The 115,343-nt window shown below is 57.1% G+C and carries 98 protein-coding genes (1 of these 98 cut by a window edge); 29 read left to right on the forward strand and 69 right to left on the reverse strand.

Translation table 11 applies throughout. The features are described 5' to 3' along the window. Positions 1–824 carry the 5' portion of an FAD-dependent oxidoreductase gene (locus HMPREF9697_RS08210; RefSeq protein ID WP_040307860.1) on the reverse strand. The gene continues 607 nt to the left of window position 1, outside the view, so 824 of the gene's 1,431 nt are visible here — the first part of the coding sequence; the start codon lies at positions 822–824; its stop codon lies off the left edge, out of view. Positions 825–873: 49 nt separating this feature from the next. Next, a complete protein-coding gene (locus HMPREF9697_RS08215; RefSeq protein ID WP_002716725.1) occupies positions 874–1,518 on the reverse strand; it encodes a GntR family transcriptional regulator in 645 nt (214 codons plus the stop codon). Positions 1,519–1,636: 118 nt separating this feature from the next. Between HMPREF9697_RS08215 and HMPREF9697_RS08220 the strand changes: the two genes are divergently transcribed. After that, positions 1,637–3,019, forward strand: a complete 1,383-nt coding sequence (locus tag HMPREF9697_RS08220; RefSeq protein ID WP_002716726.1) for an FAD-dependent oxidoreductase — start codon at positions 1,637–1,639, stop codon at positions 3,017–3,019. 53 nt (positions 3,020–3,072) lie between these two features. Here the strand turns inward: HMPREF9697_RS08220 and HMPREF9697_RS08225 are convergent, their stop codons facing one another. The 13 genes from HMPREF9697_RS08225 to HMPREF9697_RS08285 form a co-directional block, all read right to left on the reverse strand. Then, positions 3,073–4,089 (reverse strand): 2-dehydropantoate 2-reductase, encoded by a 1,017-nt coding sequence (locus tag HMPREF9697_RS08225; protein ID WP_002716727.1) that lies wholly within the window; start codon positions 4,087–4,089, stop codon positions 3,073–3,075. Between the two features lie 294 nt (positions 4,090–4,383). Beyond that, entirely contained in the window at positions 4,384–5,181 is a 798-nt protein-coding gene (locus HMPREF9697_RS08230; RefSeq protein ID WP_002716728.1) for an ABC transporter permease, read from the reverse strand. Then, positions 5,178–6,056 carry an ABC transporter permease gene (locus HMPREF9697_RS08235; protein ID WP_002716729.1) on the reverse strand — a complete coding sequence of 293 codons (879 nt, stop codon included), beginning with the start codon at positions 6,054–6,056 and terminating at the stop codon, positions 5,178–5,180. The genes HMPREF9697_RS08230 and HMPREF9697_RS08235 overlap by 4 nt, the downstream gene beginning before the upstream one ends. Beyond that, the gene (locus HMPREF9697_RS08240; protein WP_002716730.1) at positions 6,053–7,156 is read right to left on the reverse strand and encodes an ABC transporter ATP-binding protein; all 1,104 of its coding nucleotides are present in this window, start codon (positions 7,154–7,156) and stop codon (positions 6,053–6,055) included. Before HMPREF9697_RS08240 ends, HMPREF9697_RS08235 begins: the two co-directional genes overlap by 4 nt. Next, positions 7,156–8,244, reverse strand: coding sequence for an ABC transporter substrate-binding protein (locus HMPREF9697_RS08245; RefSeq protein WP_002716731.1), 1,089 nt, complete (start codon positions 8,242–8,244; stop codon positions 7,156–7,158). The genes HMPREF9697_RS08240 and HMPREF9697_RS08245 overlap by 1 nt, the downstream gene beginning before the upstream one ends. Before the next feature lie 55 nt (positions 8,245–8,299). Then, positions 8,300–9,031 carry a CoA-transferase subunit beta gene (locus tag HMPREF9697_RS08250; protein ID WP_002716732.1) on the reverse strand — a complete coding sequence of 244 codons (732 nt, stop codon included), beginning with the start codon at positions 9,029–9,031 and terminating at the stop codon, positions 8,300–8,302. Beyond that, positions 9,028–9,852, reverse strand: a complete 825-nt coding sequence (locus HMPREF9697_RS08255) for a CoA transferase subunit A (RefSeq protein ID WP_002716733.1) — start codon at positions 9,850–9,852, stop codon at positions 9,028–9,030. Before HMPREF9697_RS08255 ends, HMPREF9697_RS08250 begins: the two co-directional genes overlap by 4 nt. Next, on the reverse strand, positions 9,849–11,390 hold the full coding sequence (locus tag HMPREF9697_RS08260) for a class I adenylate-forming enzyme family protein (protein ID WP_002716734.1): 1,542 nt from the start codon (positions 11,388–11,390) through the stop codon (positions 9,849–9,851). Before HMPREF9697_RS08260 ends, HMPREF9697_RS08255 begins: the two co-directional genes overlap by 4 nt. Continuing rightward, the gene (locus HMPREF9697_RS08265; RefSeq protein ID WP_244597907.1) at positions 11,384–12,154 is read right to left on the reverse strand and encodes an IclR family transcriptional regulator; all 771 of its coding nucleotides are present in this window, start codon (positions 12,152–12,154) and stop codon (positions 11,384–11,386) included. The genes HMPREF9697_RS08260 and HMPREF9697_RS08265 overlap by 7 nt, the downstream gene beginning before the upstream one ends. Before the next feature lie 277 nt (positions 12,155–12,431). Beyond that, positions 12,432–13,145: an enoyl-CoA hydratase/isomerase family protein gene (locus tag HMPREF9697_RS08270; protein WP_244597908.1), complete on the reverse strand. Its 714-nt coding sequence runs from the start codon at positions 13,143–13,145 to the stop codon at positions 12,432–12,434. Further along, positions 13,142–14,314, reverse strand: coding sequence for a CaiB/BaiF CoA transferase family protein (locus HMPREF9697_RS08275; RefSeq protein ID WP_002716737.1), 1,173 nt, complete (start codon positions 14,312–14,314; stop codon positions 13,142–13,144). Before HMPREF9697_RS08275 ends, HMPREF9697_RS08270 begins: the two co-directional genes overlap by 4 nt. A gap of 31 nt (positions 14,315–14,345) precedes the next feature. After that, on the reverse strand, positions 14,346–15,119 hold the full coding sequence (locus HMPREF9697_RS08280; RefSeq protein WP_002716738.1) for an IclR family transcriptional regulator: 774 nt from the start codon (positions 15,117–15,119) through the stop codon (positions 14,346–14,348). Positions 15,120–15,266: 147 nt separating this feature from the next. Then, positions 15,267–17,675 carry a hypothetical protein gene (locus HMPREF9697_RS08285; protein ID WP_002716739.1) on the reverse strand — a complete coding sequence of 803 codons (2,409 nt, stop codon included), beginning with the start codon at positions 17,673–17,675 and terminating at the stop codon, positions 15,267–15,269. A gap of 145 nt (positions 17,676–17,820) precedes the next feature. Between HMPREF9697_RS08285 and HMPREF9697_RS08290 the strand changes: the two genes are divergently transcribed. Beyond that, the gene (locus HMPREF9697_RS08290; RefSeq protein WP_002716740.1) at positions 17,821–18,282 is read left to right on the forward strand and encodes an Lrp/AsnC family transcriptional regulator; all 462 of its coding nucleotides are present in this window, start codon (positions 17,821–17,823) and stop codon (positions 18,280–18,282) included. On the opposite strand, the gene HMPREF9697_RS08295 is transcribed toward HMPREF9697_RS08290, so the two are convergent. The 5 genes from HMPREF9697_RS08295 to HMPREF9697_RS08315 all read right to left on the reverse strand — a co-directional run bounded on the left by HMPREF9697_RS08295 (position 18,271) and on the right by HMPREF9697_RS08315 (position 22,696). After that, entirely contained in the window at positions 18,271–19,188 is a 918-nt protein-coding gene (locus tag HMPREF9697_RS08295; protein ID WP_002716741.1) for an alpha/beta fold hydrolase, read from the reverse strand. The genes HMPREF9697_RS08290 and HMPREF9697_RS08295 overlap by 12 nt on opposite strands. Positions 19,189–19,195: 7 nt before the next feature. Beyond that, entirely contained in the window at positions 19,196–20,182 is a 987-nt protein-coding gene (locus HMPREF9697_RS08300) for an ABC transporter substrate-binding protein (RefSeq protein ID WP_002716742.1), read from the reverse strand. 49 nt (positions 20,183–20,231) lie between these two features. Next, positions 20,232–21,071, reverse strand: coding sequence for an ABC transporter permease (locus HMPREF9697_RS08305; protein WP_002716743.1), 840 nt, complete (start codon positions 21,069–21,071; stop codon positions 20,232–20,234). Then, on the reverse strand, positions 21,068–21,838 hold the full coding sequence (locus HMPREF9697_RS08310) for an ABC transporter ATP-binding protein (protein WP_002716744.1): 771 nt from the start codon (positions 21,836–21,838) through the stop codon (positions 21,068–21,070). The genes HMPREF9697_RS08305 and HMPREF9697_RS08310 overlap by 4 nt, the downstream gene beginning before the upstream one ends. A gap of 63 nt (positions 21,839–21,901) precedes the next feature. Then, positions 21,902–22,696: an SDR family NAD(P)-dependent oxidoreductase gene (locus tag HMPREF9697_RS08315; RefSeq protein WP_002716745.1), complete on the reverse strand. Its 795-nt coding sequence runs from the start codon at positions 22,694–22,696 to the stop codon at positions 21,902–21,904. Between the two features lie 295 nt (positions 22,697–22,991). On the opposite strand from HMPREF9697_RS08315, the gene HMPREF9697_RS08320 reads away from it, so the two are divergent. After that, a complete protein-coding gene (locus tag HMPREF9697_RS08320) occupies positions 22,992–23,690 on the forward strand; it encodes a GntR family transcriptional regulator (RefSeq protein ID WP_002716746.1) in 699 nt (232 codons plus the stop codon). Positions 23,691–23,729: 39 nt separating this feature from the next. Here HMPREF9697_RS08320 and HMPREF9697_RS08325 read toward each other — a convergent pair whose 3' ends face one another. From HMPREF9697_RS08325 to HMPREF9697_RS08365, 9 genes are all read right to left on the reverse strand, one after another. Further along, entirely contained in the window at positions 23,730–24,626 is an 897-nt protein-coding gene (locus tag HMPREF9697_RS08325) for an ABC transporter permease (RefSeq protein WP_002716747.1), read from the reverse strand. Further along, the gene (locus HMPREF9697_RS08330) at positions 24,619–25,386 is read right to left on the reverse strand and encodes an ABC transporter ATP-binding protein (protein WP_002716748.1); all 768 of its coding nucleotides are present in this window, start codon (positions 25,384–25,386) and stop codon (positions 24,619–24,621) included. Before HMPREF9697_RS08330 ends, HMPREF9697_RS08325 begins: the two co-directional genes overlap by 8 nt. Before the next feature lie 126 nt (positions 25,387–25,512). Continuing rightward, positions 25,513–26,283, reverse strand: a complete 771-nt coding sequence (locus tag HMPREF9697_RS08335; protein WP_002716749.1) for an enoyl-CoA hydratase-related protein — start codon at positions 26,281–26,283, stop codon at positions 25,513–25,515. A gap of 51 nt (positions 26,284–26,334) precedes the next feature. Next, the gene (locus HMPREF9697_RS08340) at positions 26,335–28,458 is read right to left on the reverse strand and encodes an acetate--CoA ligase family protein (RefSeq protein WP_244598010.1); all 2,124 of its coding nucleotides are present in this window, start codon (positions 28,456–28,458) and stop codon (positions 26,335–26,337) included. A 42-nt stretch (positions 28,459–28,500) separates the two neighbouring features. Beyond that, positions 28,501–29,724: an acyl-CoA dehydrogenase gene (locus tag HMPREF9697_RS08345; RefSeq protein WP_002716751.1), complete on the reverse strand. Its 1,224-nt coding sequence runs from the start codon at positions 29,722–29,724 to the stop codon at positions 28,501–28,503. A gap of 45 nt (positions 29,725–29,769) precedes the next feature. Further along, positions 29,770–30,804 carry an ABC transporter substrate-binding protein gene (locus HMPREF9697_RS08350; protein WP_002716752.1) on the reverse strand — a complete coding sequence of 345 codons (1,035 nt, stop codon included), beginning with the start codon at positions 30,802–30,804 and terminating at the stop codon, positions 29,770–29,772. A 41-nt stretch (positions 30,805–30,845) separates the two neighbouring features. Continuing rightward, on the reverse strand, positions 30,846–31,856 hold the full coding sequence (locus tag HMPREF9697_RS08355) for an ABC transporter substrate-binding protein (RefSeq protein ID WP_002716753.1): 1,011 nt from the start codon (positions 31,854–31,856) through the stop codon (positions 30,846–30,848). Between the two features lie 79 nt (positions 31,857–31,935). After that, entirely contained in the window at positions 31,936–33,138 is a 1,203-nt protein-coding gene (locus tag HMPREF9697_RS08360) for a 3-oxoadipyl-CoA thiolase (RefSeq protein ID WP_002716754.1), read from the reverse strand. A gap of 26 nt (positions 33,139–33,164) precedes the next feature. Next, positions 33,165–34,691 carry a 3-hydroxyacyl-CoA dehydrogenase gene (locus HMPREF9697_RS08365; RefSeq protein WP_002716755.1) on the reverse strand — a complete coding sequence of 509 codons (1,527 nt, stop codon included), beginning with the start codon at positions 34,689–34,691 and terminating at the stop codon, positions 33,165–33,167. A 206-nt stretch (positions 34,692–34,897) separates the two neighbouring features. On the opposite strand from HMPREF9697_RS08365, the gene HMPREF9697_RS08370 reads away from it, so the two are divergent. Next, on the forward strand, positions 34,898–35,794 hold the full coding sequence (locus HMPREF9697_RS08370; protein ID WP_002716756.1) for a LysR substrate-binding domain-containing protein: 897 nt from the start codon (positions 34,898–34,900) through the stop codon (positions 35,792–35,794). Positions 35,795–35,798: 4 nt separating this feature from the next. Here the strand turns inward: HMPREF9697_RS08370 and HMPREF9697_RS08375 are convergent, their stop codons facing one another. Genes HMPREF9697_RS08375 through phnA form a run of 4 tightly spaced genes read right to left on the reverse strand, consistent with a single transcriptional unit; the run spans position 35,799 to position 41,334 of the window. Then, positions 35,799–36,902 (reverse strand): ABC transporter ATP-binding protein, encoded by a 1,104-nt coding sequence (locus tag HMPREF9697_RS08375; protein ID WP_002716757.1) that lies wholly within the window; start codon positions 36,900–36,902, stop codon positions 35,799–35,801. A gap of 14 nt (positions 36,903–36,916) precedes the next feature. Further along, entirely contained in the window at positions 36,917–38,644 is a 1,728-nt protein-coding gene (locus HMPREF9697_RS08380) for an ABC transporter permease (protein WP_002716758.1), read from the reverse strand. A gap of 50 nt (positions 38,645–38,694) precedes the next feature. Then, on the reverse strand, positions 38,695–40,038 hold the full coding sequence (locus HMPREF9697_RS08385) for an ABC transporter substrate-binding protein (RefSeq protein WP_002716759.1): 1,344 nt from the start codon (positions 40,036–40,038) through the stop codon (positions 38,695–38,697). Positions 40,039–40,086: 48 nt separating this feature from the next. Continuing rightward, entirely contained in the window at positions 40,087–41,334 is a 1,248-nt protein-coding gene (gene phnA / locus HMPREF9697_RS08390; RefSeq protein WP_002716760.1) for a phosphonoacetate hydrolase, read from the reverse strand. Between the two features lie 96 nt (positions 41,335–41,430). On the opposite strand from phnA, the gene HMPREF9697_RS08395 reads away from it, so the two are divergent. From HMPREF9697_RS08395 to HMPREF9697_RS08410, 4 genes are all read left to right on the forward strand, one after another. After that, positions 41,431–42,321: a LysR family transcriptional regulator gene (locus tag HMPREF9697_RS08395; protein ID WP_002716761.1), complete on the forward strand. Its 891-nt coding sequence runs from the start codon at positions 41,431–41,433 to the stop codon at positions 42,319–42,321. Positions 42,322–42,525: 204 nt separating this feature from the next. Next, on the forward strand, positions 42,526–42,930 hold the full coding sequence (locus tag HMPREF9697_RS08400; protein ID WP_002716762.1) for a YidH family protein: 405 nt from the start codon (positions 42,526–42,528) through the stop codon (positions 42,928–42,930). Between the two features lie 14 nt (positions 42,931–42,944). Next, positions 42,945–43,265, forward strand: a complete 321-nt coding sequence (locus HMPREF9697_RS08405) for a DUF202 domain-containing protein (RefSeq protein ID WP_002716763.1) — start codon at positions 42,945–42,947, stop codon at positions 43,263–43,265. Between the two features lie 81 nt (positions 43,266–43,346). Then, complete coding sequence (locus tag HMPREF9697_RS08410; protein WP_002716764.1) at positions 43,347–44,180, forward strand: DMT family transporter; 834 nt, start codon at positions 43,347–43,349, stop codon at positions 44,178–44,180. Positions 44,181–44,206: 26 nt separating this feature from the next. On the opposite strand, the gene HMPREF9697_RS08415 is transcribed toward HMPREF9697_RS08410, so the two are convergent. Then, positions 44,207–45,757 (reverse strand): 4-hydroxyphenylacetate 3-hydroxylase family protein, encoded by a 1,551-nt coding sequence (locus HMPREF9697_RS08415; RefSeq protein WP_002716765.1) that lies wholly within the window; start codon positions 45,755–45,757, stop codon positions 44,207–44,209. 87 nt (positions 45,758–45,844) lie between these two features. Between HMPREF9697_RS08415 and HMPREF9697_RS08420 the strand changes: the two genes are divergently transcribed. The 5 genes from HMPREF9697_RS08420 to HMPREF9697_RS08440 all read left to right on the forward strand — a co-directional run bounded on the left by HMPREF9697_RS08420 (position 45,845) and on the right by HMPREF9697_RS08440 (position 52,374). Then, complete coding sequence (locus HMPREF9697_RS08420; protein ID WP_002716766.1) at positions 45,845–46,468, forward strand: TetR/AcrR family transcriptional regulator; 624 nt, start codon at positions 45,845–45,847, stop codon at positions 46,466–46,468. A gap of 4 nt (positions 46,469–46,472) precedes the next feature. Further along, a complete protein-coding gene (locus tag HMPREF9697_RS08425; protein WP_002716767.1) occupies positions 46,473–47,012 on the forward strand; it encodes an isochorismatase family protein in 540 nt (179 codons plus the stop codon). Positions 47,013–47,610: 598 nt separating this feature from the next. Further along, positions 47,611–50,118, forward strand: coding sequence for an HAD hydrolase-like protein (locus HMPREF9697_RS08430; RefSeq protein ID WP_002716768.1), 2,508 nt, complete (start codon positions 47,611–47,613; stop codon positions 50,116–50,118). A 67-nt stretch (positions 50,119–50,185) separates the two neighbouring features. Continuing rightward, positions 50,186–51,568 (forward strand): hypothetical protein, encoded by a 1,383-nt coding sequence (locus tag HMPREF9697_RS08435; RefSeq protein ID WP_002716769.1) that lies wholly within the window; start codon positions 50,186–50,188, stop codon positions 51,566–51,568. A gap of 47 nt (positions 51,569–51,615) precedes the next feature. After that, entirely contained in the window at positions 51,616–52,374 is a 759-nt protein-coding gene (locus HMPREF9697_RS08440; protein ID WP_002716770.1) for a formyltransferase family protein, read from the forward strand. Between the two features lie 209 nt (positions 52,375–52,583). On the opposite strand, the gene HMPREF9697_RS20850 is transcribed toward HMPREF9697_RS08440, so the two are convergent. After that, positions 52,584–52,775, reverse strand: coding sequence for a hypothetical protein (locus HMPREF9697_RS20850; protein ID WP_147293881.1), 192 nt, complete (start codon positions 52,773–52,775; stop codon positions 52,584–52,586). Between the two features lie 136 nt (positions 52,776–52,911). Between HMPREF9697_RS20850 and HMPREF9697_RS08450 the strand changes: the two genes are divergently transcribed. Then, positions 52,912–53,205, forward strand: a complete 294-nt coding sequence (locus HMPREF9697_RS08450; protein WP_002716771.1) for a GYD domain-containing protein — start codon at positions 52,912–52,914, stop codon at positions 53,203–53,205. Between the two features lie 356 nt (positions 53,206–53,561). On the opposite strand, the gene HMPREF9697_RS08455 is transcribed toward HMPREF9697_RS08450, so the two are convergent. The 7 genes from HMPREF9697_RS08455 to HMPREF9697_RS08485 form a co-directional block, all read right to left on the reverse strand. Continuing rightward, positions 53,562–55,610, reverse strand: coding sequence for an elongation factor G (locus HMPREF9697_RS08455; RefSeq protein WP_002716772.1), 2,049 nt, complete (start codon positions 55,608–55,610; stop codon positions 53,562–53,564). A 406-nt stretch (positions 55,611–56,016) separates the two neighbouring features. Continuing rightward, positions 56,017–56,718: an SIR2 family NAD-dependent protein deacylase gene (locus HMPREF9697_RS20360; protein WP_040307862.1), complete on the reverse strand. Its 702-nt coding sequence runs from the start codon at positions 56,716–56,718 to the stop codon at positions 56,017–56,019. 108 nt (positions 56,719–56,826) lie between these two features. Further along, entirely contained in the window at positions 56,827–57,099 is a 273-nt protein-coding gene (locus tag HMPREF9697_RS08465) for a hypothetical protein (protein WP_002716774.1), read from the reverse strand. 1,541 nt (positions 57,100–58,640) lie between these two features. Continuing rightward, positions 58,641–60,347, reverse strand: coding sequence for a D-lactate dehydrogenase (gene dld / locus HMPREF9697_RS08470; protein ID WP_002716776.1), 1,707 nt, complete (start codon positions 60,345–60,347; stop codon positions 58,641–58,643). A 74-nt stretch (positions 60,348–60,421) separates the two neighbouring features. After that, positions 60,422–61,246 (reverse strand): methyl-accepting chemotaxis protein, encoded by an 825-nt coding sequence (locus HMPREF9697_RS21640; RefSeq protein WP_002716777.1) that lies wholly within the window; start codon positions 61,244–61,246, stop codon positions 60,422–60,424. Between the two features lie 29 nt (positions 61,247–61,275). After that, complete coding sequence (locus tag HMPREF9697_RS08480) at positions 61,276–62,421, reverse strand: alpha-hydroxy acid oxidase (RefSeq protein WP_002716778.1); 1,146 nt, start codon at positions 62,419–62,421, stop codon at positions 61,276–61,278. 81 nt (positions 62,422–62,502) lie between these two features. Then, positions 62,503–64,158 carry an L-lactate permease gene (locus tag HMPREF9697_RS08485; protein WP_002716779.1) on the reverse strand — a complete coding sequence of 552 codons (1,656 nt, stop codon included), beginning with the start codon at positions 64,156–64,158 and terminating at the stop codon, positions 62,503–62,505. A gap of 206 nt (positions 64,159–64,364) precedes the next feature. On the opposite strand from HMPREF9697_RS08485, the gene HMPREF9697_RS08490 reads away from it, so the two are divergent. Then, on the forward strand, positions 64,365–65,126 hold the full coding sequence (locus HMPREF9697_RS08490) for an FCD domain-containing protein (protein ID WP_244597912.1): 762 nt from the start codon (positions 64,365–64,367) through the stop codon (positions 65,124–65,126). A gap of 297 nt (positions 65,127–65,423) precedes the next feature. Here HMPREF9697_RS08490 and HMPREF9697_RS08495 read toward each other — a convergent pair whose 3' ends face one another. The 5 genes from HMPREF9697_RS08495 to HMPREF9697_RS08515 form a co-directional block, all read right to left on the reverse strand. Further along, positions 65,424–66,026: an imm11 family protein gene (locus HMPREF9697_RS08495; protein ID WP_002716781.1), complete on the reverse strand. Its 603-nt coding sequence runs from the start codon at positions 66,024–66,026 to the stop codon at positions 65,424–65,426. Positions 66,027–66,372: 346 nt separating this feature from the next. Beyond that, a complete protein-coding gene (locus HMPREF9697_RS08500; RefSeq protein ID WP_002716782.1) occupies positions 66,373–66,630 on the reverse strand; it encodes a hypothetical protein in 258 nt (85 codons plus the stop codon). Between the two features lie 2 nt (positions 66,631–66,632). Continuing rightward, the gene (locus tag HMPREF9697_RS08505; protein WP_002716783.1) at positions 66,633–66,953 is read right to left on the reverse strand and encodes a hypothetical protein; all 321 of its coding nucleotides are present in this window, start codon (positions 66,951–66,953) and stop codon (positions 66,633–66,635) included. Between the two features lie 396 nt (positions 66,954–67,349). Then, positions 67,350–67,643: a hypothetical protein gene (locus HMPREF9697_RS08510; protein ID WP_002716784.1), complete on the reverse strand. Its 294-nt coding sequence runs from the start codon at positions 67,641–67,643 to the stop codon at positions 67,350–67,352. A 61-nt stretch (positions 67,644–67,704) separates the two neighbouring features. Then, a complete protein-coding gene (locus HMPREF9697_RS08515) occupies positions 67,705–68,064 on the reverse strand; it encodes a hypothetical protein (protein ID WP_002716785.1) in 360 nt (119 codons plus the stop codon). A 169-nt stretch (positions 68,065–68,233) separates the two neighbouring features. Between HMPREF9697_RS08515 and HMPREF9697_RS08520 the strand changes: the two genes are divergently transcribed. Beyond that, positions 68,234–68,845 (forward strand): DsrE family protein, encoded by a 612-nt coding sequence (locus HMPREF9697_RS08520; RefSeq protein WP_002716786.1) that lies wholly within the window; start codon positions 68,234–68,236, stop codon positions 68,843–68,845. A 246-nt stretch (positions 68,846–69,091) separates the two neighbouring features. Here HMPREF9697_RS08520 and HMPREF9697_RS08525 read toward each other — a convergent pair whose 3' ends face one another. From HMPREF9697_RS08525 to HMPREF9697_RS20365, 5 genes are all read right to left on the reverse strand, one after another. Then, positions 69,092–69,385, reverse strand: coding sequence for a ribbon-helix-helix domain-containing protein (locus HMPREF9697_RS08525; RefSeq protein ID WP_051053907.1), 294 nt, complete (start codon positions 69,383–69,385; stop codon positions 69,092–69,094). A 42-nt stretch (positions 69,386–69,427) separates the two neighbouring features. Next, the gene (locus tag HMPREF9697_RS08530) at positions 69,428–69,631 is read right to left on the reverse strand and encodes a hypothetical protein (protein WP_147293882.1); all 204 of its coding nucleotides are present in this window, start codon (positions 69,629–69,631) and stop codon (positions 69,428–69,430) included. Between the two features lie 665 nt (positions 69,632–70,296). Beyond that, positions 70,297–70,692, reverse strand: coding sequence for an aspartate 1-decarboxylase (gene panD / locus HMPREF9697_RS08535; protein WP_002716787.1), 396 nt, complete (start codon positions 70,690–70,692; stop codon positions 70,297–70,299). 70 nt (positions 70,693–70,762) lie between these two features. Then, positions 70,763–71,626 (reverse strand): 4'-phosphopantetheinyl transferase family protein, encoded by an 864-nt coding sequence (locus HMPREF9697_RS08540; RefSeq protein ID WP_244597914.1) that lies wholly within the window; start codon positions 71,624–71,626, stop codon positions 70,763–70,765. 132 nt (positions 71,627–71,758) lie between these two features. Continuing rightward, positions 71,759–72,196, reverse strand: coding sequence for a GNAT family N-acetyltransferase (locus HMPREF9697_RS20365; RefSeq protein WP_040298414.1), 438 nt, complete (start codon positions 72,194–72,196; stop codon positions 71,759–71,761). Between the two features lie 71 nt (positions 72,197–72,267). Here HMPREF9697_RS20365 and HMPREF9697_RS08550 point away from each other — a divergent pair, with 71 nt between their 5' ends. The 3 genes from HMPREF9697_RS08550 to HMPREF9697_RS08560 all read left to right on the forward strand — a co-directional run bounded on the left by HMPREF9697_RS08550 (position 72,268) and on the right by HMPREF9697_RS08560 (position 76,731). Continuing rightward, positions 72,268–74,760: a condensation domain-containing protein gene (locus HMPREF9697_RS08550; protein WP_283804941.1), complete on the forward strand. Its 2,493-nt coding sequence runs from the start codon at positions 72,268–72,270 to the stop codon at positions 74,758–74,760. A 97-nt stretch (positions 74,761–74,857) separates the two neighbouring features. Then, complete coding sequence (locus tag HMPREF9697_RS08555; protein WP_244597916.1) at positions 74,858–75,589, forward strand: ABC transporter permease; 732 nt, start codon at positions 74,858–74,860, stop codon at positions 75,587–75,589. Positions 75,590–75,591: 2 nt separating this feature from the next. Further along, positions 75,592–76,731, forward strand: coding sequence for an ABC transporter ATP-binding protein (locus tag HMPREF9697_RS08560; protein ID WP_002716791.1), 1,140 nt, complete (start codon positions 75,592–75,594; stop codon positions 76,729–76,731). 6 nt (positions 76,732–76,737) lie between these two features. On the opposite strand, the gene HMPREF9697_RS08565 is transcribed toward HMPREF9697_RS08560, so the two are convergent. After that, entirely contained in the window at positions 76,738–80,001 is a 3,264-nt protein-coding gene (locus tag HMPREF9697_RS08565; protein WP_244597918.1) for a non-ribosomal peptide synthetase, read from the reverse strand. A 368-nt stretch (positions 80,002–80,369) separates the two neighbouring features. Beyond that, the gene (locus tag HMPREF9697_RS08570; protein WP_002716795.1) at positions 80,370–82,631 is read right to left on the reverse strand and encodes a glycoside hydrolase family 113; all 2,262 of its coding nucleotides are present in this window, start codon (positions 82,629–82,631) and stop codon (positions 80,370–80,372) included. A gap of 176 nt (positions 82,632–82,807) precedes the next feature. Between HMPREF9697_RS08570 and HMPREF9697_RS08575 the strand changes: the two genes are divergently transcribed. The 8 genes from HMPREF9697_RS08575 to HMPREF9697_RS21310 all read left to right on the forward strand — a co-directional run bounded on the left by HMPREF9697_RS08575 (position 82,808) and on the right by HMPREF9697_RS21310 (position 92,876). After that, complete coding sequence (locus HMPREF9697_RS08575; RefSeq protein ID WP_002716796.1) at positions 82,808–84,568, forward strand: type I secretion system permease/ATPase; 1,761 nt, start codon at positions 82,808–82,810, stop codon at positions 84,566–84,568. Then, on the forward strand, positions 84,565–85,881 hold the full coding sequence (locus HMPREF9697_RS08580; RefSeq protein WP_002716797.1) for an HlyD family type I secretion periplasmic adaptor subunit: 1,317 nt from the start codon (positions 84,565–84,567) through the stop codon (positions 85,879–85,881). Before HMPREF9697_RS08575 ends, HMPREF9697_RS08580 begins: the two co-directional genes overlap by 4 nt. 223 nt (positions 85,882–86,104) lie before the next feature. Next, on the forward strand, positions 86,105–87,124 hold the full coding sequence (locus HMPREF9697_RS08585; protein ID WP_002716798.1) for a patatin-like phospholipase family protein: 1,020 nt from the start codon (positions 86,105–86,107) through the stop codon (positions 87,122–87,124). Positions 87,125–87,128: 4 nt separating this feature from the next. Beyond that, complete coding sequence (locus HMPREF9697_RS08590; RefSeq protein ID WP_002716799.1) at positions 87,129–88,580, forward strand: GntP family permease; 1,452 nt, start codon at positions 87,129–87,131, stop codon at positions 88,578–88,580. A 556-nt stretch (positions 88,581–89,136) separates the two neighbouring features. Further along, the gene (locus HMPREF9697_RS08595) at positions 89,137–90,090 is read left to right on the forward strand and encodes a DUF4357 domain-containing protein (protein WP_002716801.1); all 954 of its coding nucleotides are present in this window, start codon (positions 89,137–89,139) and stop codon (positions 90,088–90,090) included. 13 nt (positions 90,091–90,103) lie between these two features. Then, on the forward strand, positions 90,104–90,508 hold the full coding sequence (locus tag HMPREF9697_RS08600) for a hypothetical protein (RefSeq protein ID WP_002716802.1): 405 nt from the start codon (positions 90,104–90,106) through the stop codon (positions 90,506–90,508). Beyond that, entirely contained in the window at positions 90,505–91,278 is a 774-nt protein-coding gene (locus HMPREF9697_RS08605) for a metallophosphoesterase (protein ID WP_002716803.1), read from the forward strand. Before HMPREF9697_RS08600 ends, HMPREF9697_RS08605 begins: the two co-directional genes overlap by 4 nt. Further along, positions 91,275–92,876 (forward strand): AAA family ATPase, encoded by a 1,602-nt coding sequence (locus HMPREF9697_RS21310; protein WP_002716804.1) that lies wholly within the window; start codon positions 91,275–91,277, stop codon positions 92,874–92,876. The genes HMPREF9697_RS08605 and HMPREF9697_RS21310 overlap by 4 nt, the downstream gene beginning before the upstream one ends. Positions 92,877–93,169: 293 nt before the next feature. Here the strand turns inward: HMPREF9697_RS21310 and HMPREF9697_RS08615 are convergent, their stop codons facing one another. The 11 genes from HMPREF9697_RS08615 to HMPREF9697_RS08665 form a co-directional block, all read right to left on the reverse strand. Further along, the gene (locus tag HMPREF9697_RS08615) at positions 93,170–94,261 is read right to left on the reverse strand and encodes a hypothetical protein (RefSeq protein WP_002716805.1); all 1,092 of its coding nucleotides are present in this window, start codon (positions 94,259–94,261) and stop codon (positions 93,170–93,172) included. A 19-nt stretch (positions 94,262–94,280) separates the two neighbouring features. Continuing rightward, positions 94,281–95,642, reverse strand: coding sequence for a glycolate oxidase subunit GlcF (gene glcF / locus HMPREF9697_RS08620; RefSeq protein WP_081602524.1), 1,362 nt, complete (start codon positions 95,640–95,642; stop codon positions 94,281–94,283). Between the two features lie 3 nt (positions 95,643–95,645). Then, entirely contained in the window at positions 95,646–96,845 is a 1,200-nt protein-coding gene (glcE, locus tag HMPREF9697_RS08625) for a glycolate oxidase subunit GlcE (RefSeq protein WP_002716807.1), read from the reverse strand. Then, positions 96,845–98,290 (reverse strand): FAD-linked oxidase C-terminal domain-containing protein, encoded by a 1,446-nt coding sequence (locus HMPREF9697_RS08630; RefSeq protein ID WP_040298413.1) that lies wholly within the window; start codon positions 98,288–98,290, stop codon positions 96,845–96,847. The genes glcE and HMPREF9697_RS08630 overlap by 1 nt, the downstream gene beginning before the upstream one ends. A 16-nt stretch (positions 98,291–98,306) precedes the next feature. Further along, complete coding sequence (locus HMPREF9697_RS08635) at positions 98,307–98,822, reverse strand: gamma carbonic anhydrase family protein (protein ID WP_002716809.1); 516 nt, start codon at positions 98,820–98,822, stop codon at positions 98,307–98,309. 50 nt (positions 98,823–98,872) lie between these two features. Beyond that, positions 98,873–100,300: a sodium:solute symporter family protein gene (locus HMPREF9697_RS08640; RefSeq protein ID WP_002716810.1), complete on the reverse strand. Its 1,428-nt coding sequence runs from the start codon at positions 100,298–100,300 to the stop codon at positions 98,873–98,875. Positions 100,301–100,516: 216 nt separating this feature from the next. Then, on the reverse strand, positions 100,517–102,139 hold the full coding sequence (locus HMPREF9697_RS08645) for an FAD-binding oxidoreductase (RefSeq protein ID WP_002716811.1): 1,623 nt from the start codon (positions 102,137–102,139) through the stop codon (positions 100,517–100,519). A gap of 23 nt (positions 102,140–102,162) precedes the next feature. Then, positions 102,163–102,846: a glutathione S-transferase N-terminal domain-containing protein gene (locus HMPREF9697_RS08650; protein ID WP_081602525.1), complete on the reverse strand. Its 684-nt coding sequence runs from the start codon at positions 102,844–102,846 to the stop codon at positions 102,163–102,165. A 40-nt stretch (positions 102,847–102,886) separates the two neighbouring features. Beyond that, on the reverse strand, positions 102,887–104,524 hold the full coding sequence (locus HMPREF9697_RS08655; RefSeq protein ID WP_002716813.1) for an FAD-binding oxidoreductase: 1,638 nt from the start codon (positions 104,522–104,524) through the stop codon (positions 102,887–102,889). A gap of 327 nt (positions 104,525–104,851) precedes the next feature. Next, positions 104,852–106,300 carry an NAD-dependent succinate-semialdehyde dehydrogenase gene (locus HMPREF9697_RS08660; RefSeq protein WP_002716814.1) on the reverse strand — a complete coding sequence of 483 codons (1,449 nt, stop codon included), beginning with the start codon at positions 106,298–106,300 and terminating at the stop codon, positions 104,852–104,854. Between the two features lie 140 nt (positions 106,301–106,440). Next, entirely contained in the window at positions 106,441–107,946 is a 1,506-nt protein-coding gene (locus HMPREF9697_RS08665; protein WP_244597920.1) for a class I adenylate-forming enzyme family protein, read from the reverse strand. Positions 107,947–108,460: 514 nt separating this feature from the next. Between HMPREF9697_RS08665 and HMPREF9697_RS08670 the strand changes: the two genes are divergently transcribed. Next, positions 108,461–109,189, forward strand: coding sequence for a FadR/GntR family transcriptional regulator (locus HMPREF9697_RS08670; protein ID WP_002716816.1), 729 nt, complete (start codon positions 108,461–108,463; stop codon positions 109,187–109,189). A 112-nt stretch (positions 109,190–109,301) separates the two neighbouring features. Here the strand turns inward: HMPREF9697_RS08670 and HMPREF9697_RS08675 are convergent, their stop codons facing one another. The 4 genes from HMPREF9697_RS08675 to HMPREF9697_RS08690 are packed head-to-tail and all read right to left on the reverse strand — an operon-like array spanning position 109,302 to position 113,656. Continuing rightward, entirely contained in the window at positions 109,302–110,270 is a 969-nt protein-coding gene (locus HMPREF9697_RS08675; RefSeq protein WP_002716817.1) for a carbohydrate ABC transporter permease, read from the reverse strand. Positions 110,271–110,272: 2 nt separating this feature from the next. After that, on the reverse strand, positions 110,273–111,145 hold the full coding sequence (locus HMPREF9697_RS08680; RefSeq protein ID WP_002716818.1) for a carbohydrate ABC transporter permease: 873 nt from the start codon (positions 111,143–111,145) through the stop codon (positions 110,273–110,275). Positions 111,146–111,174: 29 nt separating this feature from the next. Continuing rightward, positions 111,175–112,536 carry an ABC transporter substrate-binding protein gene (locus HMPREF9697_RS08685; protein ID WP_002716819.1) on the reverse strand — a complete coding sequence of 454 codons (1,362 nt, stop codon included), beginning with the start codon at positions 112,534–112,536 and terminating at the stop codon, positions 111,175–111,177. After that, positions 112,496–113,656, reverse strand: a complete 1,161-nt coding sequence (locus tag HMPREF9697_RS08690; RefSeq protein WP_002716820.1) for an ABC transporter ATP-binding protein — start codon at positions 113,654–113,656, stop codon at positions 112,496–112,498. Before HMPREF9697_RS08690 ends, HMPREF9697_RS08685 begins: the two co-directional genes overlap by 41 nt. Before the next feature lie 300 nt (positions 113,657–113,956). On the opposite strand from HMPREF9697_RS08690, the gene HMPREF9697_RS08695 reads away from it, so the two are divergent. Beyond that, on the forward strand, positions 113,957–115,192 hold the full coding sequence (locus tag HMPREF9697_RS08695; protein WP_040298467.1) for a CaiB/BaiF CoA transferase family protein: 1,236 nt from the start codon (positions 113,957–113,959) through the stop codon (positions 115,190–115,192). The last annotated feature ends 151 nt before the right edge of the window (positions 115,193–115,343 follow it).

Raw genomic sequence — 115,343 nt, forward strand, 5'->3', positions numbered from 1 at the left:
CGTGAATTGTTGACGGTCACGATACCGCGATCGACGCTGATGCCCTCAAAGCGAATGTAGTGAATTTCATCCGGCAGTTCGCCGTTGGCGCGCGCGCGATCGACGACATCGAAGAAACCGGACATCCGCACCAGCCCCTTGTCGAGGTCGAGGATGTGGAAGTTCGGATCGGCAGTGAAATTCTTCGGATTCTTGCGACAGAATTCGACTGCGCGCTTCACGTCGACGCCACCGAGACGGAACAGCACGCTCATCGGCCGCATCTTCTCGTCCTTTTCACGGCCCTTGACGAATTCAGCGCCGGATGCCGCTGCGATATCGGCGTCTCCCGTGCAATCAACCACGGTCTTGGCGAGGATGGCCTGACGGCCTGACTTGTTCTGCACGATGACGCCGCGAATGCGGTTACCATCCATGATCGGCTCGACGACCCAAGTGTAGGTGAGAATTTCGACGGACGCTTCGCGAAGCAGGTCTATCGCAACTTCCTTGAACGCCTCGGGATCAAACGGAAAGGTCGGTCCAGCAGTGACGCCGGCGCCGCGGTCGGTGAGCGTGCGGGCGATTTCCTTGGCAACGCCCGTCATCTTCGCAAACGGCACGTTCCAAGTATTCATGATGACTGCGGTCGCCGCACCGCCAAGGAAGGCATTACGCTCGATAACCATCGTCTTGACGCCGGTGCGCGCCGCGCCAAGCGCCGCGCCTATACCGGATACGCCGCCGCCGCAAATCAGCACATCGACTTCGCGCACGATCGGTGTGGTGCGTGCGGGCTCCATCACTTCATTGGATCCCGACTGCACCGCAACTGCTCCTTGCATTTTACTCTCCCTTAACAGCGGGGCCTGTGCCCTCTTGCTTGTTGAAACGCTATGCTCCCAACCGAAACGCCAGAAGCGTGCTTTCATATGAAGATCGGATGTGAAGGCGCGCGTTGCGCTCGGCCAGCTCGAAATCGCGAGCGACGATCGCATCGAGAATGGCGCGATGCTCGCCCGTCGATTCCTCGCGGCGGCCCTTGAGGTCGCGCAACTGGCTGACGCGCGTCATGCTGATCTGGGCCTTGAGCGAATCCAGAAGCTTGGTGAGCCGCTTGTTGCGGCCTACTTCGACGATACGGATGTGAAATTGATCGCCGAGCTGGACCAGTTCTTCCCAATCCGAGGTCTCGGTATAGGCGGCGTGAATGCCCTCAAGCTCGTCGAGTTCTTCCTGTGTCGCGTTCTTCGCGGCGCAGGCTGTCGCGAAGCCTTCCAGACTTTCGCGCAGCTCATAAAGCTCGCGCACATCCTGCAGCGACCAGCGCGGGATGAGGAAGCCGCGGCCCGGCATCGAATCGATAAAGCCCTCGCGCGCAAGCACTTGAAGCGCCTCGCGCACCGGCGTGCGGCTCATACCGAGCCGCTCGGCCAGATGCACTTCGTAAAGCGCCTCCCCCGGCAAATGTTTGCCGCTCAGGATCGCCTCGCGCATCTTTCGGTAGGCTTTTGTGGCCAAACCATTTGACTTTTGCATCGCGTCCCACTTTATGCATACTTTGTGTATACACACAGTCTACACAAACACAGCACGAGTCAAGCGGCAGCACCTAGGTGCGGCGATGTGCCAGGGAATGAAACAGAGAGGGTATGAGATGCGGCAGATCGAAGAACCGGCACGGCAAATTCCAGTTCTGATGAACGCGGATATCGTCGTCGTTGGCGGCGGCACGACTGGTCCGCTCGCGGCCATTGCGGCCGCCCGTCAAGGAAAGAGCGTCGTCCTGATCGAGCGCTTCGGCTCTCTCGGCGGCAACCTCACCTTGGGGTTGAATACCAAGCCTTCTGGATCCCTGCTCGGCGGCTTGCCGCTGGAGATATGGAATCTCGCCCGCTCGAGCGGCGCAGCCGGCGACGACTACATCGCCAAGACCAAGACCGGCGGCGTCAACATCGCCTCGCCGTGCGATCCCGAAATCATGAAGATGTTGTTGACACGGCTCTGCGCCGAAGCAGGCGTACAAATCCTGTTCGAAACACTCGTGTCTCGCCCCATTTTAGAAGGTAACACCATCGTCGGCGTCGTGGTCGAGAACAAGGCCGGCCGCTCCTTCATCGGCGCAAAGGTCGTGGTCGATTGCTCCGCCGACGGCGACGTGGCGGCAGCCGCGGGCGCGCCTTTCACGATGGGTTCGGGCGAAGACGGCCGCGATCTGAAGATGCAACCGGTCGGCATGTATTTCACCATGGCGGACGTCGACCTTGTCGCGCTCGCTCGCTGGGCTCGCACCACCGATGACGTTCCCGCACAGGCCATTCCTAATGCTGACGACAAGCTCGATTACGGATTGTGGCTCACCGGCTTCAACAAGACCGTGAAAGCTTACAAGGATAGAACCGGCATCGATCTGCCGCGCGAGAACATCACACTGAAAACCGCGAACGGCCTCATGTATGTCAACGCCACGCGTGTGCTCGATGTCGACGTGTTCTCGCCGGTCGAATTCAGCGCGGCCATCATCGATTGCTACCGTCAGATCGAGGAATACGCACGCTTCCTGATCGAATGCGTGCCGGGTTTCGAAAAGGCGCGAATCTCGCAGATATCTCCGGTTCTCGGCGTACGCGAAACCCGCCACATCCAGGGCGAATATACTCTCACCGCCGACGACGTACTGAAGGGTACGCCGTTCGATGACACCATTGCGGTCGACGTGTCGGCGTTCGACGTTCATGCGCCGAAAGGCGAGGACGTCGATTTCCAGGGCCTGAAGCCTTACGAAATTCCCTACCGCTGCATGGTGCCGATGGGGGTCGAGCAATTGCTGGTGGCGGGCCGCTGCATCTCGGCGGACCATGTCGCACACGGCCGTTCCCGCAACATGCCAGCGTGCATGGCAACGGGTCAGGCCGCCGGTTTTGCGGCCAGCATCGCCGTCAGTTCGAACACGACGGTACGCAATATTTCGATGGAGGGCCTGCAGGCCATATTGCGAAAAGCGGGAATGCCGCTGCATGCGAGCGATCTTCCACAGTGACGAGAAAGGGCGGCTCCTGCGAGCCGCCCTTTCTAAGTCGCGATTGATAACACTCAGTACGTATCGACCTCGGGAATCTTCTCCTCGGGGAAGGTCGGGTAGATGCCCCTCACCCGCCCCATCTGCTTGGCGAGCGCCAGCACCGCGTTGATGTGCGGCGTCGGCACTTCGGTCAAACGGCCCAGTTCCTGAACCGAGGTCAGCAGCGCATCGAGTTCGATCGGGCGATTCTTGTCGACATCCTGCAGCATCGAAGTGCGGTGAGCGCCGACACGCGCTGCGCCGTTGATACGGCGCTCGATGTCCACGCGGAAATGCACGCCGATGCGGCGTGCGATACGCTCGGCCTCTTCCATCATATTGCGGGAAAGTTCGCGCGTGCCGGGATCGGTCGCGACCACGTCGAGCGTCGCATGCGTCAGCGCCGAGATCGGATTGAAGCAGAGGTTGCCCCACAGCTTCAGCCAGATGTCGTTGCGAATTTCCGGCAAGATGGGCGCCTTCAGACCCGCGCTTTCGAACAATTGCGAGAGCTTTTGCGCACGTTCCGTAACGGTTCGCTTCGGCTCGCCGAGACCGAACTTGTCGCCGGAAATGTGATGGATCACGCCCGGCGCCTCGACTTCCGCCGCCGGATAGACCGTGCAGCCGATCACGCGCTCTGGGCCGATCGCATTCCACTGCCGCGAACCAGGATCGACGCTCTCGATGCGGCGGTCGGCATACTGGCCTTCGAAACCATGGAAATACCACCACGGCAGGCCGTTCTGCGCGGTAACGACCGCGGTGTTCGGACCCAGCAGCGGCTTCATCTGCTCGGCCACTTCCCAGGCCTGATGCGCCTTCAGCGCAACGATGACGTAATCCTGATGGCCAAGCTCCGCAGGATCGGCCGTGGCGGTCATCTTCGCCTGCTTTTCTTCGCCACCGATATGGAGTTTGAGGCCATTGTCCCGGATGGCCTTCAAATGAGCGCCGCGCGCAACCAGCGATACATCCGCGCCAGCGAGCTTCATCAAAACGCCAACATAGCCACCAATCGCTCCCGCGCCGTAGATACAAACCTTCATGGGAAATGCCTTGCTGTTGCGGACGACGCGACGTGCGCCTCCATCCAACAGCGTTTAGCCATTTGGCATTCCGTGCGCCACGAATGCGGTGTCGGGTGTCAAAGTTAGTAAAATTACAAATTGACTAACAAGACAGACAATCTGTGACTAACGAGACTCTGGGCTCTTGCGGGATCAAAAATGGTCGCTTCGGCAGATCACTTACCAAGCGCGCAGCTACACAACTTATTAAAATCACTTGGTAAATCATGAAGGCGGCCGGCAAGCCGCCCTCCATCTGAAACGCCTGCTCTATCAGTGCGAACGCTGTTTCGCACCGAACAACCACTCGATGCCGACCAGCCTGTCACAGATGAAGACCGCTCCGCATGCCAGCAGGACCAGCAGCGAGGCTGCTGCCGCGCCCAGCGAGTCCGCGTTCTGCTCGATGTAGCTGAACAGTTGAACCGGCAACGGTGTGGTGTGGGTGTCAGATAGGAACAGCGCGATGTTCACATCGTCCAGCGACACGATGAAACTGAACAGCAGGCCTGCCAGCACGGCGTGCCGGATCAGTGGAAACGTGACGTGCCAGAACACACGGATCGGGTTGGCACCCAGAATGGAGGCTGCCCGTTCCAGCCGCGGATCGATGCCGGTGAAACTCGCCAATACAAGGCGGATCACATAGGGACACGCGATCAGGAGCTGGCCGAGCGTCACGGTCATGACCGATGCCCTGATGCCGAGCGACTGATAGACCTGCATCAGCGACAAACCGATCAGCACTGTCGGCAGCATCAGCGGCGAGAGGAAGAACGTCTGCAGCGCGCCGGAGACCGTGCTGTTCACGGCACGCAGGCCAAGCGCTGCAGCAACGCCGAGCGCTGTCGACAAGATGGACACCGCCGCGCCGATCTTCAGCGTCAGCCACAGCGCTTCGCTCCAGGTTGGATCGGTCAGCACTTCTTTGTACCAGATCATGCTGAAGCCAGCTGGCGGAAACGACAAATAAGCCGCCGAGTTGATCGATGCCGCAACCACGATTGCGATCGGCAGGATCATAAGGAACGATATGAACGCGACGTAAGCCGTCAGGATACGGTTCATCATCGCACGACCTTCCTTTTGCTCGCTCCGTCACGAAACGCGAACGTGTAGATCGCGGTGACGAGCGCCGTAGCGACCAGCAGGATGAGCGCAACCGCCGATGCAAAGGGCCAATTGAGAACCAGCAGGCCCTCTTTGTAGACCAGATAAGGCATCACCGGCACCGCCGCGCCACCAACAAGTGCGGGCGTCACGAAGCCGCTCGCGGCAAGGCAGAACACGATGACCGAACCTGCAGAGATACCCGGCAAAGTCAGCGGCAGGGTTACTCGCATGAACACGCTGAATCCGTTGGCACCGAGAATTTGGGCAGCGCGCGCCAGCGACGGGTCGATCTGTTGCAACGACCCAACGAGCGCGATCACCATGAACGGCAGAAAGACGTGCGTTAGCGCAATGATTACGCCTGCCTCGCTGTATAGAAGATGTCCTATCGGCAAGCCGATGGCTTTCGTGAAGGAACTCAGCAGACCGTTGGGACCCAGAATGATGATCCAACCATAAGAACGTACTACCGCGCTCACGAACATCGGCGCGATAACAAGAAACACCACCAGCGATCGACCCTTGCGCCAGTCCTGCGAAAGATAGACCGCGATCGGATAGCCGATGATGAGCGTCATCAGGGTTGTGATCGCGCTGATGCGAAGCGAGCGCCACAGTACGGATCGATAGAACTCATCCGCGAAAAATTGGGTGTAGGCTTGAAGCGAGAGTTTTCCCGCCGGCGTGAAACTTCCCCATGTCGAGGTGATGAGGGGCCAGACAAAGAGCACCGCATAGAACAAAATCGCGGGCGCCAGCAAAAGACCGGCATGCAGCCTGACCGGCGTTCGTGTCGCCGATGGCAGCCCCCCTTTCTCGACAAGCGTGCTCATTGCAGCATGTCCTCGAGATTCTTGCCGCCGGGTACGGCATGGCCTTGGCCCGGCAACAGCCGCGTGTCGTCGGCAGGCCACGATACCGACAACTGGTCTCCTACCTTGCTCATGCAGCGCTTCACTGGAATGTCGGCAATCAATCGGGCGCCATTGGCCTCGATCTCCACCCGCCTCACCGGCCCGTGATAGCTGCTGGAAATCACCTCGCCCGTCACGCAGTTCTCGCCGGCCTCCTCGCCCTTGGCGATGTTCTCGGGCCGCACCGCCACCGTCACCTTCTCGCCCACCGTGCAGCTATCGACCTCGGCCCGCAATTTGCCGAATGCGGTCTCGATCACGGCGTGGCCCTGCTCGTGACCAACCACGACACCATCGAGAAAATTGGTGACGTCCATGAACCGCGCACTGAAGATCGTGCTGGGCCGCTCATAGAGCTCGTTCGGCGTCGAGCGCTGCTCAACCCTGCCCGATGCCAGCAGCACGATGCTATCGGCGGAGACCAGTGCCTCCTCCTGATCGTGCGTCACGACGACCGTCGTGATGTTGGCTGCCTTGAGGATTTGCCTCATTTCCTCGCGCATCCGCTTGCGGAGCAAGGCGTCAAGGTTCGATAACGGCTCATCAAGCAGAAGAACGGACGGACGCACCACCAGCGCCCGCGCGAGCGCGACACGTTGCTGCTGCCCACCCGAAAGCTCCTTTGGATAACGCTTGCCGAGATCGCCAAGTTGCACCAGTTCGAGCGCTTCCTGAACGCGCTTGCCGGCATCGCCGGATGATATGCCGCGCATCTTGAGGCCGAACGCAACGTTGCGTTCAACGCTCATGTGCGGAAACAGCGCATAGTTCTGGAACACCATCGACATATCGCGCTTGTGTGGGGCCACGTTGACGATATCGCGTCCGCCGACGATGACCGAACCTGCATCGGGGGTCAGAAACCCCGCGATGAGGTTCAGCAATGTCGTCTTACCGCACCCGGACGGACCGAGCAGTGCCACGATCTCGCCGGGTGCCGCCGTAAACGACACGTCGTCGAGCGCCGTGAAAGTCCCGTAGGACTTTCGTAAATGGCGGACGTCCAGATGCGCGTTCATTAGTGGCCTCCCACCATCGCGGTCCAGCGCGCCGTCAAGGCTTGCAGGTTCTGATTGACCGGACCGATATCGAGGTTGAGCAATGAGGTTACTTCCTTCTCGCCGTAGGGCACCTTTGCCGCCGCCTTGTCGTCGAGCTTGACGGTCTTGTTCACCGGACCGAGCAACAGGCTTTCAGCGATCATCTTCTGTGCCTCGGGGCTGATGGTGAAATCGATGAACTTCTGCGCGAGGTCGGGATGCGGCGCACCCTCGACGATGTCGAACTGCTGCGGATACAGAATGCCGCCTTCCTTGGGCAGCACCATCGCAACCGGCGCACCGGTGCCGGCGAAGTCGTGCACGCGCGCGCTGCCGTTGTAGCCGATCCACGCACTGCCCGTTCCGAACAGCGCGTCGACCTGCGCCGGCGGATCGATGAAGGCCAGCACGTTCGGCTTGAGCTCCTTCATCTTGTTCCAGGCCGGCTCGAGATTGGTGACCGAACCGCCGTTCAAATCGGCGATCTTGGCAAACAGCAGGTTCGCGTAACCGATCGGCATATTATAGAAGACGACGTGGCCCTTATATTTCGGGTCCCAGAAATCCATCCACGAAGTCGGCGGCGCCCAGCCCTTCTCCTTGAAGACCTGAGTGTTGTACTCGATACCGAGCGCCTGAATGCCCATCACGATGCCGATACCATCGCGATCCTTCGCGAAGTCATAGACCTGCGACAGGTTCGGCACCTTCGCCGGATCGAGCTTGGCGTAGAGCTTCTCGGCCTTGCCCTGATAATGCGTGGTGTCATTCGCCCAGATCACGTCGATCTGCGGGCTGTTCTTCTGTGCCTTCACCTTGGCGAGGATCTGGTTGGACGTGCCGGTAACGTAGACGACCTTGACACCGTACTTCTTCTCGAAAGCCGGAATCACGGTCGCCTGAAGCGATTTCTGCAGCGAGCCGCCGAAGCCGGCAAAGACCAGCTCTTTTTCTTCCGCAGCCTGGGCGGAGCTGCCGATGCCGGCGAGCACCGCAAGAAATCCTCCGGCAGCCAAAAGAACTCCGCAGGCTTTCCGAGCGTGACGTAGCGTTGCAACGATCTTCATAGTCATCCTCCCTGAAATATGCGGCCCGTTCTTTTCGCAGGCTTCGCCGATTGATTTATTGCAAACCGAATTCCACTCTTCTGATGTTATCGGGGTCGATCTCGCGAATGATCGCAAGTTCCTCGGCGGTCGGCTCCGGCGTTACCGGCGCATCCTCCAGATTGGGAATGCGGAAGCCGGTCTTCTCCGCGAGCTCCGCACGCGTCACCCCGGGGTGAATGCTGTCGAGCACAAGCCGTCCGTCTTCTTTGCGGAAGATGCACAACGGCGTCACGATCCGGTCGAGGTTGCCGTCGGAGGTCGTGAACTGCACCTCCTCAACAAAGATTTTCGGCGAGTGCCCCGCGCGCCACAACACGGCGCGCTTCGACATGGGCAGGATCGCGGGGCCGCCACCGCCACCGGGAAAGCGCACCTTGGGCCTCTCGCGATCGCCGATGAAGCTGGAGTTCACCCGCCCCCTCGCATCGACCTGCGCCATCCCGAGGAAGGTCAGGTCGAACCCGCCACGACCGTTCATGCCGTAGATTTCCTGATTGTCGAAGATCGACGCCGAGCCGCGGCCGAGATCGGCCGTGCTGGTTGCAGCCATGATCTTGTTGACCGTCGGGTTAATACCACCACCGACACTGACGAAAGTGCAGTTCGGCGCGTTGTGACGCCGCGCCAGCGTTGCGGCCGCGAGCGGCAACGGCGAATTGACGCCAACGAATACGACTTCACCATCGTGGATCAGCCGGGCCATCGACACGGCCATCATATCGGCCGGGCTGTAAGACATGCTCATGCCGCCGCTCCCAACGCGCGGCGATCATGCGAGGCCGTCTCTTCGAGATATTTGCGGAAGCCTTCCGGCGTCCGGCTGAGCTCCAGATAGTGGCGCATCGCAGGCTCATCGATGTCGTAACGGTCGAACACCGCAGTCGGCCACGCACCGCCCGGCGCATGAACAACGGCTTCGACAAATAGCTCAGGGATGATTGTCATCTCCGGCTGCGCCACGAAATGCGAGGTGTCCACGATCTTCTCCGCGGTGAGGATCACGCGCTTTGCCGCGCGGCTCATCAGGCGATCCCACACGGGTGTGCCGTAGATGCGCGCGTTACCGCGAACATCCGCCTCGTGAACATGGAGAATGGCCCAGTCGGGTCGGATCGCCGGCACCACCAGCGTGTCGTTGCCCGTGAAAGGATCCTTCACGGTCGCGAACGGTGCAATGCTCGGCACGTCGCTGCCGGCGAAACCCGCGACCGCCTGAAACGGCAGGCCGAACGCGGCGGCCTGAAGGCTCGCCATTACCGCCGGACAGGCGTTCTCAATCACTTCCAGTTCGCCGCGCTCCGCCGCTTTGCGGAAGTTCGGCGCCATGCCGAACGGCTGTTCGAGCGTCACCATACCCGCGCGTACGCTGGCAAGGCATCCGCCCGCAGCGAGTACGTCAGCATCGAAACCGGGTGACGCCTTGACGAGATGCAGGCCCTTGACGCCCTGTCGCGCGAGTTCGCGCACCATGGCGGCCGGAATGCGTTGCGACAGCGTGCCCCCGATCGTGACGATCTGATCGTTGCCAACCAGCCGTGCGGCCTGTTCAAGCGTGGTCTGTTTCATGATGCCATCTCCTTCGCTTCAGGCTGAAAGAACTGCGCAAGGTTACGCCGAAGAATTTTCCCGGTGGCGTTGCGCGGCAGTTCATCGACGATTGCGATTTTGACCGGGACTTTGAAGTCCGCGAGATTCTCGCGGCAGTAAGCGATCAAGTCCTGTTCAGATGCCGATCCATTCGGGACGACGCAGGCAGCGACGACCTCGCCCCATATCCTGTCGGGAAGCCCGCCGACCGCGACATCACGCACCGACGGATGGCGGCAGAGCACTTCCTCGATCTCGAGCGGCGAGACATTTTCGCCACCACGGATGATGATTTCCTTTTTGCGACCGACAAGAAATACATATCCTTCGCTATCCATCCGGCCGAGATCGCCGGTGTGAAGCCAGCCGTCGATAATGGTTTTTCGTGTCGCTTCCTCGTCGCGGAAATAGCCGAGCATCATCGTTGGCGATCGGATGACCAGTTCGCCCACACTTTCCGGCGGCAGGATGTTGCCCTGCTCATCCATCACGGCAATTTCCTGTCCGGCAAGCGCCTGTCCGACAGACCCGACCTTGCGGCGACCGCCGGCAAAGAGCGGATTGAGCGTGCTCGTCGCTGTACACTCCGTCAGGCCCCAGCCCTCGATCAGAATGTCCTTGCCGAATCTGTTCTCAAAGCGGGTCGCGAGCTCGACCGTCAGCGGCGCGGAGCCTGTCTTTACGAAATCAAGCTTGATGCCGGCGTCGCGCGCTTCCGCCTCGCGCTCCAGAAGAATGGCAAGCACTGTGGGCGGCGCGCTGAAACTCGAGACCTTGTGGTCGGCCACCAGACGCCAGTGCTCGCGGGCACTGAACTTGCGGCACAGCACAATGGTGCCATGACCGATGAACGCGCTGATGTGACTCACGATCAGCGCATTGCAATGAAACAGCGGCATGAAGCACAGGGCGATATGATCTGGCCCCATGCGGAAACCCTGCGACAGCGCAAGACCATCGGCCCAGACATTCGCGTGGCTGAGCAGAACGCCTTTCGGCCGACCCGTGGTACCCGACGTATAGATCAACAGGATCGGCGTTTGCCCCGTGATGCCATCGACATGACGCGGTGTGCGCTTTTGCCGATACAGATCGAGCTCGGAGAAGACTTCCACCGGCAGCGTAACATCAGCATCCGCACCCAGCAGGATGATGCGAGGCTGATGCGTCAAGCCTGCAATGGCCTCCTGCGCCAGAGCGAGATATTCCGGCGTGGTGATGAGAACACGCGCCTGCGAATGATCCAGCACGAAGGTCACTTCATGCGCGGTCAGCCGGTTGTTGATCGGATTTGCGATCAGGCCGGTTTTGAACATTCCGAAATAGGCGGCCACCACCAGCGGTTCGTTCCCAATCAGCAGGCTGACGCGATCGCCCGGATCGAGCTGCAATTCGCCGAACAGATGCGCGAACTGGTTCGCGAGATCGTCCAGCTCGGCATAAGAGAGCGGCTTGCCCTCGAAAATGATCGCAGGCTTTGAATCTCTGGCATCCTGCAGAAGTTGATGGATCAGCATGCGCGACTGTCCCGAACACGGCGTTTTTCAAGAAAATGCTGGCCGAACTCACGCGACACAGCTTCGGAAGCCTCGATCACGGCAGGAGCGATCGCGACCGCATGCTTCACGGTGAAGCGATATTCCGGCCCTGAAACGCTGAGCGCCGCAATCACACGGCCCTGATGATCGCGGATCGGTGCGGCCACGCCGACGATCTCGCCGCGATACTCACCGTGATTGATGGCGTAACCGCGCTCGCGAACGAGATCGAGCTCGCGGCGCAGCTTCGCGGGCTTCACGATGGTTTTCTTGGTGAAGCTCTGCAGCTGTCCATCGCACACCCTGTCGATTTCGCTCTTGGGCTGAAACGCAAGCAGCGCCCGCCCGGTCGCGACGCAATAGGCCGGCGCGCGGCGGCCGACATGAATGTTGGCGCGCACCGGATTCGGACTATCGACACGGTCGAGATAGACCACCTCACCCGGCGTGCAATATTCGGCAAGCTGCGAGCTTTCCGAACTCAGTTCGACCAGACGCTCAAGATGACGGTGAGCGACTTTCGGCAGTTCGATCGATTCGGAAGCAACCAGCCCCAATTCCCACAGCCGATGACCGAGACGATAGCCCTGACGATCCGGCGTGCGCTCCACATAACGCCGCGCTTCAAGATTCGAGAGCACACCGTGAACGGCCGCCTTGCTCAATTCGAGCTTCGTCGCGATATCGCCGAGCGACAGTGGAACATGCGACGACGCCAGCAACTCGACAATGTCGAGCGACATGTTGAGCGAATGCAGGTGGCGACGGGGCCCGAGAGGTTCGATATTGTTGTTCACGAGCTGTGAATACCATTTCCTTAACGTGAACAGAGGCTAAGACTCATCATTTTGCGAGTCAATCGAAAGCCGCTCAGGGCGCCAAAAATGGCGTCCCAATTGCTGTGACGAGCTGAACTCGAAAATGCAGATCATAAAAAAATGCGAGAGTTCATCGAACTCTCGCATCTTCTTTCATCATGAACTTGATGGCGTCAGGCGCCACCCGGTTTATCTTCGCGCCTTAATGTCCGGCGCGATATTGCGCTATGCGCTCATGTAGACCAGGAGCGCTGACCGACCGAACCAGTTCGGCCATATCGCCGTCATCGTTCTGCGGCGCCGTCAGATGCGAAATCCGGTTGCGCGCCTGGAGACCCAGCGATCCGATCTGCGCGATCAGCTCATCCGCTTTTTGGCGCAAACCGTCGGTGCCGGTGAGATGCGTCAGCAGGCCGATATCGAAAGCCGCCGTTGCATCGAGCGTTGCATTGGTGAGCAGGATGTCCCGCGCGCGCTGCATACCAACCAATTGCGCCAGATGCCGCGTGCCGAGCGCCACGCCAAAACGGAAACCCGGAAAACGGAATTTGGAAGCCTCCGTTCCGATCCGGTAGGTGCAAGACGCAACGATATCGGCGCCCGCGCCCATCGCCGCACCATGAACCAGCGCGATGCTGACGAACGACGAACGGCGCAACCGCTGCAACAATTCCTCGATGCGGACAAAGCGCAACAGCAGATCGCCTGCCGTCATCTCCTCATAGCCGCCGAAATCAAATCCGCCGCAAAACGCTTTGCCGTTGGCGGACAGGATGAGTACGCGGCAGCCTTCCTCCTCCGCCTGCGTGACGCAGGAGAGAATTTCATCGACGATTTCCGCATTCAAGGCGTTCGCCTTGCCAGAACGGTCAAGCGTCAGAACCCGAACGCCGTCAGCGAGCGGAGAAAGGCTCACGAATTCTTTGCGTTCCTGGTCCATTCTGCAAATACCTCATCATTATGTGCGCCGAGTTGCGGCGGTGCCCGCTCAATGTCGAACGTAAAGCCGGATACATTGATCGGAAAACCGACCGTCTTCGTGGTGGCGCCGTTCGACAGTGTCATGTCGCGCACAAGCCCCATGTGTGCGATCTGCTCGTTGGACAGGATCTCGCGATAATCCAGCACGATAGCGCAGGGAATTCCCTCGGCATCGAGTGCCGCGATCCACTCCTCAGCATTCTTGGTCAGGAAGATCGGCTGCACGATTGCAGCCAACTCTCTCTGGTTGCGCGCGCGATCGGCTTGCGTCGTGAAGCGCGGGTCGTTCGCCAGATCCGGCTGCCCAACGACCGTGCAGAAGTCGCGCCAGAGTTTGTCGTTGCCTGCGGCCACGGTGAACGGACGATCCTTGGCATTGAAGCCTTGATAAGGCGCGTTGCGCGGATGCTCTGAGCCAAGCCGCTTCGGCGCCTTGCCGGTACCGAAAAATTCGCTGGTCTGCAGCGCGGCCATTCCGAGCAGGCTGCCGAGCATCGAACAATCGATGTAAGCGCCTTCGCCAGTTTCGCGCGCCTTCATTACCGCAGCAAGCGACGTGAACGCACCATAGAGGCCTGCGCCGAAATCGCCGATCGGCACGCCGCATTTCACTGGCGGCCCGGATTCCTCACCGGTGACGCTCATCACGCCGCTGATCGCCTGCACGGTGACGTCGAACGCGCCCTTCCCTGCGTAAGGACCGGTCTGGCCGTAGCCGGAGATCGAGCAATAGACCAGACGCGGATTGTGCTTGCGCAGATCCTCATAACCGAGGCCAAGACGTTTCGGCACGCCCGGCCGATAGTTCTCGATGAACAGATCGGCCTCGGCGACCAGCGCATGGAAACGCTTCATCTCCTCCGGATTTTTCACATCGATAGTGATGCTGCGCTTGTTGCGGTTGACGGAGGCAAAGTTGCCGCTCTCCACCGGACCATCAGCGCCCTGAATGGCAGGCGGCCAAGTGCGCATGCCGTCACCACCATCAGGTCGTTCCACCTTGACGACATCCGCACCGAGATCCGCAAACAAGCTACCTGCAAAGGGTCCCGCCGCGATCTGTGCGAATTCCAGAACCTTGATGCCGTTGAGAGGGCCTTTCATCATTCCATCCATATGTGTTGAAAACGAGTGGTCAGGCGGTCTTGCGATAGACAAGAGCCTCGCCGGGATAGCCAAGCGCCTTTGAGATCAAATCCGCCGTCTGAATGACGACAGGCGCCTGTTCGCGCATGAACGTCGATTTCATGCGACTTTCAGGACCCGAGATGCCGATAGCGGCCACCACCTGACGCGAGGCATCGCGGATCGGCGCGGCAAGGCCGCAGACGCCGTCACGCCATTCACCACGATTGATGGCGTAGCCAAGCTGGCGCACCCGCGCCATTTCACGCTTGAATTCCTCAGCATCGGTAATCGTCCGCGATGTCTGAGCTTTCAGCTTCCCGCTCACGCACGCGATCATGTCTTCGCTCTGGAATGCGAGCAGCGCCTTTCCCGTCGCGACACAATGAGCTGGAGCGCCCTTCCCAATCTGGCTGTAGGCACGCACTGGCTGAGCACTGTCGATCTTGTCGATATAGACGACAGCGTGCTCGACCAGCAGCGAGAGATGGACGGATTCTCCAGTACGATCCGCCAGCGGCTGCAAATAGGCGCTCGCGGCGCTTTTAACGTCGACTTGCGACAGGACGTGAGAGCCGAGTTCCCACACTCGCAGCGTAGCGCTGTATTTGCCCGTCTCGGAATTGTTCTGCGCGTATCCGGCATGCACCATCGTCTTCAGGAGCCGATGCGAATTGCTCTTGGTCAGACCGAGTTCGCGCGCAAGCTCGGTCACGCCGCGAGGCCTGTCCGACAACGATAATGCCTGAAGCATCCTCAGGCCCTTCAAAAACGTCGTATCCATGGTTGTTCCACATGTTGATATGGCGTGCTGAATTCTGGATTCGAACAGCGGGAGAGTCAACACGCATCTCCGCCGTTCGCCAGCAAAGGCGTTTCAAGCCCCGGGCTAATCGGAGTCGCGATAGATTGTCGGTGGTGTGAAGCCGGATTACGTCGCGAGTGCCCGGAGATATCTCACGGTCCGCCCGCTTGATGCAGCCTGCGCTGCATGGACGATCGCATTCGCATCGATGTTGTAGTGATGATAGAGGTCGGAGATCGTTCCGGTCTGGCCGAAATGCTCCACCCCGAGCGCCTTCACGCGATGGCCCTGCACACTGCCGAGCCATGACAGCGTCAACGGATGACCGTCGACGACGGTGACAATCCCGCAATTTCGGTCGAGTTTTGCCAGCATGCGTTCGATGTGGCTCGCCGCCCCGGCATTTCCACGCTGACGCGCACGTTCGGCGGCTTGCGCACCGGCATTGAGCCGATCGGCAGAAGTGACAGCAAGCAGCGCAACATCACGGCGATCTTCGGCCAACAAGCCCGCTGCAGCAATCGCTTCCGGCGCGACAACGCCCTGATAGGCGATCATCACCGAGGTATTCGGTGTCGGCGCCCGCATCCAGTACGCGCCTTGAATAATGTCGTTTGCGAGTTCGCCGGTCATTTCGCGAACCGGCTGCTCCAGCGGCCGGGTAGAAAGGCGCAGATACACCGAACCACCGGTCTGGTCGCGCAGCCACGTTGTCTCGTCTGGATCGCCGTCGCCGTTGCGCTGCATATAATCGAAGCCGAACCGCATGATGACCGCGAGTTCGTCGATGAACGCCGGTTCGAACGCACACAGGCCGTCCTGCGCCATGCCGATCAGCGGTGTACCGATCGACTGATGCGCGCCGCCCTCTGGCGCCAGAGCGATTCCTGATGGCGTCGCTACCAGCATGAAACGGGCATCCTGATAGCAGGCGTAATTCAATTGGTCGGCCGCACGGTAGATGAAAGGATCGTAGACTGTTCCGACAGGCAGCAACCGCGCGCCGTTGATCGAATGCGACAACCCAAGCGCCGACAGCATGATCATCAAATTCGATTCTGCGATGCCGAGCTCGAGATGCTGGCCGGATGGTCCGAATTCCCAATTATAGGTCGAGGGAATCCGCTCCGCCTTAAAAGTGTCGGCAAGCGTATCGCGCGCAAACAGACCACGACGGTTCACCCACGGGCCGAGATTGGTCGAGACCGTCACGTCAGGCGATGTGGTGACAACGCGCGACGCAAATTCGCTATCCTCGCGCGCGACCTCGTTCAGAATCTGGCCGAAGCCCATCTGCGTCGAAACGACTTTTCCGGCGCTTGCCGGAATAGCAAGTTTGTCCGGCACGGCAACGCCCGCGGCGGAATGCCGACGTGTGCCTTTTGCAAAGAACGGCGCGGCATGCACGAAAGCTTCCAGTTTCGCAGAATCTAGCTTCGCGCCTTCCCACTTGTCCCATTCGTGGCCGAGACGAACGGCTGCACTTTCCCGGAAGGTCGCCAACTGCGCGGGCGTCATCAGCCCGGCATGGTTGTCCTTGTGGCCCGCGAGCGGCAGACTGAAACCCTTAATGGTGTAGCAGATGAAACATGTCGGCCTGTCATGCTTCGATGCCTTCCCGAACGCTTCAAGAAGGCTCGGCATGTCATGCCCACCGAGGTTGTTCATCAACACGGCAAGTTCAGCGTCACTCCGGCGCTCGATCAAAGCGCTGACAGGTCCCTGATCACCAATTTCGTCGAGCAGTTTCTTGCGCCATGCCGCGCCGCCCTGGAACGTCAGCGCCGAATAAAGCTGGTTCGGACAACGATCGATCCAGTCGCGCAGCACCTCGCCACCAGGCTCCGCAAACGCCTGCTGCTGCAGCATGCCGTGCTTGAGGATGACGACGTCCCAGCCAAAATTCGCGAACATCTGTTCGAATTTCTGCCACAGCCCCTCGCGGATCACGGCATCGAGCGACTGACGATTGTAATCGACGATCCACCAGCAATTCCGCAGACCGTGCTTCCACCCCTCGATCAACGCTTCATAGATGTTGCCCTCATCCATCTCCGCATCACCGACGAGCGCGACCATGCGTCCTTCCGGGCGATCTTCCATCCAGCCATGAGCGCGGACGTAATCCTGCACCAGCGAGGAGAACAGCGTCTGCGCCACGCCAAGTCCGACCGAACCCGTGGAAAAATCCACATCGTCGGTATCCTTGGTGCGCGAGGGATAGCTTTGTGCACCCTTCAGGCCGCGGAAATTTTGCAGCTTCTCCAGTGACTGATTGTCCGCAAGATACTGGATCGCATGGAAGATCGGAGAAGCATGCGGCTTGACCGCGACGCGATCCTGCGGCCTCAACACATCGAAATACAGCGCCGTCATGATGGTCGCGAGCGAGGCGGACGACGCTTGATGTCCGCCGACCTTCACCTCACCAGTTTCACGAACGTGATTGGCGTGATGGATGGTCCACGATGCCAACCACAGAATGCGCCGTTCAAGTTCGGCGAGAACCGCCAGTCGATCGTCGTGAACTGTCATCGGCCGTTTCCCATCGCTTCGCCATCGCCTGATGTCGCAAACGATAATCCCACAACACCATCAAAATATCTCAAAATATTGCAACATAGCGCATATTATTGGAATATAATCGCCACTCATCGTCAAATATCGCAGATTTATTCCAATGCCAAAACTCGACGCGATCGACCGCAAAATCCTTTCAATTCTTCAGGCGGACAGCCGGATCACGATGCAGGATCTCGCCGAGCGAGTAGGCCTGTCGGTCTCGCCCTGTCATCGTCGCGTGAAGCTGCTCGAAGAAAACGGCATCATCACGCGTTACGGCGCGATGGTCGATCAGAAATCACTCGGCTTGCATGTGAGCGTTTTCATCTCGATCAAGCTCGAGCGGCAAAAAGAGGAAGACCTCAATCGTTTCGCAAAGGCGATCTCGGGGTGGAGCGAGGTGCTGGAATGCTATCTGATGACCGGTAACCGCGACTATTTGCTTCGTGTGGTTGCCGCTGACCTGGCGTCCTACGAGACATTCCTCAAAACCAAGCTGACACGTCTCAATGGAATTGCTTCGATCGAATCGAGTTTTGCGCTCAGTCAGGTGAAGTATTCGGTATCGCTACCTGTCTGAGATCGATCCAGCCTTGAAAAACTCGTCGACGGCATCCCAAAGCGCATGACGATTCTTGCCGAGTGTCGCGATGTGAGCGAGATGCGGCAGAACGGCAAACCGCTTGTCGTTCGTCGGCAGACGTTGGAAGAACGCCAGAAGGTCGTCCATGGTGGCGAGGCTGTCATGCTCGCCGCGTACGACAAAGGTCGGAGCGGAAATTTTCCCAGGATCAACCAGCGGCAGCCTGGTCGTCATGTCCAGATAGGTTCCGGTCGGAACAGAATCTCCATACGCAAGCTGCGCGCGCGCGCATGCTTCGGCCACTGCCGGATCGGTCGTGCCCGGTCCATCGCGCAGGAAAATCCCGACAAGGTAATCCAGATCGATCGCCCGCCGGTTCGAGGCCTTGAACTGCGCGATACCCGCCTTGCGCTTTTCCAGCGTGGGCGAGCCTTCGCCCGTCCACACGAAAGCGTCCAGCACGATGCGCGCGGCGTGTTCGGGCGCGGCCTGCGCGAAGGCTGCAACCCGCAGCGAGCCTGAGGACAGGCCATACAGGTTGAATTCCGCGCACCCTGTCTCGGCCGCTATTACGCGCGCCATCGCCTTCAGGTCTTCAACACCGGTCGCGATATCCGAATTGCCGGAGGTTACGGTCGAGCGGCCATAGCCTTCATGGTCCATTGCCCAGACATCCCATCCGCGCAACGCCAGCCAGTCCATCAGCGAATAGTCGGGATGTCCCGGCACGGTGAGGTCGAAGGTCGGCAATGCCGAATTCGAGGACCCGTGTACGAGAACCACAGGGAGACGTTTTTGCTGGTCCGCTTGGCGCTCACACAACCGCTTGCGCGCCACGAACAACGAAACGTCTCCCTTCTTCGCCCAATGTTCTTCGCTGACGATGCGCGGATCGGACGTCATGACCGCATCACTTCGCCGGAAGGAAGTCGTTGGTGAAGGTCTTCTCGAATTCGATTTTCTTATCGCCCGGAGGCTGCAGGAAGTCGTAGACCTTCTTGCCTCCTTCGAGCGTCATGCGACCATCCTTGCTCCAGATCTGCGTCAGGGTTTCATAAGAGCGTTCGTTGGTCGCTGGTTCCATCTGGGGGAATTCCGCGGCCATGATCTTCTTGCCCTGCGCGGGGTCGAGAAGGATACTCTGGGCTTCCGCGAACACAGCCACGAGCTTCTTCACGGTCTCCGGCCTCTTCTGGATCATATCCGGCGTGGTGACGACACCCATGAAGGTCAGATCGCGAAACTGCTCGACATCGCCCTTCATCAGATTGACGAAAATGCCACCGAGCTTCTTCTGCTCGAGCATGACGCCTGCCGGTTCGAACGGCATCGCCGCATCGATCATCTTCGCCTGGAAGGCGCCGACATACCCGCCCGCATCCGCACCGAGATAGACAAGCTGGATGTCGCCCGGCAGGTTCAGCCCGTACTCCTTGGCAAGAACACCGAGCATCTTCTCTCCCGAGCCACCTGGCGAAGGCGTTCCGATACGCTTGCCTTTCAGCGCCAGAATTTTCTCTTTCAGAGATTTGTTGGCATTGGCCTCGATCAGTTCGTTGCTGGCGATAACATTGTTGATGGGCCGCGTGGTGATGTTAAAGATGGAGACAAGACTCTTGCCCTGCGCAGCCGCCGTGATGACGTGCTCGTAGGTCAGAATGCCAAAATCGGCATCTTTACTGAGCAATGACTGCAGAACCAGCGCGCCGCCTTTCACGAAAGTAACGTCGGCTTTCAGCCCGTGCTTCTCGAACAGCTTCTCGCGCATCGCAACGTAAAGCGGCCCGGCATAATAGCCGTGACCGATATTGGTGATACGAACGGTTTCCTGCGCATTGGCGCATGTTGCGCCAATAATCGCAAACATGGCCAGGACCGCACACTTGATAGCTCTCATCTTAGCGCCCTCCTCCCATTTGCACCCTGCGGTGCTTTCATCTTTTTTGTTATCGACTGACGATCTTCCAGCGTTCAAGCCGCGACTGCGCCGCCTGCACCAATTCATTGAGGATTGCGGCGATCACCGCAATGATCGTCAACGCAGCAAAGGCACCTGCGGTATCGAACTCGCTGCCCGCGCGCTGAACGAGATATCCGAGCCCTTTGTTGGAGGCGATCATTTCACCGATGATGACGCCGATCAGCGCATAAGGCAGCGCAGACTTCAGACCGACGAAAATCCATGACATCGCCGACGGCAGAATCACTTTCATCAGGATTTGCGAGCGTTTCGCCTTCATCAACCGAACACCGTCGATCAAATCCTGATCAACCTCGCGCACGCCCGAGAACGTGTTGACAAAAACGAGAAACACTACGAGCACCGCGGCCAGCGCAACCTTGGACTGAATGCCGAGGCCGAACCACAGAATGAGCAGCGGCGCCAAAGCCACTTTCGGAAGTGCGTTGAAGGCCCAGATATACGGATTGAGCAACCGGCTGAAGAACGGCGATACGCCCAGCCAGATTCCACCGATCACACCCGCCACCGAGCCGATCACGAAGCCGAGAAAGGTGGCGTAAAGCGTCGCCCAGATGTGCAGGAAAATGCTTCCGTCACGCGTCCAGACCCAGAGACGTTCAAGCACTTCCACGGGACTGCTGATGAAGAACGGATCGATCAGCCAGAGCGACGCCGCCTGCCAGATCAGCAGCAGCACGATTCCAAAGATGATCTGATACGCCGCCATCAGCGGCGTGCTTGCAGCGGCAAGCTTTCCGCCCTGATCCGCATCAGGAACGGCGGCGCGAACCTTGACGTTCTCAAGTGCCGTTTGCTCGCTCAAACCTTTTCCTCGTCGTATTCCTCGCGAAGGCGATCCCAGATCGAGTTATGAATGTCGTGAAAATCCTTGGTGAAGCGGACTTCACGAACATCCCTCGGCCGAGGCAGATCGACGGCCTGATCCATCGCAACTGTGGCCGGACGCTTGGTGAAGACGACAACACGATCAGCGAGCGTAACAGCTTCCACGAGATCGTGTGTCACAAGAATAATCGTCTGCTGCTGCTCCGACCAAAGCCTCAGAAGCAGATCGTGCATCGCCAACCGCAATTGCGCGTCGAGCGCAGCGAATGGCTCGTCGAGGAGGAGGGTCTTCGGCCGGTATAGCAGCATCCGGGCAAGAGAGACCCGCTTACGCATCCCGCCCGAAAGGCTGCTCGGAAACTTGTCCTCGAACCCCTCAAGCCCAACCTGGCGGATCAGCTCCCGCGCCTGTCCATAACGAATGTCACGCGCGACGCCTGTTAGTTCGAGCGGCAACGCAATGTTGTCGAGAACGCTGCGCCACGGCAGAAGGTTGTCCTTCTGGGTCATGTATCCGACGTCGGTGTTGACGTCGGATACAGCGTGTCCGTCGTAGACGACCTGTCCGCTGCTCGGCCTGTAAAGACCCGCGACCATGTTCAGAAGCGTGGACTTGCCGCAGCCGGAGGGGCCGATCAGCGCGACGATCGAGCGGGGGTTGATCCTAAGGTCGACATCGGCAACCGCCTGCGTCCGGCTCGCGCCGGCGCCGAACGTTTTCCCGATGCCTTGCAGTTCGATCATCTCACCGCCCGCTTCGAACGATCATCATATGTAACCGGGCCCGAAGGCCGTCGTGACGGCGCCTTACCAAAGCCCCTTCAACCGGCCTCCATCGATGTTGAGCGAAACGCCGGTGATGTAGCTTGCCCGCTCGGAGCACAGGAACGCAATCGCGCCAGCGAGCTCTTCCGGCTTGCCGAAGCGCTCGAGCGCGTTTTTCTTCGCGGCCAAACGCCGCGCTTCAGCCTCATCCTTCACGCCGAGCTCTCTCTGCAGGCCGTCGGCATGCTGGCGCCACAGCGCCGTCGCCACCCAGCCGGGGCAGACCGCGTTGACGAGAACATTATCCGGCCCGAATTCGGTCGAAAGCGATTTTGTCATGTTGAGCAGAGCGCTGTTCGTAATGGCCGAACCGAACATATACGGATCCGGCTCCTTGCCCGCGCCGCCGATCATGCTGACGATGCGGCCCCACTTCTTCTTCCGCATGATCGGCGCGACGGTACGGATCATACGCAGGAAGCCGAACAGCTTGGTGTCGAGCTGTGTCTGCAGGCCCTCGTCGGTCATTTCCGCAAAACGGCCCGAATACATCGTACCGGCACAGTTCACGAGAATGTCGACCGTCCCGAATGCCTTGACGGTCTCGTCCACAACGCGCGCGATATCCTCTGGCTTCGTGGTGTCGGCGACGATGCACTTGATTTCGCCGCCAGTCTGCTTGGCAAGCTCATCGCGGGTCTTTTCCAATTCGTCCTTGGTGCGCGAGCAGATCATCACCTTGGCGCCGGCCTCCAGAAATTCGCGGGCGCTTTCCCGGCCGATGCCGCGACCGCCTCCGGTGACGATGGCAACGCGATCCTTAATTCCCAAATCCATCGATGGCTCCTGATCTTTGACAATGCATTCCGCTTAAGGCTTCGCCCAAGCGATCACGATCGGCTTCACTGCATCAGCAGCCCAAACCGGCACGTGGATTCTTCAAGTGAATTGCGAGCAGTCAGAGGAGTTCGCCGCTGTCGGCGTGCGCATCCTTTCCCTGGTGTTTCGCTTCCCTGCGCAGGCTCATGCCCGCGTCTATTTTATTCTTACAAGATTGCCCTACACTATTTTCGGACCTTCCCCAGAGTCAAGCGTTGGATGTAGGCTGGGGCACGACCTGAGGACAGCAATCATGCCAAGCGCTGAAATCGTGAAAGAAGAAGTGAGCCAAAGGCGCGGGCAAACCGTCGACGACATCATCGGACGCGTGCGCAACGCCATTCTCGCGGGCCGCATCGTTCCCGGCCAACGGCTTGTCGCAAACGATCTCGTCGAGCAACTCGGCGTCAGTCGCGGCTCGATCCGCGAAGCCTTGCAGCGCCTTTCGGCGGAAGGACTCGTGGACATCACGCCGAACCGCGGCGCGATGGTCCGCAGGCTGTCGCGTGAACAGGTCCGCGACCTGTTTCAGATCCGCATCAACCTTGAAGGGCTTGGGGCAAGGCTTGCGGCCGAGCACATCCACGAGGCGGATCATCGCAAGCAATTTCTGGCCGTATGGAACGAGGTGAAGCCGGACGGATCGGAGCGTGCGTGGTCACTCTTCATGCAGCAGAACAGGCTTTATCACCGCACGATCGTCAGCATCGGCGGCAACAAGCAACTCACGCAGCTTATCGACAATCTGCAGCTTCCGATCGTGATGTTTCAGGTTGGTCAATCGATGCAGCCGGAAAACTCGGCGCGCTCGCATCACGATCACATTCTGATCGCGGAAGCCATTCTCGCCGGCGACGCGCAAGGCGCGCAGACCGCGATGGAAAACCATTTGAAGGGTTCGGCAGATTGGATTCTGCAACTGCCCAACACGGCATTCGGGTTAAGCCCCTGATGCCGTGCTGGCGTTGATGTCTGGACGCAGCCGTTCAGCTTACGACTGCATACCCCAACGATCGATGGTGTTGGCCTCGATCGCACGGAAGATGATGTTCTCGACCACCAGACCGATGATGATGACGGTCAGAAGACCGGCGAACACCGTCGGGATATCGAGACTGTTCTTGTTTTCGAAAATAAACCAGCCCAAACCGCCGGAGCCGGACGATACGCCGAACACCAGTTCGGCCGCGATCAGCGTACGCCAGGCGAACGCCCAGCCGATCTTCAGGCCGGTGAGGATGCTCGGGAACGCGGCCGGGATCAGAATCTTGCTGATGTAGCGGAAGCCGCCGAGCCCGTAATTGCGCCCCACCATCTTCAGCGTGCGACTGACCGAGAGGAAGCCGGAGTGCGTGTTCAGCGCGATCGCCCAGGTCACCGAGTGCACCAGCACGAACACCAGCGAGCCGTTGCCGAGGCCGAACCAGATCAGCGCCAGCGGCAGCAGCGCGATCGCCGGCAGCGGGTTGAACATCGAGGTCAGCGTCTCGAGGAAGTCGGTGCCGATGCGCGTGGTGATCGCCAATGCCGTCAACAGCGCCGCCAGCGTGACACCGACGGCGTAACCCATCAGCAGCACCTTGATCGACGCCCACGCCCGCGCGGGCAGAACGCCGTTCCCGATATTGGTGAAGAACGCGCTCATGGTCTCGCTGAACGTCGGGAACAACAGATTGTTGTTCAGGTAGCGGCCATAAGCCTCCCAAATGAGCGCCAGAATGACGAGGATGACGATCTTGCGCAGCCACGACTGATTGTAGAGCCGAACAGCTATCGACAGCGGCTTTTCCAGCACCACCGGTGCACGCTCTGCGCCCGCCATGTCTCGCACGAATTCAGGGCGGACCGGAGCCGTAAGAGTCCTCATCGTCAGCGATGCATCAGACATTTTCCGCCTCCTCGATGGTGTCGGCAAACAGCATGGTCTGGATGCGATGCTCCAGCTCGGCCGCCTCCTCACCCTGCACACCGCCGTTGAGCTCAGCCTTGACCTGGCCGGGATGCGGCGACAGCAACAGGATGCGGTTGCCGATCTTGATCGCCTCAGGAATGGAATGCGTGACGAATAGCACCGTGAAGCGCGTTTCGTCCCAGAGTGCCAGCAATTCGTCCTGCATCTTGCGGCGCGTCAGCGCATCGAGCGCGGCGAACGGCTCGTCCATCAAGAGGATATCCGGCTCCATCGCCATGCCGCGCGCGATCGCCACGCGCTGCTTCATGCCGCCCGAGAGCATGTGCGGATGACTGTCGGCGAATTTTTCCAGATTGACCTTGCGGATGTAGTGCATGGCCTTCTCCTCGGCTTCACGCGCGCCGAGCTTGTTGGTGCACTGCAAGGGAAACATCACGTTTTCTTTGACGCTCTTCCAGGGCAGCAGCTGGTCGAACTCCTGAAACACCATCATCCGGTCAGGACCGGGATGGCGGATCACCTTGCTCTTCAGCTTCATCTCGCCCTCAGTGGGCGCCATATAGCCGCCGACGGCCTTCAGCAACGTCGATTTGCCGCAACCCGAAGGGCCGAGCAGGATAAACCTGTCGCCCTGAAAAACATTGAAATCAACGCGATAGGTCGCGGTGATGAGATAGCTCGGCGTCCTGTATTGCAACGTGACGCCCTTCACCTCCAATAACGGAGTTGCTGTCATCGTTCCTCCCTCCCGTGCTTGTGTCCGCTGATTGCAGATCTTCTTGGCAGCCCGAACCTTACTGAACCGGGCCCCGACGGTCTAATATAAAGTCTGATTGAATCGATGCCTGTTTTGGATCGATAGTCAGCGGCCTTCGAAATTCGGCTTACGTTTTTCGATGAACGCTCGCATGCCTTCTTCTTGATCGCGAGACGCGAACAGCATCTCGAACGCCTTGCGCTCCAGCATCAGTCCGGCATCGAGCGAACTGTCCATTCCCGCCAGAACCACTTCCTTGATCTGTTCCACCGCAAGCGGTGGCATCGAGGCAATGGTTTTTGCAATACCTATGGCGGTCTCGACCACCTTATCATCCGGCACGACGTCATTCACGAAACCGAGCCTGCGGGCTTCCTCCGCGGAGACATGCTCGCCGGTCAGCAGCATCTTCATGGCGCGATACTTACCGATTGCGCGGGTCAGCCGCTGCGTGGCACCGCCACCCGGCATGATACCGACGCTAACTTCGGACTGGCCGAACTTTGCTCCTTCGCCTGCCACAATGATATCGGCCTGCAGGGCCAGTTCGCAGCCGCCACCCAGCGCGAAACCATTGACCGCCGCAATTAACGGCTTGCGGCAACCCGCGACCACCTTCCAGAAATAAAGAACGCGCCGTGCCATCATATCGATCGGACTCGACTCGACAGCCTCCTTCAGGTCCGCACCGGCGGCGAACACGCGTTCATTACCCGTGATGACGATGCAGCGCGTGTTGCGATCCGCCGCCAGCTTTTCGAACTGACTTGCCAGCTCCGCCCGCAAGGGATCGTTGAGCGCGTTGCGCGCCTCGGGACGATTGAGCTTCAACAATGCCACATGCTCATGCGGCCGCTCCAGCAGGGTCAACGACATTCCGATCTCCTTAAACTCTTTTCCGTTCTGTAGCGCGGCTGAGCGTACACTCTATGCGTCATCAAGCATCATCAGCCAGTCGACGGCAGTAGCCGATTTTTCGCCCAACATAATGGGATTGAGATCGAGCGTCGAAAGTTTGGGACCAAGCGCCGCACCAAGACGAGACACCGCACAGATCATCTCGACGAGTCCCTTCCGGTCGACCGGAGGACGACCTCTCACGCCGGCCAGCACCGCCTTGCCATGCAACGCATCCAGCATGTCCGCCGCCTCGCCTTCGCAGAGCGGCACCTTGCGGAACACGACATCGCGCAGCACCTCGATCAGAACGCCGCCCAGGCCCGCCATGATAACCGGTCCAAAAACCGGATCGTTTTGCAGACCGATGACAAACTCGGTGTCGCCGCTCGCCATCGCCTGCACGACCACACCATGCAGCCTGGCATCCGGCTTATATTTTTTTGCGTTGGCGATGATCGTCTCGAAAGCCTGCCGCACCTTCGCTTCATCCGTGAGGCGCAGCATGACACCGCCTGCCTCAGTCTTGTGCAGAATGTCCGGCGACTCGATCTTTAGCACGACTGGATAGCCGAGTTTGTTGGCCGCTTGTGCGGCTTCGTCAGCAGAGGTCGCCAGTACCGTCGGGACATGCGCGATGCCGCATTGATCGAGCAGCTTTACGCCGTCCATTGTGGAGATGACGCCTTTGGAGGGAAGATCGAGCTTCGGCAGCTTGATCGCCTTCCGGTCCTCGCGCCGCGCCAGCCATTTGCGCCGCATCTCGGCGTATTGCACAAGCGCAGCCACCGCATCCACCGCGGGCTCCGCACCGCGCAGCACCGCGATGCCTTCATTGCGCAGCGCGAGCACACCCGCTTCCGGGGCAGCTACCCAGCATACGACGAACGGCTTCGTCACCTGATCACGAACTTCGACGAGAACCTTCACTAGCTTCTCGACATGCGCTTCCATCAACTGGAACCAGACGATGCCGACATCGACATTCGGATCGGCCAGCATCAGCTTGACGCTTTCGAGAAGCAAATTCGGATCGGCCACGAACTGTCCGGTGACATCGACCGGATTACCCACCGCACCGAAACCAGGAATGACCTTCTGCAGCGCTGCCTGCGTCTCCGGCTGAAGCACCGGCACAGAAAGACCGACCTCCTGCGCACGATCCGCCATCAGCACACCCGCGCCGCCGGATTGCGTCAACAGGCCGATGCCGTTGCCTTCCGGCAATTTGCAGCAGGACATTACCTCGGCGATGTCGAGCATATGTTCTTCATTCCGCGCGCGGATGATGCCGTGCTGACGCACCACGCCATCAAACACCACATCGTCGCCTGCGAGCGATCCGGTATGCGAGGCGGCGGCGCGTGCGCCTGCGCCCAGTCGTCCGACCTTCGTCATGACCAGTGGCTTGCCCGCAACCATCGCCTGCTCCGCCAGCGCGACGAAATCCTCGCCGCCCTTCAAGCCCTCGATGTAGCCCGCGCCCATTTTGATGCGCGGATCGCGAATAACCTCGCCCATGATTTCAGAGAAAGTGAGGTCGGCTTCATTGCCGGTATTGACGAAATAGCCGAGCCCCAGCCCACGACGGCGCGCGAGCGCAGCGATGGCGGTGCCGAACGCGCCGGATTGCGTGACAAAGCCGATGGGTCCCGATGGCGTGTCGCTGTCGGCGTACTGGCTGAACGTCGCCAGCACGCTGTCAAACGAATTGATGAGACCAAGACAGTTCGGACCGCACAACCGCACGCCGCCCTCGCGCGCAGCCGCCACGACGTCCTGTTCGTACTTGCGTCCCGCATCGCCGAGCTCGGAAAAGCCGGAGCTAAAAATGACGGCGACCGGCACACCTTTCGCGCCGAGCTCACGCACACAATTCAGAACTTCACTCGCCGGTAGAACAATGATCGCGAGATCGATCTCGTCGTCGATCGCCGCCACACTCGGATAGGCCTTCAACGGCCCGATCATGTCCGCCCGCGGGTTCACCGGATAAATACGGCCCTTGTAGCCTTTATCGAGCAAATGCTTGACCGGACGGCCGCTAACCTTGCGGAAGTCCGACGACGCGCCAAGGATCGCGATCGAACGCGGCGCCAGCAGCGCCTTCAATGCATCCTTCGCTTCACTTGCTTGCGGCTTCGTTTGTGTCATGGCCGTCACGTCAGTCTCCTAAGGATTCGCTATGTTTCTTGATTAATTGAACGCCGAGATACCGGTCTGAGCCCGACCGAGCACCAGCGCGTGGATATCATGCGTGCCTTCGAGCGTATTGACGGTCTCGAGATTCATCAGGTGGCGGATGACATGATACTCATCCGAAATGCCGTTACCGCCATGAATGTCACGCGCCGCACGTGCGATGTCGAGCGCCTTGCCCGCACAATTGCGTTTCAGCAACGACAGCATTTCCGGCGTGGCCTTACCCTCGTCGCGAAGGCGGCTGACGTGCAGACAGGCAAGAAGCCCGATCGAAATTTCCGTCTGCATGTCCGCGAGCTTTTTCTGAATGAGTTGGTTGGCCGCGAGTGGTCGGCCGAACTGCTTGCGATCCATGGAATACTGTCGCGCAGCATGCCAGCAAAACTCGGCCGCCCCCATCGCGCCCCAGATGATGCCGAAACGCGCGTTGTTCAGGCAGCCAAACGGTCCTTTCAATCCCTGTACGCCCGGCAACAGATTCTCCTCGGGAACGAACACGTCTTCCATGAAGATCTGTCCGGTCGGCGAGGCGCGCACGGAGAACTTGTTCTCTATCTTGGCAGTGGATAGGCCAGCCATGCCGCGCTCCAGAACAAAGCCGCGGATGACATCTTCATCGTCCTTCGCCCACACCACCATGATGTCGGCGATCGGCGCGTGGGTGATCCATGTCTTGCCACCGGTCAGGCGATAGCCGCCGGGTACTTTCTTCGCGCGCGTCTTCATGCCGCCGGGATCGGAGCCATGATCCGGCTCAGTCAGCCCGAAGCAGCCGAGAATCTCACCCTTCGCCATCGCGGGCAAATATTTCTGCCGCTGCGCTTCCGACCCGTAGGCGTAAATCGGCACCATCGAGAGCGTGGTCTGCACACCGAGCGCCGAACGGAAGCTCGTGTCCACCCGCTCGAACTCACGCATGATCAGCCCGTACGACACATAACTGATACCCGCACAGCCATAACCATCGATAGTCGCACCGAGAAACCCGAGATCGGCCATTTCCTTCATGACCGTTCGGTCGAACGATTCATCGCGATTTGCTTCGAGGATCCGCGGCATCAGATGCGACTGCGCATAATCGCGTGCCGTGTCGCGGATCAGTTTTTCATCCTCGTTCAGCAGATCTTCAAGCAGGAGTGGATCGTCCCAGTGAAACATTCCACCTGTCAGCGTCACGGTGCTGGCATCGACCGGCTTGTCTGCAACTGCTGAAGTCATGACGTTACCCTTTACAATTCCATGCGCGGATTGAGACAGACGTGCTCAGCTCCCGGGGGTCGCGTGGATCTCGGGGAAGAACAGATCCTTCCAGTCCGCAGGCGTCTTATTGACAAGACCGACCTGCTTCATGAACGCCGCATACTTCATGATGCCCTTGGGCGTCGTGGTGTACTCGGTGTGCGGATGATTCAGAATTTCCAAGGTGTCCTTGAGCGACTCCTTATTGTCGGTGCTCTTGACGTAAATCTCGGCGGCCTTCTGCTTATCCGCGTTGATGAAATCAATCGCCTCCTGGAAAGCAGCGAGAAACGCCTTGTAGACCTTCGGATTTTCCTTGTGGAACTTGCTGGTGGTCCAGACCACTTCGCAGGTTGCCGGCCCGAGCACGTCATACGAGTCCAGCACCTTGTGAATGCCGGGCTTCGTTAGCTCCTGGAAGTTGTACGGCGGCGAAGCGAAATGGCTGTCGATAGCACCCATGTTGGACAGCATTTGCGACATTGCTTCGGGGTGCGCCAGCGTCACGCCGTTCTTGTCGAGACGGCGCGCCTGATCCGGACCCCACTCCTTCGCGGCTGCCATTTGAAGCATGATCGCCTGAATCGAGATGCCGGCGGCCGGCATCGCGATGCGGTTCTTGTCGGTAATGTCTTTGATTGTCTTTACTGAGGGATCACGCGTATTCAGATAGATCGGCAGCGAGTCCATCGCCGCGACGCCTTTGACGTCCAGATTGCCCTGCGTCTTGCTCCACAGAATCAGGAACGGCGGCACGCCACCCGAGGCGAAATCGAGATTGCCAGAGATCAGCGCTTCGTTCATGACGTTGCCGCCCGTCATCCGCTGCCATTTGACCGCAAGATTGGGAATGCCGGCTTTCGCGGCCTGCTTCTCCATAAGCTGGTTCTGCTCCATGATAATCAGAGGCAAAAACAGCAGACCGTATTGCTTGGCGATAGTGACCTGATTCACCTCGGCACGCGCTGGCGCCTGGTTGAGTGCAACACTGGCGAAAGCGACGGAAGCAAGCAAAGCAGTCTTGGCAACAAGACCTTTCATCCAAAGAGACGTTCTCATTCTACTCTCCCGATAAATGTGCGTTTATTGGCGTGTCCGGCTCAGCTTCCGGGCAGCGAGTGAATCTCCGGAAAGAACAGGTCTTTCCAGCTCTTCGGCTTTTCCTTGATGGACCCCATCCGGTACATGAAGTCCGAATATTTCGTGATGTTGTGCGGAACGATGGTGAATTCCATCGACGACTTGTCGGTGAGCATCATCACCAGTTCATCGATCGAATAGGCCTTATTGCGGTCCGCATCCTGGAAGATCTGTGCGGCCTTCTTCGGATCCTTGTTAATCAGATCGATGGATTCCTTGTAAGCGGCGAAGAAGGCCGCATACAGCTTCGGATTCTCGTCGTGGAATTTCTTCGTCGTCCAGATCAGGTTGTTGGTGCTAGGGCCGCCCAGGACATCATATGACTTCAGCACGGTGTGGATGCCGGGCGTTGCGATCTCTTTATAATAGAAGGGTGGTGCGGACGCCGCGCTGTTGATCTCCCCAACTCCGGAGAGCAATGCGGCGCTACCCTCTGCATAAGAGCGTGAAGTCGTCAAAGGCTCCAGCTTGTAGGCATTGCCGGGTCCGAACGCCTTCTCGGCGGCCATCTGCAGCACGATCGCATTGACCGACACTTTCACCGCTGGCAACGCTATGCGGTCCTTGTCGGTGAAATCCTTGATCGTCTTGACGTTAGGATTGCGGGTGTTGATATAAATCTGCGAGGTGGTTTGCGCTGCAACGCCGCGTACTTGGCCATTACTCTTGGCCCAGAGCGTAATCAGAGGTGCAACACCGCCCGAGGCGATATCGAGACTGCCTGACAGCAAGGCGTCGTTCATGACGTTGCCAGCGGCAAACTTCGACCACTCTACTTTGATATCTTTGAGTCCAGCAGCAGCCGCATGCTTTTCGATGAGCTTTTCATGCTCCATCACGGCCAGAGGCAGATAAGACAGGCCCGGCTGTCTCGCCAACCTGATTTCGGATACATCCGCTGCCGCTGGTTGCAAGGATAACGCAACCGCAGTCAACGATAGGCACGCCAACGCAATTCGCCGAACGCTCATGGTACCCTCCCTGTTTGGTGACCGCGCCCCGTTTTAATGTGCTTGTCTGCACCGGGGTCGCGGCCTGTCGATTAAGTCATCAAGGTCTCTCCAGAACCATTGCAATCCCCTGCCCGACGCCGACGCACATACTGACGACAGCACGCTTGGCGTTACGCCGCTGCAGTTCACGGATAGCCGTCAAAACAAGGCGCGGGCCGGATGCGCCGAGCGGATGCCCGACCGCGATCGCACCACCATTGGGATTGACGCGATCGTCTTTCCCGTCGACACTGAGTTGCTTGAGGCAGGCCAGCACCTGTGCCGAGAACGCCTCGTTGATTTCGATCACATCCATCTGATCGAGCGACAGGTTGGCGCGCTTCAGCGCCTTGTGGATCGCAGGCACAGGACCAATGCCCATCACGCGTGGCTCAACGCCGACACTTGCCGCTGAGAGAATGCGAACGAGCGGCGCGCTGCCGGCGCTCTCGCCCATCTTGCGCGAACCTACGGTCAGCGCGACAGCGCCGTCGTTGATGCCCGAGGAGTTTCCGGCAGTGGTCACGCCGCCTTCATGGATCGCCCGCAAACCCGACAGCGCCTCAAGCGACGCATCCGCGCGCGGAAATTCATCGGCGGCTACAGTGGTCTGGGTCCCCTTCTTCGGTCCTGCTACCTGGATCGGCGCGATCTCCTCGTCGAAGAAACCCGCCGTCTTGGCGGCCGCATAGCGTTGCTGCGAACGCAATGCGAACTGGTCGACCTCGTCGCGACTCAACTGATGTTCGCGCGCAAGGTTATCCGCAGTCTGCGGCATGGTGTCGGCGCCGAACTTCTTTTCGATTTCACGGTTCGGAAAGCGTGAGCCAACGGCAGAATCGAAAATCTTCATGTCGCGGGAGAAGGCCGCTTCGGCCTTGCCCATTACGAACGGCGCGCGGCTCATGCTCTCCACACCACCGGCAAGGAACAGATCGCCTTCACCCGCGGTGATCGCGTGCGCCGCGCTCACCACCGCGCCGAGGCCGCTGCCGCAATTGCGCTGGATCACGGTGCCGCCGAGATCAGTCGGAAAGCCCGCCATCAGCGACGCATGACGCGCGACGCACCGGCTATCCTCGCCCGCCTGATTGGCGCAGCCGACAATGACATCCTCAAACTGCTCGGCCTTGAATTTGCTGCGCCCCATCAGGGCCTGCATCACCTGCGCCAGAAGATCGTCAGGGCGAATCCGCGCCAAACCTCCCGCTTGCCGGCCGAACGGCGAGCGCACTCCGTCATAGATATAAGCGTCCAACATTCATCTCTCCTTTGGCGCAATGCGCCTCAATCCTGCAGCGTCAACGAAACCCCGAGCTCGGCGCGGCGCGTGAGCCAAAGATTCGAGCGGTAGCGCGGATCACCATATCGTCGCTGCATGTTGTTCAGAATTTTGTGCAAAGTGCCGGCGCCCAGCGCGTCGCCGAACCCGAGCGGGCCATGCGGATAGCCGAGACCGAGCTTGACCGCCTTGTCGATATCAGCGGCTGATGCCGTCCGGTTCTGCGCGATCGACGCGCCGATATTGGCAATCATCGCAATGATGCGCTGGGCGATAAAGCCGGGGCTGTCGCGCGTCACGGTGACCGCAACGCCGTCGCTGCTAAACAGCGTCCTCGCCGCGTCGACATAGGAAGCCTCGGTGACAGGCGTCGACATGATGGTGCGGCGCTTGCCGAGATCCAGCAATGTATCCACCGCGACCACGCGCTTGGCATCCAGCCCCTGCTCGACCGCGCAATGGGTTGCATCGTCCCCGAGGGGCGTCACCAGGCAGAGCGCTGAAGCCGAAGGCTTGGCGCCGTCCTCCATCTTGACATCGAGTGTCTTCAGCAGGGCGATCAGTTTCTCCGCCTGAGCCGGTTCGGCCTTGCTGACCCAGACCGGATAGGGCGATGAAGAAGCGCCCTTGACCTCGGCGGCAGGAGCCGCGTCCTTCTGCTCACTGTAATCGTAGAACCCGCGCTTGGTCTTGCGGCCAAGCATCCCGGCATCGAGGCGGCTCTGCATCAGGACTGAGGGCCGATAACGCGGCTCATGATAGAACTGGGTATAAATTGCTTCTGTCGCCGGATGATTGACGTCGAGACCGACGAGATCGAGCAGCACAAACGGTCCCATGCGGAAACCTGCCGTTTCGTGCATGACGGCATCGACATCCTCGAAGGTCGCAATGCCTTCCGACACCAGATGCGCGGCTTCGAGCGTGTAGGCACGACCGACCTGATTGACGAGGAAGCCCGGCGCATCCTTGATTCTGACCGGCTCACGGCCCATGCGGCGGCCGACATCCATCAGCGCATCGCCGACGGCAGGCAGTGTCTGCAGACCGTCGATGACCTCAACGAGTTTCATCGCCGGCACGGGATTGAAGAAATGGAATCCGGCCACGCGCTCGGGGTGACTGCATTTCGACGCGATCGTCGTGATCGAGAGCGAAGAGGTATTGCTCGCGATAATGCAATCGTCCGAAACGATGCCTTCGAGTTGTGCCAGCAGCGCCTGCTTGACGTCGAGCTTCTCGATCACAGCCTCAATCACGAGGCGACACTCGGACAATTGCTCTACATTCTGGACCGGCTTGATCCGGGCGAGCGCCTGATCCATCGCGCCCTGGTCGAGCGTGCCCTTTTCTTTCAGACGCGCCAGCGCTTTTTCGATGGATTTCACGGCATCTGCAACAGCTTCCGGACGGCTGTCCGTCAGCAGCACGGTCATTCCGCCCGTCGCCGCAACCTGGGCAATACCTCGCCCCATGGCACCGGCGCCGATCACACCGATAACCAAACCCTCTTTTGGCAGAATGCTTTCCACCCGCGTCTCCCTGTTCCGCTTGTTGCGGTTTCTCGGCTTGCCCGTTTGATCGGGTTGCCGCTTTCGAAGGAAGACTAGGAAGCGACCGAACGCATATCCAATTTATATTTGATATGCCCTCTATTCACGATAATGATAAGCTGGGATACCAGACGTGATACTGACTAGCTTCGTTATTCACGTTGCAATGCATCAGGGACTTACTGATGAATCTGAGGAACATCGATCTTAACCTGCTGACGGTGTTCGACGCCATCTTGAGTGAACGCAACCTCACCCGCGCGTCCGCCAAGCTGCACATGACGCAACCGGCTTTAAGCAACGCATTGGCACGGCTGCGCACGACGCTCGACGATCCGTTGTTCATTCGCACCGCGCAGGGAATGATGCCGACGGCCCGGGCGAAACAACTCGCGGCGCCGATCCGCCAGGCGCTTGATCTCATTCAGAACGGCTTGCGGAAACAGGAAGCGTTCGAGTTCGAAACCGCAAAACGGAAATTCGTGATCGCCATCAGCGACTATGGCGAGGCCGTTATCATGCCGCGCTTCGTCGACTGGCTCGCAACCGTCGCACCTCACATTCAGGTGCAAATCAGGCCAGAGCTTGGACGTCAGATCAAGGAAGAACTCCGCGACGGCTCGATCGACCTTGCGATGGATTACTTCCGGATCGAAGGCGACGAATTCCGCAATATTCATGTCATGGACGAACATCTCGTCTCGATGGTGCGGCAGGATCATCCGACAATCAGCGATCATCTGAGCATCGAGGACTATCTTTCAATTCCCCATGTCATGCTGAAGCAGGACAAGCCGATCGTCGACGTCGTTCTCAGAAAACACGGATTTACACGCGACGTCGCGCTGGAGGTACCGCACTTTCTTTCGATGCCGTTGATCGTGCAGAAAACCGACTTCATCTGCACGCTGCCGAAACGGATGGCGCTCGTTTACGCCGACTTCTTCCGCACCAAGGTGATGAAAACACCTTTGGAGTTTCCCAACATCCCGATCTATTTCATGTGGCATCAGTCGATCGACGACGACCTCGGCCACCGATGGCTACGCAATGCCCTCGCCGAACTTTGCCTCCGCCTGTGATGCATCACGGTCTGAAAATACTCACGTCTGACGGAGAAATTTGCACAGCGACAATGTCATCCGTCAAAAAATCGTTGCGCTGTCTGACATGCGGCACATCGATAAAGACATCTTCATCGCCGGTCTTCAGACCATAACGGATCGTCGAGCCGAGAAATTCCCGGTGCGAAACACGCGCCGTCAATCTGAGGTCGGCGCCTGCGGTGAATTCTTGCCGCGTCACAATGCTGGCATTCTGCGGGCGAAAGAACAGTTTCGCGGGACCAGGCGCTTCATGTGCTGGCGCGGGCAGAATTTCTCCGCCGGCAAGCTGAAAAACGCGTTCCGAGCCGCTGGCGCGGATCTCGCCGTTCAACGTGTTCGCCGTGCCGAGGAAGCGACCGACAAACAGATTGGCCGGGTTATCGTACAATTCCATCGGGGTCCCGACCTGCTGCACCACGCCCTCGTTCATGACCGCGATTCGGTCGCAAACCGTGTTCGCTTCTTCCTGATCGTGCGTGACGAAAATCGCCGTCAGCCCGAGGCGCCGCTGCATGGCAAGAATTTCGCGTCGCACCTGAACACGCAGACTTGCGTCGAGATTGGACAACGGTTCATCCAGCAGAAGTACCGATGGCCTCACGGCAATCGTACGGGCCAACGCCACACGTTGTTGCTGACCGCCCGACAGTTGAGACGGTTTACGACCTCCCAGCTTCTCGAGGCCGACCAGCCTGAGCGCATCCTCGGCGCGCTGATTGCGTTCTTGTGTCGAAAGGCGGCGTTCCTCAAGGCCGAACATGACGTTTTTCCACACCGTCATATGCGGCCACAGCGCATAGGACTGGAACACCATGCCTACATCTCTGCGCCACGGCGGCAGCGAGAGCACATTCCGCCCGCCAATCACGATGCTGCCCGTCTGCGCCGTATTGAAGCCTGCGATCAGACGCAGAAGGGTTGTCTTGCCGCAGCCGGAGGGGCCAAGAAATGCGAAGAATTCGCCGGGCTTGATGTCCAGATTGACGTTTTTCAGCGCGTGATAATGCCCGTAAGATACGTTCACGTTGCTGATCGAGATTTCCGCAGCCTCGCGCTTCAAAGCATCCAGAGACGAATCGGCCATGTTGCGCTCCTGATCTAATGCGGCTGCGAACTGTTGCGACGTTCGAGATAAACGTGGCTGAGATAGGCGCACACACCCACGATGACGACCGCGATCACGCCAAGCGCTGCACCCGGACCGCGCCCCGCCGGAGACTGCATGAAGACATACAGACCGTAGGACAGCGGCGCGTTGTCAGTGGACTGCACGAGCATCATTGTTGCCGACAGTTCGACCGCTGCCGTGGCAAAGCTCGTGACGAAACCGGCAACGATACCACCTGCCATGAGCGGTACGACAACACGGCGGATCGTCTTAGACTTGGCGACGCCGACGTTCTCAGCTGCCTCCTCAAGCGAGACAGACACCTGCTGCAAGCCTGCCGCGCAGGCTCGCATCGCATAAGGCAGGCGACGGATACCGAGCGCGATCGCCAGCATCACCCAGAAGGCAGCCAAGGACGTGCCGGACGGAAGCTGGATATCGTAGAACGTACGCAGATAACCGATGCCGAGAACGACGCCGGGCACCGCCAGCGGCGCCGTGGCAATGTAATCGAGCATGCGGCGACCGAGCGCCTTCGTGCGCTGCGACAGATAGGCGATTGCTGTTCCGAGCGTCACGCCGATCAATCCGGCAACCGTCGCATACAAGAGCGTGTTGGTAATGAGCTGCGAGGATTCCTCGAAGATGACGTGGTAATGGGCAAGCGTATAGCCGTCCGGCAGCGGCGCGAAGGACCACACCGTCGCGAACGATAGCAGCAGCAGGCCGATATGCGGTGCCAGAACGATGGCGAGAATGAACAGGATGATCGCATAAGCGAGGATCGTGTCGAACTTCGTCATCTGCCGCTTCGACAGACCACCGCCACCGCGCTGGACGGTCGAATAGTCCTTGCCCTTCGTCACCAGCGTCGAAGCCCAGAGCGACATCACCGAGAATGCGATCAGCACGACAGCAATGACGTAGCCCATGGGATCGGCGATACCCATTGAGGTGATCCGCAAATAGGCCTGCGGCGCGAGCATATCCTGAACATTGAGCAGCAGGGGCGTCGCCAGATCGTCGAACACCTTGATGAAGACGAGCGAAGCTCCCGCGATATAGCCAGGCATCGCCAGAGGGAAGATGATCCGGCGAAACAGGCGCAGGCCGCGGCATCCCAGATTTTGCGCCGCTTCTTCCATGGAGCGGTCGATATTGCGCAGGCTCGCAACAAGGTTCAGCAGGATAAAGGGAAAGTAGTGGACCGACTGAACCAGAATGACGCCGTTCAATCCTTCCATGAACGGGATATTGATGCCGAACCAGTCGTCCAGCAGCAGATTGATCGTTCCCGTTCGCCCGAACAGCAACTGCATCGCGATGGCGCCGGCAAACGGCGGCATGATCAACGGCAGGACGCCGAGTGTTTGAATCAGCACCGCGCCCTTGAACTCAAATCGCGTCGTGATGTAGGCGAGTGGTATCGCGAACAGGCTCGCGCACACCACCGCCATGAACGAGGCGTAGATCGAGTTCTGCAGCGAGCGCCGGAACAGGTCGTTCTGGAAGAAGTCGTAGAAATTTAGCAGCGTGAACGTGCTGGTGCCCTTCTGCATGAAGGCCGTCGTGATGACGCTGAATAGCGGCACCAGAAAGAACACGCCGAGAAACAGGAACAAAAAGGCCGTGACCGCGTGCAACGGCCAATTCGTTCGCGCCAAGCGCGCGCTTCCTTCCGGTATCGCAATGACGTCCGCTTTTGCCACCAAAGACACGGCTTCCCCTCGTCGCTTGTGTTACGCGGCGGCTTTGAAGCTGGCGCGGGCTAGCCGATCGCCTGATCGGCCTTCTTCGCAAGTTCAAGTGCCTTGGCATAATGGTCGTGCGCAAATGCCGACCATTGCTGCTCGAGTTCGGACTGTCTTGCTCCCTTCGGCGCGCCCTTCTTGCCGGAAGCCCCGGCGAACGCCTCGATGTACTCCTTGGAAACGGCCTGGTTCTCGTCGAATGGAACAGCGGAGATCGCCTCCCGTGCCTGCCTGAGAAGATCGGCCGCAGCAGCGTTGTTTTTCTTCGCGAGCTTCGCGTTGGCATCGTGGATGGCCTTGGTCGCCGCCTTCAACGCGTCGAGCTGGAAGGTGATCGTCTGATCGAACATCGCATCGACGATGGCATAGCGCGTCTCGGATTTGAGAACGTCGAACTTGAAGCCGCCACCCGGACCCCACTTGATCTCGAACGGGTTCGGCATCCCGGCCGGTGCTTTCTTATAGGCACTCGGAAGCACAGGCAGACGGCCGATCTTCGGATTGAACAGCAGTGCCTGTCCCTCTTCCGACAGCATGTATTCGACGAACTTCTGAGCAAGTTCCTTGTTCGGTCCGTTCTTCACGACGCCTATATTCGACGGCACGATGGTGGTGTCCGGCGGATAGGCGAATTCGACCGGAAAACCCGAGCCGTGAGCTGCCAGCGCCTGGTAGTCGAACACAATGCCATAGCCGAATTGTCCTGAACTGACGGCGTCCGGCACGCCAAACGAGCGCTCCGTGATCTGGCGCATGTTGCCGCACATCGCTTTTGTCAGAGCCCATCCCCCATTCCAGCCACGTGCCTGCAGAATGGTTTCGAGCGTCAAATGTGTCGAGCCGGATCGCGAGGGCATCGCGATGCCGGTCTGATCGAACAGCTCAGGCTGGGTGAGATCGTCCCAGGTTTTCGGTGCAGGAAGTTTCTTCGCCTTGATGTAGCGCGAATTCCACATGATCGCGCCACCGGACAGCGCGAATCCGACATAATAGCCTTCGGGATCGTTGATCGGATAATCGCCGATCTTCGCGGGAATTCCTGCTTCCTTCGGCGAGAATTTTTCGAGGAGATTATCCTTCTTCAAGACCTCGAAAGCGTCCGGCGCCGACGCCCACATGATATCCGAGGTGTTATTCGCCTTGGTCTCGCGCAGAAAGGTGACGGCGGCCTGCGTGCCGCGCTGCTGAACTTCGACGACAACATCAGGGTGCAGTTTCTCGAAGCCCTGCTTGTACGCAGCCGACAGTTCTTTCGGCAGAGAGGTGAGAACGGATAGTTTCTTCTTTTCCTGCGCCAGTGCGGGCACAGACAAGACAACCGGAGCAAGGCAAGATCCAATCAGAAAATCCCGACGCTTCATGATTCCCTCCCTATCCTGATTTTATGTTTTTCGTTTTCTATCCCGACGCTAGGCTGGTCCGTTCAAGGCAAAGTCGAAGATGTCGAAGTTACGAAGTCGACGCTCCTCCACGATGGCCTGATACTTTTTGTTCAGCGGCTTCGACACCATGAACGGCACCGGCTGTTCGGACAGGCCGCCATGCGAGCGAAGCTTGTGGCCGTTCAATCCGCTCAGATCATGTTCATCCGGGCGCGACCCGATCGCTGTATAAGTGTCACCGATAGCGATGAAGTCGCCTTCCCGCTCAATCGGCATCTCGTAGCGCTCGGATGCACTCTTGCCGTCGAGCACAAGCGCTACGCCCGGAATACGCGCGGCTGCATCCATAAGGACTTCAGGCGAGGTCTTGCCGGTAGCGTAAACGCGCACGAATGAGCCGAGCGCCCCATGATGTTTGACGAAAGGATCGGTGATCGGGCAGATCACGCGCACGGTCCCCGCGCCGAATTGCTCGTTCAGCATCTTTTCGAGAAACACCACCTGCGGCTGGCCATCCGGCATGCATTTGTCGGTCATGCCATGGTCGGCGACGATGCCGACGACCGCGCCGAGCTCCATCAGCCGACCGACACGCTGATCTACATCGCGGTTGAACTGATCCGCGAGTGCCTCACCAGGGCCCGCACTGTGTTGAACCATATCCGACAACGAGAGATAGAGCAGATCCGCTTTCTTTTGCTCCAGCAGTTTTATGCCGGCATCAAGAACGAACAATGACAGATCCGGGCTGTACATATCGGGTGTCGAGCGGCCGACGAGTTGCTCCACATTCTCGATGCCGTTTTCCGCAAGCGTCGCGTCGCGCGCCTTCTCGGACGAGAAGCAGATGCCTTTCAGGCCGCTACCCAGCATCTTGCGCAGCTTATCCTTGGCGGTGATCGCCGCCACCTGCACGCCCGCATCGGCAAGTGCTGCCAGCACCGTGCCGGACGATACAAGCGAGGCGTCGGTAATCATCACCTCTTTGCCGGTCTTCTTATCGAGATAGTAATTTCCGGAAATGCCGTGCACGCGCGGCGGCGCGCCGGCGACGATCGACATATTGTTCGGGTTGGTAAATGTCGGCATCGCCGCATCGGCAATCGTATAGAAGCCCTGCGAGATGACTTTCGAGATATTCGGGAAAAGACCAGCGGCAAGTCCGTGCGAGATATAACGCGGATCGCAGCCGTCGAAACAGATCACCGCGGTCGGCTGGCGCGGCGTGCGGTAGGTGCGCCCATTTACTTCAACTGTCTTGTCCTGAATTGCCATGGTCGCGCCCTCGATAAATTCGCTGGCGAAACACTATGAATTTTTGTACGAATAAAAATCGATAATATCTCACAATCATGTACATAAAACTCAACGATGAAAACGCGCGAATTACCCCTCTCCGCCCTGCGTGCCTTCGCCATGGCTGCGCAGTGGAAAAACCTCGGTAACGCCGCGGAAGAACTCGGCGTCACGCACGGCGCCATCAGCCGCCAGATCGGCAAGCTCGAGCAGTGGATCGGGCGCGATCTTTTTACGCGTCAGGGACGTCAACTCGTGCTGACCCCGACGGGCGAACTGCTCGCATCGAAGATCGGAAATTCTCTTACCGATATGATGGCAGCCTGCGCAGAAGTGGCCGGCACCGGGCAACGGCACATCGTGACCATCGAAGCGCCGACGACGTTCGCGATGTACTGGATTCTGCCCAAGCTGAAGGAGTTCGAAGCACGCATTGCGGAGACGGAGATTTCGCTCACCACACGCATGACGAACGAAATCCATGACGGTCCCTTAAGCGACATCGTCATTACGCGCGGGCCGGGCTTCGACCGCAGGCTGCAAAGCTACGACAAATTCATTCTGTTCTATGAAGACCTCTGCCTGCTGGCGGCGCCGTCCTTCGTGCGATCGTCCAAAATCTCCAAAGCCCGCGACGTATTGCGGCAGCAGATCGTAGGTTCAGTGACACGGCCTACCGACTGGCCCGGCTGGCTGAACGAAGCAGGCTTGCGCGGGGAGCACATCCGCTTCCGACATGTGTTCGATCACTTGTTCATCGCGATGCACTGCGTGCGGGATGGAATCGGCACCATCGTCGCGCCCCGGAACATCTTCAACAGCGCCCCCGGCTCGTCGTCTTCCGGTTTTCGCCCCGTGCTGCCAGACATCCATTTTCGCGGAGCACCCTACGTCGTCCACTATCGTCCCTCCGACCGCGGGGTGATCGGCAGGCTGGTCAAGCTCATCAAGACCTTCTCGGAGTAACGCCAAACAGAGGCGAAGTAAGAGGTCGTAGATGTATTTGGGGGAATATTTCTCCACATAATGCGGCCATAGTGATATGCACCTCTCCATAGGTTCGTTCTTTGGCTTGTTTCGTTCCATTTTTTGGAACATTCGTCACCGCATGGAGATGACTGCGACAAGCAAGCTGCTGCAGCGATCCATTGCAGCCCGTAAGGTACTGAAATGAATTTGCATTCTCCTGCTTTGGGGACCCCAGCCGAGCCCAGCAAAAAGAAAGGGCTAAAATGGTGGGAAACGGGCACGCGCCCGGACTACCGTTTTTCGCTCGCCAATGAACGCACCTTCCTCGCATGGATCAGGACGTCGCTCGCGATCGTCGCCGGCGCGATCGGAATCGACCAGTTCGCATCCCACCTCGGCTCTCCGCAGCTGCGGCTCATCCTCTCGATCATCCTGCTCATTGTCGGCGGCACGCTCGGCGGCATCGCCTACACGCGATGGGCGCGCGCGGAACGCGCCATGCGCCACGAGGCGGATCTGCCGCTGAGCCTTCTGCTGCCGTTCCTTGCCATGTTCACCGCTTTCCTGTCCGCCGGACTCGCCTGGCTCATCATCGCCTACGGTTGATGTAAAGGAATGTGATGCTTAGCAGGGACCCCGGTCTTCAACCGGAGAGAACCGGTCTCGCATGGTCGCGCACCGGCATGCTGGCACTCATTGTCGCCTGCCTCTCGATCCGTATCGGACTTACGGCAGCGGCGGCGCTCCATCTGCTCGTGGCATTGCTGCTGGCCGCGCTCGGCTGTATGAGCCTGCATCGCGGCCATCAACGGTCACGCTATGTGACAGGTGAAGAAGTCGCCACCAGCACAAGTCGCAAATATCTTCTGGCGACGAGCGGCCTTGTGGTTATCGCGTGCTTCACCGACGCCGCCCTGCTCCTCACGCGGCTCATGAGATAAGCGACAATATTCTGGCCGCGATCTGCGAGACTCTTCTTTGACCAGCCAGAAACATACCGGAAAAGGCGCGCGATCGTCAGAATGAGCATTTTTGTATTCAGTGTCGTTCTTTTCGCCGCCTCACTTCATGCCATCTGGAACGCCGTCGTCAAAGGCGGATCCGACAAACTGCTCACGACCGTGCTGGTCACGACGTCAGCCGCGCTGATCGCCGCGGTCTGCCTGCCATTTCTTCCCGTTCCGAACCGGGAGAGCTGGCCTTACATCGGCGCCTCGACGCTGCTTCAGGTCGGCTATTACGTGCTGGTCGCGAGGACCTATCATCTTGCGGATATGAGCCAGACCTATCCGCTGATGCGCGGGAGCGCGCCCCTGCTGGTCGCCATTACCAGCGTTGCGTTTCTCGGCAGCAATCTCAGCACCTCGGCCTGGATCGGCATCGCCATCATTTGCGCCGGTATCCTTGCAATGGCGACGTCCGGGCGTTCGACAAACAAGGCCGGACTCGCGCTCGCCTTTCTCAATGCAGGGGTCATTGCAAGCTATACGCTGATCGACGGACTGGGTGTGCGCCTCTCAGGCACACCCGCCGCCTATACATTATGGATCTTCCTGCTGACCGGCATTCCGCTGGTCGTCTGGGCTTTTGCCGCTCGACGCATGGCCTTTCAGAACTACATCGCAACCAACTGGCATCTCGGCATGATCGGAGGCGCGGGAACGATCGTTTCCTACGGTCTCGCGCTCTGGGCGATGACGCTGGCACCCGTCGCCGTCATCGCCGCTTTACGTGAAACCTCGATCCTGTTCGGAACGGCGATCTCCGCGCTCGTCCTGAAAGAACACATCAGCATCGTGCGCGTGATCGCTGTCGGCATCATCGCCGTGGGCGCGGGAATTTTACGGTTCGCGTGAGCCCGTGCTTCTGATCGAGGACCAAACTATTCCGCCGCGCCGTTGAGAGGCGACAGTTCGGCCTGCTGCAGAGGCTCCGGCACCTCGCAGCCCGTGGCGCAGCAACGGCCGGGTTGCTTCGAGACACGCTGTCCCTCGTCGAGAACACCGCGGTCGAGAAGGCTCTCCACCAGCTCAACCTTCTCCATTACTGGATAGTTACGCCAGATCTCCCGCTTCATCGCTTCCGGTGAACCGCCGCCGTGAAGCGAGATCACCGAATACCAGCCCGCTTCGTGCGAGACCGTCAGGTCCTCAATGAAGCGCGCCACCTCGGCGCGCTGTTCGGTGGGAATATCCGGCCGGCCACCCATGACGGCCGCGAGCGAAGCCATAGTCTCGGGATTATGGTCTTCATCGGGGCCAGGCAGCGCAACGATCAAGCCGCCCGAAACATAATGCGCCACGCGGTGCATGTCGTAGATCTTGGTAGCGAGCAGAAGCTTGCCGATGTTGGAGAACACCGCATCCGGCATCACAGACCCGGCAGGATCCTTGGTGCAATAGACCGACGAGGCCACGCCGCAAGCATAGAAGCTCTCCGTGATGGTGATGAGTTCGACCATCGCTTCGCGGATATGGGAGTGCCGTTCGGCATCAAGACCGTTGGCCTCGATCATCAACGCTCCCGCACCGATCAGAAGATCGCCAAAGCCCGCGCGCGCGCCGATGCAGGAATGCCGGTGATGTGTGGCGTAGGAGGTTGTGAGAAAGCCGCCCTCCTCCGTCTCGCCCGCAAGAAAGACGCGGTCATGCGGAACAAACACGTCGTCGAAAATCACAACGCCGACCGACTGACCGTATTTGGCAGAGAATTTCGCTACTGCCTCGCCCGGACGTCCCGCCGGACGAGCGATGATCGTGACACCCGGCGCATCGCAGGGCACGGCGCAGCACACGGCGAAATCTTTGTCCTCCGGTGCGTGGGTGCGGCACGGCATCACCAGAAACTCGTGCATGTAAGGCGCACCGGTCACGATCGCCTTGGTGCCACGGATGACGATGCCGTCCCTGCGACGCTCCTTGATGTGGACGTAGACGTCCGGATTGATCTGCTTGCCGGGACGCTTGGAGCGATCGCCCTTGGCATCGGTCATCGCAATGCCGAGCGTGAGATCATTGTCCTGAACGTGATGAAGGTAGGCGAGAAAGCGCTGGCTGTAGTCGGTGCCGTAGCGCTCGTCGGTCAAACGCGTCGATTGATACAGACCATTGAGAGCATCGTGCGCGAGATAACGCTGCGCGCAGCCAGAAGTCTTGCAGACGAGACGCACGGCTTCGAGCTTGTAGAGCAAGTCCTGCGAGTTCTCATCGATATGTAACATCCGGTTTACGACCTTGCCGGACGTGCCTTGCCGCGCCGTCATGAGCGGCGCGTGTTCCGCGCGCAGCGCAAAATCATAAGTGACGCCGACGCCGGCAATGCCGGGTGCAAGCAGCGGTTCATCGGCTACACTTTCCACCGCATTGCCGTTGACGAACACCCTCGGCTTGTAAGCGCGAAGGGATTCCCTGAAATCGGCCGCCGACATCAACATGACGCATCTCGCTATTGTTCAAATTATCGAACAGTGTTAGAATTCTAATATAGTCGGCATTGCTGTCAAGTGAGCCTTGAAAACGAAATGGTCGAAAAGCGGCAAACCCGGCGCCAGGCGGTCAGCGGACACAAGCGCGAACTCATTCTGGACGCCGCGAAACAGGTGTTCGCCGAGGAAGGGCTGGAGGGCGCAAGTCTGAGAGCGATCGCGGTCAAGGCCGGCTACACGCCGGCTGCACTCTACTTCCACTTCGAGTCCAAGGAAGACATCTACGCCGAGGTGCTAAAGGCCTCCCTTGCTTCGCTTGGCGCCACGGTCGATCAGGCAGTGGCACAGACAAGAACGGCGGCGCAGCGGCTGAAAGCCGCGGCGATGAGCTTCTTCACGTTCTATGCTGAGAACCCACGTGATCTCGATCTTGGGTTCTACCTGTTCCGCGGCGGCATGAAGCCATCCGGGCTCGGCCGCGAACGTGACGAAATCCTCAACGTTGCTCTCGAAGCTGCGCTCCGGCCCATCGCCGACGCTGCGACCGAACTTGGCGCATCGCGGCAGAAAGCCAACCTGCTGATGGTTGACTGCTTTGCTCATGCCACCGGACTGCTCCTGTTGCTGCATACGGGACGCATCCGGATGTTCGGGGCATCTGCACAGGACCGGATGGAAGCCTACGTCAAGGACCTGATCGCCCATCTTTCCGAAGGGTAGGACCATGCTCACAATCGACCCCCAGCGTTCCCTGCTCCTCATCATCGATTTCCAGTCGCGCCTCATGCCTGCAATCGACGCAGGTGCGACTGCCGTCCGAAATGCGAACAGGCTTATCGGCATGGCGGAGCTGGTCGACATTCCTTGCATCTTCACAGAGCAGAACGCCAAGGGTCTCGGATCAACCGTCGAGGACCTGCCCGTTGAGAAAGGCAAACTGATTCACAAGCAATTCTTCGATGCCTGCCGGGAGAACAGCTTTCTGGACCACATTCCCATTGATGCCCACGTCGTCGTCGCAGGATGTGAGGCACATGTTTGCGTGCAGCAGACAGTGCTCGGGCTACTGAATGCGCACCGCACGACCTACGTGGTCCGCGACGCGCTCGGCTCGCGCCGCCCGGAAGACAAGGAAACCGCGATCCTGCGCATGGAGAGACATGGCGCTGAGATCGTCACGACCGAGATGGTGGTGTTTGAATGGCTTCAGACGGCCGAACATCCAGGATTTCGGGACGCAATCGCGCTGATTAAGGAGAAGTGACGACGCGTGCCTTGCGTCTTCAGTCGCGGAAATTACAGAAGATTTTTCTCAAGATAGCCGCCGAGGTCCGATGGCGAGCATCGAGCTTCCACATGAATTGACGTAGCCGCACCTAAGATAGAGGTAGCGACTTGCACCACTTCATCGACGCAGGGATAATTTTTTGTATATTTCTCAAATAGTTATGAGGAAATTTCTGCCTAGCCGACGGCAAAAAATGCCGCCTCATCCCCTGGGAATGAGGCTGCCGGACAGAGCGTTTACGCGTCCGCGGCAGCCTCGTTGAGGGCCGCAGCCAAGCGAATCGGACACGCGATTTGATCGTGAAAGAATCAAAATTCCCGCAGGCGTGCAAACAATTAGTGGACGCCAGCATGGGTTTCGGACGCGCGACGATATCGATCGGCCGAGCCGTTTCGTCCTTCCTGCTAGCCATCGTTCGCGCGCCGCCCGAATCATCCTTCTTCGAGCGATTTTGAGAGGAACGTAACGGTTAACAAGAATTAACTGATTTCCGGGGGCTCCCTTCCGATCAACTTCGCCTGATTTTCGCCTGAGCCCCGTTTATCTGACAAGATTCTTGGCGGGCGAGTTTGCAATGGAAACCGGGTTGAGAGGCGCGCCGATCGGGGCAAGCGCGCATGCGAGGGCTTATTCCTTCGACATCTTTGATACTTTTCTGCTTCGTGCCTGCACGACACCGGACGGCGTTTATGAACGGGCATTTCAGCTGGCGCTCGGCGACAGGCTGCCGCCCGAAGCCGCGCTCAGCTACGTCCAGCATCGCATCCAGGCCGAGGCCAGAGCACGCGCCGCCGCTCGAGAGACCCGCAAAACAATCGAAGTGGGGATCGAGGACATCTATGCGCTCTTTCCATTCCGGCTGTTCGGCCTTGACCGAATGGCCCTTCAGGATTTAGCCGACGCGGAATTTCAGGCCGAACTGGAGCTTTGCCGCGCAAATCTGGAAGTGAGCAAGCTATATCGAACGGCCCAACAGGACGGACAAAAGGTTGGCTTCATCTCCGACACCTATTGGAGCTCCGAACAGCTCGGGATGCTGCTCAGGCATTGCGCTCCCGGTCTCACCTGGGACTTCCTGTTCGCCTCATGCGAGCACGGGACCGGCAAAAGCGACAAGCTCTTTACACGCTACCTCGCTGGGCAGGGGCTCGATCCGTCTCGAGCGACACATATCGGCGACAATCCGCATGCCGATATCAAAGGCGCGCGGCGTCACGGCATCCGGACTCGATTTTATCCGCAGGCCACCGGATCGATGTTCGCTCAGTTTCAACGCGAAGATGCGGCCTACCAGACTCTCTGCCTGCGGCACCATTCACGCCTCGATGCAGGCGCGCGCACGCTTCGCCGCATCGTCGCGGCAAACACGCCCCGGCGATCGCCCGGCTTCACCCTCGGCGTGACGACGCTGGGACCCGTCATGAATGCTTTCGACGCGTTCATAGAACGAAAACTCGCACAATTGCGGCGCGACGGCTCGACAGTGCAGGTCGCCTTTCTCGGCCGCGACGGCTTTCTTCCCCACCGCATCTGGTCGCAGCCTCAACACCAGGCCGGCTTCTACATCGAAATTAACCGCCGCGTGAGCCTGATCGCGTCCGCAACGACGATCGAACCGCTGGTCGACCTGTTCAAAAAGATCGACAGCACAAAGATCGATGCCGCGACCTTCGAAAAGATCGTGAAAGTGCTGCCCGATCCGGTGTTTCAATTTTTCCTGCGTTACCGCGACGGGATCGCGACAGCCAAGGAACTCGCCGAGGCGCTGCCGACACTGCTCGATCAGCAACAGATCGCCCGGATCGCGGCCGCAACCCGCGCCGCCCTGCTGGGCTATCTACGGCGCCAGATACCGAATTTCGACACCTGCACCGACCTCATGCTGGTCGATCTCGGCTATTCCGGCAGCGTGCAGAAATCGCTCAGGCGCATTTTCGATCATGAAGGCATCAACATCCGCCTGCACGGCACTTATCTGCTGAGCCTCGATGACAGCTATGACGATATCGATCCTGACGACACCGCGAGCGGGTTCATCTCGGATCTGACGGTTTCTCCGCACGTCAAGCGCATATTCTTGCGCAATGTCGCGCCGCTCGAACAGATCTGCTGTTCGGATGAAGGATCGGTCCGGGATTATCGCAAGTCGAAGGTTTATCGCGAGGCCGACCTCAGATCGCCAGAACAGCTTGCGCTGGTCCGGGACATTCAGGCGGGCGCCATAGCCTTCGTTAACGCCGCGCGCGAACACGCGCGGCATTACCGGCTGGAGCCTTTTTCCGACATCACGCCTTCAGCGAATTGGAGCGCCGCGATCCTGGGTCGGTTGCTGCTGTTGCCCAGCGACAGCGAACTGACCTTGCTGGGAAAGTTGCAGCACGACGTCAACCTCGGCACCACGACAATGGCGCCGATGCTGGATTCGAAAACACTGCTGCAACTCGAAACTGCACGCGGTCTGCCCATCGCCTGCACCGCACCCGCGCCTCCCATGTGGCTGGCCGGCAGCTTCAACGATATTACGCCCGCGATGGGCTACCTTTACGCGCTGTTCGGCGCCAATCGCCTGCCCGGCGATATCTTCGGCGACGTCAAATGCAGCAATATCGGAATCGGATTGTTCGGCAAGGACGGCTCGTCTGCCATGGAGCGGGTGGCTGTCTATCGCAACGGCATGGGCGATTTGCGTGTTCGAATCCCCCTGACCCGCGCGATGAACCTCGAGACCATCGCCATTCCCATCGCCCAGATTGCGAGGGAGGGAATCCTGCGCGGCATCTATGCTCAATACGGCAAGAGCGTGCAGCAGGCAGCGGCAAACGCACAACCGGAACAACTGTCCGCGGATCGGATGATCGCCGCCGGTCTCGATCTCTCAGGCAAATATTACCGCGCCGGGAATGAGGACGGTTGCCTGCTCGTCAAGCCGGGCCATCTGAAATCGGACGTAATGATTCTTACGGTCGGAATATCCCCGCTCGACGCAACCCGCTCGCCTCGCGTCGAAGGAAACGACGAATTCGAAGATGCTCTCAAGGCTGACTTGCTCGACCCTTCTCCGGACAACACCACCGCACAATAACGCACCCACCTGCCATTTCCGCCGCCCGGATTTCGTCCTTTGTCCGTAGAAGAACAAAGGGCGGCACATGATGATTCAACACAACAGCGAAGCCGTGACAGCTTCGCCATCCAGCATCGCAGACGCATTTCTCTCGAACAACCAAATCCGGATGTCGGCCCGGCATCGGGCGCTTCTCACATGGCTTATCACTCGGTTCGGAACGCCGCTGATCTGGGGGAAACAGCACAGCCTCCCGGCGGAGACCAAGCTTGTCGCCGTGCTCGAGCCTCCGAGCGGGCCAGCCGCCGACATCCTCTATCGCGCGCTTTCTCCCGATTGCGTTGTCTTTATTCCCTACAGCGAGAACCCCGCTTTCGATTTCCTCAAATCGAAGTTGAAAGATTTCGGCACCGTCGGTGCCTCTCCGTCGGACGGCCCGCATGAGCTATGGTGGGGCGGCCTCAAGTGGGGGCAGGCGCTGAAAACCGCGCCCAAGATCCAAAGCCCCGTCGTCGCCTCTTGTTATCCGCGAAATACCGACGCAGCCACCGTGGCAAGACTGAAGCGATCGCTAACCGCGCTTGGACTCGACATGGTGATCGAACCTGTCGAGACGAGGATACCGAACCAACTTCATAGTTCGGAAAAAGCCCGCTTCATTCAGAAAGTTCACGAAAAGTGCACTAGGCCGGTTCTGTGGGTGGACTTTGATTCTTCCTTCGAGGCCCTGCCCTCCCTGCTCGAAAAGGTCGAATGCGACTTTGCGGTTCACAAGTGGAATCACTGGGAAATGTCCCCGCGCATTCTTTGCTTCGGGCCTAGCGAAGCCGCAGGGCATTTGCTCCGCATCTGGCGCGAACTCTCGGTGGCCTATCCGGATGTCTGGGATGGTTATGTTCTCGACCAGGCGTGGAGCTTCGTCTCCTCACAAATTCCGTTGCGGACAGTGTGGCTGCCTCGCTCCTATCACGCGGTATCCGCCAGACACGATCCCAACAACCTGCCGATCGTCGTTCACAACATCGAGCCAACCATCCACGATCTCGGCGCAGACCAAGGCTTTCCGAAAGAATTGCGGGCCGCAAGACGCGCTTCGCGGATCGGCGCATCCGAGGCGCTAATCATCATGAGATCCGAGCAGACCATTCATGGGTCGATATCCGTCATTCTCGCGGGCATACGGTCCGCAAGCGCACAAGCGGTGGCGGAAACCGTCGATGCTGTCGTCGACGCATTCAAGAGCGATCCCGCCGGATTCAACCGGCTCGAGCTCTCGCTCTGCGCGTGGGCGCAGGATGTAAACGCCGCGACGGCAATCGCATCCGCGGCAAACCACCGGATTCTGCAAATTACACCGGACAGAAAACCCAGCATCGATTTATTCCGCCGTCTGGCCAATACTGGCATGGGGATCGTGAGCCTGCTTGTCTCCGAGGCACCCAGCATCGCACCCGCAACCCTTCACTGAGTTTCGTTGCATACCGCCAGCGCCGATAACCGAACAGGCCGAACACCATGCTCAAGCAGATTGTCCTTCTTACCGCCCAGCGCGGTCAACAACTGGCGATCACGCAACTTATGCAGGCACATAATCCGTCCTTATCGTTTCGTTACGCATTGACGGGGGACGACCTGCAAGCCATCGATCCGGCAGTTCTGGTCAATGCAAGATTGATCGCCTTCACATCCGGAACCATCGTACCGCGGCATATTCTCAACGCCCTTGGCCACGGCGCCTATAACTTCCACCCTGGGCCGCCCACCTATGCGGGCTGGGCGCCGGCGCATTTCGCACTCTATGACGGGGTTGAGCAGTTCGGTGCGACGGCGCATGAAATGGCGGCGCACGTCGATGCCGGCCCCATTGTCGGCGTCGAATCTTTTTCAATTCAGCAAAACATCGGCGTGCGCGAACTCGAACAGGTCGCCTTTATCCGCCTGGCATTTCTGTTCTGGCGCATGTCGAAGGAGCTCGCGACGCACGAAGCTCCCCTGCCGACGCTCCCGATCCACTGGAGCGGAACGAAAAGCACGCGGCAGATGTATATCGATATGTGCCGCCTTCCGGACGATATCTCGAAGGAAGAGATGGCGCGGCGAATTCGCGCGTTCAGCGACGATTTTCGGGGCATCTATCCCACGATCACCATGCATGGATTCGAGTTTCGATGCACACAAGCTGCAACTGTCGAGCGAAAGCCAGTTGCGGAGGCAGACAGCCCCCCACATCTTAAAGTCATTGCGGAAGCACCCGCATTGGCGTTAAGCGCATAAACCGCCATACCAAACCGGTCGATTATCAAGCGTATCGTTCCTCCGGGGTCACGAAAATGCCAAGACATGCGCATTCGTTAATCGCAGTCGTTGTTCTCATCGCAACATTCGTCGCTGGGTATTTCTCCGCTCCTTACATTGATCAGCGCCTCACCGATTTTTCGGCCGGAGCCCGATAAAATACTCGCCATCGCTTTTTTGTGATTTCTTCAAGAGAGAGCGTTTGCAAGCACAGTATTTCCTCCGCGACGTTTCTGGGCATGTTCTTCGAAGAAATCGACGTAGCCGATGTCATCGCTGGAGCAGTGATGGTCGACGGCAAGGATTTCGAAATGGCCAATAATCAACCGTCGTCCGTTGGGGCCGTCCGGCCACACAAAACTCACCGTCGTCTTCAGCACCGCATTCACGCTGACCGGATAACTTTTACTACCTCCTTTGGTGTCGAACAGATAAGCTTACCCGCTGCGATGCCGTTCCTCGTACTAGGAAGGCTTGATGTTTTCGTAGGACGGGGCCTCATATAGGAGGACTTCCATGACCACATACATCATGCTGGCAACCTGGACTGACCAGGGAATGCAAAACGCCAAGGACTCGCCGCGCCGCCTGGATTTGGCGAAAAAAGCCCTCAAGGACATGGACGGAGAGTTCAAGTCATTCTTCCTTACGATGGGCGACTTTGACTTCGTTGCGGTTTATGAAGCGCCGGACGATGCGATCGCCGCACGTTTCACTTTGCAATTGGGCCTCCTGGGAAACATTCGAACGCGCACGTTGAAAGCATTTCCCGAAGCAGCCTACCGGGAAATCATCACTTCGCTAGGCTAGTTGAGCGCCGGGCGCGCGCTTGGCATTTCTATCTATCCTGGTTGTCAGCTATGAAGTCCTCGTATGCGAGTTCAAGGCTCCGGGCAAAAAAGACGTCCCCGGGGCTCAGAAACCCGCAGCAGGTTGATGATGCCGTCGCCTACTCAAACAGTTCGATGCGACGGGAAAGAAGACCGAGGCGTCTCCTCCCGCAGAAAAATAAACAAGGACACGTACGCACAGAGATCAACGGTACCAACCCTGAGACAGGAGCATTTGCCAGTTGATAACCACCCCGTGCCCGTGAACTCGTTGCGTCACCCGCAGACCGATATGGCTTGGGTTCATCTTAGCCGGGCCGCTAACAACATGATGGCCTAAGCCGCCGGGCGACGGCCTGCTATGATTTGGTCTGCCGCCCGGCCGGTCACCTCCGCCATGTGGTCGAACTGGCGGGTAAACCCGCCAGCGCCGGCCGTGGCCGAACGCAGTTCCACGATCAAATCGCCGATCAACGCTTCCGGCATCATCGTCCGCACCACATCCCAGCCCAACCACCCTTCGCGTGCGTCGAAGCCGAGTATCTGGCCGCGTCGGCCGGACACGATCGAATTGACCTTCGCGGTGGCATCGCTCGGACAGACGATGTCCACCACATAGATCGGCTCGAGCAACACGGGCGCACAGTGTGGCAGTGCCTCGGTGACGCCGATGCGCGCGGCGGTGCGGAAGGCCTGATCGGAAGAATCGACGCTGTGATAAGAGCCGTCAGTCAGCGTCACCTCCACATCGATCACCGGAAAACCGAGCGGACCTCGCATCAGCCCGTCGCCAACACCTTCCTCGACCGCGCCGATGTAATTCTTCGGCACCGCACCACCGACGATGGTTTCGCGAAACGCCATGCCTGAGCCGCGGGGCAGCGGCTTGATATTCAACACCACATCGCCGAACTGGCCATGGCCGCCGGATTGTTTCTTGTGCCGCCCGCGCTGTGTGATCGGCTTGCGGATGGTCTCCTCATAACCGATCGGCGGTGCATGCTGCTTCACGCTGACACCGAAACGATCCTGCAACCGCTCCATCGCGACGCGCAGGTGCATTTCGCCCTGCCCCCACAGCACCATTTGATGTGTGATCGAATTGTGGACTACGCTAAGTGAGGGATCTTCGTCCGTCAGCCGCGACAACGCCTGCCCAAGTTTGACGTCGTCCTTGCGGTCATCTGCGATGATAGCAGTCGCGAGCACCGGTTGAGAGGGCTCGGCATAGATAAGGGCCGCTGGCGCGGTTTTGCCGGCACTCAGAGTCTCGCAAGTCTTCACGGCATCGAGCTTGCCAAGCATCACGGTATCGCCCGCCACAGCGGAACTGCGCTTGCTGTCAGCGCCGCCGTTCGTTGCAAAAATGCTGGAGACACGCCCTGCCCTTCCGCCGGATGACGTGACGTCATCACCGTCGGCAAAGTGGCCGCGCAGGATGCGCGCGAGCGACTGTTTTCCGCCGTGCTGAAGGTGCGTGCTTTTCATGACGTAGGCCAGCCCATTTTTGTCGTCGGACACGCCAAGACGCCGTGCGGTGTCGGCTACGTCGGGAGTTTCGTGGCGCAGCGCCTTCATCAACCGCAGCACACCGTTCTCCCGCGTGGCGCAGCCAAGCAGCACCGGACAGATTTTCCCTTGCCGCAATTCGCTGGCGAGATCGTCGAACACCTCGTCGCGTGGCGGTGAAATGTCTTCGAGCAGTTGCTCCAGCAGCCTGTCGTCGTGGTCCGCCAATTTCTCCAGCATGGCGAGGCGCGCGTCCTTCTCATGGTCGAGGTCGCCCGGCTCAAGATCAATCACCTCAGAGGGCATATGCTCGCGATAGACGAAGGCGCGCTCGAGCGCGAGATCGACAAAGCCGGTAATGATGTCATCCTTCCAGATCGGAATCTGCCGCAGCACAAGCGGCGTGCGCGACGCTGGCTGCAGCATCTCCAGCGTTTCGCGGATGCCTTTGCTGGCCTTGTCAATCTTGTTGAGGAACAGGAAGTGCGGGATTCCAAGATCCTCCAATTCACGCAGCGCAAGTTGCAACTGTGGCAGCTTACGTTCGTCGGCTTCGCATACAACAACCGCAGCATCGACCGCTGGCAGAACCGCACGCGTGTCATATGCAAACTCCACCGACCCAGGGCAATCGATGAACGTGTAACTGTCTCCCATGAAGGTGGTGGTTGCCGTCGTAAGGCCCACACTCATCTGGTGCAGGCGGGCCTCTGGAGACGAATCCCCGACCGTGTTCCCGGCCTCGACTGCGCCCGCTTTGGAAATGGCTCCGGTTTGGCACAGGATGGCTTCAAGTAAGGTGGTCTTGCCACTTTGGAACGACCCCACAAGCGCGATGCACCGGGGACCGCGTGGACTGCTCACATCTTGTCCCATCTTCAGTCTCCTGTCTGAACACGGCATTCTGAGCGAAATCTCAATGGAGCATGCCACAGGTTCGGCCCTATGGAGACAGAAAATCCGGTCGCGTCAGGGCCGTCCAGGCTAGACGCCCCACACGATGGGCACCAGCTCATCACCTGTAAAAACAATTTGTCCCGCCGTGGTGAGCAGACAACACCCAGACCCAGATTAAAGACGTGCTCGAAAGAGCGGTTCTGGCCGGCTGGAACCGGGAAACTCCGGGTTCACAGATGAGTATTGAATGGCGCGTCTGAAGAGATTCTGACTCTTGCTATATTCAGCGGGTGGTCGCTTCGAGTCAAAAGCAGACGCATGGCATCCCAGAGGACTGATAAGCTTTATACCATTTACTCATCAGTCAAAGTAATCGGATAGGTTGTCAGTCTGATAGCGCATCTACCCATGCAGGCACGATTTCTGTGGCAAGCCCATAGCGCGCTTCATCGAAGACACAACAATTCTCAGACGGGGCAAGATTTAGCTCATATGTCCGCACACCATGACTTGCCGCCAGTTCGACCAAACCCGCAGCCGGATAAACGGTGCCGGAGGTCCCGATAGCTACAAACAGGTCTGACCGAGTAACGGCGTCGCTAGCTTCATCCATCCCATAAGGCATTTCACCAAACCAGACGACGTTCGGGCGCAGTCTGCCTACCTCGCCACAGGCCGGACACCTATCCTTTACCCCCAAATCAGCAGTCCATACGGCAACCAGGTCACAAGCAACACATTTCACCTGCATTAATTCTCCATGAATATGGAGTACGTTGCTTGAACCTGCTCTCTCGTGAAGATCATCTACATTTTGCGTGATGATGTTTAATTCACCACCCTTCCTCGCGAGCTTTTCAGCAAGCCTAACTAGAGCGAAGTGAGCTGCATTTGCTTTGACTTCGTGAAGCAAACGCCGTCGCAAGTTGTAAAATTCATGAACCTTCTCTGGCTGCGCTTTAAATGCAGCCGGAGTTGCTAATTCCATAGGGTTAAATTTGGCCCATAGGCTCTCACCCTCACCGCGAAAGGTAAGAAGACCAGATTCTGCGCTAATCCCCGCACCAGTCAGAACACTAACTTTCACACTCGCAGTCTCTCACATACATATCTTCGTACTGATAAGCTTTCTGCTAATGCTTGGCAGTTCTGCTTTTGAAGCGGTGCAGACCAAGCTGAATGAGCAACTAACCAATCACAAAGCGTTCGAATGAAATAGGGCGCTATATTGGCTGGCCGCATATTTGATGATCACGGCCAGCGAATGACGCCAAGTCACGCTCGCAAGCACAGCGTAAAGTATCGGTACTATATTTCCGCAGCCCTTATACAGGGTCAACAGGAGCAGGCTGGCAGCGTCAGCCGTGTTCCAGCACCCGAGATTGAAGCACAGATCATCAAAACGGTGCGCGCACAGCTTGGTTAGCTCACGACTTCCATGGATGATGCGGCGCTTGTCCGGGACCATGTGGCGCGGATCGAAGTCCACTCGGGTCAGTTAGTCGTAGAGCTCTCACCTAAGTCAGGCGTCCGCTCACAACGAAAGCTGCGCGGACATCGGATCAAGATTCTCTGCCCGAAAACACTCGACCAATTCGCTCAGAAAATCGCGCCCTCCTCATTACCTCGATTGCCAGAGGCCGACGCTGGCTCAAAGAAATTATCGAAAACCCCGGGGTTACTGCTCATACTATCGCTGCACGCGAGCACTGCAGCGTACGCAAGATCAACATGACGATCTCACTTGCATTCCTTGCTCCGAACCTTGTCCGAGCAGCCATAGAATGCCGCCTGCCGCACGGTATGGGCGTGACTCGCTTATGCGGTTAGCCGTCTGAATGGTCCCGGCAACACCGCGCACGCACTTGGCCTGTCTCCAAACTAATCTCGTCACCGAGATATTTATCTCGGCGCGCTTGTCACACCTTGAACGGTCCAGACCAAAGCTTGAGCCGGCCCAGTGACATACACATAGGCCACTTGGCACGGACCGACCTCCCCCAGTGCTATGATGCACTTGGCCAGCTCGCGGCGCAGTCTTTTCCATGTCGTCTCTATTTTCCAGGAAACGAGGATTTCGGGCTGGAGACCAGCTGCCAAAATCAAGGACCTTGGCTCTCGGCACTCTTTCTGGAGACTTAAACGCGCACAATGAAGCCCACTAAATGCGGGTATTTCAGACAAGTTCAGGAAATCTCTGTTTTCTCTCGAATGTTTGGTGGGCCCGGCAGGACTGCCTCAGCCTCACAAAATCAATAACTTAGAGAAATCCGAGACATCTGATTCTCGCGATGCTTCGCGTTATTTGTCTCAGTCAAATGGTGCGCCTGAAGAGATTCGAACTCTTGCTATGCCACTTCGGATCAGAAGGGGTCATCATCCCAAACGAACAGAGCGCTCTGTTAACCATCGCGCCGGATGTATCGTTTACGAGTCTAGCTTTTTGATTTGGCGGCCTCCACGTTGATGAGGCCAGAGCGCGAGAGCTTTTGGCAGCCGCCACCCGATGCTGTAACACCGAGCGACGGCCTAACCACAACCGACTAGTTGGAGTCAGTCATGGCTGAGTGCCAGTTTATCCGCGATTCGCGGCCCCCTTCCCATCCCTTGTTGCCGATGATCGCTGCCCGTTTGAGGCGGTGCGGCCGGATCATGTTCCGTTCAGACGGCTGTATGCCCCAGGGCCTGTCCGTTCTCGGCTTCTCATCCGCCATCTAAGCCGGTTTCTCTTTCTTTAGAGAGCATCGCAAAAGGCCGCGAAGCCATTGCACGTCGTGCCAACGCCAAAGCGACGGACATCGCACCGGCCATTCGTGAACTGCAGAAATCTGGCGCGACGTCTTTGCGGGATATCGCCACTGGCCTCAACAATGCGGGAATCCCGACGCCACGCGGCGGGCAATGGTCCTCGCAGTCGCGAAGGCAATTGCATAAGCTGATCTAGGTTACGCTGGAACAGCGGGAGGCGACTTTAAATGCTCACATAGACAGATCGAACGATGGGACGCTCTAGTGCCAGTGCGCGCATTTCGAAGTCTGGCCTATTCCGGGGTTGAGACTATTGGTTGGATCAAGCCTGCGGTAGAACCCCGCCAGCTCGGGCTTGGCGTGATACAAATGGCCGACATTATGTTCGGCCGGATACTCAGCGCCACGCTTATCGAGCAGATCCCACATCTCGTGCTCGAGCGCGAGGCAGTCGTGCCCCTTTTTCACCACGTAGTCCTGATGGAAAACGTGACAGAAGAAGTGACCGTAATAGAGCTTCTTCTCAATCTTGGCGTCCATCTCCGCAGGTAAATGCTCGACCCAGTCGCGATCGTTGCGGCGTAGCGCGATGTCAAGGGCGACGATGTCTTCGACCTCGCGGGCATGGATCGCGCGATAACGCACCGCCGCTCCCGCCACCGCGAAACGGTGCAGAAAAGCAGCTGCGCCCTCCTTCGGAGTACACTCGAACATGTCACCGCGGGCGGAGGGGAAGATGCCGCTCAAATAGTCCCGTGCCTCGACGATACCCGCGCCGCCCATGCGCAGAAGTAGGTGATGTTCGTAACGATTACGGAAATCGTTCATCCGCGCCGGCAAATGCTGCGGCATGAGTCCGGCCATGGCCTGTGCGAGGTGGTCGGAGATAGTCGTCCCCAACCTCAGTCTCTCGGTCAGCGCGTCGATACGTGCCTTGGCGGCGAACAACGCAGGCATCCGGTTGGTCCCCACCTTCTGAATGAACAGGAAGGTGTCCTTGCCGTATTTTGCCGCCACGTCATAAGCTTCGCGATGAATGTATTCGCCCGAGATCGGGACGTTCTGAAAATTGGCGAGGATATAGCGACGAATTTTGGTTAGTTCAGCGGCATCATTCGTGCCTATGTAGAAGACGGCCGTCTCCTTCTCAGCTTTGAACGTGTCGAGCCGCACGGCGAAGACGGCGAGCTTGCCCGCACACCCCACCGACTCGCGAAGACGCCGCGGATCGGCATTGAACCGTGCCGGAGTCTCCGCCTCGACGTCGCGAACATGGGAGACATATTCGCGGTCGGAGGCCCAGGCGTTTGTCGGCACGGCGGCCGGCAGATCACCGCGTTCGACACGCGACAGGATCTGTTCGGGATCATCACCCAAATCCATTCCGAGATGATTAACGAGCCTGACTGAACCGTCGGCGCACACCTCTGCGTACAAGCTCATCTCTGTATAGGCGGGGCCGCGCTGGATCAGAGCGCCGCCCGAATTGTTGCAGATGCCGCCCAGCACTGAAGCTCCAATGCAGGATGAGCCAATCACCGAATGTGGCTCGCGGCCCAGTGGACTGAGGCGCTTCTCCAGCGCGTCCAATGTGGCGCCCGGCAAGCAGAGGACCTGCCGTCCATCTTCGATCAGGTGAATACCCCTCAGGCGCATCACGCTAATCAACACGATCTCGCGATCATAATCCTCGCCCCAGGGAGTAGAACCGCCTGTCAACCCGGTATTCGCCGCCTGGAAGATCATCACTCGTCCAGCCGCAACGGCAGCGTTCAGCACCTGCCACATCTCAATCAGAGAGCCGGGGCGCACCACCGCCGCCACCGGACCACAGCCACAGCGAAAACCACGCGTATAGCGCCGCGTCTTCCGACCCTCCGTCAGCACATGGGACGCCCCCACGATAGCACGCAGACGATCCAGCAAAGCGGCGCGCGACAGCTGGGCCTTGGCTTCAACTTGGATCATGGCGAATTCTTTTCTCCATCAGCAAGCGGACGCGGCAAGGACGCCGACGCGAGATCCACGCCTTCGTCACCACTTCAATGCGATTCCTGCATCACGCTCGCAATATCCGCGACAATCGCACTGACATTATTGATGCTGTTGTTCATCGCGCTCATGGCACGTCGCATTTCATCAACCGCGCCTTGCACCTTACCAATCTGGCTGCCGATATCGATCGTAGCCTTGGCTGTCTGACCCGACAACACTTTCACTTCCTGAGCGACGACAGCGAATCCAACACCCATATCTCCAGCCCGCCCGGCCTCAATTGTCGCATTCAACGCCAACAAATTCGTTTGCTTTGCGACCTTGCCGATAGTCGTGGCAACGTCGCCGATCCGCGATGTCGTTTCGCTCAGTAATAACATGGCTTTGGCGGCCTCTTCCGCCGCATTGGCTGCTATCGCCGCGACACCCGTTGCTTTCATCATCTGACGAGAGATGTGATTGGTTCGGCTGACATCTTGGATACGCAGAGCGATCACGGACCCCACAAGACTGGTAATGATGTAAGCGAAGGGGCGGACCGCATCGAGCGGACCGGCAAGGCCGTAGGAGCCGATACGCTTTCCGTCGATATTGACGGGCATGTTAATGCCTTCCCGCATACTGCCATTGCTGGCAGCGGCCATATCGGCGTTGACTTCGAACTGATCGACCTCTCCGCCCATGACTCGCGCGGCCGCTGCATGCACGGTCCCGATCCGTTCCCGCAGATTGGAGGCCAGAATGACACCTCCCTGCCCCATGAAGGAGCAGTCGAATCCCATCTTCTCCGCAACCAGATCGCAGATCTGTTGGGTATGAGAAAGATCGATAGTTCCGGATAGCTCGTCGTGACAGTCTGCCGGCGCACTCAAGGAACATCTCCTTGTTTCAATGCAGGGCGCTATCTGAAGCGCAGGTTTTCTCGTGATAGCTGGCTGATCGAGGTGCATCCCATCAGCTTCATGTCGCGCTCGAGTTCGGTCCGCAGCAGGCCAAGCGCACGCTCCACACCGGGTTGGCCGGCGGCGGCGAGCGGATAAAGATAATAGCGTCCGAGACCCACCGCCTTGGCACCCAGCGAGAGTGCCTTGAGGATGTGTGTGCCACGCTGGATACCTCCATCCATCATGACGTCAATGCGGTCGCCTACGGCATCGACGACTTCGGCGAGATGGTCGAAAGGAGCGCGCGAGCCGTCGAGCTGCCGGCCGCCATGATTTGAGAGGATAATCCCCGCACAACCGATATCGGCCGCACGCCTGGCATCTTCGACCGATATGATACCCTTGAGACAGAACGGCCCGTTCCAGCTCTGCACCATCTCGGCCACATCGTCCCAGTTCATCGAGGGGTCCAGCATGTCCGTGAAATAGCGGCCGATCGACATCGCCCCGCCACTCATGTCGACGTGATCTTCCAGTTGCGGCAGCTTGAAGCGCTCGTGAGTGACATACTGGAGTCCCCACATCGGCTTAATCGCAAATTGCAGCATGCCGGCAGGAGTCAGGCGAAAGGGAATGCTGAAGCCCGTGCGCAGATCGCGCTCGCGATTGCCACCGGTGATGCTGTCCACCGTCAGCATCATGACTTCGACACCCGCCTCCTTGGCTCGCTGCATCATGGCGCGATTGAGACCGCGGTCCCGGTGGAAGTAGAACTGATAGATTTGCGGCGTGTCGTGGGTTTTGCGCAGCTCTTCGAGACTCACCGTGCCGAGGGAAGAGACACCGAACAACGTCCCAAGCTTCGCCGCCGCGGCTGCAACCGCGCGCTCGCCCTGGTAGTGAAACAATCGCTGCAGCGCGGTTGGCGAACAGTAGAACGGCGTGGCAAGCTTCTGGCCCATCACGGTTACTGACAGGTCGATCTCGCGCACGCCCCGCAATACATTGGGGACTAGATCGCAATCCTCGAAGCTCCTGCTGTTGCGCCGCTGGCTGCACTCGTCGTCAGCTCCACCGTCGATGTAATCAAAAATCGGCCCCGGCAACCGCTGACGCGCGAGCCGCCGGAAGTCATGGAAATTGTGACATTGATTCAGGCGCATAGCCGACCTCTAGACCATCGTTTGACTATCAAGGGATCTTCCAGAGAAAGAGGCGGGGGAGACCATCCCCCGCCTCCCTCATCAGTGCACGAGGAGACTCAACGGCCAGAGATAGGCCTGACCGAGCACCAGGAAGCCGACAAGGACGGCCAGTGCCAGGCTGTGAAAGAAAACAAAGCGCAGAATGGTGCCTTCGTGCCCGTACCATTTGGTCGCGGTCGACGCGACAACGATACTCTGGGCGTCGATCATCTTACCCATCACACCACCGGAACTGTTGGCAGCCGCCATCAGCACCGGGTTCAAACCCAGTTGTTGGGCGCTGATTTTCTGCAGCCCGCCGAACAGTACATTCGAAGACGTATCTGAGCCCGTAAGAGCAACACCGAGCCAACCGATCATGGCGCCGAAGAACGGGTAGAGAACTCCGGTCTTGGCCATGGCAAGGCCGAGTGTGGCATCAGTGCCCGAGTACTTGGTCACGAAGCCGAGCGCCAGCATGCAGGCGATCGTTAGCAACGAGTAGCGGACGAGAACCAGGGTCTTTCCGAACACTCTGGCAAGGCCAAGTGGGCTGTAGCCGAGAAGGAAGCCAGACACGAGCGCCGAGAGGAAAATACCCGTGCCAGCCGCTGACAGGATATTGAATGCGTAGACCGCTCCCTCCGGGGTTAGCTTCGCCACAACCGGAGGAGCCTTCAGGATTAGGTTATGAAGCCCTTCAACCGGAACGCGACCTATCCAGATGCTATCAAGCCAAGCTTTGATCTGAGGCGTGCCCCACGCGAATACAAACAAGGAGAGAACAATCCAAGGCATCCACGCTCGAGCAACAGCGCCAGCCGAGGTCTTATCGGCCTGATGCTCGTGCTCTTCTTCCTTTTGAACTTTTCTAAATCTCTCGGGCATCTCTTTCAAAATGCGCTTGGGCTGCCAGACTTGCAGGAATGCCCACAGGCAAAGCATCGATGAGATCGCTGCGATAACGTCGACAAGCCATGGCCCGTGGAAGTTGGACACTAGATATTGAGGAACCGCGAATGAAACGCCGGCAACGAGAATAGCGGGCCATATCTCAATCATCTTGCGGAAGCCGACGAAGGCCCAGATCAGCCAGAACGGGACTATCAAAGAGAAGAATGGTAGCTGCCGTCCGATCATGCCAGAGAGCGCTTGAAGATCGAGGCCGGTCACCGCAGCAAGCGCAATGACCGGCGTTCCCAATGCGCCGTAAGCAACCGGCGCAGTATTTGCAATAAGCGACAAACCCGAAGCAGCAAGCGGCGAGAAGCCGAGACCTATGAGCATTGCCGCGGTGACGGCAACCGGTGTGCCGAAACCAGCCGCGCCTTCAAAAAAGGCACCGAGCGAAAATGCGATGAAGAGCAGTTGCAGTCGCCGGTCATCGCTAAGGCTGCTGATCGAGCGCTGTAGAACCTCGAACTCGCCTTTTTCGTTGGTAAGCTGATAGAGAAAGATGATGTTGAGCACCAACCAGCCGATCGGAAGCACGCCAAACGCGGCGCCGTAAGCGGCGGAAAGGCCTGCCAGCTTCACCGGCATGCCGAAACCTAGAACTGCGACAACCAGCGCGGCAACCAGCCCTAATATCGCGGCCCAATGCGCCTTGATCTCGAAAATGGCGATCGCGCCCAGCAGCACGATGACCGGCAGCGCTGCCACCGCCGTCGAAAGCCAAGGGTTGTTAAAGGGGTCGTAAACTTGGGTCCACGTCACTAAGGCCTCCTCATGTTTTCTTGTAAAAAATTATCTTTGGTCATGTTATTTTAACATTTATTCGTTTGGTAAAATTGATTTACCACAACTGTCAATTATAAATTTAAAAGACCATTCGCGAAGAAGCATCGCCATGCTTGACCGACCTCCCCTTTAGTTCATAGTGACGCCAGATTCGCTCGATTTACCAAAGGGGTGGGAGTGTCTTGAGCAACGTTGTGCGAGGACCGAAAGTCTCAGAAGCGATGGCCGCGCACATCGAAAAGCTGATCCTGGAAGGCGTGTTGCGGCCGGGCGAAAAACTCGCGCCAGAACGTGAGCTTGCCGAGAAGCTGGAGATATCACGCCCATCGCTCCGTGAAGCAATTGAGATCCTCGAGGGACGCGGTTTATTGGCCAGCGGCCGATCAGGGACATTCGTCGCGCAATTCCTCACGCCGCTCTTTCAGCCACTTGCAACCCTGTTGCAGGATAGGCCGCGGGTAACCGCCGATTATTTCGAATTCCGCCGCATTCAGGAAGTGAACGCGGCGCGATTCGCGGCCATGCGCGCCACCGATGTAGACCGACAAGCGATCCAGCAATGCATGCAGCGAATGCAGAAGGCCCATCGGCTGGAGGATCCGACGCAAGAAGGTGATGCAGACGTTGATCTTCATCTTTTAATCTATGAAGCGAGCCATAATGTGGTTCTGCTGCACATTATGCGCGCACTCGCGGATCTTCTACGCAACGATATCTTCTACAATCGTGCGCAACTCTATCTGCGAGAGGGCGTCCGGCATCAATTGCTTGAACAGCACCTCGCAATTGCGCAAGCCGTGATCGCAGGTAAAGCCAAGGACGCCGAAGCCGCTGCCGCGCAGCACATCCGCTTTACTTTTGAAACAGTCGAAGAGATCCGGCGCGACAGCTTGCGGCTGGAAACGTCACTCAGCCGCGTGAACCGCAGCGACTTCCTAGCCTAGCCATATGACCTGCGGGAGATAAGCTGGGCATCATCGCCAGTTATCTCACAATCTCACATGATTGATCGCAACGAACTAGCGCCTTGATCCCGGGTTTACATCTGGAGCCGCGAAGGTCAGCCGCGGAGTATTTGACCCGCATTTAAAACCGGAAATCTCGCGCGAGACACGGAACAGGTCAGATACTGTCCTTCAGTAATCGGATGCTTGATGAGGACCGACAAAGGAGGACAACCGTCGCAAGAGAAAACAGCGAGTTGTAGCCTCCTGGCCGGTCGTTATCGATATGCACGCTTGCTAATCATCCTGATACTCGTGGAAGCGAAGACCGGTCAGCCTGGCTTCGGCAAGCGCCTCTGCAACAAGCGTCGAGCAGAACACGGATCCGCGCATGTCGGGATCCGTCCAGATCGGCGCATCACCAATGACCGCTTTGTTGAACACGCATCGGTCGCCGACCGCGGTACGCCACCGACCGCACTCCGTGCGTAACGGCGTCAGCGCACTTTCGTGGAGACTGTGGAGTCGCCGACAGATGACGAACCAATAGTGCCGAGCAAATGGTGCGCTCGCTTTGGCTCGATGAATGTCGACCGGCAAAAATTGATGGACACCGGGGTCGCGCTTTTCAACCACGTGTCGGAACGCCTCGGATACGATCGGGCTGCCGACAGCAATGACATAATCGAGGATCGGCTGCGCCTGGCTTTCCCAACACACCATCCGCGGGACGGTGTCTGGGTTGACAGGATAGCCCTGCAGCATCTTATTTGCGGCGTTGTGCAGGCGACGATCGACAGCGTCCGAATCGCGATACTGAACATCAAGGATTGGGCGCCTGGAGTCGGTGCTAATCCTCCCAACTCCGAATGCTTCATTGTCGCCAAGACCATAGATCATTCGCACGCCTGCCAGCCGCCTTGACGAGTCCACCTTGCCTTCTGCTCGCATCGACGGTTTGCAGCCAGCAGTCTTCCAGGATTCCGAGCCTCAACAGCTAGAGTCCCCGGTGGTCATCATCGCATTATCGTGCGGCACAAAACTCATGAGTTGTACCAATATGACGGATTAGATTTTCTGATTTTATGCCGTGCACTGGCCGGCGGCCGACGAGGAGAAAGGCCGGGAGTACATAAAGTCGCGCCGGAATCCGGTCGCGCTGAGGATTTCGGCTGCCGGCTCCATCAAGCGCCGGGTGCGATTGCTGCCGCCGCTCACGCCACGCCGTGCAGACAAAGAGAGAGTCTCACTCGCGACGCTTTCGAATGCTCTTCATAAGTCGGAACATCACGAATAGAGCGGAAGCAACGTACAAAAATCCGCCGATGAACATGATGCCGTAAACGCCGGCGAACAATTCGCGGTCTTCTCGGTAACGGTCTGGCGTGCCGGTGACGGGGTAAACATAAGCGGCGATCAGCCCACCTATTCCGTAGCCGACGATAAGACAGACCGGCACGAGGACGAAAAGACTGCCGATGAAAACGACGATCAGCTTTACCATCGCTACGCATTCTCAAAATCAGCGAACGCGTCAAGCGTGAAGCGTTCGGATTGGGCATAGCGTCGATGCCAGTTCATCTGCGCATTCGCTTCGTTCTGGTGGCCATAGCACCAACCCCTCTCATTGAGAACGGCGCCATAGATCGCAGCGATTTTCACGCGACGGCGACGCGAACATCTTTGCTCCGACTGCGCAGGCAGACGTTCCCCCGCCTCTTCCCGCGGAAGCGTGAAGGTCTCCCGGACATAATAGTCGTCGGCCGCGGCCCGTTTCTTGCGCCGGGATAGGCTCTCAGCTAGGTCTTTGGGTGATTTGTAGGCCATCGCAAATCAAATAGTTTCCGCCATCCCTGGAACAAGCATTTAGCCCTCGGATTATAGGCCGGGAGCCTAAGCATTATGCCTATTTTTCGATACTTTACAGTCGTCGGTTCATGCCTACTGGCATTGCTATTTTTGACTGGTTCGTACCTTCCGCCATCGCCGCAACAAACTTCTGATTTCCAAATCGACAAAACTGCAATCCGGATAACCAGCGAGGCGCGGACACTGCCTCCGGTTGTTATCGGAAATCCGGAATGAGCGAATCTCAGATCTTTCCGCACGCCAATTCTCAACAACAGAAAAAAGGCGTGGGAACATCTTCCCCCGCCCTTTTTCAGCGATCACAAGTTTGATTGATTACGAGGCGTCCTGTCGCAGGCTATCTCATTCGAAACATCACTGCTCCGACTGCGTCAAAGCGACCACGGTACCAGTGGGTTCCGGCTCGTGAGGTTTTAGACTGCCGAAGGTTTCGTCGTTCCAGTCGGCCAGACTGACAACCGAACCGGCCTGAGCTTCTGCTTCCATAGATCCTGTCGGCTCAAATACCTTTAGACCGACCTCATCAACAAAGAAGGTATGATCACCGAACACCTCACTCAATTTGCCAACCGCTGGATGGTTGTCCGGAAGAACTTGCGCGTTCATCTGGTTCAGGGTCTGCTTCACCTGCGTCGCGTTAAGTTTCATGGCTTCTCCCGCTAGATTCGAACAGAGCTTAGCTCGCGCTTCACCCACCGTGGTCGTCTGATCAGGCAGCCTTCCTCGTGAACATAGTCAGAGTATTATTGCCATCGACATTTACGGCGACAACCTGTGCAGAATTGCGCCCTTTCGCTTTGAGTGCAGAGACGGCCTCAGGCATTGCGTCGATCGACTCTCGGAGTGATTTTAGATCCTCTTGCTTTGTATTTGCCAAAACCACGTCAACCTTTGAACGCATGTCTGGCGGCAGATCTTCGACATCTACTACTTGAATACTGCGTATCGTAACCCTTTCCTGCTGCGTTTTCTTCTCTTGATTTGGCGATCCAGGAGTGCTTTGCGCCATGATAGGCGACACTCCCATGAAAAGCGACGCAACCACGATCGGCATTGCCAAGGCTCGCATGAACTGCTCCCTCTTTCATTTTGGATGAAGCTACAGTTTAGAAGCAGAAGATGGTGCATGACCGTTAATTGCGTGACCATTCAGTGGATACAGAGTGGCGATAGTGTGCTTGCCTCCGCAACACACAATCGACTAGCCTTAACTAAAATGACCCGATCTCGATTCCGTCATGCATCACGGCGGCACTTCGCCATTAAAAGAAAGCTTTCACAAAATGTCCCGCGCCATTGCTAGTGCTCTGTTGTTTGCGAGCTCAATCATCATTACCAGCGCTGCTCACGCACAAGATGCTCAAGGGCCGTATGGAACGGCGAAATTTGAGAGCTACGCCGATATAGATACCGTCAAGCAGCTAGAGGTGGTCTGGGATTTCAACTTTCAGGATCCAAAGATGGTCAATGTGGCGCTCAACAATCTGAGTGCACTGATGAAGGCGACCTCTGATTTTGGCCCAAAAGAGATTGATCCGGTCAAGGTGGTTATCGTTTCTCATGGCCCCGAAGTGGTGCTGTGGGCAAAGAAAAATTACACAAAGTACAAGAATATTGTCGACCGCGCTGCAAGCTTTGCCAAGCAGGGCGTGCGCTTCGAGATTTGTCGTAATGACGCGGCTGCTCTTGGCTTCAAACCTGAGGACCTTCACGGATTCGTAACGGTGATCCCTGCCGGGCCCTATGCGCTAACCTACTGGCAGAACAAGGGCTACGCTTATATTGCGGTGGGGGCGACGATGCCGACGCCACCAATTAGCGACTACAACAAGGCAGACCTTGGAAAATAGAGATCAGCCTGCCCTAGCCGCAATGCTGTTTCGCATCTCGCGAGAGGCGCAGCGTTGGAAATGCTTGTGGGATCGTTTCTAATAGTTGCTGCTGGGGTCATTTGTTTTTTTATGCCTACCCCCAATCACCGTCTTCTAAACCTCGGATGCGGAGCCGCGAGCATGGCGCTTCACGTTGCGCCGAAACACTGCGATTGAACAGTTAAACACCTGTTTAGCAAGGCCTCAACCATCCGGCCAGAACGCTTAATGGTGCGCGCCGTTCCGAAGGGGTGATATCATCGAATGATAATGATTGAGTACGAACAGCCGGACTGCTGAGGACAAATTTCCACCACGCCTGCGCTGGCCATCGATCTCGCTGGCCAGTGCGGACAACGTCATCCCGTGCATTGACGAGATGTCCTTCATGCCTGTCCAGAACGCCTCTTCTACGCTGATATCGGTCTGGTGACGGGAGATAACGACGAAGCATTTAACAATAGGAGACTTCGTCGAGGCTTTTCGTCCTCCCCCTGATCGGCGATCGATACCCAGCATCCAACAACAGAGATTTGACACCAATAAATTTCGTATCGCTCCCTAAGTGGCATTCTGCTCATAATCCGCGATAGCCGCGCGCACAACATCATCCATAATCGAAGCTGGCCAAATTCCAGCGTGGATGCCGAGCAATTGCAAAATTTGATACGGCTCCAACCGCCCAGAAACAGGGCATGGCTCTTGAGCAGCGATGGCCTTCGCCGTCGTGTCGAGTATGTCATCGCTGATATAGGTATTCCGCAAAATCCCCGTCCTGCTTGCGTATAGAAATCGAGTTAAGCGGCTCATGACTCCTCGCGGAGATTCACAAAGCCGCTGCAGTTCGAGGCAAGGAAGCCTTTCCGATGCCTTTCAAGTCAGTACGATCTCTTAATCAGCAATTGTGGGAAGAATGAGCCACCACCGATCCGTGTTCGCTTGGCCGTTCCGCACTCATAACACCAATGATCGCCAAGCAACGGTTAGTTGGGATGATGCCACACGCGAGGCGCGCAATCTCACGTACAATACCCAGCCAACTTCGTTTCAATTGACCGCTGGCATCGCTTTGGCTTGATGATTATTCTATGCAAGAGGTGATTGGGACAACTATTCGATTCTACGCCTGATTTGGCACATGCGAAGCTTCAAGCCAACTCCGGCCCGTTGCCACGAAGTCGAGGTTATCGCAAACCTCCTGCAGCCGTTTCCTGGCAATGAAGAACTAGCACCGGCTGTCCATCTTCTGTCATTAGACAGGCTATGAACGCCCGCTTTACACCAGAAGCAGACTTACTTCTTAATAATGGAGCCCTTCACAAAAGTAGACCCACAAACCGCACACTTATCAGCAGCATTTCCTGCAAGCGTATCATAAGGCCCTTGCTTCCAGATACAGGCATAAGACACCATTAGAGCGGTCGATCAGGTCAGACGCGCTCATGCGTCAACGACGCGGCCGCTGGCGGCAACGTCGAGTTAACTCGCCGATTCCTTTCGTCGACGAGAACAATCGAAGGCTTAAATGTGCGAGCTTCATCACTATCGAAGTTAGCGTAGGCAACGATAATGACCTTGTCTCCAGTCAACGCCAAACGCGCAGCAGCTCCATTAAGGCCGATGACTCCCGAACCCGCCGGAGCCTCAATCACGTAAGTGGAGAATCTGGCGCCAGTATCGATATTGTAAATATCAACTCTCTCATTGATGAAGAATCTAGCAGCCTCGATCAGATTGCGATCAATTGAAATCGACCCCTCATAATGCAAATCCGCCTCGGTAACCTGCGCACGGTGAATCTTGCCTTTCATCAAAGTTACTTGCATTTGAGCGCCTCCTCTGTAACTGTAACGTAATTTACTAAGCTTCGCGGCAGATGCACAATGCGCTCGGCGCTTACTGCAGACGACGCACATTCCCAAGATCAAAAAATTTAAGGTCCGCGGGCGCCCCGTCATAGACCAGCGCAACGGGATACTCATTACTGACCATAAAGCTGCTGATTCGCCACGATGCATGAACCCCTCTGAGAAAGCACGCCGGATCACCCGGCTCCAAATTCACATCGAAACTATCGAGGGCGATTTGCAAGCCGCGCCCACCTGCCTTGACGTAAGCCTCTTTGCGGGTCCAGCAGAGAAAAAAACCTTCACGTCGATTCCCTCGCGGAAGCTTGGCCAGCGATTGCATCTCACCAACTGAAAAATAATGCTGCGCGATGTCGTCGTATTCGACATCAAAGCGAACTCTCTCAACGTCCACCCCAATATTTCGATTTTGGCCGAAGGCGAAAACCGCAACATCCTGCGAATGGGACACGTTGAAACTCAACATCTCTCCGGCCGATTCAGCCGTGAGTGCCGGCTTCCCCTCCGGTCCCAGCAAAAACATCAGATCTTTAGGCCGTGCCTGAAGATATCGCGCCAGAAGTATCCTCAACGTTCCGCGAGTCGTTACGAATTTGTTTCGATCGCGATCAAGCCGGAAGCGCGCTGCGCGTTCGTTCTCGTCTTCGCTCAGATACGAATGGAGTAACGATTGGGTGCCTGCATCGGCAACCAAATGGCTCTGCCAAACGTGAATCTCATCCTCCCACAACGGAGGATGAGACTGCGGACTCTCCCACACAACTGAATCGAGCAAAGCGCCATCTCCTAAACTCTCAACCATGCTATGCGATCCGAAATTCGCATCGATGATGAATTTGATCGTCGACCATAGTGTGGCAATCGCCTCTCCATCGCGGATCAGCGATGCCACTATTCCGGATCATCGATAGTCGATTGAACCCTGATGACAGTCGGGCATTGCAACGAACGCCGTGCAGGGCAACCGGCGAGTTGCGGAGTTGCGCGTTCTGCACGTCGTGAACCACTTGGCCAACTGGTGTGGTCAGCGGCGGAACAGCTTTCGGAAAAGGCCGAGCCGACTATCTGCGTCCATGGATGCGGAGCTCTCAAGCGCACCAAACTCCTCATATCCATGCTTCTTGTAAAATCCAGAAGCCTGAAACGCATAAGAAGTCAGCCAGACCCCTATGCATCCTTGCTCTCGCGCCGCGCTTTCGATCGCCGCAAGAAGGCGGGAACCGAGGCCCTGACGACGGCCAGATTCGGCCACATACAGCAGTTCAACGAACAACCACCCATAAAGGATAGATCCCCAAACACCGCTGGATGCCTCACCAGTATCAGGGTCTCTTACGATGATGGCGATATTTCGATAGCCACTTTGCCCACCACGAGCGGTGTTATCGCGAACCAAGGAGCGCAACAGCGCTTCATGATCACGAGTATCAGGTGACCAGTCGACGAATAGCTCGTGTTCCATGCTCTAGCCCACATTATCGATGCGAGCGGCTACCTGGAGACATTTTTGCGGCTCAAGAATGTCAAATTTCTATGAGACCTACTAAAGCCTTGCAAGAAGGGGGACTCATTCGCTTGTCTCAAAAGCATCCCGGTATCGCAGCTTCTTTGGCGACGGACGATACGACGGAACCGCTACTCAACTCCGAACCCGCATCAGCGTCACAGCGTCGGACATGGTTCATGGAGCTTATCGCTCCGGGTGTTCCGCAGCATCACCTGCCGTTCGCGCTTGAGGTTTTCGGAAAGCTTGATCTTGCGGCACTCCAGCTCAGCCTGGATTTTATTGTCGAGCGGCACGAGGCTCTCAGGACGCTATTCGTCGACGACAACGGAACACTACGTCAAGTTATTGGCGATCTTCGTCCTAAAGTCATGCTTGTCGATGCGCCATCCGGTCCCACACCCGACTTGAAGACGATTCTTCGCGAGCAGGTTGCCGCTCCGTTTGATCTTAGCCGTGGCCCCCTGGTTCGTCTGGCTGTCGTCACGCGCGCGCCGGGCGTCCATATTCTGGTGTTCGTCCTGCATCATATCATTGCCGACAATCTCTCACTTGGTCTGTTCGTGCGTGAGATAGCACAGGCTTATACATCATTTGATGCTCGCAATCTTCCTGAACTTACACCACTGCCTTGGCAATACGCTGACTTCGCAATAGCCGAAGCACAGTGGCTAACCACTCGTACATTTCACGCCCGCTTGCAGGATTATACGAATAAACTCAGCACGAAATTGGCGCAGCTGGACTTCGGCACAAGACGAGCCGTCCGCTCGGGGCAGATGGGGGCGAGTAATCTCCTGCCTGTTGACGCTGCAACGCTAGACCGTCTCAGGGAGGTCGCGCAAGAAACCGGAGTCACCTTGTTTACCGTATTGCTCGCAGCGCTCCAAACAGTGCTTGCGCCCTACGCGAATGGGCCTGACTTCGTCATCACCGTGCCCGTGGCCGGCCGTGGCAGCGATGGAGCTGAGGGCATCATTGGCCCGTTTGCCAACGCGATCGCACTGAAGGCCAGCGCTCACACCGCTCAGACCATCGCCGAACTTGTGGCCGATGTCGGGCACCAACTCGTGGATGCCCTCGAGTATGAAAACGTGCCCTGGGATGCGCTTGTGCGTGCCACCAATCCATCGCGCTCTCGTGATGCGGCTCCGCTCAGCCAGGTGATGTTTTCCTCGGTCGCAGTGCCCAGCCTATTCCAGCGCTTTGGACGCCTGCCTTGCCGGCCAACATGGGTCCCCTCGCCCGCCCCAACGTCCGATCTTTTTGTCACTGCTTCCGAGACACCCGATGGTCTCTTGTGGATCGGTTTTGACAGCCGGCCGGGCAAGGTGCCACCTCGCACCGTCTCCCGTATCTCGAATGCGCTACGAATCGCGCTCGATCAAATTGCTTATGGGAATATCAACACGATTGAAGCTTATCCGAGAAGGGGCACAAGCAATGCCCGCTCGTCGCACGATCCCAAGGCCGTTGGAGTTATTACCAGCCCAGCCCCCCGTCTTGTTCGCAAGGCCTCAACAGCGTCGTCGGAGCATCGTGAGGCCTTAGAGAAAGTCATCGCGGAGCTATGGCTGCAATTCCTCGGTTCTCCACCAGCCCACATGCGTGAGGATTTCTTTGACGCCGGCGGCGATTCGCTCATGGCTGTGCGGCTGATGTCCGCGCTATCGCGCCGCCTGGACCGGAAGTTGCCGGTGGCGCTGTTCTTCGAGAACCCGACGGCGAACGGACTGGTGAACGGCCTTACGGAAAGTCGTTCTAAGAACGAACCAGACCATGCCGTTACCAAGATCACCGAAGGGAGCGATGGACGACTGCTGTTCATGTGCAGTGCGCAGCGCAACAGCATCCAGATGGCAAAAGCACTCGGGCCGGGGCCGACGGTCTACAAGCTGGACGTTTACAACCTTCAGGAACAGCGGCTGCTCGCGGACCTACCCATGTTCGATAGCATTGAAGCTATCGCCAAAGAATTTCTGTCCAGGATAAGGGCCGTTCAACCCAAAGGTCCTTACCTGCTGGCAGGCGGATGCGAGGGCGGCATCGTGGCTTTCGAAATGGCGCTGCAGTTACAGCAAGCAGGCGAAGAGATTGCACTTCTTGGGCAACTCGACACGCCCGTTCGCGGCTTCTTTGAATCGAAAGCCGTCCTGCGCCCTGTCCGAATTGTCAAACGATCGTTCGAAGTTTGGTATCGCCGGACGTTTAGACCGAATGCACAAGGATATGAATGGCACCTACGCATTTGGGGAGGAATCTGGCCTGCTGTGCGCGCGTATTACCCTGGGCACTTGTTCGATGGTAACGTTCACCTCTTCAGGGCTGCCCGAACTTTTGGCATGGCCGATGTCGCCTCGAACTGGGATAGCCGGATCAGCGGTCAGGTCGTGATATACGATGTGCCCGGTGGCCATCACGACTGGATGGAATATTCGCAGAGCGCCGCCACTGTCCGCGCCGCCTTGGACGAGATCGTACCCCCTGCTTCAACAGTCGCGAGGAAACAACTCGTTGTCTGAACGAACTGTCACCATCATTCGGAGCACAGTGCCTGCCCTAAGTCGTGTATCCGGCGGGCTCCGTGAACTTATGGCGTATCGCGAGCTCCTCAGATACATGACGATCAACCGACTGCGGGTGCGTTATCAGAACAGTTGGCTTGGCTGGGCGTGGGCGATCCTGCAGCCTCTCGCATTTCTGGGATTTCTGACCGTAGTCGGTTCTGCAATCGGCGGCCATTCGAACTCGGGTATTCCCTATCCGCTCTTCATTCTCGCCAGTCTCTCGCCATGGACATTCTTTGCAACTTCACTGAGTACAGCTGCTGCGGGTGTGCTGAGTAGCAGAGCACTCCTCGCCAAGGTATACTTCCCCCGCGAGGTCATACCGCTGTCTTACGTCTTTGCTGCGCTTGCCGACCTCATCATCGCAACCGCCCTGACGATGGCAGCCCTCGTCTATAGCGGACATAGCATTCCGGCGACCGTGATCGAGCTGCTGCCCATTTCCCTCATTCTGGTTATCTATGCAGCGGCCTTTTCGTTAATGCTCTCGATTGCGCAAATCGGATTCCGCGATATCGCGATCGGACTGCCTCTGCTGCTGCAAGGAATGCTATTCACAACACCTGTGCTGTATCCTTTGGCTGCCGTTCCAGCGCAGTGGCGAGCAATCTACGAACTCAATCCTCTGGCGCTTCTAGTCGAGGCCTTCCGGGGCGCACTGATCGGCAAGCAAACCATCAGCGTCGAACAGCTTATTTACGCGTCCGCTATTGGATTGGTTCTGTTCGGCATCGCATATTTCATATTCAAGACGGCCGAGCCGAACATGGTCGACGAAATTTAGCCATGGCTCCCGTCGATATCGCCGTCCGTAATGTGTCGAAGTCCTATCGCGCTCAACGCGACGGCAGGCGCAGCATACTCGGGTCGACAAAACGCATTCAGGCCCTGAAAGAGATCAGCTTCAACGTTCAGCGTGGCGAAGCGCTGGGCATTGTCGGGCCGAATGGCTCCGGCAAGACGACGTTGATCAAGTTGCTAGCCCGCATCACTTCTCCTGACAGTGGCGATATTACCATCTCTGGTCGGCTCATGTCACTCGTGGAGGTCGGAGCGGGCTTTCACCCTGAACTCAGCGGCCGTGAGAATATTTTCTTGAACGCGGCGATCTTCGGAGTGTCGGTCGCCGAGGTGCACGAGCGCTTCGAGCGCATATTGGAATTCTCAGGCCTCGCCAACTTTATCGATGCCCCGATCAAAACCTATTCATCGGGCATGTTCGTCAGGTTGGGATTCGCGATTGCCTCGCAGCTTGACGCAGACATCCTTCTGCTCGACGAAGTGCTGGCTGTTGGCGATCTGGCTTTCCAGGCCCGCTGTATCGATCGGATCGAGGAAATCCGGCGTTCGGGGCAAACGATACTTCTTGTTTCGCACGATCTCGCAGCGGTTGAGAGGCTCTGCGACAGAGTTCTTCTGCTCACCTCAGGTGAGATGGCTGGCGAAGGCAGCCCGCGCGACATGATCGAAAAATATCAAATCAGCGCGACCAAGCGCATTCCAGATTCAAATTTGAATTTCGAGAATGGCGGCATCACCCTGCGTGGTGTCAGCTTCATTTGCCATGATGGCGCCCAGCCCAGAACTGGGGCCCCGCTGACTGTTCGCGTCGGCTATGAGTCCGATATATCCATTGACGACGTCGTCTTCACCGTCAGCTTCATCTGGCCTAGTGGTTATATCTGTACCGAGTTGGTATCGCCCTCTACGACACTCGCCGCAGGACAGGGGTATGTCGTTTTCGACTGTCCTATCCTCGCTATTCAGCGCGGGCTATACACAATCGATCTCACAGTCACGACCGTCTCCGGAAACGTTCTGGCCAAGCGCATACGCGCGGCGCCATTCCGTGTAGATCCCGGCCTTATCGTGCAAGGCGATTTCTACATGACGCACAGCGCAAGGCTTGAACGGGACAAAATCTAAATCGCCTCAGTTCACGCCCAGCTTGACACTTCGTATCAGCGCATCCAGTTCTTCCGGCGGAAGCTTGGCAAGGCGGTTACGCAAATCATTCAATCCCGTTCTTGAGCGCGCTCGAGGCCTGATTTCCGTCAACTCCTCATCGTCAACCGGAGGAGCGTTTTTTACGGCATTCGAGAAACCTGCCAGCGTCGGGTTGTCGAACAGCGCCCGGATAGGAATGTCAATGCTAAATCGGCGCCGTACACGCACGATGACTTGCATAGCAAGCAATGAATTGCCTCCGAGGTCAAAGAAATCGTCGGTGGAGCTAATTGCTTCGTCACGCAATACGGCCCGCCAAATCTCTGCCACATCGGCATTCACCGGCATCGCGCTCGGTTCAACCTCATGACGCGCGGGCGCATCAGCCAGCGATTTGAGAGCCATCTGGTCGATCTTGCCGCTCGGCAAAAGCGGAAGCGCGTCAACCACGAACAGCTTGGCCGGCACCGCTGCCGACGGCAAACGTTCCTGAAGGAATGCACGTAGCTCGCCCGGCACAGGAGCCCTCTGTTTCTGGTGGCCGACGGCGAATGCGACCAGCCGTTGCTGGTCCGCATCGCCCACGATCATCGCCGCGGCGTCCTTCACTGTGGTGTGGCTGCGGAGCGCGCCCAGAACCTCATCGAGCTCCAGCCTGACACCCCGCAACTTCACCTGATTGTCGTTGCGGCCGAGATAAAGGATTGTGCCATCCGCCCGGCAAACCCCGCGATCGCCAGTATTGAACAGTATCGACGAAGGATCGCCCGTGATCGGGTTGGCCATGAAGCGCTCAGCAGTCAGATCAGGCTTGCCCCAATAGCCAAGTGCCAGGCAAGCGCCGCCTGCATGGATCACGCCGGGCATACCTACCGGCGCAGGCTGGCCCAAGCGATCGAGAACGTAGACCTGCGTATTGGCAATCGGTTTGCCGATCGGCACGGGCCCTTCGATGTCCGCATCCTGAATTTCGTGAACAAGAACGTCGGCCGCAACCTCCGACGATCCATAGAGATTGATCAGCTTTCGGTCAGGGCAAGCAAGCTTGAAACGTCCCACAAGATCGGAGGTGAGAACTTCGCCACTCACCGACCACATCCGGAGCGCCGGCAGGCGCCGGCCCAGATCGGGGGCGTGATCGAGCAGCACGCGCAACAACGTCGGCACCAGTACAATTCGGGTGACGCTGTGCTGTTTAAGCAAAGCGATAAATCTTTCAGGATCAAGAAGGTCTTCATCCGGAATGATTACCGTTGGTACACCTGCCAGCAACGAACCCAGCATTTCCCAGACAGAATCAACGAATCCTATCGATGTCTTGCAGCAGGTCACCTCGTCGCGTGCAAACGGATAAGTCTCATGCATCCAGTCGATACGATTCATCAAGGCCTTCGTCGCGCCCATGACGCCCTTTGGCACTCCGGTGGAGCCAGACGTGAAGAGGACATAAGCGAGATCGGCACTCGCTGCTGTATCGATCGTCTCGGCCGGGTTGCTCCAAAGCAGCGCGTCCCGGTCCATCACAATCACTGAGAGCCCGGCAGGTAAGCGGCCGGACAGAACACGAAGGGTAAGCACGGCCCGACAACCCGCCAACTCGACGAGTTGCGCAAGCCGTTTATCCGGTTGCGCCGTATCGAGAGGAACCCACGGTATGCCAGCGATCAAGCAGCCCAGGATCGCCGCAAAGGCATCGATCGAGCGGGGTAGAAAAATGCCGACCAGCTCTGCCGGATGACCGCGCAAAGCTGTTGCGACCTGCCCTGCACACCGAGCAAGCTCGCCAAAGCTGATCCGCTGATCATCAGAAATGAGCGCAACGTCGTCCGGCCTTTTGGCCGCCATCATAAGAAAGAGCTCTGCGGGTGTGTGTCTCGGATATTCACGTGACGTGGAATTCCACTCAAACACCGCACGTTGCCACTCGCCTTTATCAAGAAATTTAACGCTACTGATCGGTCGCTCAGGTTCTTCGACACCTGCTTTCAGAATACGCTCAAACTGATCAGCCATTCGCGCCATCATCGACGGATCGAAAAGTTCGCTGTCATACTCGAATGAACAAGCCAGCCCCTCCCCTTCGATGATCTCAAGCGTCAGATCCAGTTTGGAGACGCCCGGATCGGTGTCCATGTCCTGAACATGCAGGCCGGCCAGCTTCGGCACCTGATGCCGGAAGTTCTGAAGTACGAACATGACCTGAAAGATCGGGGAGTGGTCGCGGGTTCGCGGACCACCCATATCAGCCACGATCCGCTCGAACGGAACGTGCTGGTGTTCAAACGCGTCAAGCAAAACGGAGCGGTTGCGAGCCAACATCGCAGCAAATGAGGGATCACCTGATAGATCCCCGCGCAGCGCCAGGGTGTTCACAAAGCAACCGATGAGATGCGAGAAATCCTCGTCACGACTTCCCGACACTGGCGTGCCGACCACGACATCGTCCGTATCGGCCCAACGTTGCAAAAGGATTTGAAACGCCGATAGAAGCCCCATGAAAAGAGTGGCACCATGGCGGGAGCACACTGCCCGCAGCGTCCTGGTGAGACGTTCATTGATGTCGAATACAAAACGTTTGCCGCAGTGGCCCCGCTGGGCTGAACGCGGACGAACGGTCGGCAGCGCAAGAACAGGGGGGGCACCAGCAAGCGCTTTCCGCCAGAACGCGACGTCCTGTTCATATGCAGGCCTCGCATACAGCCGTTCTTGCCGCTCAGCGAAATCAACATATTGAAACGCAAGCTCCGGTAGGAGCGCCGACTTGCCGCTCCGGCTAGCCTCGTAGAGATCGGCAAGCTCGTCAAAGAAAGATCCCATGGACGAGCCATCGATGATGACATGGTGAAACACGACCAGGAGTACGTGCTCTTCATCTGACATCCGAACAAGGGCAACCCTTAAGTGCGGCGGAACAGCAAGATCAAAGGTTGTTTGACACATTCGTGTCGCGAGAAGGTCCACTTGAACTCGACGCTCAGATTCCGGTAGCGAACTGATGTCGCGTTCTTCGACAGCGAATGAGATTTCACCATGCACATGCTGCAGAATCACCCCATTTCGCTCGACCAATCCCGTCCGCAGGACGTCGTGGCGTGCGATAAGTTCATCAAAAGCACGTGCGAGGCTATGCTTGTGGAGCGTTCCTTCGAGCCGCAACACCCTTAACAGATTGAATACGGGCGTTCCTGGATCGATTTCATTTGTCAACCAGAACGCGCGTTGCTGAGCAGAGGCTACCAAGTCCTGCAAAAGCGGGCTCCATTCTCGATGAGGAACAAATGATCATTCCCCGATTTCACATCTTGCTTGAGCGCATCCTCAACTGCGCGCAAGTTGCGGCATGGAACCTGCCGCTTTCAGGGGTGAAGTACTTACCTCAGATTGGCCACTGAATGGGGCGGCACAGCGACCGCAATATGCCCTCGTTTAGAGTGGCGCGCTGAAAGAAAGGTGGGATACGGGCCGAGTGATCAACCGCGCTGGAGCCGCGACATTTCTCGCTTATTGATCAGTTTTTTCGCAGAAAAAATTATGCCCGTATTGGAAGATACGCGAGTTCTCAATCTGGCAGTCAATAATTCAGGCAACAATCCGAGCTAACTCACTCAGATAAATCCTCAGACAAACCGAAAATCATCCACCGATAGATGATCGAGGCGTGTATTTTGAAGATCGATCGTATTGTTTGCATCGGCTGTAATGATCACGTCAGTTCCCTCTTGAATCATATGTGACTGCAGCGAGTTGAAATCTGAAAAAACGGTGTGATCAAACTGGATAATATCCCGTTCGCCATTCGTATTATGAAAGTCTGAAATCACATCCTTGCCGAAACCCGGTCCGAAGATAAACGTATCATTGCCCGAACCACCGCTCAGATAATCGTTTCCGGCTCCGCCCGTCAGCTTGTCATTGTCGTTACCGCCATAAAGAAATTCATTGCCGGTGCCCCCTTGGAGAGTATCGCTCCCATCATCTCCATACATCCTATCAGCTGCGGGACCACCCTTCAGGGTATCGTCGCCGTCGTTCCCGTGCATGATGTCATTTCCACCGCCGCCAGACAGATAGTCCGCGTCGGGTCCGCCATTCATCACATTTGCTGTCCATCCGCCGTAAAGCTGGTCTTTTCCGCGCCCCCCATCGAGCAGAGCCCCATTATCTATGGATACGGTCTTGATGATATCGTTGCCGTCATCGCCATAAAGCTGGCTGTAAGCTGTCGCCGTGCCCGGACCACCGATGATCTGATCATCTCCGGTTCCGCCGTGGATGACGTCTGCACCCGCGCCTCCGGTAATCACATCGTTACCCGGTCCTCCATCAATCGTATCGTTATCGGTTTGATCACCGGAAAATAGATTCTGATGATCGTCCATGTCGAAGTGGATGGCCCGATTTCCGTATAGACTACCGGTACCGGGCGAGCTTGGGTTAATCGCATCCGGTATCGACAGTTCATGGCCGTTCACGGTGACATCTTTGATGAAAAGATTGCGATCTGCACCAGTCACATCATCATATCCGTCGTTGATGAATCCGACGTCGAGACTCGTCACAGCACTCGGATTATGAAATGTGAAGGTGTGGCTCTGGTATTCAGTGGAGTCTGCTGCATTGTGGAACTCGACCGTGCCTCCGACTTGCTGACCGTTGATCAGCAATTGCATTTGCGCTCCGATACCATTGACGACCGTTCCGTAGCCGGTCACCGTGATCATGGTCTCCGACAAAGGCGAAATCGTGCTTGGGCCGCCAGTGATCGTATCATTTCCGGCTCCGCCGTGAATTACGTCGTTCCCAAGGCCGCCGGCAACCATGTCGTTGCCACTTCCCGCATCAATCACATCAGCCACCGGTGAGCCATTTTCGACAAGTGGAGGCGGCTGGATATGTCCTCCAAACCAGTCAGTGATTAACGACTGTGCAGGTTTTCCCATCGGGGAGTAACCAGTCGGCGAATAAAGATTATTGGTATCCCAATTCCAGATTTGAACGCCCTTAAACCAGCTGCCACCTTCGGAGCTCCACACCTGAAAAAGAGCATTAAAGGCATCCGCCTGCTCCTTCACGTCAGGCGTCGTGCTGCCGCTCCATCCACCCGGGCTAATATTAGTTCCATCGAGACTCCGATAACCCGTCTCAGTAAAAAGAACCTGCTTGCCGTATTCTGTCGCAAGTGAATGAAAAAAATCGACCGGGGATTTGTAATCCAACGCAGCCGCCCAATAATTATCTTTGGGCACATTATTCCAGGCTGCAATCATCTCATTGACAGATGGGTCGAGTTGCGATGTCAGCGGCGGATAAGCATTAATTCCGATCTCATCCAGCTGGTCCCAGAAACTGACATGACTCGCCTCGTCCGTTGCAGCCGAATAAGTAAGCTGGCCGTGATAAACTTGCCGGATAGAATCAATGAGATCAGTCCAATCGCTTTGGTATTGTGGTCCGCTCAGGCTGCTGAGTTCATTGCCAATTGACAGCGATCCCGCACCCGCCTGCTGGGCGACTTGTGCAAAATCCAACATCTGCGCCTTGTAGGATGCGAAGAATGCAGCCGGATCAGACGGCACGATTTTTGACCCCGCAGTCGTTCCATCCAACCCCGAAAGCATCGGCTTGAGTAAAACCGTCAGACCCAGTGCGTGTGCGTTGGAGATGGCTGCTGCGATATTGGCATCACTTTCAGTCTTATTCGGATCGTCGATGACGTCATTTGAATTCTTTGTTTGAAGAAAAATCCGCGGCGCAAGTTCTATGGAGTTGGCGTTGGTACCGGCTATTTCCTGCATCGCCGCCTGGGCTGAGCTGCTAACGAACGCCCCGTTATAGTTCGACAAGAATCCAAATCCTTGAATCGGAAAGACGTCAGCCATCGCATTCTCCACCGGTCGCTTAGCGCCACAACTCCTTCGACCGCTCTCCGTTCCAAATTAGAAACTACAACACGAATGATGCGGGATACGCCGCATTTTTGATCTCATCTGAGCGGACCAATGGCTTTCGTATGTCGTTGCTTACACGAAGCGACGCCAATCGAGAGAGTCGAGCGATGGCAAAAATGAGAGCCGACCCTGCCGACACGGCATCATCCCCTCGTACGATCGGGGCAAGCCTGAGAGCGCGCAGCGGCGAGTTAGCCGCGGTCGCCATCTATAGCGGCGCAATCAATATCCTGATGCTCACCGGCTCACTCTTCATGCTCCAAGTGTACGATCGCGTCCTACCGAGCCACAGTGTGCCAACCCTGATCGGCCTTTTCGTCATTGTCGTCTTTCTTTATTTAGCGCAGGGATCGTTGGATATGATCCGCTCCCGTATCATGGTACGGGTTGGGCGCTCGCTTGACCAAGATCTAAGCCAACGCGTGTGCCGCGCTGTACTCCAACTTCCTCTTCATAAGCCGAGCAACGCTGACGGTTTGCAGCCGCTGCGCGATCTCGACCAATTGCGCAGCTTTCTGTCTAGCGCCGGTCCGATCGCATTTTTTGATCTTCCATGGATCCCGCTCTATCTCGCGCTGTGCTTCGCATTTCATTTCTGGATCGGCATGACGGCGACAGCGGGTGCTCTCGTGTTGATTGGCCTCGCGCTAACGACCGAATTTCTCGTGCGCCGCTCGAGCAGGAACGCTGTCGGCCATGGAATAGTGCGATTAACAATGGCTGAAGCAGGTCGGCGCAATGCCGAAGTTATCGCTGCAATGAGTATGACGTCTGCGCTCTGCAGAAGATGGCAGGAAATCAACACGAACTATATGGACGGCCAGCAGCAAGTATCCGACATTTCGGTAACACTCGGCGCATTTTCGCGGGTTTTCCGTATTCTTCTGCAGTCGGCGGTTCTCGCGGTGGGCGCCTATCTGGTGATTCAGCAGTCTGCAACCACCGGCGTCATCATTGCAAGCTCCATCCTCACCTCGCGCGCGCTGGCGCCGGTTGAACTCGCGATCGGACACTGGAAAGCGTTTCTCGCCATCCGCCAAGGTTGGCACCGTCTTGCAATCCTCTTGGAAAAACCGACTGTGGTCAAAGATCCGCTCCCTTTGCCTGCGCCTTACCGGAGCATCTCGGTCCAAGGCGTACATGTCGCACCACCGGGACAAAGTACGCACGTTGTCCGTGAAGCTACATTCGAACTTGCCGCAGGCGAGGCATTGGGACTGATTGGCCCGAGCGCATCAGGAAAATCCTCACTGGCCCGAGCACTCGTTGGTATCTGGCAACCCACAAGCGGAACGGTTCGACTCGATGGAGCACCGCTTGAGCGTTGGTCGGCAGAAGCCTTGGGGCGACATATCGGTTTCTTGCCTCAAAATATTGAGCTGTTCGATGGCTCGGTTACCGAAAATATCGCGAGGTTCGAAGCTTGCCCTGATCCGAATGCCGTGATCTCGGCAGCACAGGCTGCAGGAATTCACGAGATGATTCTCGCTCTGCCAGATGGGTACGAAACCAGAATCGGGGAAGACGGCACGGTCCTCTCCGCCGGTCAGCGCCAGAGAGTTGCGCTGGCGCGAGCCCTCTATCGCGATCCATTTCTTATCGTGCTTGACGAGCCGAATTCCAATCTGGATGCAGAAGGAGAGTGTGCTTTGACGTCCGCTATCCTAAACGTAAGGGAACGCGGCGGCATCGTCATCATCATCGCCCACCGACCCTCGGCGCTAATCGCGGTCGATCGTGTCGCCGCGATGGCTAAAAGCCGAATTCAAGCCGTTGGTGCGAAGGAAGATATACTACGGCGGGTGCTGCTTCCTCCAACAGAATCTGAGCGAATTCCCGCGAAGAACACCTGCGGAGCGGCGACATGACCGCTGTGGCCCTGCCCCCTTCATCACAGATAATACGATCCACCCGGCGCCACGTCATAGCCGGTGCCATTGTCCTGATAACGCTGACTTGTGGATTTGGGGGCTGGGCGGCTATTACAAACATTGCAGGTGCGGTGATCGCAACCGGGACGATTACAGTCGATAGCAATGTCAAAAAGGTACAGCATTTGACCGCGGGCATCGTCGGGGAATTACACGTCCGCGACGGCGATGAGGTCAAAGCCGGACAAGTCTTGATTCGTCTTGACGATACGGTACCTCGCGCAAATCTCGCGGTGATCGTCAAAAGTCTTGATGAATTAACAGCACGAGAGGCGCGCCTCACCGCCGAGCGCGATGGCTCGCATGAAATAAGTTTTCCGAAAAGACTTCTGTCCCACGCGCAAAGTTCGGAAGCCGCGCATTTGATGGCTGGCGAAACACGATTGTTCATTTTCCGCAGCGATGCACGACAGGGACAGAAGAAGCAGCTTCAGGAACAGATCATTCAGTTGCGGGAACAAATTCGGGGCTATATCGGGCAAGTCGAGGCTGGGAAGCGGCAAAACGAACTCATTCAGAAAGAAATCGAGGGCGTCGGCGAGCTATGGAAGAAGAATCTCGTTCCTCTGTCTCGTCTCACGGCACTTCAGCGGGAAGCTGCGCGTCTAGACGGTGAAAACAATCGACTTACCGCCTCGATCGCGGAATCGAGAGGAAAAATTTCCGAAATTGAATTGAAGATTATTCAAATCGACCAGGATTTGAGAAGTGACGTCGCCAGAGAATTGAGGGAAATCCAAGGCAAAATCGCCGAACTGGACGAGCGCAGAATTGCGGCAGAAGATGAACTCAAACGAATTGATATCCGTGCGCCGCAGGATGGCATCATCCATGAATTATCGGTTCACACTATCGGAGGAGTCGTTTCACCCGGCGAACAGATCCTGCTGGTCGTTCCGGACCACGACGCGCTGATGGCTGAAACGAAGGTTGCCCCCCGCGACATCAATAATGTCTCTGTGGGACAACGGGTCGTTTTGCGTTTTCCAGCATTCGACATACGAACGACACCTGAAATCAACGGCACCGTGACGATCGTTTCGGCCGATGCGACCCAGGACCAGAAATCCGATGCAAGTTACTATCGAGTTCGCATTCAAATTCCTTCGGACGAGATAGGACGGCTCGGGAAAAACAAGCTCGTGCCGGGCATGCCTGTTGAATCCTTTATCGAAACAACTCCGCGAACAGCGCTGTCGTATTTCGTCAAGCCTCTCCGGGATCAAATTACAAAAGCGTTTCGAGGATAAACGCCGTTATGCGCTAAAAGCGGCCATTCACGACATCGGCAATCTCTGAAGCACCGCGCTCCCCGTTGGAGAAACCTGGTATTATCCATACCCTTCCTTTGGCCCGCGTCCATTGCGGGCACACCCGTTCCGGTTTCCCTCGATCGCCGCTCGAGCGAGGCTCTTGGTAATCGTCGTGTTTCCTGCCAAGGTACTCCGACATCTTGCTGCTCAGACTGTGCCGATGAACCGAGAACCAGTGCTGATTGATCTCGCTCTTCAGGGAGGCGGCTCTCACGGTGCATTCACGTGGGGGGTCCTCGACCGGTTTCTGGACGAACCTTGGCTGCAGATCGCAGGAATCTCCGGCACCTCCGCCGGCGCCATGAATGCAGCAGTCCTGGTAGACGGCTGGATGAGGGGTGGGGCTGACGGGGCGCGCGCAGCGCTTGAGCAATACTGGCGACGTGTATCCGACGCCGCCGTCTTAAGCCCGCTGCAGCGTTCTCCGCTCGACCGGCTTCTCGGGCGCTGGTCGCTCGATACGTCACCAGCCTATATCGCCACGGATCTGATGTCGCGCCTCTGGTCGCCTTACGATCTCAACCCGACGGGGTTCAACCCGCTGCGTGATATTCTCGCCGAAAGCATCGACTTCGAGCGCCTTGTCCAGTCGCCGATTAAGCTGTTCGTCACCACAACACATGTCCGCACCGGCCGCGGTCGCATCTTTCGCAACGCAGAGATCACGGTGGATGTGCTGTTGGCCTCGGCCTGTTTGCCGACGATGTTCCGTGCGGTCACGATCGACGGAGAGTTCTACTGGGATGGCGGCTACGCTGGCAATCCAACGATCACACCGCTCGTTCGCGAAACCGACTCGCACGATACAATCATCGTTCAGATCAACCCGACCGAACGGTCGGAGGAGCCGCGCAGCTCGGCTGAGATTCTCAACCGCCTCAACGAAATCTCCTTCAACGCGACACTATCGAAGGAACTGCGCATGATCGCGCTGCTGCGTCAGGTCGCCGATCCGGGGCACGGTGAAGGCGAGCGATGGGCGAAGATGCGCATGCATCGGATCAAGAGCGACATGCTGACCGGATTGGGCGCCTCTTCCAAACTCAATGCCGAGCGTGCGTTCATCTCCAAACTACACAAGGAGGGTCGCCGGGCCGCCAATGAATTCATCGAGACCTACGGCGCCGATCTGGGCAACCGCTCCACCACCGATCTCGATATCCTGTTGACGGAGTGCTAGGCACATGGATCTTCTCGGCATCCTTGCCGGGCTTGGCCTCCTCATCTGGCTCGCCTTCCGGGGGTGGAGCGTCCTGCTACTTGCGCCAATCGCTGCGCTTGTCGCAGCATTGTTCGGCGGTGAACCGCTGCTTGCCCACTGGACGCAGACGTTCATGGGCAGCGCCGCAACGTTCATCGCACAATTCTTTCCGATCTTTCTGCTGGGGGCGGTATTCGGGAAGCTGATGGACGACAGCGGTGCGGTATCGTCCGTTGCCGACTTCATCACGCGGCACCTGGGCGAGAAGCGAGTCATCCTCGCGGTCGTCCTTGCAGGTGCTTTCGTCACCTATGGTGGCGTCAGCCTGTTTGTCGCCTTCTTCGTGATCGTACCGATGGCACAATCCTTGTTCGTCAAGGCCTCCATTCCTCGCCGACTTCTGCCCGCAGCCGTTATTCTTGGCACGTCAACCTTCACCATGTCGGCATTGCCGGGCACGCCCTCGATCCAAAATGCAATCCCGATGCCGTTCTTCGGCACGACACCTTTCGCAGCGCCCGGCCTCGGCCTCGTCGCCTCGCTCGTCATGCTGGGCACAGGGCTCTGGTGGCTCGGGAGGGCAGAAAGAATAGCTCGCCTTTCCGGCGAAGGTTACGGCACCGACGCTCCTTCCCCCGGCGAAGCGATGGCGAACGAACTGGTACGCGAACGCGCCACCGCCACCGGAGAATTCGACCCAGCGGAAATCGCCCATGGTCAGCGCAGCCAGATGGCAGCACCTGTTCTGAGTGCCGCCACGCCGCTCGTCGTAGTCGTCGTGGTCAATCTTCTGATGTCGCTCGTTATCCTGCCAAGGATCGACACCACCTTCTTAGCGGAAGCACGATGGGGCGGTACATCGCTTGCCGCCGTCGCCGGCGTCTGGTCTGTGATCACCGCGCTCGCGGCGGCGATCGTAACGGCCATTGCCTGCAATTGGAGACGGCTGCCATCCCTACGGAAGACCATCGACGCAGGCGCCAATGCCTCTGTACTCCCAGCGCTGAGCGTTGCCAGCCTCGTCGGCTTCGGTGCGGTGGTCGCCGCCCTACCAGCCTTCGCCACAGTAAGAGACTGGGTTCTCGACATGGAAGGTGGCCCGCTCGTATCGCTTGCGATCGCCACCAACCTGCTGGCGGCGCTAACAGGCTCGGCCTCCGGCGGTCTGACGATCGCACTCGACGCGCTCGGAAATATCTATATGGGGATCGCTGTGCGGGAAGGCATCAACCCCGCTCTCCTGCACCGTATCGCCGTCATCGGATCGGGAACGCTGGACATCCTACCGCACAATGGTGCCGTCGTGAGCCTTCTTGCCATTTGTGGCGTGACCCATCGCGAGAGCTATTTCGATATCGTCATGGTAGGCATCGCAACCTCGCTCCTTGCCCTGATTGCAGTGATCGTCCTCAGCACGATCTTCGGCTCGTTTTGATAACTTAGGCCGACACCTCACCCTACCTACTCCGGCTCGCTAAACAGTTCAAAAATCCATCTGCCGGAAGGGTGCATTTCGCAAAGAGCGCTCTGTTAACCATCGCGCGTTTTGTATCGTTTACGTATCTAGCTTTTTGATTTGGCGGCCTCCACGTTGGTGGGGCCAGAGCGCGAGAGCTTTGGCGGCCGCCGCTCGGTGCTTGCAACACCAAACGACGGCCTAACCACAACCGACTTTACAGGAGTCAGTCATGGCTGAGTGCCAGTTTATCCGCGATTCGCGGTCCCCTTCCCATCCCTTGTTGTCGATGATTGCTGCCCGTTTGGGGTGGCACGGACGGACCTTGTTCCGTTCTGGCGGCCTAGTGCCGCTGGGCCTGCCTGTCACCGGCTTCTCATCCGCCATCTAGCGATCGGCTGCCCTGGGCGGCGTGCGTCAAGCGCGCCTCAAGGTTTGGCGGTCTCATGGCTTGCGCTCATTGGTGTGAGCGCGGCAATGGACGCGTGCGCCCTGCCCTCAGGACCCGATCCCTTTCAGCAAGGGATTCTCATCAATGTCTTCCGTTTGTCAGCCTGCCTTTGACGCGGGCACCACCACCATCATCCATCGCCCGAAGTCCGGGATTACCGGGTTTCGGGATATCATCGACGAGGCCTCGAGACTCTCGGTCTGCGCCTTTCCGTTTGCGCCGGTCGACGAGGAACTGCGCAACCGCCTGTCCTGGCTGCCGGCCTGTTATATCCTCTCGAACGGCCGCGAGATCTATGTCGGCGAGACCGGCAACATGGCGCGCCGGCTCGGCGAACATCTGGCCGATCCAGATAAATCGTTCGCCAATGAAGTCTTCGTCGTCAGCGGCCTCGCCCACCGCTGGTACGACAAGTCCGGCCCGATGTTCCTGCAGGAGCGCCTGACGCGGCTGGCGGAAGCCGCCGGCTTCGTCACGGTGCGAAAAGACAAGAACCCGCCGCAGACCGAACCGACTTCGTGGCATCGCACGACACTGGAGCGGATCGTCACGGATGGGGAGCGGCTTCTGTTCGATGCCGGCTGCCGCGCGTTCCACTCCAACAATACCAAACCAGTTGCATCTTTGATGCCTGCATTGGTGCCCTCCTACACGCTCGATGACGAGGACGACGAGAACTGCCTGATGCAGATCGGCGTCTCCACGGCGCCGATCGGCTCACAGGAGTACGAGCTCAACTACTGCGGCATCTGGGCGCGAGGTTATCCGCTCGGCGACAACTTCGTTGTGGCCGCAGGGTCCGAGGTTCGCAGCACCATCAATCCCAGTGCGCGGCCGATCGTCAAAACCCGTCATGAGGCCCTGCGGGACGCCGCCGCCCTTGCTCCAATCACCGGGGTCGAGGACCGGCTTCGCCTCACGGTGGCGGTTGCCTTCCACTCGCTCAACACCGCTGCCCAGGTGGTGTGCGGCGCACAGGCCACAGCACGGCTCTGGCAACGGCTCAGCCATGCCAGTCCCATCATCGTGGCAGCATGAGGAGGGTGAGACCATGACACATGCTCTCGACAAGACCTTCCCATGGGATTGGTGGCGGACAACGCCGCCCAGCCGTCTCGACGCAACGCATCGTTATACTCTGCGACGATCGCTGGCGCAGATCGCCGTTCTTGGCGAGCCGGGATGGCAACGGGCCGTGGCCGGCGATGCCGCAGAAGCGATCGGCATTGCCCTGCCGCTCATCCACAGTGGCGAATCCGGCTTGCGCCTCGACATCGTGATGAGCGCAGTTCTGCTGTGTGCCCTGAACGGCAATCCCGCCGCGGCGCTGATGCTCGCCCATGCCCTCGATAGCAAGTCCCATCAGGACCTGTGGCCACTCACCGAGCGCTGGCTGGCCAGAATCCCGACGCCAAAGACGCCCAAGTCCGAGCGTTCGCAGGGAGGTGCAGCATGAAGCTTCAGATCTTTAGCGACCTCCATGCCGATATCTATCCAGCTAAAGCGATCCAGCTTCAGCCGGACATCGATGCGGTGATCGTGGCCGGCGACACCTGCGAAGGCGCCGACAAGGCCTTCGCCACCTTGCGCGGGATCGTGCCCCTCGAGATCCCGATCATCATGGTGCTGGGCAACCACGAATTCTATCGCCGCTGCTTGCCAGAGGAAGTCGCACTGGCGAAGGAACTCGCTCCGCAGTTCAACATCCATCTGCTCGAGAACGAGACAGTGATCTTGAACGGCGTCCGCTTCATCGGCGCTAGCTTGTGGACCGACTACAGGCTCTTCGGGGAGCACGCCGCACCGCTCATCATGGCGCACGCGCAGGAGGTCATGAACGACCATCGCCTGATCGCCTGGTCCAAGCAGCCATTCCACCGCTTCCGCCCGACTGACGCCTGGCGGCTGCACCTGGAGTCACGCCAGTACCTGGAGACAGTGCTGAGAACGCGGTTTGACGGCGCCAGCATCGTCGTCACCCATCATGCGCCGCATCCCGGATCGCTGCATCCGGTCTACAAGGATGATCTGCTATCGGCGGCCTTCGTGTCCGACCTGTCGACGCTGCTGGAAGGTCCTCATGGGCCTGACCTGTGGGTGCATGGCCACGTCCATCACTCCTTCGACTATGCCGTCCACAAGACGCGCATCGTCTGCAACCCCAATGGCTATGGCGACGAGAACCCGGCCTTCAACCCCTCCTTGGTCGTGGAGGTGGGGTCATGAGCAAGCCGTTCGATGACAACGACGATGACGACAACAGCAGCAGCCTTGGCCCCGACGACAACGGGGATGCGGGCGAGGAGATCAGCATCACTATCGACGACGAGCGGCTCCTGTTGGGGACAGCCGCCGACAGTGGCGACCTCAAAGACGAGCGGCTCAGCCTGCATCGGCTGTTCCGTTACGGCCTGCTCAGCGACGAGCATTCAAGCCTTGTCGAAGAGCGGCTTGCCGCCGAGATCAATCAGGTTGCACCAAAAGTGGCGCTGGAGCCCTGGCTGATCGCCAAGGACTATGCCACCGGCGCACTTCTGGCCGAGGAGCTGGATCGTCTTGCCACGGCAGAGGACCGGGCGATCCTGCGCAGTCTTTCCGACTGCGTACGGCTATTGTCCTTGCCAGCACCCCATATCGCCTATGATGCGAAGGCCTACTGGCGCGTCACGGCCGCCCTGTTCGCCGCCCGCAAGAAACGCTGGCATGTGTTGAGCAAGCCGATGCTGGCCGAGGTGGAATCCTTCCTCTACGGCTGGGCGGCAGCACCTCTCGTGCTGCAGGTCACACCCGAACTGCAGCACTACGACCTCGCGGTGGATGCGGCTCTCGGTTTGGGCCACTTCATGGTGACCTGCCGCATCCAGGCCGCCCAGGAGGAAGTTCGCAACGAGTACCGCCATCGCGACGACGACCAAACATCGGATAAGACGGCCACCAGTAAGGATTCTGCTCCCGATGACGTGCCGGAGGACCATGTCATGGTCTGCTCCCTGCCCGAACAGAGGGCCAGCTCTTCAAACCTGACCAGGACCTACAAGTCCGCGATCAACTCGCCTTTGCCACTCACCTTGGCTCCACCGCTCCCCAAGGTGCGCGCAACGCTGCTGTTCGAGTTCCCTTACGCACAGGAGGCGATCGACGCCATCCTGTCCGATCTCGTCGGCCAGCGGGGCGTGAGACTCAAGCCAACCCTGCTGGTTGGCCAACCTGGCGCGGGCAAGTCCCGCTTTGCCAGGCGTCTGGCCGAAGAGCTCGGCCTTATTGTCTGGCGCGTCGACGGCGCGCAGTCGGACGGCTCAATCTTTGCCGGCACCGACCGGCGCTGGCACTCGACCGAGCCCTGTCATCCGTTCATGGCGGTGCACCGCGCGGGCCACGCCAATCCGCTCGTGCTAATTGATGAGCTCGAGAAGGCCGCAACCCGATCCGACCATGGCCGGCTGTGGGATTGCCTGCTCGGCTTCTTCGAGCCGGAGACCGCCGCGCGTTATCCGGATCCTGCGCTACAAACCGCGCTCGACCTGTCGCACGTCAATTACATCATGACGGCGAACAGCACCGATGCCCTGCCCTCACCGCTGCGGGACCGGTTGCGCGTGATCAGCTTCCCCACGCCGCAAGCCCGAGATCTCGACGCACTGCTACCCGCGATCCTCGCCGGCATCGCCATTGAGCGCCAGCTCGATCCGCGCTGGATCATCCCGCTGGACGGCGACGAGTACCACGCCACTGCGTATCATTGGCGCGGCGGCTCCGTCCGGCAACTCAAGCGGATCGTCGAGGTTATTCTCAAAGCACGAGAGAAAAACACCGTGCCGAACTAAGCCCGATCGCAAAGAAGGCAGCCGCCGGATGCGGCTGCCTGTACAATTGATTCAGGCAATCACTTTTCGTCGGCCTGACACCACGCAACACTTCCGCCGACAATGCCGGTGAACGGCTCAAAGCCTGCAGAACGCGCGCATGGAATGATCCCTTGAGAAAACTAGGGGCTGCTGCATGTGGAAGTCGCCAGCCCTTCGGCGCTTGGCAGCTGAGCACAGGTCAATCCTGATTGAATGTACGTTAAATCTGGAACCCGAACTGCGTTGATCCCCTTCGTCATAGTCAGCCCGTATCAGGCAATCTTTTTGCGTTGGGCAGACTGTGCTACTCGGTTTAATTCAAGCCGGTCGTTAACGTTTTTCACTGTCTCATCGAGCACGCCATTGCGCATGCCGAACTGGGCCGCAATCTTCTGAACAAGGAGATCAACGCGCTCAATATTTGGAGCCCCTGCGAACAATGCGCGTGCTGCCGACGACGGCTTTGACAATCCCTGCGCCGCTGCTGCATATTTTTCGAACGGAACAAGATCACTCGGCGCAGCACCAAGCTTTATGCAGACCTGCTGCACCCAACTGTAGATCGCCCGCGACTCTTCAGGATCAGAGTGCACAGCATCTCGAATCGAGCGGATCTCGCTAGCCTGAACGCATCGATAATTTCCCGTCAGCAGCATTGCCCATTTTGCGGTCGGAACGAATAGCGAGTCGTGCACTTTCAACTTTACGGGAACTTCGAGATCCCCATCCTTTACTGAAATGCGCGCGGCCTCAATATCGGCCTGGATCGCTCGTAGCATCGCTGTGTCTTGCGGCCGCACGAAGGCTGCAGCCTTAAAATTAGTGGGAAGCGTTACCTGCAGTACATTCAACCCTTCCTCGGGCGGTCGAAATGCCTGTGGGTCTGGACTACAAAGCGTCATCAGATCAGAATCGAAGATATTCCATACTTTTGACGCGGAGAAACATTCGGCCAATGCATCAACATTAAGCCTCGGTATGCGTCGAAGAAATGTCTGCGGCGGCATGTTCATGATCGACATGGTCGGTATACGTCGGCGCGCAATTTGAGCCATCAGATCTTCAAGGCTCTTGGCAGCATATTGTGGTTCCTGCATTGCGAGAACCACTAGATCACACTCATTGAGATTTGCATCTGCCGGACTCTCGGCGCGGATTGTTCCAATTACCTCCTTGGACTTAATCTCAGCCAAGCCTGCATGTCCACGAATGGGGAAGCGAACAATAGTGCCCTCACTATTGATAAGGTCTGCTTCCTCAGGCAGACACACCAACGTCACCCGGTGGCCACCCATCGCAAGTTTGGTTGCAAAAAGAGAGCCGTACGACGCACCGAGAATGAGCACTCTGTACTTATCTGACATTCTTAATCCTGCTTTGTAGTTAGATTGACCCTTGTGGACCGCGCTGATGGCGATCGCTCAGAGCGTTCGATTTCCTGTCATGCTCAATACCCAGAAACTCAAGCTCACCTGGCATTGGTCCACCCGTAGCCCAATCAAGCAACTCCACCGTGTGAACGATCGGAATGCCGATGCCTGACTTCAGTTGAACAGCACAGCCTACATTCCCGGTGGCAATCACCTGAGGATTCACCTTCTGGATATTTGCAATTTTTCGATCACGCAGCTTCGATGCAATCTGCGGCTGCAATATATTGTACGTGCCAGCAGAGCCACAGCAAATGTAAGACTCTGGGATATCTCGCACATCGAAACCAGCAGCCTTGAGCAAGAACTTTGGCTCGTCACGAATCTGCTGGCCATGTTGCATTGAACATGCGGAATGATACGCCACCGTCAGCTTCGGCCTCCCGACGAAATTCAACGGTCCCAACTCGTGGAGGAATTCCGTGATATCCTTAGCGATCGCCGACACCTTTGCCGCCTTATCTGCATAGGCAGGGTCATTGCGTAGCATGAAGCCGTAATCCTTAACTGTTGTACCGCAGCCGGATGCAGTAATGATGATTGCGTCCAAACCTTTCTCGATTTCGGAAAACCATGCATCGACATTCTGCCGTACGAAGCTCAGAGTTTCCACCTCGCGCCCCAAATGATGGGTAAGCGCTCCACAACAGCCTTGCTTGGACACATCAAATACTTCAATGCCGTGACGCGAGAGCAAGCGTTCTGTCGCCGCATTATAAGACGGGCGCAAAACAGGTTGCGCGCATCCTTTGAGAATAGATACTCGTTTATATGCAGCTACGGCGACTGCAGGCTTCGGAGGCATACTTGCCAGCTCGCTCGGCACCAAATCTATCATCGCGGCGAGCCGCCCGCCGCCACGAGGTATCCGCTTTATCAAGCCACGCAATGGGCGCGCTGCAAGACCAAACGGCAGCAACATCCGCAGTCGCCATGGATACGGAAGCACTTTTGCCAAGGTCCAGCGAAACAACCGATCCAGGAGCGGGCGCTTATAAGTGTTCTCAATATAGGTCCTCGCGTGATCGACAAGGTGCATATAGTTCACGCCGGACGGACATGTTGTCATGCATGAAAGACAAGATAAGCAACGATCAATATGCTTCACAACGTCAGACGTTGGCGCAATTCCTTCTTCTAGCATGGACTTAATGAGATAAATTCGACCCCGAGGGCTATCAAGCTCGTCACCAAGTAACAGATAGGTGGGGCATGTGGCTGTGCAAAACCCACAATGGACGCAAGTGCGCAACACTTTTTCCGACGACCTCATCGCCGGATCCTCAAGCTGCTCCGGAAGGAAGTTTGTTTTCATCGATTAAATCCAGTCGTACATCCGGTGCGGATTCAAGATACCAGCCGGATCGAAGGCATTTTTGAGTCGCCTCGTAATGGCCATCAGCGCAGGCGACAACTCTTGAAAAACGGGAATGTCGCGGCGCACGTGCTCACTCGCCCTCATGAGCGTTGCATACCCACTTGTTTGTCCAACGGCGGCTCGAATGGTTTCACATCCAGAGCCAAGCCAGCTCGGTACCGCAACCCAAACTAGGCCGCCCGACCAATCAAAATACCAGCGCACGCCTTCGAGTTTCGATTTAATAATGGCCATCACCTCGGAGGCGCGATCCGGTGGAACGGAAAGACGCCACACAGCTTCATCCTGTCTTGCTCGAAGCGGACCGAGCTCGCGAATGCCTGCCCAGACGAATGCTGAACGCTCTTTATCTAGGCAGAGAACAGATCCATATTCCCTAAGGGCGGCATACAACCGACCGACTCTTACTTCGACTGAAGCAAGCGAACCCTCAATCCTGATCAGCGTCTGAGCAGGCATATCGACATCTTGCTCGGGGATATGAGCCGCTCCACTGACATCGTAGCTTGACCTCATAGCTGTGGTAAGAACTTCAATCCCATCCACATCAGACAACCCTTCTAGGCACAACGTTTTGGACACGCGGGCGCTGGGCAAGACTTTGAAGGTAACTTCACTCAGAAAGCCAAGTGTCCCCCACGAACCGGCCATCAACTTGACCAAGTCAAGTCCAGTCACATTCTTCATGACACGCCCGCCGGATTTAATGATGTCCCCGCGCCCGTTAACGAAACGAACGCCAAGTAGGCAATCGCGTGCGGCGCCTACGGATATGCGTCGCGACCCGGACAGATTCATTGCGGCCACCGCGCCGATCGTCGGCCGGCCACGAACACCATATAGTCCATAAAAATTTGGCGGCTCGAAAGGCAAATCCTGCCCATTATCCTGCAACAGCGCTCGAATTTCGTCGAGTGACGTTCCCGAGCGCGCCTGAATGACAAGCTCACTTGGCTCGTACATGACAACGCCCTTGAGGTTCACCGACGAAAGCACGCTGTCTGCAAGAACTGGGCGACCCGCCGACGATTTGGTACCACCGCCCTCGATACGCAGGGGAGACTGGCACCCCGCTGCTTCCCTGATCACCTCTGCTGCTTCCACCTCGTCGTGAGGTTCATGCCGAATTGAATCAAACATCAGGATGTTCCCGCGCACGCAGGCCGGCAATCGAGCGGAAAAACTTTCGCCGGATTAAGCAGCCATTTCGGATCAAATGCCGCGCGCGCATACATTTGCTGATCGAGATCGCCCTGCGAGAACTGTACCAGCATAAGGTCACGCTTCTCGATTCCAACGCCATGTTCCCCGGTCAGGCAGCCGCCGACTTCGACACAAAGCTTGAGCAGATCCTCGCCTGCCGCCTCCGCCTTTTCCATCTCGCCAGACTTATTGATGTCGAAAAGAATAAGCGGGTGGAGATTTCCATCTCCAGCGTGGAAAACATTCGCCACCCGCAATCCGTATTCCGCGATGATCTCCTGCGTGCGCCGGAGGACGTATGAAAGCTGACCGGTCGGAATGGTGCCGTCCATGCAGATATAGTCGGAGATACGGCCCGTTGCGCCAAAGGCAGCCTTCCGCCCCTTCCAGATCGCCGCGCTTTCCACGTCACTACGGGAAACCTTGATGCTGCGAGGAGTATAGGCCGACACAATGTCGGTAATCTGTTCCAACGTAGCATCGATTTCCTCGTTGGTCCCTTCGACCTCGACAATCAGCATCGCCTCGACATCGAGCGGATATCCGGCCTTCGCGTAATCTTCGGTAATCCCGATAGCCGTACGATCCATATACTCCAACGCAACGGGAATAATCCCCGCACCGATAATAGCGGCCACCGCCGCTCCTGCGGCTTCGACGGAATCAAACCCGAGAAGAGCGGGCCGGGCATTTTCCGCAGCCCGGATGATGCGAACGGTGGCTTCGGTCACGATACCCAGTTGCCCTTCCGACCCGCATACCAACCCGAGAAGATCATATCCCGGAGAGTCGAGATGCTCTCCGCCTATTTCAACGATTGTGCCGTCAATCAGAACGAGCTTTACGCCGAGAAGGTTATTCGTCGTCACGCCATACTTGAGACAATGAGCTCCACCCGAATTCATGCCGATATTGCCGCCGATGCTACAAGCAAGCTGGCTCGACGGATCGGGCGCATAGAAAAATCCCTCGGCTCTGACCTCCTGGCTGACCGCGAGGTTAGTAATGCCCGCCTGAACGCAAGCGGTCCGGTTTCGATAATTGATCGATAGCACGCGCTTCATCTTCGCTAGGCCGACAACGATTGCGTCCTCTTGCGGAATCGCACCGCCGGCGAGCGACGTTCCAGCGCCACGGGCGACGATCTTGATGTCATGTTGATTGCAATAACGAAGAACCGCCGACACCTGCTCCGTCGTCGTCGGCAGTACCACGGCGAGTGGGACGCGGCGATACGCGGTCAACGCGTCTGTCTCATAAGCACGCAATTCATCGCTGCTGGAAATGACGGACTCCGGCGAGAGGATTCGCTCAAGATCACAGATGATTTTCGGACGACGCTCTAGGATCGTGTTGTCCGGCGCAGGAATTTCGATCATCAAGTAGAACTCTCGCGGTTTACTTCAAGTGGTCGCGGTAGAGAGCAGCACGCGCCGCATAATCGCGCGCGTTATCGGCAATCCACTTCACCTCGTCATCCGTGAGCTGGCGTACAGCCCTTCCCGGAACTCCGAGGATCAGCGAGCGGTCCGGATAGGTTTTACCTTCCGGCACAACACTCCCTGCCGCCACGATGCTGTCCTTTCCGATTTTCGCATCATTAAGGATGGTTGCGTGAATTCCTACAAGGCTTCCATCTCCAATCGTGCATCCATGCACAACTGCGGCATGCCCCACCGTGACATTGTGACCAATCGACATGGGATGACCCGGATCAACATGCAAAATTGCACCGTCCTGAATATTGGCGCCACTTTCGATTGAGATCAGATCATTATCGGCACGCACGACGGCGCTCGGCCACACACTGGCATTCTCTGCCAACCGCACCTGCCCGATCACCGTAGCATTCGGCGCCACGTACGCCGTGTCCGCCACTGATGGATGGAGGTTCTGCAAGGTAAAGATCGTCATATGTCGTTCCGTTGATGAGAGTAGGGCACGAAGGGTTCCTCTTTCGTGAGTCAAGCCGCATCACCGCCTTGGATTTGGCGCGCTGTATTGGACGACAAGCCACTACCGAAGAGGTAGCCCACCGCGGCCTCCGTCATCATGACAACCGCCGGCGTCACCAACGCGATATAAATGTTGTCAATTCCGAAGGGATCTCCAAGTAAATACCAGACGGTTGTCGTCACGGTTGCACCAATGAGGCCCATCGTTGCGCCCCGATTACTTCCGAAAAACGGGAGATAGAAGCCAATCATCGCTACGATGGAGATCGCCAGCCGCAACGCTCGCGTGAAGAACGAGAGATGCAGCACCTCGGGAGCGTAGAAGACAAAGAGAAGAGGCAGAAATCCGATTGGAACCGCAAGCAGACGAGACATGCGCAATTCCTTTTCTTCCGTTGGCTTAAACATCGGAACGTAGAAGTCGCGAACAATGAGAGCTGCAATCCCGATTGAAATGCTGCTCACTCCCACCAACACCGACGCCACCAGCGAAACAGTAACAATGCCGGAAAGCCAAGGGGACATATGGTCAAGAAATATCGGAAGCGCATAGAGACTCTTCATATCAGGGAAGAGATACTTCGCGCACACACCGATAATGCCGAGAGCGAAGCTGATGGGCACGCAAAGAATCCCTGCGACGTAACAGGCATTACGCACCTGACTAGGTCCCTTCAACGCCGAGATTGCTTGAATGATATACTGGGTCGAGAAAATGGCACCGACATTCGCGATTGCCCAGGCGATTATCGTTGAAGCACCAATCTTGCCATCCCACGTGAAGTAATAAGATGGCAACTTCGCTACCATAGGACCGAAACCTTTGGTCATAATCAACGCAACCACCAAAACGATAATAACGCCGATGTACTTGACCGCGGTGTGAAGCACCGAAACGTAAGCTGTGCTCTTAAGACCACCAACCGCACAATAGAACGTGCTGATTACGGCCGTCAGAACTGCTGCCGCCGCAAAAGAAATATGGAGCGAAGTTGAAACAGAAGCTGCGCCGCCAACGTAATAGCCAACATTTACGAGCAACAGCGCGTAGATCATAATGACGGAGACTGTCAGCTGCGTAGAGCGACCATACTTCTTCGCAATCGCCGCTGAGATCGTATACTCCCCTGAGTTGTAAAGCTTTCGGCCGAGAAGAAGCCCGAAGAGCGGAAAACCGACGGCAACGCTCAATACCGCCCAGGATGCTGCTGCACCCTTCTCAAACGCCGTTTGCGCGGCACCAATTGTCGATTTAGCTCCTATAAATTCCGACATCATAAGAACGCCAATAATGAAAGCCGGAACTGACCTCGCCGCGACGTTAAAGTCTGAATTCGTTTTGGCGCGATATCTGATCGTCAACCAAGTTGCAAAGCCGATATAAGTAACGACCATCCCGACGACGATAGCTGTATTATTGAGATCAAACCCTCGCACTCAAGTCTCCTTTTTTGATGGAGGCGTTTCGACTACGTGATGCTATGAGGTTTCTGATAAGCATACGCAGGCGATGACGCCGCCTTGTACATTTCCTCCGAGGCAGGTTTCTTTGAATGACCTGCTTCCCATGTATGATGCTTAGGTTGATGGCTGTGGTAGCTACCCCAATCGGGTAGCTACCAATATCGAGCTATGAATGCCGACTGCGCCAAATCATGATGGATCGAACAGCACGCCTGGATTGAGAATAGCTTTCGGATCGAAGGTGTGCTTCGCAGCCTTCATGGCTGAACAGAACAGCTCGGGGCGTTCCTTGTCATACCAGGGGCGATGATCCCGGCCGAGCGCATGGTGATGGGTAGTCGTTCCTCCAGCATCAACCATCGCCGTTTCAGCGATCTTCTTGATCGCCATGTACTGCTCTGGAATACGAGCCTTATCGCCGTAGGCGTACCAGGTGAAGTACGGCGCCGGGCCGTCCGGATAGATATGAGTAAATCGGCAGGTGACAGAACCGGGCCGCCCCGTGACTTCCCGAATCGCACGAAGCGTTTCCGCTCTCACATGTTCACGCATTCGGGCAAACTGCCCCCAGGTGACGCATGTTTCCATCGTTTCGCGCATCACGCCGCGAGCGATCGCGTATTCACGCAAGTAAGGACCGCGCAGAAACTTGTCGCGCCAACTCTTGGCGCTGGAATCTGCGTTCGCATCACCCTTCAGAACTGAGGCATCCCAGGTGCCGCCATGATCGCCACAGATTTCAAGCGCGCGATTCATCCAGACATCGACCGGATGGTCCGCGGATTCAAAGCCGAGCACCAGAATGTCGTAGGTGCCGTCGCTCGAACCGGTGTAGGCGGCTTCTTCACGTTCGACCAAGCGGGCGCTTGCGGGATAGAGACCAGATTGCGAAATGACGCGCGTCGCCTCGACCGCCTTGTCGTAGTCGCTGAACCGGACGCTGACCATCTGCCGGAAGGTCGGTCGCTTATGCAAACGCACCCATGCTTCGGTGATGATGCCCAAGGCACCCTCGGATCCAAGGAACAAGCGGTCCGGATTCGGGCCGGAGCCGGATGCCGGAAAGCGGCGCGATTCGATATTTCCCGACGGGGTAACGACTTTCAGGCTTTGAACGTGATCGTCGATCTGCGTGTAGACGGTCGCGAAGTGACCTGCGGCCCGAGTCGCAATCCATCCGCCCAAAGAGGAGAACTCCCATGCCTGCAAAAAGAAGCGCATGGTAAGGCCGCTCGACTTGAGTTGCCGCTCAAGGCTCGGGCCAAGAACGCCAGCCTGAATTCGCGCGGACTGCGACGCATGGTCGATCTCAAGCACCTTGTCGAAATACTTCATGTCGATCGACACAACGCCGCGATAGCGGTCATACGTCGGAGGATTGACGCCGCCGACGACGCTCGTTCCGCCGCCGTACGGAATAGCCGCAAGGCTGTCGTTTTCGCACCAGCGATAAATATCGACGATGTCCTGCTCGGTGCGCGGATAAGCGACCGCATCCGGCGGATTGCGGAATTCACCGCGCACAGCGTATGCAACGTCGACAGTCCCCGCCCCATAGGTGTGATAGAGCCGGTCATATTTGTCGGTCGTGCAGATATTCTGCAGCGCCGCGGGGACCTTCACGCGCGAATCTCTGATCGTCACCGACTCGAGGGTCGGGAACGGCACTGCACTGAAATCCCCAACACCGAGAAGCTCGGTCCAGGCCTTTTCGAATTCAGCGATTTCCGTGGGCGAAACCTCATCGCCTTCGTAACCCCAACCGTAAAACTTTCTGCGTCGCTCCTGCAGACCGCCGTGCATCTTATTCATTGCGTTATCTCGCTCCTCGTTTGTTAAGCCTTAGCGTCAAACATATTTTTCCAAGATGCCGTACCTGGCTTGGCTTCCCATCTCTTCGTTTCCGACATTACGGCGAGACCTTCCTCCACCGCAGAACGTGCTTTAATTGCATCGAACCAGCGTTTTAGATTCGGAAAATCTTGAAGATCCTGCCCCTGCCAGCGGTGCAGTCGGATCCACGGAAAAGTCGCGATATCTGCGATAGAATAATCACCCGCGAGATACTCGCTGTTTGCAAGCTGGCGGTCCATCACCCCATACAATCGAGTCGCCTCGTTCGTATAACGATCTACCGCATATTGAATTTGTTCGGGTGCGTAACGACGAAAATGATGAGCCTGCCCCAACATTGGTCCGACGCCGCCCATCTGGAACATCAACCACTGAAGGGCGTTCGTTCGCGCTCGAACTTCCGTTGGAAGCAGCTTACCTGTCTTCTCGGCGAGATATAAAAGGATCGCACCAGATTCAAAAATCGATATCGGATTTCCACCTGGCCCATCGTGGTCAACGATGGCCGGAATTTTATTGTTTGGGCTAATCTTGAGAAATTCAGCGCCGAACTGATCCCCCGAGGTGATATCGATCGGCAGCACCCGATAATGCAGGCCAAGTTCGGCCAGCATTATCGTCGCCTTGTATCCGTTCGGTGTTGTCCAGAAATAGAGATCAATCATAACGAATTGCCATACATGACTGAACGCCGCCCATTGCAGCTCACATCGCGGGCCGGTCGAACAGAACACCAGGATTGAGCACCCAGTTCGGATCGAGCTCCCTCTTGCTCGCCTTCATCATGCGGACGAATCCTGGGTCGATTTCCTTGTCGTACCAAGGACGGAAGCTACGTCCCACCGCGTGATGATGCGTGATGGTGGCCCCAAGCTCTATCAAGGCATCGGACGCCACCTTGTTCAGGGCAGCATAGTGCTCGATATTTTTCTCATGAGAGGACGGAGCCATGATTGAGTAATATGGCGCGGGACCATCCGCATAGAGGAATGAAAAGCGGCGGCATACAATGCCTCCACCGCAAATCTTCTTTTCTGCATCCGCTATACGACGCATGATTTCAGCATCGACGGCTTCGAATTTGTCCCACGTATATGCGGTCTCGAATGTGAAGCTAATGATGCCCATCGCCGCACGGACATGCATAAGGTATGGGAGATAACGAAATTGATTACGCCAGCTTCCTTGCGCACCTGAGCGGCTGTTCTCAAGAGCCGCCCCGCCGGATCCCGCCTGATCTTTCACCGTGCCGCCGAAATCCCTGCATATCTCGAGGGATCTTTCGAGCCACGCATCGACCGGGTGATCCGCCGATTCGTAACCGATCAGCAGCATCGATTCGGAGCCATCCCCTGCGCCATAAAAGAAAGCGTCCTTTTCATCCAGATATCGACAATTAGCTGGATAGAGACCAGCCTGTGTGATCTGCCGAACGGCTTTCGCGCCCTGATAAAAAGTCTTGAACGAAACCGCCGCGTTGGCCCGGAATCTCACCCGCCCCTGCAAGCGCATCCACGCTTCGGTAATAATGCCAAGCGTTCCCTCTGAACCGATAAACGCCCGGTCTGGGTTAGGGCCGGCACCGGACGAGGGCAGCCGGCGGTTTTCAATCGTTCCCGTCGGCGTCACGACACGCAGACTTTCCACCATCTCGTCGATATGAGTGAGATGCGTTGCATAGTGACCAGATGAGCGTGTCGCGATCCAACCACCGAGCGAAGAAAATTCCCACGATTGCGGGATATGCCGCAGCGTGAAACCATGAGGCTTCAATTGCGTTTCGAGCGACGGCCCCAAGGTGCCGCTCTGAATACGAGCCGCACGTGAAATCGGATCGACTTCAAGCACACGATTGAAGTTCTCAAGATCGATGGTGACGACACCCTTATAGTGGCTATCGTCAGGAGGGTTGATTCCACCAACAACGCTCGACCCACCACCGTAAGTCACGGCCGCGTAGCCATTCTCACCGCACCAGTCGAGAACGGCAGAAATATCCTTCTCATCTCGGGGATACGCCACGATGTCGGGCGGATTGGGGTATTTTCGCTTATAAATCATGGCAAGGTCACGGAAACTCTTGCCATAACTATGAGCTACTCGATCCCACTTAGCAGTGGTGCAAAAACTCGTCAGCGAAGCCGGCGGTGTGATGCGAGGCGCGCGAATCTCGATCTCATCGAGGGTTGGATCCTTAAGAACCGTGAAATCGCTCATTCCAAGACGCTGCGCCACGCGCGCGTGCATCGATTTCACTTCCGACTCGGGAATCTCCTGGCCCTCGTAACCCCAGCTCCAGAACTTCCTGCGCGGCCCCTTCGATACAGCCATGGGCGCATTCATTCGCTTCACTCCTCAATCATGTTGAACCAGAAAGAAAATCCGCGCCCGCCACACCTTTTCGTAAGCAATCAGGCGAGAATTTCCGAGATATGGACCATCCAAATTGGTCTTACCAGTAAGATCAAAAAAGACCGCAGTGTCAAGATTATTATTGGCGATCGTGGGGAATTTCATCGCGCTGGGAAGGATCAGCTTGTCAGGCGCGTAATGCGCACAACGACAAATACGGCAAAGTTCAAAGCCGTTTCGAAGCCACCGGGGGCCTCGACTTCACAGTTCTATGCAGCCGCTCTCACACTTCACCACATTCATGGTCGGAGGCTGACGCTACACGTGATGTTCAGTTATGAATTTCGTATTCAGGTAAGCATCCATCGCTTCCGTGCCACCCTCAAAGCCAAACCCGGAATCCTTGATCCCACCAAAAGGGGTTTCGGGCAAAGCAAGGCCATGATGATTGACGGAGACCATGCCGCTCTCCACAGCCGCCCCGAACGCACCACTCGTTGCAGCTGATTTTGTATAGGCATAGGCAGCAAGGCCATAAGGCAGGCGATTGGCCTCAGCCACGGCATCTTCGAATGTCGAGAAGCGCGCGATCGGCACGACAGGACCAAACGGTTCTTCATTCATGATGCGCGCGCTCAGCGGCACCTCTGTCAGAACAGTTGGTTCAAAGAAAAACCCTTCGTTTCCTGAACGCTTACCACCTGTTCTCAGGCATGCCCGCTGCTGAACAGCATCCGAGACCAGGGACTCTATCGCTTCTACACGTCGAAGATTTGCCAACGGTCCCATCTGGGTCGTCTCATCGAGACCATTTCCCACAATGACAGCTTCAGCCGCAGCGATAAAGCGCTCGACGAACTCTTCATAGATTTGCTCGTGAACCACAAATCGCGTGGGAGAAACACAAACCTGACCAGCATTTCTGAATTTCGCCGCCGCCAACAAGCGAACTGCTTCCCTCACATCCGCATCTTCAAAGACAATTGCCGGCGCGTGGCCACCAAGCTCCATGGTGACGCGCTTCATGTGACCGCCCGCCAAAGCAGCAAGTCGCTTGCCCACTGGTGTTGAGCCTGTAAAGGAAATCTTGCGAATGACGGGGTGCGTGATCAGATATTCAGATATCTCAGACGGTACGCCGAAAACTAGATTGAGAACGCCCCGCGGCAGCCCCGCATCGACGTAAGCCTGCACTAGGGCGGCGCAACTCGCCGGCGTCTCTTCTGGGCCCTTCAGAATCACCGAACAGCCTGCGGCCATTGCAGCTGAAATTTTCCTGACCGCTTGATTGATTGGAAAATTCCACGGCGTAAAGGCCGCCACCGGCCCAACCGGCTCCCGCACCACAGCCTGCTGCACAGCGCCAGACCGTGCGGGAATGATTCGACCGTATGATCGGCGAGCCTCTTCCGCGAACCAATCGATGATATCGGCACCAAGCAATATCTCGGCGCTCGCTTCGCGGAGCGGCTTGCCTTGTTCGAGGGTCATAATTTCCGCAATTGCGCTGACCCGTTCGCGGAGCTTCTCAGCAGCCCCACGCATAAGTTTGTAGCGATCAAAAGCAGACGTCCGTCGCCAAACTTCGAATCCGTCCCTGGAGGCATTAACCGCACGATCGAGATCGTCGATAGACGCATGAGCGACACTTCCTATCTGCGCTCCTGTCGCCGGATTGAAGATCGGCTCGGCATATCCGGAAACGCCATCACACCAAAGGCCGTCAACAAATAACTTTACATCTGGATAAATCTGTTGCTGGCTCATGCTCTTGATCAACTCCGAATCCTGATTGTCGACCGCAGCAGCAAGAATCTCTTCCGCCTTGATGGCACAAAGCCGGAGTCCTGCCTGCTGCTTTGACGCGTCTCCTCACGCGAACCGGCTTCCACTTCGCTGAACGCATTCTAAGCGGTCAACGCTAACTCTTCAGCTCGTTTCTTCAGATCGTGTTTTCTGATCTTGCCGTTTGGCGCGGTTGGCAGCTGCGACATAATGATAATCTGCTGGGGTTTCTTGTATCGCGCCAGTTTTTGTTCCACGAGGACAAACAGCTCTTCGATGACAATGGAGGCTTCAGGGACCGGCTCGACAAAAGCGATGATTTCCTCATTCCCCTCGACCGATCGCCCGACGACCGCAGTATTGAGCACCGCTGGATGAGCATTGATAACAGCCTCGATCTCAGCCGGATACACATTGAAGCCAGAACGGATAATCAGTTCTTTTGAGCGTCCCTGCACGATCAGCTCGCCTTGAGGAGCGCGACTGACAATATCTCCGGTGCTCAAATATCCGTCGTCATTGATAACAGCTGCAGTCATCTCCGGCTGGCCATAGTAACCCAACATCACGTTGGGACCTCGCACCAGCAATTCTCCCGGTTTGCCATCCGGCACTTCTTGTCCGTCAGGCCCGATAATCTTGACCTCGACACAGGGGATCGGCAACCCGATATTGACCTCATTACTTCCCATCTCATACTGCGTACGACTGATCGTCGGTGATGTCTCGGTCAGACCGTAACCATTATGAAGCACGACGCCGAACACACGCTCGACGCTCTTGCGGAGTGAGAGATCGAGCGGAGCCGTTCCCGTGTAGACATAACGAAGCCGATTGGGCGTGAGCTTGATTCCTTCCTGATCGACGTGCGCGACAATTCTGGAAAACAAGGCAGGAACAGCGTTAAGGATCGTTAGCGTTCCATCGACGACGGCTTCAATAACCCGCGAAAGCGAAAATCTCTTCATGATCCGCAAATGCCCGCCTGCAAACAACATCCCTTGCATAAGCGTCAGACCATACGAATGCGAAATCGGCATAAGGCAAAGAGATACATCGTCGGCGTGAATGGCATTTGTTCTCTTGCCGCGGCAAGCAACGAACGCAAGGTTTCGGTGAGTGAGCATGACCCCTTTCGGGCGGCCAGTGGTCCCGGTCGTGTAGATCAGAACCGCGACCTGTCGCGCCGGATCTGCATGGACTTTCTCGGGGACGGAATCCGTCGCCAACTTGCCGGCCTTGATTTCGCCGATACCCGTCAGCACCTGCACCTCCGCCCCTCCCCGGTGCGCGGCGGCGTCTGCCTCGGGCGATACCCTATGGATATAGAAAACACGCCTGGGCTTGCAGTCACCTTCAATCAAGTCCAACTCATGTGGACTGAGCCGGGCATTTGCCATCACAACCCAGGCATCAAGCCGGCTTGCCGCATACATGATGACAATGGCAGCGATTGAGTTTTCACCGATCACCATGATCCGATCGCCAGGGCGAATGCCGAGGCGCGCCATCTCAGCGGAAACGGCCTCAATCGTGCCGATCACCCGCTGATACGACCAGACGACGCCATGTTCGTCGGTGAATGCAGGACGAGAGCTCCCCGCTTTCGCCCCTTCTTCAAGAATCATGTGAATGCGAGGTGGTAGATTTGACAGTAAATCTACTTTCATCGCCTCACCCGCCCTGCCTGAACTGAAATACTCGATCGACCTTCACGCGACGAACCGAAATGCTTTCGGGCAGCATCGACCTCGTCATCATCATTGGTCTATTTGGTAATACCAATTTGGTCGGCAGAAGTGGCTCGTGTCAAGCTATTTCTGATCGGCCGCCCCCATTTGCAAGTGACGGGAGCAATCCAATAACAACCTTCGCATCGTAACCAGTTGCGATCCGGGTCGCGCGAACACCCCGTCACGAACGAATCGACAGCAAATGGCGCGCGCTGCCTGTGGTTTTATGGCCTACCTGGCGGGTTTCGGATGCTTCAAATTCTCCAACCTGATATCAACAAGCGGTAGACTCGGCGCCAACGGTTACTCCGTTGGTCATTTAGTTTGTGGGTCTTACCAATTTGGTATACCGTTAGATTTAGTAGAATCCTCAAATCAAGTCACTGATGGCGCACGTCAGGAAAATTAGATGCCCGAAAAAAGTCGAACCAATAAGACTGCCGCCCTCCCATCAAACGCTATCGGGAAAATTCTTTCGTTCATTCATGAGCGCCGTTATCAGCCTTCTGAGCGGCTTCCTTCGGAACGCGATTTTGCTGAGAAATTCGATACCAGCCGCGGCGCCGTTCGCGAAGCCTTAGCAGCACTTGAATCCATGCGCGTGATAGAGCGACGCCCGAATTCCGGCATCTACTTGCGGAATTCAGAAGAAAGCAGCATCGAAGCTCTCGTTCTTTACGCCGAGTCCGGAGTTCCGTTCGAGCCCAAGGAAATTGCCGAGGTTATGGAAGTTCGGCGTATCCTGGAGGCTCAGGCAACCAGACTGGCCTGTACACGCAGGACCGCCGACAACATCCGCGATCTCCACATGATCCTGCGCGACACGGAAAAGCGTCTCAGCAAAAAACAGAGCATCGAGCATGAGGACGAAGCGTTTCACCTAGCGATTTTCGCTGCCGCTAAAAACGACATCCTGCTCCGCATCGCGAGGTCATTCTACGAACTATCGAGACCGCGGCGGCGCCTCTATTTTTCAGATCAGGGCCGCTGTCGACGCGCCTACGACGATCATCAGACGATCCTGACGGCTATCGAGGGACGGCGCGTCGGCCAAGCCGAACAGCAAATCAATGCGCATTTGTCCCGAACCACCGATGCTTGGCAGGCGCTGTTAGGGGAACAAAAGAATTCGAAGTAATCGCGCGCCGCAGTTGCCTCTCCGGTCCTGCGCAGATTTTCCACTGTTCGTTTTCTCCATCGCCGCAACATCCGTTCTCGGAGTAAATCCAAGAATGGATGTCGCAAAAATCCTATCCCTTGACCGCTCCCGCCGTCAGACCAGCGACAAAATATCGGTAGCAGAACGTAAATACTACAAACAGCGGCAGAGCGATAAGGGTCGCACCAGCCAAGATCTCGCCCCAACGCAAATCCTGTGCGCCGAGCATCGATGCCAAAGCCACGGGCAACGTCTTCCGGTCATCACTCATGATCAGGATCAGCGCAAAGACGTAATCCGCCCACGATAACAGGAATGAGAATATACCAACCGTAATCAGCCCAGGCGCTGAAAGCGGGAGAACGACCTTGATGAAAGCGCCGAACTGGGAACAGCCGTCGACCATTGCGGCTTCCTCCAGGTCGAAGGGCATCGATTTAAAGAATCCCCAAAGCAACCACACAGCTAAAGGCAACGAAATCGCCAGATGGGCGATCAATAGCCCCCACAAACTGTCGGCGAGACCAGCCATCCGAAACAAAGCTGACATTGGAATAACCAGCATCAACGGCGGAAACATGTAAGCAAATAACATGGAAGCAATCAGCATCGTCTTGCCGCGGAAGCGTAACCGGGTCGCGCCATAAGCAATAAATGACGACAGTATCGTGGCTGCTACGATGGTGGCGAGCGCCAGCAGAACGCTGTTGATAAAATTCACCGGGTAATTCGTAAGCTCTAAAAGCGACTTGTACGAACTCAAATCCGGCGGCCAGAACACCAACGACGTATCCAGAAAAAGCTTCTGAGGCTCTCGCAAGCTCGAAATCAGCATCCAATAGATTGGAAAAGCCGAATAGATGCAGACTGCAAGAACAGCGATATACAGACCGCTGCGACCGGCAATATGCTTGATCAACTTTCCATCGAATGCCTGCTTTCCGGCAGCTTTCCCTGTCATATTTTGCGATGTTCCTTCCGCGCCAGCCGTATCACGGTGCAGTATCTCCACTGAAGAAGCCGAGGTTACGATATAAGGAACGGTGTTCTGAGAGTTCATCGTCACCGCCCCTGCTTCACTTCATCAATCGGGAAAAAGCGCAGGTATATAAGAATAATACATGCAAGCAGCATGAATGACACGGTTGCGACTGCTGCTCCCCCCCCCAGATCGAATTCAATAAATGCCTTCCGATAGGCTAGTGTCGGAAGTGTCTCCGTTTGATTAAGAGGTCCGCCTTTCGTCAACAGCCAGATCACATCGAACTTGTTGAACATCCAGATTCCTCTCAAAAGAATCACGACGATCAACACCGACCGGAGTCCTGGCAGCGTGACGTGCCAAAACTGCTTCAAGGCGCCCGCACCGTCAACTCGAGCAGCTTCGTAAAGTTGGGATGGAATTGACTGAAGACCTGCGAGCACACATGTCACAACGAATGGAGTCCAAATCCAAACGCTCACAAGAACTATGGTCATCTTCGCAGTCGTTCCCGACGCCCCCCAGTCAAACATGCTATATCCGAACGAGTTCAGAATGCTTTTGACTAGGCCGTAGTTAGGATCGAGAAGCCATTGAATTACGAGGCACGCAACGACAGTCGGAAGGAAATAAGGCACGATCGACAACGCCCGGACAATCGTTTGCCCGACGAAATGCCGATTGAGAACAAGCGCAATGCTCACCCCAAGAACGACTTGCAGCACAATCGCAGAAACCGCGATCGTGATTCCGTTCAGCAGCGAGCTCCAGAAGAGCGGATCGCTTAATACCTTCCGATAGTTTTCAAAACCTACCCAATGCGACGGCTCAATGAATGAGCTCGCCGCATAGAATGAGAGCTTGATCGAATAAACGAGCGGCCCACCGACAATAGCACCGAGTATCAATACACTCCCGATGAATAAGCTTATGATGCCTCGGTCTTGTCTCATGAAGTGCCGTCCCTTATTATAAGTGGCTCTTAGCTGATCTTACGCATTCGATCGGCTGCAGTTTTCACACAATCGCTAGACGGAACATTTCTCAGCACTCGGTTCTGTAACATCTCGGGCATAATATTTGTGTCGAAAACCTTGCATGGCCGCGTGTCCATCGCTGGGCCACACATATCAATCGCATTGAGAATGGTTGTGCTACCCGGATCGATGAACGACTTCATCTGCATCATTGTCTGCCAATGCTTCTGGATCATCGGATGATCCTTCCATCGCGGATCATCGTAGATATCCATACGCGCCGGCTGGAAGTTCATCCAGGCTGAGTGAAGCCAGTTGATATAATACTCATCAACGAACCATTTCAGAAACTTGATTGTTTCTTCCGTTTGCTTGGTCTTGAAGACGATAAAGCCATCGAAGGCGAAGGACAGCGCCTTCTGCTTCCCTGCGCTATCAGGAAAAGCAAAAATCCCATACTTGTTCGCGAGATCTGGGTTTCGCGCTTCGAGCGCCTCAACGACGCGGCCGGAATAGACAGTATGTGCGGTTTTTCCTGTCGCAAAAAGACTCATCAACTCTGCATAGCCGACCGTGTTCATGCCAGGCGGCATGGTCGTGTAAAGATCGGCATAAAAATCAAGGAAGCGGCTAGTTCGATTCTTGTTCTCCGCCTCGTCAAGAACCACGTTCCATTTGTCGTCGTAGAATTTTGGTTGCTCCGCAAACAGACCTCCAAAACTCGCCCAATTGGTCGAACTATCACTGGCCAAAGGAAGGACGCAACCGCCCCGTTCGATATTGCCGCCCTTTGTAATAGTCAGAGCCCGGCAATTCTCCAGAAACTCATTCCAGGTGGTAGGGACCTTCAGGCCGTTTTCTTTATACAAATCCTTTCTGTAATACACCGTCACCAAATTATAATCGTAGGGATAGAACCAGTGTTCGCCCTGATAGGACCAATCGCCCTTCCGCCCCCACGAGTACTTTTTGACGATATCCGTGAGCGGAACGATATAACCTGCACGCGCATACTGCAGAATTTCAAAGGCATATCCTTGCGTAGAAATATCGTATGGCACACCCGCGTTGAGAGCCGCCATCGTTTTCGAATATGCACCGCTAATCGGTGATGAATCGACGAGGACTTTTACGCCGAACTTGCTCTCGTAAGCATTGCCCGCGTCTCGCAGTACGGCTTGACTCGCGGCAGACGTTTCGGTGTTCAAAAAGCGAAGTGTTACATTGGATTTAGCGTGGACATGGGGAGCCGCCAATGAACCGGCAATGCCTGTCGCCAACCCGGCAGACGCCTTAAGAAAATTCCGCCGATCAACGCCAACGAGATTATCCTTGGAATTCGACCGGCTCGATCCGTGACCTTTCATGACACTCCCTCCCGATGCTGTTTTCGCTTGTCTTCGTCGCTTGCCTCAACGTTCCGCCGCTCTCGCGAGAGAACAGATGCAACCTCTGTCGAGGAAAAACGATTGAAATCCGATCTTGTACTTTCAATGCATCGTCGCGAGCAAATACCGCACGCAGTTTCTTGCCGTGAATTGTACCCAGCACGTAAGTTTGAGCGCCAATCTGCTCGACAAGATCGATGGCCATTTCAAATGCGCCGGATGCCGCAGAACGCTCGATGTGCTCCGGCCGAATGCCTAAGGTGACATCTTGCTTCGCTTCGGAGAATTCATTGTCCGGAAGATCGACAAGGAGGCTTCCCGAGCGCACGGCAAGACGCCCTTCGTCTCGCGTCAGTTCACCATCCACCAAATTCATTTCAGGCGAACCGATGAAAGCCGCCACGAAAGCATTCGCAGGCCGATCGTAGAGATCAAGGGGTTTTCCAGCCTGCTGAATTAGGCCATCTCGCATAATCACAATGCGGTCGCCAAGCGTCATAGCTTCGACCTGATCGTGGGTCACAAAAACCATTGTAGCCTTCAATCGAGCATGCAGAGTCGCGATCTCTTCACGCGTCCTAACACGCAACTTGGCGTCCAAATTGGAGAGAGGCTCATCGAACAGAAAGACATCCGGGTCTCGAACCAAGGCGCGACCAAGAGCCACTCGCTGCATCTGCCCTCCTGACAACTGTCGAGGCTTGCGCTCGAGCAAATTTTCAAGGCCTAAACTCGATGCAGCACTACGTACTCGCCGTTCTATTTCATCACTCGGCGCCCTACGCACCCGGAGCCCGAACGCCATATTCTCGTAAACGGTCTTCTGCGGATAAAGCGCATAGTTCTGAAACACCATCGCGATATTGCGATCTTTCGGCGGAAGCGTCGTTACATCTTTCCCACCAATAAAAATTTTTCCAGAGGTCACCTCTTCAAGGCCAGCAAGCATACGCAACGTGGTTGATTTCCCACAACCAGACGGCCCGACAAAAACGACCAACTCACCATCCGCAATATCTAATGAAAAATCCTGTACTGCCCGCAGCCCTCGATCTCCTCCGTAGGATTTCGTGACATTCTGGAGAGTTACTCGCGCCATACAGTAAGACCTCCCTCAAGTGTTTCTCCCATTTATCACCGCGCTTTTTTGTCATGCGCTTGTGTCGACGTTTCATCGACCTCACAATTGGACAAACCAATTTGGTGTACCGTAAATCTCGACCAGTAGAATGTCAAGCGCTCGCGATCCGACGACGGACTTCTCGCCCTCCATCAGACAGCAAATCCACCCATTCGTCGGAGAAATTGCCATTTTGCGCGTAATTGGTTTGACCATTTTGGACGACCAAATATAATGCAAGCACACGCGATGAACCGTCGGATGTATTGGGAAAGAAAAATGGCAGGTCCGTTAGTTGGCTACCGAGTTCTCGATCTTTCAAGAATTCTCGCAGGACCTTGGTTGGGACAATTATTGTCTGATCTCGGAGCTGAAGTTTGGAAAGTCGAACGACCCGGCACCGGTGATGATACCCGGCAATGGGGGCCGCCGTTTCTAAAAGACGATAATGCAGCTAACACCACAGAGAGCGCTTATTTCTTAAGCGCAAACCGCGGGAAACATTCGATCTGCATCGACATATCGACCGAGGAAGGCGGCACTATTGTAAGGAAGCTCGCACAGCACGCAGATATCGTGATCGAAAACTATAAGGTCGGCGATATGGCGCGTTATGGCCTGGATTACGAGACTCTGAAGAAATCGAAGCCGGATATTATTTACTGCTCCATCACCGGCTACGGCCAGACCGGTCCAATGAAAGCCATCGCAGGCTACGACATGGCTATTCAGGCGATTGGCGGATTAATGAGCATTACCGGCGAAAGTGACGATAACCCCGGCGGAGGTCCTCAAAAGGTTGGCGTACCGATCGTCGATATTCTTACCGGCATGTATAGCGCGACCGGGGTCATCTCCGCCCTCCTGCATCGCGAACGTACCGGCGAAGGACAGCATATCGACATGGCGTTGCTAGATGTTCAAGTTGCCGTACTTGCCAACCAAAATCTGAACTACCTTACGACGGGCACGCCGCCCAAGCGATACGGCAATGCTCATCCAAATATCGTTCCATATCAAACCTTCAAAACAAAAGACGGTTCGTTTGTACTTGCTGTCGGAAACGACCAACAGTTCAAGAAGTTTTGCGCGGCATCTCGATTGACGCATCTGGCTACCGACAGCCGCTTCGCAACAAATACAGATCGGCTCAACAATCGCAACCAACTCATACCACTTCTAGATGCGCATTTGGCGCAAGAAACAACGGAGCACTGGATCTCCATTCTAGAGCCTGTGGGAGTTCCGTGCGCGCCGATCAATCGATTAGATCAGGTCTTTGCTCATCCACAAGTGATCCACCGGGGGATGCAGATTAATCTATCTCATTCTTCGGGGGCTACCGCCCCTCTTGTTGCCAATCCCATCAAATTTTCGGCGACGAAGATTGAATACGCAAAGAGTCCACCCAGGCGCGGTGAAGATACGAAGTCCGTCCTCAAATCTATTCTCAACTTCAACGACACAGATATTCGACGTCTCAGCGATCTTCGAATTATCGACACTGGAACATAATCGAAGTGTCATCAGAGCTATTAACACATGCGCGCGGCAAAAACTTCGCCAGCAGATATCTGTCTTAGCTCAATCGAGATTCAGAATACGCCGACAATTAGACTCACCGAGTTAGTATTAGGCACCACTGATCGAGCAATAGTCTGTCAGA

The organism is Afipia felis ATCC 53690, from assembly GCF_000314735.2.
Lineage (GTDB): Bacteria > Pseudomonadota > Alphaproteobacteria > Rhizobiales > Xanthobacteraceae > Afipia > Afipia felis.

Coding starts and splice junctions, on each gene's coding strand:
- HMPREF9697_RS08225 (WP_002716727.1), bottom strand. CDS start 4,089: ATGAAGGTTTGTATCTACGGCGCGGGAGCGATTGGTGGCTATGTTGGC.
- HMPREF9697_RS08280 (WP_002716738.1), bottom strand. CDS start 15,119: ATGGATACGACGTTTTTGAAGGGCCTGAGGATGCTTCAGGCATTATCG.
- HMPREF9697_RS08375 (WP_002716757.1), bottom strand. CDS start 36,902: ATGGCCGATTCGTCTCTGGATGCTTTGAAGCGCGAGGCTGCGGAAATC.
- HMPREF9697_RS08320 (WP_002716746.1), top strand. CDS start 22,992: ATGCCAAGCGCTGAAATCGTGAAAGAAGAAGTGAGCCAAAGGCGCGGG.
- HMPREF9697_RS08405 (WP_002716763.1), top strand. CDS start 42,945: ATGCTTAGCAGGGACCCCGGTCTTCAACCGGAGAGAACCGGTCTCGCA.
- HMPREF9697_RS08615 (WP_002716805.1), bottom strand. CDS start 94,261: ATGTCAGATAAGTACAGAGTGCTCATTCTCGGTGCGTCGTACGGCTCT.
- HMPREF9697_RS08410 (WP_002716764.1), top strand. CDS start 43,347: ATGAGCATTTTTGTATTCAGTGTCGTTCTTTTCGCCGCCTCACTTCAT.
- HMPREF9697_RS08455 (WP_002716772.1), bottom strand. CDS start 55,610: ATGGGACAAGATGTGAGCAGTCCACGCGGTCCCCGGTGCATCGCGCTT.
- HMPREF9697_RS08690 (WP_002716820.1), bottom strand. CDS start 113,656: ATGGCGCGAGTAACTCTCCAGAATGTCACGAAATCCTACGGAGGAGAT.
- HMPREF9697_RS08655 (WP_002716813.1), bottom strand. CDS start 104,524: ATGAATGCGCCCATGGCTGTATCGAAGGGGCCGCGCAGGAAGTTCTGG.
- HMPREF9697_RS08250 (WP_002716732.1), bottom strand. CDS start 9,031: ATGAGCATGTCTTACAGCCCGGCCGATATGATGGCCGTGTCGATGGCC.
- HMPREF9697_RS08215 (WP_002716725.1), bottom strand. CDS start 1,518: ATGCAAAAGTCAAATGGTTTGGCCACAAAAGCCTACCGAAAGATGCGC.
- HMPREF9697_RS08555 (WP_244597916.1), top strand. CDS start 74,858: ATGACGATCAACCGACTGCGGGTGCGTTATCAGAACAGTTGGCTTGGC.
- HMPREF9697_RS08430 (WP_002716768.1), top strand. CDS start 47,611: ATGGAAACCGGGTTGAGAGGCGCGCCGATCGGGGCAAGCGCGCATGCG.
- HMPREF9697_RS08345 (WP_002716751.1), bottom strand. CDS start 29,724: ATGACTTCAGCAGTTGCAGACAAGCCGGTCGATGCCAGCACCGTGACG.
- glcE (WP_002716807.1), bottom strand. CDS start 96,845: ATGTTTGATTCAATTCGGCATGAACCTCACGACGAGGTGGAAGCAGCA.
- HMPREF9697_RS08360 (WP_002716754.1), bottom strand. CDS start 33,138: ATGTTGGACGCTTATATCTATGACGGAGTGCGCTCGCCGTTCGGCCGG.
- HMPREF9697_RS08435 (WP_002716769.1), top strand. CDS start 50,186: ATGATGATTCAACACAACAGCGAAGCCGTGACAGCTTCGCCATCCAGC.
- HMPREF9697_RS20365 (WP_040298414.1), bottom strand. CDS start 72,196: ATGGAACACGAGCTATTCGTCGACTGGTCACCTGATACTCGTGATCAT.
- HMPREF9697_RS08350 (WP_002716752.1), bottom strand. CDS start 30,804: ATGAGAACGTCTCTTTGGATGAAAGGTCTTGTTGCCAAGACTGCTTTG.
- HMPREF9697_RS08310 (WP_002716744.1), bottom strand. CDS start 21,838: ATGATCGAACTGCAAGGCATCGGGAAAACGTTCGGCGCCGGCGCGAGC.
- dld (WP_002716776.1), bottom strand. CDS start 60,347: ATGATCCAAGTTGAAGCCAAGGCCCAGCTGTCGCGCGCCGCTTTGCTG.
- panD (WP_002716787.1), bottom strand. CDS start 70,692: ATGCAAGTAACTTTGATGAAAGGCAAGATTCACCGTGCGCAGGTTACC.
- HMPREF9697_RS08275 (WP_002716737.1), bottom strand. CDS start 14,314: ATGAAAGGCCCTCTCAACGGCATCAAGGTTCTGGAATTCGCACAGATC.
- HMPREF9697_RS08585 (WP_002716798.1), top strand. CDS start 86,105: ATGAACCGAGAACCAGTGCTGATTGATCTCGCTCTTCAGGGAGGCGGC.
- HMPREF9697_RS08685 (WP_002716819.1), bottom strand. CDS start 112,536: ATGAAAGGTCACGGATCGAGCCGGTCGAATTCCAAGGATAATCTCGTT.
- HMPREF9697_RS08510 (WP_002716784.1), bottom strand. CDS start 67,643: ATGAAACTTAACGCGACGCAGGTGAAGCAGACCCTGAACCAGATGAAC.
- HMPREF9697_RS08265 (WP_244597907.1), bottom strand. CDS start 12,154: ATGTCGCTCGACATTGTCGAGTTGCTGGCGTCGTCGCATGTTCCACTG.
- HMPREF9697_RS08520 (WP_002716786.1), top strand. CDS start 68,234: ATGCATCACGGCGGCACTTCGCCATTAAAAGAAAGCTTTCACAAAATG.
- HMPREF9697_RS08335 (WP_002716749.1), bottom strand. CDS start 26,283: ATGTCGTTGACCCTGCTGGAGCGGCCGCATGAGCATGTGGCATTGTTG.
- HMPREF9697_RS08680 (WP_002716818.1), bottom strand. CDS start 111,145: ATGAGACAAGACCGAGGCATCATAAGCTTATTCATCGGGAGTGTATTG.
- HMPREF9697_RS08570 (WP_002716795.1), bottom strand. CDS start 82,631: ATGGCTGACGTCTTTCCGATTCAAGGATTTGGATTCTTGTCGAACTAT.
- HMPREF9697_RS08600 (WP_002716802.1), top strand. CDS start 90,104: ATGACACATGCTCTCGACAAGACCTTCCCATGGGATTGGTGGCGGACA.
- HMPREF9697_RS08550 (WP_283804941.1), top strand. CDS start 72,268: ATGAGACCTACTAAAGCCTTGCAAGAAGGGGGACTCATTCGCTTGTCT.
- HMPREF9697_RS08670 (WP_002716816.1), top strand. CDS start 108,461: ATGCCCGAAAAAAGTCGAACCAATAAGACTGCCGCCCTCCCATCAAAC.
- HMPREF9697_RS08425 (WP_002716767.1), top strand. CDS start 46,473: ATGCTCACAATCGACCCCCAGCGTTCCCTGCTCCTCATCATCGATTTC.
- HMPREF9697_RS08595 (WP_002716801.1), top strand. CDS start 89,137: ATGTCTTCCGTTTGTCAGCCTGCCTTTGACGCGGGCACCACCACCATC.
- HMPREF9697_RS08665 (WP_244597920.1), bottom strand. CDS start 107,946: ATGATTCTTGAAGAAGGGGCGAAAGCGGGGAGCTCTCGTCCTGCATTC.
- HMPREF9697_RS08230 (WP_002716728.1), bottom strand. CDS start 5,181: ATGATGAACCGTATCCTGACGGCTTACGTCGCGTTCATATCGTTCCTT.
- HMPREF9697_RS08605 (WP_002716803.1), top strand. CDS start 90,505: ATGAAGCTTCAGATCTTTAGCGACCTCCATGCCGATATCTATCCAGCT.
- HMPREF9697_RS08290 (WP_002716740.1), top strand. CDS start 17,821: ATGCCAAAACTCGACGCGATCGACCGCAAAATCCTTTCAATTCTTCAG.
- HMPREF9697_RS21310 (WP_002716804.1), top strand. CDS start 91,275: ATGAGCAAGCCGTTCGATGACAACGACGATGACGACAACAGCAGCAGC.
- HMPREF9697_RS08675 (WP_002716817.1), bottom strand. CDS start 110,270: ATGAACTCTCAGAACACCGTTCCTTATATCGTAACCTCGGCTTCTTCA.
- HMPREF9697_RS08505 (WP_002716783.1), bottom strand. CDS start 66,953: ATGGCCTACAAATCACCCAAAGACCTAGCTGAGAGCCTATCCCGGCGC.
- HMPREF9697_RS08465 (WP_002716774.1), bottom strand. CDS start 57,099: ATGGTCCCGGACAAGCGCCGCATCATCCATGGAAGTCGTGAGCTAACC.
- HMPREF9697_RS08415 (WP_002716765.1), bottom strand. CDS start 45,757: ATGTTGATGTCGGCGGCCGATTTCAGGGAATCCCTTCGCGCTTACAAG.
- HMPREF9697_RS08660 (WP_002716814.1), bottom strand. CDS start 106,300: ATGAGCCAGCAACAGATTTATCCAGATGTAAAGTTATTTGTTGACGGC.
- HMPREF9697_RS08325 (WP_002716747.1), bottom strand. CDS start 24,626: ATGTCTGATGCATCGCTGACGATGAGGACTCTTACGGCTCCGGTCCGC.
- HMPREF9697_RS08695 (WP_040298467.1), top strand. CDS start 113,957: ATGGCAGGTCCGTTAGTTGGCTACCGAGTTCTCGATCTTTCAAGAATT.
- HMPREF9697_RS08260 (WP_002716734.1), bottom strand. CDS start 11,390: ATGCTGATCCATCAACTTCTGCAGGATGCCAGAGATTCAAAGCCTGCG.
- HMPREF9697_RS08450 (WP_002716771.1), top strand. CDS start 52,912: ATGACCACATACATCATGCTGGCAACCTGGACTGACCAGGGAATGCAA.
- HMPREF9697_RS08525 (WP_051053907.1), bottom strand. CDS start 69,385: ATGCTGGGTATCGATCGCCGATCAGGGGGAGGACGAAAAGCCTCGACG.
- HMPREF9697_RS08400 (WP_002716762.1), top strand. CDS start 42,526: ATGAATTTGCATTCTCCTGCTTTGGGGACCCCAGCCGAGCCCAGCAAA.
- HMPREF9697_RS08645 (WP_002716811.1), bottom strand. CDS start 102,139: ATGAATAAGATGCACGGCGGTCTGCAGGAGCGACGCAGAAAGTTTTAC.
- HMPREF9697_RS08355 (WP_002716753.1), bottom strand. CDS start 31,856: ATGAGCGTTCGGCGAATTGCGTTGGCGTGCCTATCGTTGACTGCGGTT.
- HMPREF9697_RS08440 (WP_002716770.1), top strand. CDS start 51,616: ATGCTCAAGCAGATTGTCCTTCTTACCGCCCAGCGCGGTCAACAACTG.
- HMPREF9697_RS08500 (WP_002716782.1), bottom strand. CDS start 66,630: ATGGTAAAGCTGATCGTCGTTTTCATCGGCAGTCTTTTCGTCCTCGTG.
- phnA (WP_002716760.1), bottom strand. CDS start 41,334: ATGGCAATTCAGGACAAGACAGTTGAAGTAAATGGGCGCACCTACCGC.
- HMPREF9697_RS08580 (WP_002716797.1), top strand. CDS start 84,565: ATGACCGCTGTGGCCCTGCCCCCTTCATCACAGATAATACGATCCACC.
- HMPREF9697_RS08385 (WP_002716759.1), bottom strand. CDS start 40,038: ATGAAGCGTCGGGATTTTCTGATTGGATCTTGCCTTGCTCCGGTTGTC.
- HMPREF9697_RS08495 (WP_002716781.1), bottom strand. CDS start 66,026: ATGATCTATGGTCTTGGCGACAATGAAGCATTCGGAGTTGGGAGGATT.
- HMPREF9697_RS08395 (WP_002716761.1), top strand. CDS start 41,431: ATGAAAACGCGCGAATTACCCCTCTCCGCCCTGCGTGCCTTCGCCATG.
- HMPREF9697_RS08420 (WP_002716766.1), top strand. CDS start 45,845: ATGGTCGAAAAGCGGCAAACCCGGCGCCAGGCGGTCAGCGGACACAAG.
- HMPREF9697_RS08480 (WP_002716778.1), bottom strand. CDS start 62,421: ATGCGCCTGAATCAATGTCACAATTTCCATGACTTCCGGCGGCTCGCG.
- HMPREF9697_RS08295 (WP_002716741.1), bottom strand. CDS start 19,188: ATGACGTCCGATCCGCGCATCGTCAGCGAAGAACATTGGGCGAAGAAG.
- HMPREF9697_RS08220 (WP_002716726.1), top strand. CDS start 1,637: ATGCGGCAGATCGAAGAACCGGCACGGCAAATTCCAGTTCTGATGAAC.
- HMPREF9697_RS08240 (WP_002716730.1), bottom strand. CDS start 7,156: ATGAACGCGCATCTGGACGTCCGCCATTTACGAAAGTCCTACGGGACT.
- HMPREF9697_RS08590 (WP_002716799.1), top strand. CDS start 87,129: ATGGATCTTCTCGGCATCCTTGCCGGGCTTGGCCTCCTCATCTGGCTC.
- HMPREF9697_RS08650 (WP_081602525.1), bottom strand. CDS start 102,846: ATGATTGATCTCTATTTCTGGACAACACCGAACGGATACAAGGCGACG.
- HMPREF9697_RS08315 (WP_002716745.1), bottom strand. CDS start 22,696: ATGGATTTGGGAATTAAGGATCGCGTTGCCATCGTCACCGGAGGCGGT.
- HMPREF9697_RS08575 (WP_002716796.1), top strand. CDS start 82,808: ATGGCAAAAATGAGAGCCGACCCTGCCGACACGGCATCATCCCCTCGT.
- HMPREF9697_RS08515 (WP_002716785.1), bottom strand. CDS start 68,064: ATGCGAGCCTTGGCAATGCCGATCGTGGTTGCGTCGCTTTTCATGGGA.
- HMPREF9697_RS08370 (WP_002716756.1), top strand. CDS start 34,898: ATGAATCTGAGGAACATCGATCTTAACCTGCTGACGGTGTTCGACGCC.
- HMPREF9697_RS08245 (WP_002716731.1), bottom strand. CDS start 8,244: ATGAAGATCGTTGCAACGCTACGTCACGCTCGGAAAGCCTGCGGAGTT.
- HMPREF9697_RS08255 (WP_002716733.1), bottom strand. CDS start 9,852: ATGAAACAGACCACGCTTGAACAGGCCGCACGGCTGGTTGGCAACGAT.
- HMPREF9697_RS08300 (WP_002716742.1), bottom strand. CDS start 20,182: ATGAGAGCTATCAAGTGTGCGGTCCTGGCCATGTTTGCGATTATTGGC.
- HMPREF9697_RS08330 (WP_002716748.1), bottom strand. CDS start 25,386: ATGACAGCAACTCCGTTATTGGAGGTGAAGGGCGTCACGTTGCAATAC.
- glcF (WP_081602524.1), bottom strand. CDS start 95,642: ATGAAAACAAACTTCCTTCCGGAGCAGCTTGAGGATCCGGCGATGAGG.
- HMPREF9697_RS08635 (WP_002716809.1), bottom strand. CDS start 98,822: ATGACGATCTTTACCTTGCAGAACCTCCATCCATCAGTGGCGGACACG.
- HMPREF9697_RS08285 (WP_002716739.1), bottom strand. CDS start 17,675: ATGACAGTTCACGACGATCGACTGGCGGTTCTCGCCGAACTTGAACGG.
- HMPREF9697_RS08235 (WP_002716729.1), bottom strand. CDS start 6,056: ATGAGCACGCTTGTCGAGAAAGGGGGGCTGCCATCGGCGACACGAACG.
- HMPREF9697_RS08560 (WP_002716791.1), top strand. CDS start 75,592: ATGGCTCCCGTCGATATCGCCGTCCGTAATGTGTCGAAGTCCTATCGC.
- HMPREF9697_RS08340 (WP_244598010.1), bottom strand. CDS start 28,458: ATGACACAAACGAAGCCGCAAGCAAGTGAAGCGAAGGATGCATTGAAG.